At 66.7% G+C, this 114,070-nt stretch carries 92 protein-coding genes, 2 tRNA genes, 1 pseudogene and 1 riboswitch (1 of these 96 cut by a window edge); of the genes and pseudogenes, 58 read left to right on the top strand and 37 right to left on the bottom strand.

The genetic code is table 11. The features are described 5' to 3' along the window. The 3 genes from ACSLUQ_RS10850 to ACSLUQ_RS10840 form a co-directional block, all read left to right on the top strand. Positions 1–35 carry the end of an Hsp33 family molecular chaperone gene (locus ACSLUQ_RS10850; RefSeq protein WP_461808542.1) on the top strand. Its footprint begins 955 nt before the window's first position, so the window shows 35 of its 990 coding nt (coding positions 956–990); its start codon lies off the left edge, out of view; it ends in the stop codon at positions 33–35. 415 nt (positions 36–450) lie between these two features. After that, the gene (locus tag ACSLUQ_RS10845) at positions 451–1,887 is read left to right on the top strand and encodes an efflux RND transporter periplasmic adaptor subunit (protein ID WP_461808541.1); all 1,437 of its coding nucleotides are present in this window, start codon (positions 451–453) and stop codon (positions 1,885–1,887) included. 4 nt (positions 1,888–1,891) lie between these two features. Further along, entirely contained in the window at positions 1,892–5,335 is a 3,444-nt protein-coding gene (locus tag ACSLUQ_RS10840; RefSeq protein WP_461808540.1) for an efflux RND transporter permease subunit, read from the top strand. Between the two features lie 56 nt (positions 5,336–5,391). Here ACSLUQ_RS10840 and ACSLUQ_RS10835 read toward each other — a convergent pair whose 3' ends face one another. Further along, the gene (locus tag ACSLUQ_RS10835; protein WP_461808539.1) at positions 5,392–6,048 is read right to left on the bottom strand and encodes an alpha/beta family hydrolase; all 657 of its coding nucleotides are present in this window, start codon (positions 6,046–6,048) and stop codon (positions 5,392–5,394) included. A gap of 149 nt (positions 6,049–6,197) precedes the next feature. Between ACSLUQ_RS10835 and ACSLUQ_RS10830 the strand changes: the two genes are divergently transcribed. Then, the gene (locus ACSLUQ_RS10830; RefSeq protein ID WP_461808538.1) at positions 6,198–7,043 is read left to right on the top strand and encodes a sterol desaturase family protein; all 846 of its coding nucleotides are present in this window, start codon (positions 6,198–6,200) and stop codon (positions 7,041–7,043) included. Here ACSLUQ_RS10830 and ACSLUQ_RS10825 read toward each other — a convergent pair. Next, positions 7,014–7,769, bottom strand: a complete 756-nt coding sequence (locus tag ACSLUQ_RS10825) for a transporter substrate-binding domain-containing protein (protein ID WP_461808537.1) — start codon at positions 7,767–7,769, stop codon at positions 7,014–7,016. The two genes, ACSLUQ_RS10830 and ACSLUQ_RS10825, sit on opposite strands and share 30 nt — an antisense overlap. A gap of 221 nt (positions 7,770–7,990) precedes the next feature. Between ACSLUQ_RS10825 and ACSLUQ_RS10820 the strand changes: the two genes are divergently transcribed. The 3 genes from ACSLUQ_RS10820 to ACSLUQ_RS10810 are packed head-to-tail and all read left to right on the top strand — an operon-like array spanning position 7,991 to position 14,845. Continuing rightward, positions 7,991–10,054 (top strand): glycosyltransferase family 2 protein, encoded by a 2,064-nt coding sequence (locus ACSLUQ_RS10820; RefSeq protein ID WP_461808536.1) that lies wholly within the window; start codon positions 7,991–7,993, stop codon positions 10,052–10,054. 54 nt (positions 10,055–10,108) lie between these two features. Continuing rightward, positions 10,109–11,353, top strand: a complete 1,245-nt coding sequence (locus ACSLUQ_RS10815; RefSeq protein WP_461808535.1) for a metallophosphoesterase family protein — start codon at positions 10,109–10,111, stop codon at positions 11,351–11,353. A gap of 3 nt (positions 11,354–11,356) precedes the next feature. Continuing rightward, positions 11,357–14,845 (top strand): ATP-binding protein, encoded by a 3,489-nt coding sequence (locus ACSLUQ_RS10810; protein WP_461808534.1) that lies wholly within the window; start codon positions 11,357–11,359, stop codon positions 14,843–14,845. Between the two features lie 69 nt (positions 14,846–14,914). On the opposite strand, the gene ACSLUQ_RS10805 is transcribed toward ACSLUQ_RS10810, so the two are convergent. Then, positions 14,915–14,988, bottom strand: a tRNA-Gly gene (locus ACSLUQ_RS10805). A 186-nt stretch (positions 14,989–15,174) separates the two neighbouring features. On the opposite strand from ACSLUQ_RS10805, the gene ACSLUQ_RS10800 reads away from it, so the two are divergent. Further along, complete coding sequence (locus tag ACSLUQ_RS10800; protein WP_417772527.1) at positions 15,175–16,014, top strand: ion transporter; 840 nt, start codon at positions 15,175–15,177, stop codon at positions 16,012–16,014. Here ACSLUQ_RS10800 and ACSLUQ_RS10795 read toward each other — a convergent pair. From ACSLUQ_RS10795 to ACSLUQ_RS10785, 3 genes are all read right to left on the bottom strand, one after another. Then, positions 15,992–16,378, bottom strand: coding sequence for a hypothetical protein (locus tag ACSLUQ_RS10795; RefSeq protein WP_417772528.1), 387 nt, complete (start codon positions 16,376–16,378; stop codon positions 15,992–15,994). The two genes, ACSLUQ_RS10800 and ACSLUQ_RS10795, sit on opposite strands and share 23 nt — an antisense overlap. A 325-nt stretch (positions 16,379–16,703) precedes the next feature. Then, entirely contained in the window at positions 16,704–17,159 is a 456-nt protein-coding gene (locus ACSLUQ_RS10790; protein WP_461808533.1) for a MarR family winged helix-turn-helix transcriptional regulator, read from the bottom strand. A 170-nt stretch (positions 17,160–17,329) separates the two neighbouring features. Further along, a complete protein-coding gene (locus tag ACSLUQ_RS10785) occupies positions 17,330–18,463 on the bottom strand; it encodes a 2'-deoxycytidine 5'-triphosphate deaminase (RefSeq protein ID WP_417772530.1) in 1,134 nt (377 codons plus the stop codon). Positions 18,464–18,653: 190 nt separating this feature from the next. Further along, positions 18,654–18,733, top strand: a riboswitch (SAM riboswitch). Positions 18,734–18,774: 41 nt separating this feature from the next. On the opposite strand from ACSLUQ_RS10785, the gene ACSLUQ_RS10780 reads away from it, so the two are divergent. Continuing rightward, positions 18,775–19,968 (top strand): O-succinylhomoserine sulfhydrylase, encoded by a 1,194-nt coding sequence (locus ACSLUQ_RS10780; RefSeq protein ID WP_461808532.1) that lies wholly within the window; start codon positions 18,775–18,777, stop codon positions 19,966–19,968. Positions 19,969–19,993: 25 nt separating this feature from the next. Here ACSLUQ_RS10780 and ACSLUQ_RS10775 read toward each other — a convergent pair whose 3' ends face one another. Then, positions 19,994–20,614: a CDP-alcohol phosphatidyltransferase family protein gene (locus ACSLUQ_RS10775; RefSeq protein WP_461808531.1), complete on the bottom strand. Its 621-nt coding sequence runs from the start codon at positions 20,612–20,614 to the stop codon at positions 19,994–19,996. Between the two features lie 266 nt (positions 20,615–20,880). On the opposite strand from ACSLUQ_RS10775, the gene apaG reads away from it, so the two are divergent. From apaG to ACSLUQ_RS10760, 3 genes are all read left to right on the top strand, one after another. Next, positions 20,881–21,273 (top strand): Co2+/Mg2+ efflux protein ApaG, encoded by a 393-nt coding sequence (gene apaG / locus ACSLUQ_RS10770; protein ID WP_417772567.1) that lies wholly within the window; start codon positions 20,881–20,883, stop codon positions 21,271–21,273. A gap of 351 nt (positions 21,274–21,624) precedes the next feature. Next, positions 21,625–23,622 carry an EAL domain-containing protein gene (locus tag ACSLUQ_RS10765; RefSeq protein ID WP_461808530.1) on the top strand — a complete coding sequence of 666 codons (1,998 nt, stop codon included), beginning with the start codon at positions 21,625–21,627 and terminating at the stop codon, positions 23,620–23,622. A gap of 91 nt (positions 23,623–23,713) precedes the next feature. After that, positions 23,714–25,837, top strand: coding sequence for an EAL domain-containing protein (locus ACSLUQ_RS10760; protein ID WP_417772534.1), 2,124 nt, complete (start codon positions 23,714–23,716; stop codon positions 25,835–25,837). Between the two features lie 12 nt (positions 25,838–25,849). On the opposite strand, the gene ACSLUQ_RS10755 is transcribed toward ACSLUQ_RS10760, so the two are convergent. After that, a complete protein-coding gene (locus ACSLUQ_RS10755; RefSeq protein ID WP_461808529.1) occupies positions 25,850–26,263 on the bottom strand; it encodes a tellurite resistance TerB family protein in 414 nt (137 codons plus the stop codon). Between the two features lie 260 nt (positions 26,264–26,523). Between ACSLUQ_RS10755 and ACSLUQ_RS10750 the strand changes: the two genes are divergently transcribed. Continuing rightward, on the top strand, positions 26,524–28,188 hold the full coding sequence (locus tag ACSLUQ_RS10750; protein ID WP_417772536.1) for a lysine--tRNA ligase: 1,665 nt from the start codon (positions 26,524–26,526) through the stop codon (positions 28,186–28,188). A 104-nt stretch (positions 28,189–28,292) separates the two neighbouring features. Here ACSLUQ_RS10750 and ACSLUQ_RS10745 read toward each other — a convergent pair whose 3' ends face one another. The 3 genes from ACSLUQ_RS10745 to ACSLUQ_RS10735 all read right to left on the bottom strand — a co-directional run bounded on the left by ACSLUQ_RS10745 (position 28,293) and on the right by ACSLUQ_RS10735 (position 31,974). Next, entirely contained in the window at positions 28,293–29,999 is a 1,707-nt protein-coding gene (locus ACSLUQ_RS10745) for a methyl-accepting chemotaxis protein (protein ID WP_461808528.1), read from the bottom strand. 417 nt (positions 30,000–30,416) lie between these two features. Next, on the bottom strand, positions 30,417–31,298 hold the full coding sequence (locus ACSLUQ_RS10740) for a thermonuclease family protein (RefSeq protein WP_461808527.1): 882 nt from the start codon (positions 31,296–31,298) through the stop codon (positions 30,417–30,419). Positions 31,299–31,329: 31 nt separating this feature from the next. After that, positions 31,330–31,974, bottom strand: coding sequence for a S24 family peptidase (locus ACSLUQ_RS10735; protein WP_461808526.1), 645 nt, complete (start codon positions 31,972–31,974; stop codon positions 31,330–31,332). Between the two features lie 306 nt (positions 31,975–32,280). On the opposite strand from ACSLUQ_RS10735, the gene ACSLUQ_RS10730 reads away from it, so the two are divergent. From ACSLUQ_RS10730 to arsC, 3 genes are read left to right on the top strand one after another with little or no spacing between them, the layout of a single operon-like run. Further along, positions 32,281–32,622: a DUF952 domain-containing protein gene (locus tag ACSLUQ_RS10730; RefSeq protein WP_461808525.1), complete on the top strand. Its 342-nt coding sequence runs from the start codon at positions 32,281–32,283 to the stop codon at positions 32,620–32,622. Beyond that, complete coding sequence (locus tag ACSLUQ_RS10725; RefSeq protein ID WP_461808524.1) at positions 32,622–33,734, top strand: quinone-dependent dihydroorotate dehydrogenase; 1,113 nt, start codon at positions 32,622–32,624, stop codon at positions 33,732–33,734. The genes ACSLUQ_RS10730 and ACSLUQ_RS10725 overlap by 1 nt, the downstream gene beginning before the upstream one ends. Continuing rightward, positions 33,731–34,111, top strand: coding sequence for an arsenate reductase (glutaredoxin) (gene arsC / locus ACSLUQ_RS10720; RefSeq protein WP_461808523.1), 381 nt, complete (start codon positions 33,731–33,733; stop codon positions 34,109–34,111). Before ACSLUQ_RS10725 ends, arsC begins: the two co-directional genes overlap by 4 nt. Here the strand turns inward: arsC and betB are convergent. The 3 genes from betB to betI form a co-directional block, all read right to left on the bottom strand. After that, positions 34,105–35,568 (bottom strand): betaine-aldehyde dehydrogenase, encoded by a 1,464-nt coding sequence (gene betB / locus ACSLUQ_RS10715; RefSeq protein ID WP_461808522.1) that lies wholly within the window; start codon positions 35,566–35,568, stop codon positions 34,105–34,107. The two genes, arsC and betB, sit on opposite strands and share 7 nt — an antisense overlap. Before the next feature lie 62 nt (positions 35,569–35,630). Continuing rightward, positions 35,631–37,286 (bottom strand): choline dehydrogenase, encoded by a 1,656-nt coding sequence (gene betA / locus ACSLUQ_RS10710; protein WP_461808521.1) that lies wholly within the window; start codon positions 37,284–37,286, stop codon positions 35,631–35,633. A 43-nt stretch (positions 37,287–37,329) separates the two neighbouring features. Continuing rightward, entirely contained in the window at positions 37,330–37,923 is a 594-nt protein-coding gene (gene betI, locus ACSLUQ_RS10705; RefSeq protein ID WP_417772545.1) for a transcriptional regulator BetI, read from the bottom strand. Between the two features lie 436 nt (positions 37,924–38,359). Here betI and ACSLUQ_RS10700 point away from each other — a divergent pair, with 436 nt between their 5' ends. The 3 genes from ACSLUQ_RS10700 to choV all read left to right on the top strand — a co-directional run bounded on the left by ACSLUQ_RS10700 (position 38,360) and on the right by choV (position 41,343). Continuing rightward, on the top strand, positions 38,360–39,307 hold the full coding sequence (locus ACSLUQ_RS10700) for a choline ABC transporter substrate-binding protein (RefSeq protein ID WP_417772546.1): 948 nt from the start codon (positions 38,360–38,362) through the stop codon (positions 39,305–39,307). Between the two features lie 156 nt (positions 39,308–39,463). Beyond that, positions 39,464–40,309 (top strand): choline ABC transporter permease subunit, encoded by an 846-nt coding sequence (choW, locus tag ACSLUQ_RS10695; protein ID WP_417772547.1) that lies wholly within the window; start codon positions 39,464–39,466, stop codon positions 40,307–40,309. Further along, the gene (choV, locus tag ACSLUQ_RS10690; RefSeq protein ID WP_461808520.1) at positions 40,309–41,343 is read left to right on the top strand and encodes a choline ABC transporter ATP-binding protein; all 1,035 of its coding nucleotides are present in this window, start codon (positions 40,309–40,311) and stop codon (positions 41,341–41,343) included. Before choW ends, choV begins: the two co-directional genes overlap by 1 nt. An 18-nt stretch (positions 41,344–41,361) precedes the next feature. Here choV and ACSLUQ_RS10685 read toward each other — a convergent pair whose 3' ends face one another. Continuing rightward, positions 41,362–42,753: an MATE family efflux transporter gene (locus ACSLUQ_RS10685; protein WP_461808519.1), complete on the bottom strand. Its 1,392-nt coding sequence runs from the start codon at positions 42,751–42,753 to the stop codon at positions 41,362–41,364. 702 nt (positions 42,754–43,455) lie between these two features. On the opposite strand from ACSLUQ_RS10685, the gene hisS reads away from it, so the two are divergent. The 8 genes from hisS to ACSLUQ_RS10645 all read left to right on the top strand — a co-directional run bounded on the left by hisS (position 43,456) and on the right by ACSLUQ_RS10645 (position 54,548). Beyond that, entirely contained in the window at positions 43,456–45,015 is a 1,560-nt protein-coding gene (gene hisS, locus ACSLUQ_RS10680) for a histidine--tRNA ligase (RefSeq protein ID WP_461808518.1), read from the top strand. Beyond that, a complete protein-coding gene (locus tag ACSLUQ_RS10675; RefSeq protein WP_417774482.1) occupies positions 45,012–46,124 on the top strand; it encodes an ATP phosphoribosyltransferase regulatory subunit in 1,113 nt (370 codons plus the stop codon). Before hisS ends, ACSLUQ_RS10675 begins: the two co-directional genes overlap by 4 nt. A gap of 34 nt (positions 46,125–46,158) precedes the next feature. Continuing rightward, positions 46,159–47,142, top strand: a complete 984-nt coding sequence (gene hisG / locus ACSLUQ_RS10670; RefSeq protein ID WP_417774483.1) for an ATP phosphoribosyltransferase — start codon at positions 46,159–46,161, stop codon at positions 47,140–47,142. A gap of 268 nt (positions 47,143–47,410) precedes the next feature. Then, positions 47,411–48,574 carry a glycosyltransferase gene (locus tag ACSLUQ_RS10665; RefSeq protein ID WP_461808981.1) on the top strand — a complete coding sequence of 388 codons (1,164 nt, stop codon included), beginning with the start codon at positions 47,411–47,413 and terminating at the stop codon, positions 48,572–48,574. 7 nt (positions 48,575–48,581) lie between these two features. Beyond that, on the top strand, positions 48,582–50,108 hold the full coding sequence (locus ACSLUQ_RS10660; protein WP_461808517.1) for a glycosyltransferase family 39 protein: 1,527 nt from the start codon (positions 48,582–48,584) through the stop codon (positions 50,106–50,108). Positions 50,109–50,193: 85 nt separating this feature from the next. Next, positions 50,194–51,000, top strand: a complete 807-nt coding sequence (locus tag ACSLUQ_RS10655; RefSeq protein ID WP_417774487.1) for a ChbG/HpnK family deacetylase — start codon at positions 50,194–50,196, stop codon at positions 50,998–51,000. Positions 51,001–51,397: 397 nt separating this feature from the next. Further along, positions 51,398–52,087 carry a Crp/Fnr family transcriptional regulator gene (locus ACSLUQ_RS10650; RefSeq protein ID WP_417774488.1) on the top strand — a complete coding sequence of 230 codons (690 nt, stop codon included), beginning with the start codon at positions 51,398–51,400 and terminating at the stop codon, positions 52,085–52,087. A 436-nt stretch (positions 52,088–52,523) separates the two neighbouring features. After that, complete coding sequence (locus ACSLUQ_RS10645) at positions 52,524–54,548, top strand: methyl-accepting chemotaxis protein (RefSeq protein ID WP_461808516.1); 2,025 nt, start codon at positions 52,524–52,526, stop codon at positions 54,546–54,548. Positions 54,549–54,639: 91 nt separating this feature from the next. Here ACSLUQ_RS10645 and ACSLUQ_RS10640 read toward each other — a convergent pair whose 3' ends face one another. Further along, positions 54,640–55,086, bottom strand: a complete 447-nt coding sequence (locus ACSLUQ_RS10640; RefSeq protein ID WP_417773539.1) for an META domain-containing protein — start codon at positions 55,084–55,086, stop codon at positions 54,640–54,642. Between the two features lie 215 nt (positions 55,087–55,301). Between ACSLUQ_RS10640 and ACSLUQ_RS10635 the strand changes: the two genes are divergently transcribed. Together ACSLUQ_RS10635 and ACSLUQ_RS10630 are read left to right on the top strand one after the other, a co-directional pair. Next, positions 55,302–56,219: a class I SAM-dependent methyltransferase gene (locus ACSLUQ_RS10635; RefSeq protein WP_461808515.1), complete on the top strand. Its 918-nt coding sequence runs from the start codon at positions 55,302–55,304 to the stop codon at positions 56,217–56,219. A gap of 38 nt (positions 56,220–56,257) precedes the next feature. Next, positions 56,258–56,530, top strand: coding sequence for a DUF6460 domain-containing protein (locus ACSLUQ_RS10630; protein WP_461808514.1), 273 nt, complete (start codon positions 56,258–56,260; stop codon positions 56,528–56,530). Between the two features lie 9 nt (positions 56,531–56,539). On the opposite strand, the gene ACSLUQ_RS10625 is transcribed toward ACSLUQ_RS10630, so the two are convergent. The 5 genes from ACSLUQ_RS10625 to ACSLUQ_RS10605 form a co-directional block, all read right to left on the bottom strand. Further along, positions 56,540–57,442: a histone deacetylase family protein gene (locus ACSLUQ_RS10625; RefSeq protein WP_461808513.1), complete on the bottom strand. Its 903-nt coding sequence runs from the start codon at positions 57,440–57,442 to the stop codon at positions 56,540–56,542. A gap of 182 nt (positions 57,443–57,624) precedes the next feature. Then, positions 57,625–59,829, bottom strand: a complete 2,205-nt coding sequence (locus tag ACSLUQ_RS10620; protein WP_461808512.1) for a 3-hydroxyacyl-CoA dehydrogenase NAD-binding domain-containing protein — start codon at positions 59,827–59,829, stop codon at positions 57,625–57,627. A gap of 22 nt (positions 59,830–59,851) precedes the next feature. Then, positions 59,852–61,060 carry an acetyl-CoA C-acetyltransferase gene (locus tag ACSLUQ_RS10615; RefSeq protein ID WP_461808511.1) on the bottom strand — a complete coding sequence of 403 codons (1,209 nt, stop codon included), beginning with the start codon at positions 61,058–61,060 and terminating at the stop codon, positions 59,852–59,854. A gap of 103 nt (positions 61,061–61,163) precedes the next feature. Further along, positions 61,164–62,957 (bottom strand): acyl-CoA dehydrogenase C-terminal domain-containing protein, encoded by a 1,794-nt coding sequence (locus tag ACSLUQ_RS10610; RefSeq protein WP_417773545.1) that lies wholly within the window; start codon positions 62,955–62,957, stop codon positions 61,164–61,166. Positions 62,958–63,361: 404 nt separating this feature from the next. Further along, positions 63,362–63,820, bottom strand: coding sequence for a MerR family transcriptional regulator (locus tag ACSLUQ_RS10605; RefSeq protein ID WP_417773546.1), 459 nt, complete (start codon positions 63,818–63,820; stop codon positions 63,362–63,364). Between the two features lie 397 nt (positions 63,821–64,217). On the opposite strand from ACSLUQ_RS10605, the gene ACSLUQ_RS10600 reads away from it, so the two are divergent. The 3 genes from ACSLUQ_RS10600 to ACSLUQ_RS10590 all read left to right on the top strand — a co-directional run bounded on the left by ACSLUQ_RS10600 (position 64,218) and on the right by ACSLUQ_RS10590 (position 70,608). Beyond that, on the top strand, positions 64,218–68,654 hold the full coding sequence (locus ACSLUQ_RS10600) for a peptidoglycan-binding protein (protein ID WP_461808510.1): 4,437 nt from the start codon (positions 64,218–64,220) through the stop codon (positions 68,652–68,654). 230 nt (positions 68,655–68,884) lie between these two features. Continuing rightward, positions 68,885–69,814 (top strand): sulfite exporter TauE/SafE family protein, encoded by a 930-nt coding sequence (locus ACSLUQ_RS10595; RefSeq protein ID WP_417773548.1) that lies wholly within the window; start codon positions 68,885–68,887, stop codon positions 69,812–69,814. Then, a complete protein-coding gene (locus ACSLUQ_RS10590) occupies positions 69,811–70,608 on the top strand; it encodes a TIGR02186 family protein (protein WP_417773549.1) in 798 nt (265 codons plus the stop codon). The genes ACSLUQ_RS10595 and ACSLUQ_RS10590 overlap by 4 nt, the downstream gene beginning before the upstream one ends. Positions 70,609–70,660: 52 nt before the next feature. Here the strand turns inward: ACSLUQ_RS10590 and pdeM are convergent, their stop codons facing one another. Together pdeM and ACSLUQ_RS10580 are read right to left on the bottom strand one after the other, a co-directional pair. Beyond that, positions 70,661–71,386, bottom strand: coding sequence for a ligase-associated DNA damage response endonuclease PdeM (pdeM, locus tag ACSLUQ_RS10585; RefSeq protein ID WP_417773550.1), 726 nt, complete (start codon positions 71,384–71,386; stop codon positions 70,661–70,663). Beyond that, on the bottom strand, positions 71,383–73,905 hold the full coding sequence (locus ACSLUQ_RS10580; RefSeq protein ID WP_461808980.1) for a ligase-associated DNA damage response DEXH box helicase: 2,523 nt from the start codon (positions 73,903–73,905) through the stop codon (positions 71,383–71,385). Before ACSLUQ_RS10580 ends, pdeM begins: the two co-directional genes overlap by 4 nt. Before the next feature lie 164 nt (positions 73,906–74,069). Here ACSLUQ_RS10580 and ACSLUQ_RS10575 point away from each other — a divergent pair, with 164 nt between their 5' ends. The 5 genes from ACSLUQ_RS10575 to ACSLUQ_RS10555 all read left to right on the top strand — a co-directional run bounded on the left by ACSLUQ_RS10575 (position 74,070) and on the right by ACSLUQ_RS10555 (position 78,619). Further along, positions 74,070–75,143 (top strand): ligase-associated DNA damage response exonuclease, encoded by a 1,074-nt coding sequence (locus ACSLUQ_RS10575; protein WP_461808509.1) that lies wholly within the window; start codon positions 74,070–74,072, stop codon positions 75,141–75,143. Further along, positions 75,136–75,627 (top strand): nuclear transport factor 2 family protein, encoded by a 492-nt coding sequence (locus ACSLUQ_RS10570; RefSeq protein ID WP_461808508.1) that lies wholly within the window; start codon positions 75,136–75,138, stop codon positions 75,625–75,627. The genes ACSLUQ_RS10575 and ACSLUQ_RS10570 overlap by 8 nt, the downstream gene beginning before the upstream one ends. A 75-nt stretch (positions 75,628–75,702) precedes the next feature. Beyond that, entirely contained in the window at positions 75,703–77,412 is a 1,710-nt protein-coding gene (locus tag ACSLUQ_RS10565; protein WP_461808507.1) for a cisplatin damage response ATP-dependent DNA ligase, read from the top strand. A 57-nt stretch (positions 77,413–77,469) separates the two neighbouring features. Then, positions 77,470–78,090, top strand: a complete 621-nt coding sequence (locus tag ACSLUQ_RS10560) for a 2-hydroxychromene-2-carboxylate isomerase (RefSeq protein WP_417773554.1) — start codon at positions 77,470–77,472, stop codon at positions 78,088–78,090. Between the two features lie 46 nt (positions 78,091–78,136). Beyond that, positions 78,137–78,619: a hypothetical protein gene (locus ACSLUQ_RS10555; protein WP_417773555.1), complete on the top strand. Its 483-nt coding sequence runs from the start codon at positions 78,137–78,139 to the stop codon at positions 78,617–78,619. 116 nt (positions 78,620–78,735) lie between these two features. Here ACSLUQ_RS10555 and ACSLUQ_RS10550 read toward each other — a convergent pair whose 3' ends face one another. Together ACSLUQ_RS10550 and ACSLUQ_RS10545 are read right to left on the bottom strand one after the other, a co-directional pair. Further along, positions 78,736–79,608, bottom strand: a complete 873-nt coding sequence (locus ACSLUQ_RS10550) for an acyl-CoA thioesterase (protein WP_417773556.1) — start codon at positions 79,606–79,608, stop codon at positions 78,736–78,738. 47 nt (positions 79,609–79,655) lie between these two features. Beyond that, entirely contained in the window at positions 79,656–80,624 is a 969-nt protein-coding gene (locus ACSLUQ_RS10545) for an alpha/beta hydrolase (protein WP_461808506.1), read from the bottom strand. Between the two features lie 229 nt (positions 80,625–80,853). Between ACSLUQ_RS10545 and ACSLUQ_RS10540 the strand changes: the two genes are divergently transcribed. After that, positions 80,854–81,333, top strand: a complete 480-nt coding sequence (locus ACSLUQ_RS10540; RefSeq protein WP_461808505.1) for a secondary thiamine-phosphate synthase enzyme YjbQ — start codon at positions 80,854–80,856, stop codon at positions 81,331–81,333. A 215-nt stretch (positions 81,334–81,548) separates the two neighbouring features. Further along, complete coding sequence (locus ACSLUQ_RS10535; protein WP_417773693.1) at positions 81,549–82,148, top strand: nitroreductase family protein; 600 nt, start codon at positions 81,549–81,551, stop codon at positions 82,146–82,148. Positions 82,149–82,249: 101 nt separating this feature from the next. Here ACSLUQ_RS10535 and pip read toward each other — a convergent pair whose 3' ends face one another. Beyond that, positions 82,250–83,215: a prolyl aminopeptidase gene (gene pip / locus ACSLUQ_RS10530; RefSeq protein WP_417773694.1), complete on the bottom strand. Its 966-nt coding sequence runs from the start codon at positions 83,213–83,215 to the stop codon at positions 82,250–82,252. Positions 83,216–83,693: 478 nt separating this feature from the next. Between pip and ACSLUQ_RS10525 the strand changes: the two genes are divergently transcribed. Next, entirely contained in the window at positions 83,694–84,371 is a 678-nt protein-coding gene (locus ACSLUQ_RS10525) for a response regulator transcription factor (RefSeq protein ID WP_417773559.1), read from the top strand. Positions 84,372–84,408: 37 nt separating this feature from the next. On the opposite strand, the gene ACSLUQ_RS10520 is transcribed toward ACSLUQ_RS10525, so the two are convergent. Both ACSLUQ_RS10520 and ACSLUQ_RS10515 read right to left on the bottom strand, forming a co-directional pair. Beyond that, entirely contained in the window at positions 84,409–85,032 is a 624-nt protein-coding gene (locus tag ACSLUQ_RS10520) for a cytochrome P460 family protein (protein WP_461808504.1), read from the bottom strand. Positions 85,033–85,161: 129 nt separating this feature from the next. Further along, a complete protein-coding gene (locus tag ACSLUQ_RS10515) occupies positions 85,162–88,686 on the bottom strand; it encodes a hybrid sensor histidine kinase/response regulator (RefSeq protein ID WP_417773561.1) in 3,525 nt (1,174 codons plus the stop codon). Between the two features lie 257 nt (positions 88,687–88,943). On the opposite strand from ACSLUQ_RS10515, the gene mscL reads away from it, so the two are divergent. The 4 genes from mscL to ACSLUQ_RS10495 all read left to right on the top strand — a co-directional run bounded on the left by mscL (position 88,944) and on the right by ACSLUQ_RS10495 (position 92,491). After that, on the top strand, positions 88,944–89,372 hold the full coding sequence (gene mscL, locus ACSLUQ_RS10510; RefSeq protein ID WP_461808503.1) for a large-conductance mechanosensitive channel protein MscL: 429 nt from the start codon (positions 88,944–88,946) through the stop codon (positions 89,370–89,372). Between the two features lie 32 nt (positions 89,373–89,404). Beyond that, positions 89,405–90,610, top strand: coding sequence for a pyridoxal phosphate-dependent aminotransferase (locus ACSLUQ_RS10505; RefSeq protein WP_417773562.1), 1,206 nt, complete (start codon positions 89,405–89,407; stop codon positions 90,608–90,610). A gap of 88 nt (positions 90,611–90,698) precedes the next feature. After that, entirely contained in the window at positions 90,699–91,877 is a 1,179-nt protein-coding gene (locus ACSLUQ_RS10500; protein WP_417773563.1) for a PAS domain-containing sensor histidine kinase, read from the top strand. Continuing rightward, positions 91,874–92,491 carry a response regulator transcription factor gene (locus tag ACSLUQ_RS10495; protein WP_461808502.1) on the top strand — a complete coding sequence of 206 codons (618 nt, stop codon included), beginning with the start codon at positions 91,874–91,876 and terminating at the stop codon, positions 92,489–92,491. Before ACSLUQ_RS10500 ends, ACSLUQ_RS10495 begins: the two co-directional genes overlap by 4 nt. A 97-nt stretch (positions 92,492–92,588) precedes the next feature. Here ACSLUQ_RS10495 and map read toward each other — a convergent pair whose 3' ends face one another. Next, entirely contained in the window at positions 92,589–93,353 is a 765-nt protein-coding gene (map, locus tag ACSLUQ_RS10490) for a type I methionyl aminopeptidase (protein ID WP_461808501.1), read from the bottom strand. After that, positions 93,350–93,562, bottom strand: a complete 213-nt coding sequence (locus ACSLUQ_RS10485; RefSeq protein WP_461808500.1) for a ParD-like family protein — start codon at positions 93,560–93,562, stop codon at positions 93,350–93,352. The genes map and ACSLUQ_RS10485 overlap by 4 nt, the downstream gene beginning before the upstream one ends. 279 nt (positions 93,563–93,841) lie before the next feature. Here ACSLUQ_RS10485 and ACSLUQ_RS10480 point away from each other — a divergent pair, with 279 nt between their 5' ends. Next, positions 93,842–94,180 carry a response regulator gene (locus tag ACSLUQ_RS10480; RefSeq protein ID WP_417773567.1) on the top strand — a complete coding sequence of 113 codons (339 nt, stop codon included), beginning with the start codon at positions 93,842–93,844 and terminating at the stop codon, positions 94,178–94,180. 246 nt (positions 94,181–94,426) lie between these two features. Beyond that, positions 94,427–95,134: a helix-turn-helix domain-containing protein gene (locus tag ACSLUQ_RS10475; protein WP_417773568.1), complete on the top strand. Its 708-nt coding sequence runs from the start codon at positions 94,427–94,429 to the stop codon at positions 95,132–95,134. Between the two features lie 107 nt (positions 95,135–95,241). On the opposite strand, the gene hemN is transcribed toward ACSLUQ_RS10475, so the two are convergent. Next, positions 95,242–96,591, bottom strand: coding sequence for an oxygen-independent coproporphyrinogen III oxidase (gene hemN / locus ACSLUQ_RS10470; RefSeq protein WP_417773569.1), 1,350 nt, complete (start codon positions 96,589–96,591; stop codon positions 95,242–95,244). Positions 96,592–96,786: 195 nt separating this feature from the next. On the opposite strand from hemN, the gene ACSLUQ_RS10465 reads away from it, so the two are divergent. Next, positions 96,787–97,845 carry an AbrB family transcriptional regulator gene (locus ACSLUQ_RS10465; protein ID WP_417773570.1) on the top strand — a complete coding sequence of 353 codons (1,059 nt, stop codon included), beginning with the start codon at positions 96,787–96,789 and terminating at the stop codon, positions 97,843–97,845. A gap of 51 nt (positions 97,846–97,896) precedes the next feature. On the opposite strand, the gene ACSLUQ_RS10460 is transcribed toward ACSLUQ_RS10465, so the two are convergent. Further along, a complete protein-coding gene (locus ACSLUQ_RS10460; protein ID WP_461808499.1) occupies positions 97,897–98,463 on the bottom strand; it encodes a GNAT family N-acetyltransferase in 567 nt (188 codons plus the stop codon). Positions 98,464–98,827: 364 nt separating this feature from the next. Here ACSLUQ_RS10460 and ccoN point away from each other — a divergent pair, with 364 nt between their 5' ends. The 4 genes from ccoN to ccoP are packed head-to-tail and all read left to right on the top strand — an operon-like array spanning position 98,828 to position 102,284. Further along, positions 98,828–100,483, top strand: a complete 1,656-nt coding sequence (ccoN, locus tag ACSLUQ_RS10455; protein ID WP_417773572.1) for a cytochrome-c oxidase, cbb3-type subunit I — start codon at positions 98,828–98,830, stop codon at positions 100,481–100,483. Positions 100,484–100,497: 14 nt separating this feature from the next. Continuing rightward, a complete protein-coding gene (gene ccoO, locus ACSLUQ_RS10450) occupies positions 100,498–101,232 on the top strand; it encodes a cytochrome-c oxidase, cbb3-type subunit II (RefSeq protein WP_417773573.1) in 735 nt (244 codons plus the stop codon). Between the two features lie 14 nt (positions 101,233–101,246). Then, a complete protein-coding gene (locus ACSLUQ_RS10445) occupies positions 101,247–101,402 on the top strand; it encodes a cbb3-type cytochrome c oxidase subunit 3 (RefSeq protein ID WP_417773574.1) in 156 nt (51 codons plus the stop codon). Between the two features lie 3 nt (positions 101,403–101,405). Continuing rightward, entirely contained in the window at positions 101,406–102,284 is an 879-nt protein-coding gene (gene ccoP, locus ACSLUQ_RS10440; protein WP_417773575.1) for a cytochrome-c oxidase, cbb3-type subunit III, read from the top strand. 75 nt (positions 102,285–102,359) lie between these two features. Here the strand turns inward: ccoP and qhpR are convergent, their stop codons facing one another. Continuing rightward, entirely contained in the window at positions 102,360–103,430 is a 1,071-nt protein-coding gene (qhpR, locus tag ACSLUQ_RS10435; RefSeq protein WP_461808498.1) for an AraC-like transcriptional regulator QhpR, read from the bottom strand. A 144-nt stretch (positions 103,431–103,574) separates the two neighbouring features. Further along, positions 103,575–105,584, bottom strand: a complete 2,010-nt coding sequence (locus ACSLUQ_RS10430; protein WP_461808497.1) for a copper amine oxidase — start codon at positions 105,582–105,584, stop codon at positions 103,575–103,577. 475 nt (positions 105,585–106,059) lie between these two features. On the opposite strand from ACSLUQ_RS10430, the gene ccoG reads away from it, so the two are divergent. The 5 genes from ccoG (at position 106,060) to ACSLUQ_RS10405 (ending at position 111,155) form a co-directional block, all read left to right on the top strand. Next, the gene (ccoG, locus tag ACSLUQ_RS10425) at positions 106,060–107,517 is read left to right on the top strand and encodes a cytochrome c oxidase accessory protein CcoG (protein WP_417773578.1); all 1,458 of its coding nucleotides are present in this window, start codon (positions 106,060–106,062) and stop codon (positions 107,515–107,517) included. A 110-nt stretch (positions 107,518–107,627) separates the two neighbouring features. After that, a complete protein-coding gene (locus ACSLUQ_RS10420; RefSeq protein ID WP_417773579.1) occupies positions 107,628–108,134 on the top strand; it encodes a FixH family protein in 507 nt (168 codons plus the stop codon). 75 nt (positions 108,135–108,209) lie between these two features. After that, complete coding sequence (locus ACSLUQ_RS10415; protein WP_461808496.1) at positions 108,210–110,411, top strand: heavy metal translocating P-type ATPase; 2,202 nt, start codon at positions 108,210–108,212, stop codon at positions 110,409–110,411. Further along, positions 110,411–110,602, top strand: coding sequence for a cbb3-type cytochrome oxidase assembly protein CcoS (ccoS, locus tag ACSLUQ_RS10410; protein ID WP_417773581.1), 192 nt, complete (start codon positions 110,411–110,413; stop codon positions 110,600–110,602). The genes ACSLUQ_RS10415 and ccoS overlap by 1 nt, the downstream gene beginning before the upstream one ends. A 49-nt stretch (positions 110,603–110,651) precedes the next feature. After that, positions 110,652–111,155, top strand: a complete 504-nt coding sequence (locus tag ACSLUQ_RS10405; RefSeq protein WP_417773582.1) for a response regulator — start codon at positions 110,652–110,654, stop codon at positions 111,153–111,155. 145 nt (positions 111,156–111,300) lie between these two features. Here the strand turns inward: ACSLUQ_RS10405 and ACSLUQ_RS10400 are convergent, their stop codons facing one another. Beyond that, a complete protein-coding gene (locus tag ACSLUQ_RS10400) occupies positions 111,301–111,504 on the bottom strand; it encodes a hypothetical protein (RefSeq protein ID WP_461808495.1) in 204 nt (67 codons plus the stop codon). Between the two features lie 272 nt (positions 111,505–111,776). Between ACSLUQ_RS10400 and ACSLUQ_RS10395 the strand changes: the two genes are divergently transcribed. Continuing rightward, a protein-coding gene (locus ACSLUQ_RS10395) for an IS5 family transposase (RefSeq protein ID WP_461808979.1) occupies positions 111,777–112,489 on the top strand; the annotation gives its coding sequence in 2 pieces (ribosomal slippage) (positions 111,777–112,058 and positions 112,061–112,489; 711 coding nt in all). Positions 112,490–112,498: 9 nt separating this feature from the next. Here ACSLUQ_RS10395 and ACSLUQ_RS10390 read toward each other — a convergent pair. After that, on the bottom strand, positions 112,499–113,092 hold the full coding sequence (locus tag ACSLUQ_RS10390) for a hypothetical protein (protein WP_461808494.1): 594 nt from the start codon (positions 113,090–113,092) through the stop codon (positions 112,499–112,501). Between the two features lie 398 nt (positions 113,093–113,490). Between ACSLUQ_RS10390 and ACSLUQ_RS10385 the strand changes: the two genes are divergently transcribed. After that, positions 113,491–113,565 (top strand) — tRNA-Thr (locus tag ACSLUQ_RS10385). Positions 113,566–113,873: 308 nt separating this feature from the next. On the opposite strand, the pseudogene ACSLUQ_RS10380 reads toward ACSLUQ_RS10385, so the two are convergent. Continuing rightward, a pseudogene (locus tag ACSLUQ_RS10380) lies at positions 113,874–114,070 on the bottom strand (IS3 family transposase); the annotation flags it as partial.

Here is a 114,070-nt window from a genome sequence, read left to right as displayed (position 1 = left end):
ACACGCGCTACGACTACGCCTCGGACGAATTCTGACCCCGTAGTCGGGCGCGCGCGTTTGCCGCCTTTTTTCTTTCTGGCCTTGCCGTTTTCCCGCTGCCGGGCGGTTTCCCGTCCGGCCGGCGCAAATATTGTCGCCGTTTGTATCAACTTCTCCAGGCTATGCGTCGCGCCGGTCGGCCCAGGGGCGGCATGGCGCTCCGTTGCACCGGCTCCGCCTTGCGCGTCCCTGTGCCTCAATTGCGACGACAGATTGATACATTCTTCGGCTTGCGCCCCGTCATCTTCGCTTTGATAGTCGCCAGCTATCGCAATGCCATCGTCCCGGAGGCAGGTCCGCACGCGCGGGCCCACCGTAGAAGGCAGTGCGAGGGGAAGGGGCTGCCGTGGGCAGGTCGCTTCCGAGGGAGAACGACGACAGGGCAAAGGTTGGCGAGTGGGCGAGAAAGCGATGCTGAAATCCGTGGATGAAACGTCGTCGACGCACAGGACGGACGTGTCCTATCACCGCCCTGACGAGGGCGGTCGCCGGCAAAGCCGCCGGCTTGTCCTCGTTTCCAAGGCGACGCTTCAGGCGGCTGTCGCGCTCCTGATCATCGCCGGCGCCTACATGGGCATGAAGCATCTCGTGCTGGCGCGTGGCGACGTGCCGACCCGACCCAAGCAGGAGACCGTCTACACCGTCAGCACCCTGCCCGTGGAGATCGGCGACCACACCCCCCGCCTGACCGTTTACGGCGAAGTCGCGGCGGCCCGCAATGCGGAGCTGCGGGCGCTGGTCGCCGGCGAGATCGTGCGGGTAAATCCGAAGCTCGAGACCGGCGCGACCATCGACAAGGGGGAGGAGATCGTCTCCGTCGATCCCTTCCAGTATGAGGGCGCGGTGACCGAGGCGAAGGCCAATCTCGCCGAGGCGCGCGCCGCCATGGTCGAGGCGCGCGGCCGGGTCGCCACGGAAGAGGGCAATGTCACGCGCGCGGTCGAGCAACTCGATTTCGCCGAGCGCGATCTGAAGCGCGCCTCCCAGCTTCTTGCCAGCGGCTCCGTGACGGAGCGCACCCTCGACGAACGCCGGCTGCTGGTATCGCAGCGCAAGCAGGCCGTCGAGCAGCGACGCAACGCCCTCGACGTGGAGAAGGCGCGCGTCCAACAGCAGCAGGCGGCGATCGAGCGGCTGGAATGGCGCCAGTCCCAGGCCGAGCGCAATCTTGCCGATACGGTCCTGCGCGCCCCCTTCGATGCCGTGGTGATGAGCGAGAGCGCCGCCATCGGCCGGCTCGTTGGCGTCAACGACGTGGTCGCGACGCTCTACGACCGCAACGCGCTCGAGGTGCGGTTCACGCTTTCCGACAATCAATACGGCCGCGTCCTTTCCGATACGGGCTCCGTCGTCGGCCGTCCCGTCGAGGTGGTCTGGCACATCGGTGGCGCGCCTGTGCGCTACACGGGCGAAATCGTGCGCACCGGCGCGGAAGTCGCCGTCGCCCGCGGCGGCATCGACATCTATGCCAGCGTCACGGCCGGAGCCGGCCAGGCCGTGCTGCGCCCGGGCGCCTTTGTCGAAGTGACCCTCGATGATCGCACCTATCCTCGCAGCGCCCGCATTCCCGAGGCCGCGCTCTACGGCACCGATCATGTCTATGTCGTCGTCGACGGGCGCACCCAGCGGCGCGAGGTGACCCCGGTCGCCTTCGACGGTACCAGCCTGCTGGTCGAGGGCGACCTCCAGACCGGTGACGTGCTTGTCGCAACGCGCCTCGACGAGGTGGGCGAGGGCGTTCTGGTGAAAGATCCCTTCGGGGCCAAGGAAAAGGACGAGGCCGACGGCAAGGCCGGTGCCGCGGCTGCGACCGGCAAGCCCGCCGGCACCCAGGACGGGCGGAGCTGATCCGATGCACATGCCCGACTTCGAGCCGCGCGGCTTCATTGGTGCCTTCCTGCGCCACCCCAATGCCGCCAACCTGGTGATGGTGCTGATGGTGCTGTTCGGCATCTTCGGCATCACTAAGCTCAACACAGAATTTTTCCCGCAGGTGGTCATCGACCGCATCAACGTGACGATCTCCTGGCCCGGGGCCAGTGCCGAGGACGTGGAAAAGAACATCCTTCAGGCGGTCGAGCCGGAGCTGCGCTTCATCGACAACGTCGACGAGATGGTCTCCTATGCCCGCGAGGGCGCGGCATCGGTCAGCCTTGAGTTCCTCGAGGGCGCCGACATGCAGAAAGCGCTGTCGGACGTCGAGCAGGCGATCGCCGGCGTGACCACCCTGCCGGAGGACAGCGAGACACCTGTCATCGCTCTGTCCAACTGGTTCGACCGGGTCGCCCGGGTCGCCCTGCGCGGCCCCTTTTCCGAGGACGCGCTCAAGGGCTATGCGCGCAAGATCCGAGACGACCTTATCGACCGGGGCATCGACAAGGTCACCTTCAGCGGCTTTCGCGATACCGAATACACGGTCAAGGTGCCCGAGCGCGAGCTGCGCCGCCTCGACATGACGCTAGGCGATATCTCCGGGCGCATCGCCCTCAACACCCGCGACATGCCCTCCGGCGACCTTCAGGGCGGCATCGAGCGGCAGGTGCGTGCCGTCGCCGACACCGCCTCGCCCGAGGCCATCGGGCGGATCGTGGTGAAATCCTTCCCCACCGGCGAGAAGGTGCGTCTGCGCGACATCGCCGATGTCTCCAAGACCTATGACGACGATCAGGTGATCGGTTTCTCCGACGGGGTGCGCGCCGTCGAGTTGACCGTGCAGCGCTCGGCCAAGGCCGACCAGCTCAAGGTCAACGCCATCCTCGACAAGTATCTGACGGAGATCGCCGGGGAGCTTCCGCACTCGCTGGAGCTGGTCAAATACGAGGTGCGGGCGGACTCGCTGTTCCAGCGCATCATGATCCTGGTCGAGAACGGCATTTCCGGCTTCATCCTCGTGCTGATCGTGCTCTTCGCCTTCCTCAACGCGCGCATCGCGCTTTGGGTCGTGGCCGGCATCCCGGTGGCGATCCTGGCCACGGCGGGCATCATGTGGATGACCGGGCAGACCATCAACATGATTTCGCTCTTCGCGCTGATCATGGCGCTCGGCATCATCGTTGATGACGCCATCGTGGTGGGCGAGCACACCGCGACGCGGGTCGCGATGGGCGACAGTCCCTATCACGCGGCCGAGGAGGGCGCCGGGCGCATGCTCTGGCCGATCGTCGCCGCCTGCACCACCACCATCGCTTCCTTCCTGCCGATATTGCTGATGCGCGACACCATCGGCCAGATCATGAGCGCCTTCCCGCTGGTGGTCATATCGGTGGTCATCGCCAGCATTGTCGAGTGCTTCCTGGTGCTGCCGGGCCATCTGGCACATTCGCTTGCCCGCCGTCCGTCGTGGAACTGGTGGCGCGTCGTGCTGCTTGCGGCGATGCCGGCGCTCTTCGTCATCGGGCTCGCCGGGCGGCCGGACATCTCCGTGCCTCCGATTCTCGACTGGCTCGCCGTTCCGGCGCGCGCCGGGCGCGAGGGTCTGGGGGTACTCGCCTTCGACGGTGCGGTGATCCTGCTGTTCTTCGCGGTCGCCCTCGGCCTCGAGGTTCTGTTCATGAGCCTCCGCCGGAGGCGCCGCGACACGCCCTTCGAGGACGAGCCGGGCCGTTTCCGCCGCACCTTCGACGCGGGCTTCGACTGGGTGCGCGACGTGCCGTTCCGCGCCCTCGTGCTTGGTGCCTATCGCTGGCGCTACGTCACCGTGTCCATCGCCATCGCGACCTTGTTCCTGACGGCCGGCATCGTGATGGGCAATCACGTCAAGTTCCGGTTCTTCCCCTCGCCGGAGGCGGAGAACATCCGTGCCACCATCGACTACAACGCTGGCATTTCGCTGGAGAAGTCCGAGGCCGGATTGCTGGCGATCGAGGAGGCACTTCGCCGTGCCGAGGCAAAGCTTGCCGGAGACAGCGGCGAGAAGCTTGTCGTTGCCTCCTACGCCACGCTTGGCCAGTCGGGCAACAGCCGCGGCCGCAATGTCGCGAGCATTGACGTCCAGCTCACCGCCTCGGAAGCCCGCACCATCCGTACCCCAGAGATCGTGCGCGCCTGGCGCAAGGAGATCCCCGAGATTCCCGGCACAAAGCGCGTCGCCGTCTACGAGCGGCGTGGCGGGCCTCCGGGACGTGATCTCGACGTGCGCCTGACCGGCACCGACACGATGGCGCTGAAGGAGGCGTCGCTCGAGCTGCAGGAGCTGCTGACGAGCTACCCGGGTGTCGACGGCGTCGCCGATGACCTTCCCTTCGGCAAGCCGGAACTCCTTATCGAACTGAGCCCGCGCGGCGAGGCACTGGGCTTCACCGTCGACGATGCCGCCCGCCAGATCCGCAGTGCCCTGGAGGGCGCGATCCCGCGCCGCTTCGCGCAAGGCGAGGAGGAGGTCACGATCCGTGTCCGCCAGGAGATGGAGGCCGGCGGGGCGGGGGCCCTGCGCACGCTCTACCTGAAGGCGCCGAACGGTGAGTTCGTGCCGCTTCTCGAGGTCGTGCGGCTGTCGGACCGGCAGGGGTTCTCGGTCATCCAGCGGCGTGACGGCAAGATCACGATCTCCGTCTCGGCGGATGTGGATTCAGACGTGACCACCAACATTCGGCTGGTGCAGGATCTCAGCGACGGCAAGATTCAGGACATCGCCGCGCGCCATGGCGTCGAATACCGGTTCTCCGGACGCGAGGAGGAGCGCAAGGACGCGTTCAGCGATCTGGAGCTGGGCACGGTCGCGGCGATGGCGATGATCTACCTGATCCTCGCCGCCGTCTTCGCGAGCTACTTCAAGCCGATTGCGGTGATGTCGATCATCCCATGCGGCATCGTCGGCACGGTCTTCGGCCACTACATCATGGGCTACGACCTGACGATCCTGAGTTTCATCGGGTTGCTCGGCCTGTCGGGTATCCTGGTCAACAACTCGATCATTCTGGTGGCGCGCTTCGACGAGCGGCTGTCGGAGCGGGAAAGCGTCGAGAGCGCGGCCGTCTCCTCCTCGCTCGACCGTCTGCGCGCCGTGCTTCTCACCTCGCTGACGACGATCGGCGGGCTTGCGCCCTTGCTTTTCGAGGAAAATCTTCAGGCGCGCTTCCTGATGCCGATCACCATCACCATCGTCTTCGGTCTGTCGACGGCGACCGCGCTGGTCCTCGTCCTCGTGCCGGCAATGATGGGCATTGGCGACGATATCATGCGCCTGCTCACGCTGCGCAAGGACGAGGATGGCGACGACGGTCTGCAGGATGGCCCGCACCCGGAGCGCTCACACCCGCCCGCGCCGCGCGGACCCGACGGCGTTCCGGCAGAATAGGCGCCGGTGCGCATGCCCCTGTCTGCGCACCGGCGAGGCCGGTCAGACGGCGCTGTTCATTCTGCCTCGGTGAGGCTTGCTGCAAAAACCGCCGTCTCCCTGGCGGCCTGCGCCAGGTTGCCGTCCCAGGTCGCGGGCGAGGCGCCGCGCGGAGCAAGATCGTGGTTGCCGTCCTCAAGGAAGAACAGGCGCACCGTTTCCGGCAGGGCCACGTCCGCAAGCTCGGCCGCATTGCCGAAGCCGTCGCGGTCGCCCTGGGCGATCAGCACCGGGCGGCGGGTTTCCTCGAGCGGGGCGAGCCGCCAGTTCCCGGCGTCACCCTGAGGATGAAACGGATAGCCGAGGCAGACGACGCCCGTGACCCGCTTGGGCAGGGAAGGGGAGGCGGCGAGCATTGCCGCGACGCGACCGCCCATCGACTTGCCTCCGATCAGGACAGGCCCCGGGCAAGTGGCAAGCAGTGTCTGGAGCGCGGTCTGGAACTCGCCGATGAGCAGGTCGGCCTTCGGCGGCGGGCGCTTCCGGCCACCGTCACGACGGCCTGCCATATAGGCGAACTCGAAGCGGGCGACATCGAGCCCGGCCTTGGCGGCATGGCCGGCGAAACGGTTCATGAAGCCCGAATCCATGGCCGCGCCCGCCCCATGCGCGAGAAGCAGGGTCGCGGCAGCGGGGGTGTCGCCTTCGGCGCGGGTCCAGAGGAAGTCGCTCATTTGTCGGTCCTGTGTGCGGGGCTCTTCACGAACCCTTGAATGCAGCGTTGTTCGCCTATCCCACGGGCGCGCGCTAGGTTCAAGCAGCAGGGCTGCCGGAGAGCGGTTTGCACGGTGCATGAACGCGCCCCACGGAGGTCTTGGAGATCATGAATGAAGCTGGCATCAGACTTGCGATCTTCCTTGGCATCTTCGCGGCCATGGCGCTGTTCGAGGTCGTCCTGCCGCGTCGCGACCTGATCCTGTCACGGGCGCGGCGCTGGACCACCAACCTCGCCATCGTCGCGTTCGACACCGCGATGCTGCGCATCGTCTTCCCGATGGCCGCCGTCGGCGTGGCTCTCTGGGCCGAGCAGGCCGGCTTCGGGCTGTTTCACATGCAGGATGCGCCCGTCGCGCTTGCCGCCATCGCCGGCTTCGTGATCCTCGACTTCGCCGTCTGGTTCGAGCACTGGGCGTCGCACAAGGTGCCGCTGCTCTGGCGCATCCACAGGATGCACCATGCCGACCGCGACATCGACGTGACCACGGCGCTGCGCTTTCATCCGCTGGAAATTCTTTTGTCAATGCTCTGGAAGGCCGGCGTTGTGGCTGTCTTCGGCATCCCGGCAATCGGTGTTCTCGTCTTCGAGGTGGTGCTGAACGGCGCGGCGATGTTCAACCACGCCAATCTGCGCCTGCCGGGCGCGCTGGACCGGATCTTGCGCCTCGTCCTGGTGACGCCCGACATGCACCGGGTCCATCATTCGACGATCCGCGCGGAGACGGATTCCAACTACGGCTTCAATCTTTCGCTCTGGGACCGGCTGTTTCGCACCTATGTCGACCAGCCGCGGGAGGGGCACGAGGGCATGACCATCGGCCTGACGGAATACCAGGACGAAAAGCCGGCCGGCATTCTGTGGAGCCTCGCTCTTCCCTTTCGCGCTGGCCCCGCGCACGGCGGCCGGCCCGGGCGGAATCCTTCAGTAAAAGCTGACGGGGAAGTAGCGTAGATAGAGCTCGGAATAGACGCCCTTGGCCTGAAGGCGCGCGAGCGCGTGGTTGACCGCCGCCTGGCGCAGCGCGTCGTCCCGGCGAAAGGCGATGGACAGGCCGTGGTCGAAATACCCCGGTTCGAGCCATGGGCCGCCGACGAACTCGCAGCAATTCCCCGATATCTTGCCGTTAAGCCAGAAGGACAGCGACAGGCCGTCGCCGAAATGGGCGTCGACCTCCTCGGTGCCCAGTGCGGCGCGCGCTTCCGTGGCGGTCGGGTAGGTCCGGATCTCCGCACCGCTGAAATAGCTGCGCAGGAACCTCTCGTGCACGGTGCCCTCGACAACCGAGATGCGCTTGCCGACCAGATCCTCGGGAAGGACCGAAAGCGTCTTGCCCTTCAGCACCGAGAAGCGGGCGGGAAGGCGCAGGTAGGGATCGGAAAAGAGCAGCGTCTGCACGTTGTCCGGTGTCGTCGCCAGGCCGGCGATGATCGCGTCGCCCTCCTCGCCGTCGAGCGCCGGCACCAACGCGTCGAAGGATTTGATCCGCAAGGAGCAGGCAGCCTCCAGCTCTTCGCAGATCGCGCGGGCAAGGTCGATGTTGAAGCCGGTGAGCCGACCCGTGCCGTCGCGAAATGCGAAGGGCGGGAAATCATCGGCTGCAAGGAAGCGGATCGTGTTGGGCGTCGTTGTCGGGCGGTCCGTGCCGGTGCGCGGATCCCAGTAGTTGGGTGTGACCACTTCCGTCGAGGTAATTTCTGACGTTACGGAAGTTTCCGGCGTTGCGGATTGGGCGAGAGTCGCGGCTGTACTCGTAAAAATAGCAAGAGTTGCAACTGCAATCGTCTTGCGGTCAAATCCGGGGAGCATTCCTGTCAATCCTGTCGTTCCGGCCGGCGTCCGGCTGCCCGTTTCTTTTCTTTATCCTCTTTTCCCGCCACACCATACCACGATCCCGCCCCATGCCCGAGCCTTCCCTGCCCGAGCTTTCCGAGTGCGCCCCTTCCGCGCTGCCGCCGCCGCACTCGATTGTCGGCGATGCGGGGCGCGAGCGGACGCGGAGCCGCCCTGCCGCCGTCCGGTTGCGGCAACGACCCGGTGCCCGCCCGCCGGCGGCTCTCCCCCCGGACCTCGCGGTGTTGCGCCGGCGCGGGGTCTGCGATGCGCTGTTGCAGGTCGTGCTGCGGACCGCGCGTCGACGGGCCATGCCGCCGGGGCGACTGCTTCTCGATCTGGAGCTTGTGCCGGAGGAGGCCTATTACGCAGCGGTCGCGGAGGCCGCTGGCCTGCGCTTCCTGCCTTCCGGGTCGTTCGTTTCCTGCCATTCCCCAGGTTTTCCGCCGCCGCCGGGCACCAACGGGCCGCTTGCCATCGGCCGTGACGAGAGCGGGCGCACCATGGTCGCCGTGGCGCTGCCGCCAGGGCGGCTGGCAGCGTTTCTCGACCTTGTCGACCGGTTCCCCGATCTGCGCGAACGGACCTGTATCGCCGCACCTGCGGCGCTCGACAGGGCGATCGCCGAGGCCGATCCGGCAGCCCGTCTCGCGCTCACCCGTTCCAGGATGTCGGCCTTGCGTACCCTGACAAAGGGGCAGGCGGTCGTCCTGGCGGTCGCAGCCGGCGGGATCCTCGCGGGGCAGGTCTTCTCGCTCAAGGCAGCCGCCGTTCTGCTGTCGGTTCTCGTCACCGGCGTCGGGCTGCTGTCGAGCGGGGTTCGCGCTCTTGCCGGAGTGTCCGGCGCCCGCGCGCCCGTGCCGCATCGTATGTTGCCACGCGCCGAGCTGCCGCCCGTGAGCGTGCTCGTGCCGCTCTACCGAGAAGCGCGGGTCGCGGCGTCCCTTGCCGCTCATCTCGGCGCGCTGGACTATCCCCGCGACCGCTTCGAAGTGCTGTTTCTGTTGGAGGCGGACGACCGCGAGACGGGGGCGGCGCTCGCTCCTCATCTGCGCGGCGGCATGCGCATCCTGTCGGTGCCTAACGGTCATCCGCGCACCAAGCCGCGCGCGCTTGCCCACGGACTGTCGCAAGCGCGCGGCGAACTCGTCGTCGTCTATGACGGTGAAGACCGGCCGGAGCCGGACCAGCTGCTCAAGGCAGCGGCGCGTTTCGCCGAGCTTCCCGCCGATGTCGCCGTGCTTCAGGCACAGCTTGCCATCGACCACCGCAGCCCGCGCTTCTTTCCCCGTCAGTTCCTGATGGAATATTCGGGCCTCTTCGACTGCCTGTTGCCATGGATGGCGGCGCGCGGCTGGCCGGTTCCGCTCGGCGGCACCTCCAATCATTTCCGCCGCCTGCCGCTGGAGGCGGTCGGCGGCTGGGATCCGCACAATGTCACCGAGGACGCCGATCTGGCCGTTCGGCTGGTGCGGTCGGGCTACGGGATCGCGATGCTGGGCTCGACGACATGGGAGGAGGCACCGCTAAGCTGGATCGCCTGGCACCGGCAGCGCACGCGCTGGCTCAAGGGCTGGTTGCAGACGCTGCTCGTCCTGCTGCGAAGCCCCGGCGCGCTTGCCCGCGACCTTCGGCGCACGCGCCTCGTGGTGCTTCTGGTCTATCTGCTTGCCATGGTGACGACGCTTGCCGCCCACCCGGTCTTTGTGCTGGTGCTTCTGTTCTACGGTACCGGGCTTGCGGACGTGTCCCTGCTCTCGGTCGATTTTGCCGCCATCCTGTTGCCGCTCGCCGGCCTCAGCGTCCTTGCCTGCTACGGTGGCATGACCTTGTTGCTGATCGGCGGAGCCATGGCGCGAGATCGGCCGCCGGCGCTCCTCGACCTGTTGCTCGTGCCGGTCTACTGGATTGCCCAGAGCCTTGCCTTCTACGCCGCGCTCATGGAGCTGGTCCGCGCTCCGCATCACTGGCAGAAGACCGAGCACGGTCTTGCCCGCCGGCCGCGAACCGGGGGAGTGGCGATGATGGCGCCGGCCCGAGGCTGGCGGGTCTTCGGCTTTCTCCGCGCGAGGCGGGAGAGGGGCGGTCCGCGCGGTGGCGGCGAGTTGAAAGCACCGCGCGTTTCCGTCTAGGTTCGGAGCCTTCGAGCCGAATCCGCCAGGCGCATCTCATCCGGGGGTCAATTCGTGTCTGCCTTCACGTTCGTTCATGCGGCGGATCTCCATCTCGGCAGTCCGCTCGCCGGTCTTGCCCTGCGCGACCCGGTGCTGGCGGAACGCTTCGCCGACGCGATCCGCGCGGCCGTCGTCGGCCTCGTCGATGCGGTGATCGACAAGGGCGCACGCTTCCTCGTCATCTCCGGCGACGTCTATGACGGAGACTGGAAGGATCATTCGGTCGGGCTGTTCTTCAACCGGGAGATGGCCCGGCTGGCGCGCGCCGGCATTCCGGTCTTTGTCATCCGCGGCAACCACGATGCCCAGAGCGTGGTCACCCGCTCCATCACCCTGCCGGACAATGTGCATGTCTTCGGCGTGCGCAGCCCCGAGACGCATCGCCTAGAGGATCTCGGCGTTGCGATCCACGGACAGAGTTTTGCCAATCGGCAGGTGCCGGAGAACCTCGCGCGTGCCTATCCCGCTCCGCTCGCCGGCCACTTCAACATCGGCCTGCTGCACACCTCGCTGACCGGCCGGCCGCCGCATGCGGACTACGCGCCCTGCACGGTCGAGGACCTGAAGGCGCGGGGCTACGACTATTGGGCGCTTGGCCATGTCCATGCCCATGAGGTGGTCGCGCAGGATCCGCCGATCGTCTTCCCCGGCAACATTCAGGGCCGCAGCATCCGCGAGACCGGCGAGAAGGGGGCGGTGCTCGTCCGCGTGGTCGATGGCCGGGTCGAGGCCATGGAGCGTCTCGTCGTCGACGCGGCGCGCTTCGCCCGCGTCGAGCTCGATGTTTCCGTCCATGGTGACCGCGACGCGCTGCTTGCGGCGGTCGAGGAGGCGCTGGCCAGTGAGGCCGTGCGCGCCGACGGTCGTCCGCTGGCCGCGCGCCTGCGGCTTTTCGGCGAAAGTCCGCTGCGCGATGCGCTGCTGGCCGGGCGCGCGGATCTCGCCGTGGAGGTCCAGGGTGCCTTCGACCGGGCCGGAGCCGATCTCTTCCTTGAAAAGCTTGTTCTCGACCTCGCCCGTCCCGGCACGCAGGATCCGGTGCAACTCGGTGACGGTGCGCTCGATCTCGCCTCGCTTCTTGACGAAGCTGCGCATGATCAGGACTTCCGCGCCGCCGCACAGGCGGAAATCGCGCAGATCGCCGCGCGGGTTCCAGGCGGGCTTCTCGATCCCGCCGCGCCCTTTGGCGAGGATCTCGACGCGCTCGTCGACGAGGCGCGGGCGTTGCTCGGGCTGCGTATCGGTGGGGGCGCCTAGGAGATGCGCCTCGAGCGGCTCGACCTCCTGCGGTACGGCGGACTGACGGACAGATCGCTTGCCTTTCGTTCCGGCGCGCGGCTCCATCTCGTCTACGGCGCGAACGAGGCGGGCAAGTCGACCGCGCTCGCGGCCATCGCCGATCTTCTCTTCGGCTTTCCGCATGCCAAGGAATGGGACTTTCGCCACGAGGCCAAGTCGCTGCGGGTCGGCGCGCGCCTGGTCAACAGCCACGGCGAGCATCTGTCCTTTCGCCGCCGGCGCGGCAACAAGAACACGCTGCTTTCCGATGACGAGGCGGAGACGCCGCTGCGTGACGATGCGCTGGTTCCCTTCCTGGGAAATCTCGGCCGCGATGTCTTTCTGAACAGTTTCGGTCTCAACTCGGCTCGCCTGCGGGACGGGGCGAGAGCGCTGCTCTCGCAGGAAGGAGACGGGCAGGGCGCGCTCTTCGCCGCTGCTTCCGGCCGCCACGGGCTTGCGGCCCTGCGCAAGGCGCTCGACGAGGAGGCGAGCGGGCTTTTCGCGGCGCGCGCTTCCAAGGATCGCCGCTTCTTCCAGGCGCTTGCCCGCCACGAGGAGGCCACGAAACTCATGCGCGAGCGCGAGTTGCGCGAGGCTGCGTGGAAGGGCCTCAACGCGGCGGTCGATGCGGCGGAGGCCGCGCTCGACGAGGCATCCGTCACGCTCAAGGAGCACCGCAAGCGCGAGCGCCGTCTGGATCGGCTTCTGCGGCTGCGCCCGCTTCTTGAGGAGCTTCTCGCGCACGAACGCGCGCTCGACCGGTTCGCCGATCTCGCAGAGGTGCCCGACAGCCTGACAGGCGACCTGAAGGCCGCGCTTGACGGTCTCGATGCGGTGGAGGCGATCCGTCGCGCCGCTCTTGTCCGCGCGGAGGAGGCCGGCAAGGCCCACGCGGCGCTTGTGGTCGATGATGCATTGCTGGAACGGGCTGAGGAGATCGCCGGGCTCTTTGCCGAAACCGGAGCCTACCGCCAACGGCTGGAGCAGATCCCGCGCGTTCAGGCTGAAGCCGATGCGCACGGCGAGGAGATCGCCGCCATTCTCCGCCGTCTCGGTCATGGCGGGGACGATCTTTCCGGTGCGGCGCTGAACGACAGGCAGCCGGCAGATGCCGATCTTGCGGGGCTTTCGGGCGCGATCGAGGCTGGCCGCCGGATCGAGCGCGATGCACAGACGCTTGCCGAGAGCGAGGCGAAGGAACGACAGGCGCTTGCCGATCTCGACGGCGAGGCGCAGCCGGGCGTGCAACAGAGCGATCCGGGGCCGCTGCTTGCCCGTCTGGCCGCGCTTGCTCCCGATCTCAAGACACTGGACGGCGTCGACGAGATCGTCCCGAGGCTTGCCGCTACGCGCCGGAGGCTGGCCGAGGAGGCGGGCCGGCTCGATCCGCCGGTCGCCGACCCAGACGCTCTCGCCACCGTGCCGCTGCCCTCGCTTCCGCTTTTGTCCGCGCACCGCGACCGGCTTGCGGGCCTTGGCGAGGAGGCGCGCCGGCAGGAAGATGCCCTTCGCGAAATGCGCAACCGCATCGACCGCATCGCGGCGGTTGTCGCCGAGGCCGAACGCGGTGGCGATATTCCCTCCGCCGAGGCGATCCGTGCCGCGCGGGCGGCGCGCGACCATGCTCTTGCCGGTCTGCCGGACGCCCTTGCTGTCGCACGGGCTGGCGCGGGCGATCCTCTGGCCGACGTGCAGGGCCGTGTTGCGGAGGCAGACCGGCTTGCCGACCGGGCGATTGCGGAAGCGGAGCGCGTCACCCGCCATCAGGCGAACCGTGAGGCGCTGGCCGGGCACCGCGCCGAACTTGCCGCCCTTGAAGCCGAGGGCGAGCGGGTCGCGGGGGAGCGAGAGGCGGCATGGGGAGAGTGGCAGGCGGCATTCGCCGGCCTGGGCATGGTGCCGCTTGCGCCCGAGCGAATGCTCGACTGGTGTCGCGGCGTCGAGGCGCTTCTGCAACGCCGCGGCGAAGCTGTGGAGCTTGCCGACCGGCTGCAGGCGCTGGAGCAATTGGCCGAGACGCTCCGGCCGGATCTGGAGGCTCTGGCCAGGGATCTCGACCTTGAAATCGCGCCCGCAGAGAGGCTCCGCCCGCTTGCGCGCCGCCTCGAGGCCACGCTGGCGAAGCAGCAGGAGAGTTGGGCCGCTGGCCGCATGAGAGCGGCCCGACGCGAGGACCTTTGCAGCCGTGTCGAGCGGATCGTCGCCGACAGGCAGGCGCTTGCCGCGCGCTCCGCGGACTGGCGCGCGCGCTTCGACGCGGCGCTCGCGCCACTGGGATTGCCCGCGGGCAGCCCGATTGCCGCGGCCGAGGCGGCCGTCGCTGCCTGGCGTGAGCTGCCTGCCGCTCTTGCGCGGCGCGACCACGCGGCCCGTCGCGTCGAGGGGATGCGCCGCGACAATCGCGCCTTCGAGGCGCGCGTGGCGACGCTGTCGGCGGGCATTGCCCCCGACCTTGCCGACCATCCGCCGGTGGCGGCGGCCGCGCTCCTCAACCGCCGCCACGAGGAGCAGCTTGCCGCCCGCATCCGCCGCGACGGAGCGCTGTCGGAGAAGGAAAAGGCGGAGAGCGGGCTGGAGCAGGCCGACGCCCGGCTCGCAGAGGCGCGGGCCCGGCTGGAGGTCTTGCGCGCGCGCCTGCCCAGGGGACTTGCCGAGGAGGCGCTGCGCGACCTTGCCGTGCGTCTTTGCGAGCGCGATGGCCTCGCCCTGGCCCATGCCGACAGTCTTTCCCGCTTTGCGCAGGTCTCCGAAGGCGAGAGCCGGGCGGCGGTTGCCGAGGAACTCGCCGGCTTCGACGCCGACAGCGCCTCGGTCGATCTGGAGGGCCTGCAGGTCGAGGACGAACGGTTGACGCGCGCCCGCGACGAAGCCCACGCCGCGCGCCAGGCGGCGCTGGCCGACCGTCGCGCGGCGGAGGAGGGCGAGGGCGCGGAAAAGGCCGCCTTCATCCGCCAGGCGGCGGAGACGGAGATGCTCGACGTGGCAAGGGAGTGGTCGGTGCTGAGGATCTCGGCGCTGCTGCTCGACGCAGCCCTTGCCCGCCATCGGCAGAGCCAGGGCGACCCGCTGGTCGAGCGTGCCGGCGAGATCTTCGCGAAGCTCACGGACGGCGCCTTCTCGGGCCTGACACGCAGCTTTGCCGAGGATGACCGCAGCGAGCTTTGCGCACTTCGCGCCGAGGGCGGTGAGGAGGTGGCGATGAGCGGGTTGAGCGAAGGCACCGGCGACCAGCTCTATCTGGCGTTACGGCTCGCATTCCTGAGCGACTACGCGAGCCGTGCCGAGGCCGCGCCCTTCATCGGCGACGATCTGTTCCAGACGTTCGACGACAACCGCACGGCGGCCGGATTGCGCGCGCTTGCGGGGTTGTCGGAGAGCCTGCAGCCGATCCTCTTCACCCACCACCGAAGTGTGGTCGACATCGCCCGCAGCGAGCTCGGCGACGGACTGGACCTGGTGGATTTGTGAGGCGCGCGCGTTCCGCAAGCGGGCGTCGCGGGCAAGACATCAAAGGGAAGCTTGAAAGACGGGGGAGGTTGGAGCGGGTAACGGGAATCGAACCCGTGCTAAGAGCTTGGGAAGCTCCTGTGATACCATTTCACCATACCCGCATCACGAGATTTAGATACCCGCTCTCCCGGTCCCGCACAAGGGGGCACACGCACGCCAGCCTGTGGAGATCGCGCTTCGCGGCACTCTCGGCCGCTTGATTTCGGCCCGTGCGAACCCACCTCTGGTCGGCTGCCGGACTGGCGGCCATCTGAGCATCGAAACACGGGGCAAGCGCTTTGGCGGCAATGCGGGACAGACTATCGCAACTGGTGCGCTCCAGGCGCTGGGAATGGACGATCATCGCGCTGATCGTGGTCAATGCGGTCACGCTCGGGCTGGAAACCAGCCAGGCCGCGATGGCGGCGGCGGGGCCCTTCCTCTATGCGCTCGACCGGATCGTGCTGGCGATCTTTGCCGTCGAGATCGTGCTGCGCATATATGCCCACCGGCTTGCCTTCTTCCGCGATCCCTGGAGCCTCTTCGATTTCGTCGTCGTCGCGATCGCGCTGATGCCGGCCAATGGCGCGTTCCAGGTGCTGCGCGCGCTGCGCATCCTCAGGGTGCTGCGGCTGATCTCGGTGGTGCCCTCGCTGCGCCGCGTGGTCGGCGGTCTTGTCGCCGCGCTTCCCGGCATGGGCTCCATCGTGCTTCTTCTGGCGCTTGTCTTCTATGTCTTCGCGGTGATGACGACGAAGCTCTACGGCGGCAGCTTCCCGGACTGGTTCGGCACCATCGGTCGCTCCACCTACACGCTGTTCCAGATCATGACGCTCGAGAGTTGGTCGATGGGCGTCGTCCGGCCGGTGATGGAGGTCTACCCCTATTCCTGGGCCCTCTTCGTCCCCTTCATCCTGTGCACCGCCTTCACTGTGCTGAACCTTTTCATCGGTGTCATCGTTTCCGCCATGCAGCAGGAGCATGACCAGAGCGCGGAGGCCGACCGTCAGGCCATCCATACGGAAACGGGCGTGGTCCTTGCCGAGGTGCGCGCCCTGCGCGAGGAGGTGAAGGCCCTGCGCGAGGAGGCCCGCGCGCGACGGGACCTCCCCGCGGGGCCGGAGGTCAGTTCGACTGGCGCTTCATGAATTCGTCGCGAAGCATCACGGATTTCATCGCCGGCAGCCGGATGGCATTGACCAGAAGCACGATGAGCTGGATCAGCGTTGCGGTTGCCAGCGCGTCGAGCAGCCAGCCAAGCGGTTCGCCGAACCCGGCCCAATAGGCCGGCATGTCGTCAAGCGAGGGCAGGGTCGAAAGCCCGGTGGCGCCGTGCAGGCAGAGCGCGATCCAGAAGCCGGCGCAATAGGGGCAGTTCCACTGCTTGTAGAGCACCCGCAACGGCGCGGGCAGGGCCTCGATCAGCCGGTTGAACCATGTGCCCCAATGCGGGAGCTTTTCCCAGAAGAGCAGATGGATCGCTGCTCCGATAAGTGCTGCATCGAAGGTCATTTCAGTCTCCTTGCGTTTCGCCGGGCGCGCGCGGGCGCCATGCCGGCGGGTGAAGATCGGGAAGACGCGACCGGCGCCGCGATGCTGCTGCCCGCGCTCTTGTCGAAAAGTGCTCCCTCGCCGAACGGCGCGGTTGCCGCATCGCTCTTGCCCATTTTGGCAACCCGAAGCCGTGTGTTTGTCTGGGCCTTTGTCACCTCCGTCGACCAGTAAGTTAGTATGGAAGACATACTAAAGTGCGCGCGCATGGGAGGGGAGCTTCCTTGTGGCGTCCCGATGGCGCCGGGAAGCGAGGGGGTGAAGGTGCTGGAAGAACAGGCCTCTCTCAGGGGAGGTCTGCGAGGGTCCTGATTGCCGAGCGCAGCGGCTGGATGTCCGCCTCCTGCAGGTCGGAGAAGATCTCGGCGAGCGCCGCTTCGTAGACGGCCTCACCACGGGCGAGCAGCTCGGCGCCGGAGCCCGTCAGCAGGATATGCTGGGCGCGGGCATCCATCAGGCACGGGACCCGTCGCACAAGGCCGCGTTCCTCAAGTTTCACGACCATGGCGCTGGCCGAGGCCTTGCGCACGCCCATCGCCGCCGCCACGTCCTGAAGGTGCTGGGTGTGTTCGTCGCGCAGGACCTTGCGCCGCTCCTGCTCCTTGATCGCCCGCAGATATTCGAACTCGCTGTGGCTGACGCCAATGCCAGTCGCCATCGTCGCCCATCGGCGATGGACGATGCGATGAAGGTGCTCCAGCGCGCGCGACGGAGAGAGAGCGTGGGCGTCTGTGTCTGTCATGTCGATCCGGTTCCAGATAGTCAGGAAGACATACTAACTGTCCAGCGAAAAGTCAAACGCGGCGGCTCGCCCCGCGCGCACTCTTTCGCATCTGTCGGCAGGTCCCCCGACGGGAACGGGGGCAGGGAACGGATCCGGGGCCGGGGCGTCGCCGCCCCGGCCTTAAGACCTCAGCCGGCGCGGAAATGCTTGGAGAGCTTCAGCGCCTGGCCCTGGTAGTTGGAGCCGATGCCTTCGCCATAGAGCGCGTCCGGGCGTTCCAGCATGGTTTCATAGACCAGTCGCCCGACGGTCTGGCCGTGTTCGACGATGAAGGGCACTTCGTGGGAGCGCACCTCGAGCACGGCCCGCGAGCCGCCTCCGCCGATGGCGGAATGGCCGAAGCCCGGATCGAAGAAACCGGCGTAGTGGACGCGGAATTCGCCCACGAGCGGATCGAAGGGCACCATCTCGGCGGCGAACAGCGGCGGCACATGCACCGCCTCGCGCGATACGAGAATATAGAACTCGTTTGGATCGAGGATCAGCTCCCCGGCGCCGCGATGGATGATCGGCTCCCAGAAGTCGAGCGGATCCTGCGCCGCCTTCGCGTCGACGTCGATGACACCGGTGTGGCGCTTGCCGCGATAGCCGATGAGGCTTCCAACACCGTCGCCCTTGAGGTCGATGGTCAGATGCACGCCGCCGGCGATGGTTGCCTCGTCGTCGGCATCGCCTTCGGCGGCCTCGGCCTGCGGACCGCCGGAGACGATGCCATGGGCGAGGTGCACGGCGCGCAGCTCTTCATCGCTCACCAGCGACTGGCCGACGCGGAAGCGGATCTGCGACAGGCGCGAGCCCTCGCGAATGAGCACGGGGAAGGTGCGCGGGCTGATTTCCGCGTAGAGCGGGCCGCGATAGCCCGCCGGCACCGTATCGAAGGCGCGACCGCCGTCGGTAATCACCCGTGTGAAGACATCGAGCCGGCCGGTAGAGCTCTTCGGGTTGGTGGTCGCTGAGACATCGCCCGGCAGGTCCAGCCCCTCGAGCAGCGGCACGATGTAGACGCAGCCCGTTTCCAGCACCGCGCCGCGCGACAGGTCGAAGGCATGAAGCTTCAGCCGGTCGAGCTTTTCGGCGACGGTGGCGTCCGCGCCGGGCAGGAAGCTGGCGCGAACCCGATAGGCCAGCGGCCCGAGCCGCAGGTCTAGGCTTGCCGGCTGGATCTGGTCCGTGTCAGGAGAGCGCGGAGCGGAAATCGCGCCGCGCTGGAACATGGCGCGGATCGCCTGCGCCGGAAGAATGCCATGTTCGGCCGCTGTCATGTTGCCCCCCAAATTGCCTTGTCCGCCGCTCTTAGCGCAGCCCGCAGTGTTTTGCCACGGGGTTTGTCGCAGGTTTGCCATGCGCCCCAGGCAGGCTGGTGGGTCGTCGACGGGGAGTGTTCGGCGGCGGCTTCCCTTGCGTCTGCCTTGCCTGCGGGCATTGACGCGGGTCGAAGCGTGGCTTATCAGGTTTCCGTTCCGTGGTGATTTGGGCCGGCCGGCTTGCAGCCACGTTAAAGAAGTCGCTAAACAGGCCGGGTTGCGAAAACCCCGGTCCGTCACGGCCGGGGTTTTGCATTTGGAGTTGAGGCATGAGCTCAAACGCGCGCAACTGGCATCCCGACACCGCCCTCGTTCATGGCGGCACCACCCGGTCTCCCTACGGCGAGACGTCCGAGGCGCTCTTCCTGACACAGGGCTTCGTCTATGGAACGGCCGAGGCGGCCGAGGCACGCTTCAACGGCGACGATCCGGGCTTCGTTTACTCGCGCTACGCCAATCCGACGGTCGCCATGTTCGAGGCACGCATCGCCGGTCTCGAAGGCGCGGAAGCCGCCATCGCCACGGCGAGCGGCATGGCGGCGGTCAATATCGCGCTGATGGCATGCTGTCGGGCCGGAGATCATGTGGTCGCCGCCAAGGCGCTGTTCGGCTCCTGCCGCTACATCGTCGAGACGCTGCTGCCGCGGTTCGGCGTGTCGACGACGCTGGTCGACGGCACCGACATCGAGGCCTGGCGCGCGGCGATCCGGCCTGAAACCACGGCCTGTTTCCTCGAGAGCCCGACCAATCCGACGCTGGAGGTCATCGATATCGCCGCGGTCGCCGAGCTGGCCCATGCGGTTGGGGCCAGGCTCGTCGTCGACAATGTCTTCGCGACGCCGATGTGGCAGTCCCCGCTCACTCTCGGAGCCGACGTGGTGGTCTATTCCGCGACCAAGCACATCGATGGCCAGGGCCGTTGTCTCGGCGGCGTCGTGCTCGGCCAGAAGGACTGGATCGCCGACGAGGTGATGCCCTTCGTCAAACACACCGGCCCCTCGCTCAGCCCGTTCAACGCATGGGTGCTGCTGAAGGGGCTCGAGACCCTTTCGCTGCGCGTCGAGCGCCAGACATCGACGGCGGCCCGCCTGGCCGACATGCTGGCGACGAGTGCAGGCGTGAAGCGCCTCATCTATCCGGGGCGTGACGATCACCCGCAGGCCGAGGTCGCGCGTCGGCAGATGCGTGCCGGCTCGACGATGATCGCAATCGACCTCGAGGGTGGAAAGGAGGCGGCATTCCGCTTCTCCAACGCGCTGCAGGTGATCAAGATGTCCAACAATCTGGGCGATGCGCGCAGCCTGATCACCCATCCGGCGACGACCACGCACCAGAGCGTGGCCGAGGAGGCGCGCGCCGAACTGGGCATCGGCGAGGGGCTGCTGCGCCTGTCGATCGGGCTGGAGCACCCCGACGATCTCGCCGCGGACCTCGAAACGGCCCTCAAGGCCGCGCGCGGCTGACACCCACGCCTCGCGGACGCAGCTTTCAGGGCGCGTCCGCGTCGCCAAGCAGGCCGGCCACCAGCACGACGCGGGAGACCGCCGAGATGACGCAGACCGCCGCGAAGCCCCAGGCGAGGATGGCGAAGCAGGACGGCAGCAGGCACATCGCCAGAAACACGGCGATTGTTTCCGCCCCTTCCGCAAGTCCTCCCAGATAGTAGAGCGACTTTCTTCCCTGTGCGTCGGTCGAGAGGCCGCGCTTCTCCGCCATGATCGCGAAGCCGAGAAAGCTCGCGCCGTTCATGTAGAAGGCCAGAAGCAGTGCGCCGGCGGCCAGCGCATTCGCCTGCGGCGCGTGGAGCGCGAAGGCGAAGGGTATCGCGCCGTAGAAGAAGAAATCGAGGACGATATCCAGATAGCCACCCCGGTCGCTCTTGTGGCTGGCGCGCGCCACGGCGCCGTCCAGTCCGTCGAGAAGCCGGTTGAGCGCGACGAGAACGGCGCCGGCGAGTGGCGCGCCGAGAGCGATGGCGAGTGCCGCGCCCATGCCGCAGGCAAAGCCGGCGAGGGTCACCTGGTCGGCGGCGATGCCCAGCCGTGCCAGTCGGCGTCCAGCCGCGTCGAGCGGCGGATCGATGAGGGGGCGCAGGCGGGCGTCGAACATGGTTCGGCTCTTCCGGAGCTTGGAGATTCCCACCGCCATCGGTGGTCGGGGGCACTGTCCTTGATGGCCGAGGGTTGAGCCGCGCGCAAGCGCGCCGCCCCCGAAGGAACCTCACGATACGGTGTGATTGGCAGGTTCATTCGGTTCGCGTTGCTCGGCGTACTGGATATGATGCAAAATTGCCCTAACATTCCCGGGGGTGGCCCTGCGTTCCCTGCTCGCGTGGTCTGATGAGCACCCCCCTAACTCTGATCCTGGAAGACACGATGTACAGGTCCGTCACGCGAAACATCCAGGTCACCGTGGAACCGGTTTTCCTCAGCGAGGATTCCGATCCCGACGGCGGTCAGTACCTGTGGGCCTACACGGTCGATATCGTCAATCTGGGCATGGAGACTGTCCGCCTGCGCGCTCGCCACTGGCGCATTTTCGACGCGGCGGGCCGGCTGGAGGAGGTGCGCGGCGCCGGTGTCGTCGGTGAGCAGCCGGTGCTCGGGCCGGGCGAGCGGTTCGAGTACACCTCCGGCTGCCCCTTGCGCGAACCTTCCGGTGTGATGAGTGGCAGCTACCGCATGGAAACCGCCGGCGGCGAGGGCTTCGATGTCTCCATTCCCGCCTTTTCCCTCGACGTGCCCGGCGAGCCGAGGAGCTTGAACTGACGCTGCGGAGGTTCTTTCGGATGCTTCGTGCCGGCAGATATTGAATGCACGTTCAAGGTTCGTCTGTTTCTGTTCTGGAATCGTTAAGCTTCGCAGGCTTCAATTACCGGAAGGTGATTTGATATTTGTGACGATGGGTGGTCTTTTTCCTGATCCATTCGTCAACTTTTTCTTGATATGGTCGCATTACGTATCATGTTGAAATCATGACCGCGATACGATCTCAGCAGGGGGAGTTCCGTTTTGGCGTCGAGGCAGGGGGTGCAGCAGGACGCGGTCCGCCTCGCAAGGATTGCGGGTGGCGAGGCGCTATGCGCTTTCGAGGCCGCCTTTCTGTCTGCGCGCTCCAGGATGATTTACTTTGATACCGAGTTGATCGTGCGGGCCGTCAACGATGCCTTTCTCGCCGATGACCGTGTCGCGCGGGAGGACATTGTCGGTCGCCATGTGTCCGATTTGCTCGGCCCCTCCGTCTTCGAAACCCGCTTGGGCCAGATCAAGGCTGCGCTGAACGGAGAGGAAACCTGCATCGTCGACTGGGGGCAAAGGGGGGCCTCGCGCGGGCGGTTGCTGCGTATTCATCATATCCCTGTGCGGGGCGAGGGGGGCGACGTGGTCGGCGTTCTCGTCCGGTTGGAAGACGCAACGCGGCTGCATGATCTCGAACGCCGCGTCTCCATGCTGGGCGAGGTCTTCAACCAGACGGCGGACGGCCTTGCCGTCATCGGCACCGATTATCGTTACGTCTGGGCCAATCATTCGTACACGCGACGCTGGAACCTCATGCCTGATCAGGTGGTGGGACGTGCTGTCGCCGAGATTGTCGGAACGCGCTCCTACATGGAGACGGTGCTCATTCCGCTGTCGCGCTGCTTTTGCGGCGAGAATGTTGCCTTCGAGGACGTCACCAGCACATTCGACGGCACGCCGGCCCGCTTCGCCATTCGCCTCGAACCCTTCCGCGACGAAAACGGAACCATCATCGGTGCGGTGGTCAACCGCCGCGACGTGTCGGATGTCGCCGCGATGATCGAGCGGATCGAGCGGCATGAGACCGAGGACGCGCTTACCGGGCTTCCCAACCGCAGCGCCTTCGAGGAAAATCTGTCGCGCCAGCTTGGCGCCGTCGCGACCTGTGCCTGTGACACGCAAGAGTGTCTTTCGGCGGTGATGGTTCTGAACCTCGACGATTTTCGCACGATCAACGACATGGCCGGTTACGCGGCGGGGGACGTGTTGCTGCGCCAGGTCGCTCGCCATCTGGCGGCGCTTGTCCCCGACGCCTATCTCGCCCGCCTCGGCGGTGACGATTACGCCATGCTGCTGTGTGGCGTCGACCAGCGAAGCGCTGTCGCTCTCGGCGAGAAGATCGTCGCGGCAATCGGCAACGCCGGCTTCGAGATGGGTACGGCGCGATATTCCGTTGGCGCGAGCATCGGCATCGTCCCCATCGATCAGGATGCGTATGAAGGTGCTGCGTCATCGGTTAGCGACGTGATGAAGCGTGCCGACCGGGCCTGTCGCGTCGCACGCGATGCCGGCGGGGCGCGGGTGTCGGTCTATCACCCTGAGGACAGCGACATTCTTGCCCGCAACGAGGAGGTGATGAACGTCCGCGTCATCCAGGAGGCGTTGCGCCAGGACCGTTTCGAACTGCATGTCATGCCCATTGCCCCGATCGGCAACGGCAGCGGCGATTATGACGAGATCCTGTTGCGCGTGCTCGACGAGGCCGGCACACCGATGCCGCCGGGCAACTTCATTGCCGCCGCCGAGCGCCATGGCCTGATGAGCCGCGTGGATCGGTGGGTTGTCGAGGCCGTTCTTGCCAGGTTGCCGGGCGTTGCCGCCGATGCCCGACTGTCGGTCAATCTTTCCGGCCAGTCGGTCGGCGATGCGCGGTTCCGGGATTTTCTCATCGAGGCCCTGGACGCGGCCGCTCCCCGCAAGGGACAGATTTCCTTTGAGATCACCGAAACATCGGCCATCCGGTCGATGGAGACCGCCCGCGACCTGATCGCGGCCCTGCGTGCGCGCGGCTGCGGGATCATTCTCGACGACTTTGGCTCGGGGCTTTCGTCTTTCGGCTATTTGCGCCGTTTCGATATCGACATGCTGAAGATCGACGGCAGCATCATTGGCGGACTGCGTGACGACACGGTCCAGCAGACCATCGTCGCGGGCATTGTCGCGGTTGCCGAAGCCATGTCGATCCGGGTCGTGGCCGAATATGTGGAGGATCTCGAGACGATGGCCCTGCTTGGACGTCTCGGTGTGAGCTTCGCGCAAGGCTATGCCATTGGCCGCCCGGCCCGCTGGACCGTGGAGGCGCCGGGACCGGCGTCCTGAGCGTTGCGTTGACCGGCTGAGTGCTTTCAGGCGACCGGATCGCCCGTACACCGCTGCCTCGGGCCGCGGTCACTCGAAGAAGGAGCGTGCCATGACGACAAGGACACGCCCGCCCACACGCGCGTCGACGCGCGGCGGAGGTGAGGCGAACGTCGCCATCTCCGACTGGCCCTTCACGGTCAGCCGCGATGAGGTGCACAGCGCCATCATCGAGATGAGCCGCGCCGGCGTCTTCGTTTGTGACCGCGACTACCGGATCTGGGATGTCGACGGCACGTTCCTGGAGGCGGAGGGCCGGCCCCGCGCCGATGTGGTCGGCCGGCACGTCGCCGAGATTCTTGGTGATACGGTGTTCGAGGCCCGGCGCGCCAACATCGACCGGGCATTTGCCGGCATCGCCTCGCGCCTGCGCTCGCCGGGTCTGCGGGACCGCACCCGCGGCATCACGCTGGAGGTCTTCTTCCAGCCGATCTTCGACGCGGACGGCATTGTCGCCTGCGTCGCCTCCACCGCCCGCGACGTCACCCTCTTCGAGCAGATCAACGAGCGCCTGTCGATGCACGAGGAGATCGTGCGGCAAACCTCGGACCGCATATCGGTGATCGGCACCGACTACGTCTACCGCTTCACCAACCACGCCAACGCCGCCTTCTACGGTATGGCCCCGGAAGATCTCATCGGCCGCGACGTACGGCAGATGATTGGCATCGAGTGCTTCGAGGCGCGGTCGCGACACTATTTCGAACGCTGTTTCGCCGGCGAGAGCGTTGAATACGAGTACGGGATCGCAGCGGATGCGGAGGACGCCAAGCGCTATGTGCGCATCAAGATGGATCCCTACCGCGACCGCAGCGGCCAGGTGACGGCGGCGGTTCTCGTCATGACCGACGTGACTGCGGCGACGCGGATGGCGCAGGAGCTGCGCCGTCAGGCACAGGAGGACGCACTCACGGGTCTTGCCAACCGCCACGCCCTTCAGGGCGCGCTCGAGGCAGCGCTCGCGCAAGCGCAGACCTCGCTGCTGCACGGTGCGTTGCTGACCATCGATATCGACGGCTTCAAGCTGGTCAACGACATCGCGGGCCACAGCGCCGGAGATGCGCTGCTATGCCAGATCGCCGACATGCTGCGCACCTTCGAGACCGACGGGGGCGTCTGCTGCGCGCGGATCGGCGGCGATGAGTTCGCCGTCCTTTGCCAGCGCACGACGGTCGACGCGGCGTCCGCCCTCGGCGACCGCATCGTCGCCAATGTCTTCGAGATGCCCTTCACCTGGAGGGGCACGCGGCATCGGATCGGGGCAAGTGTCGGCATTGCCATGATCGGACCGCAGTCGGAGGAGGAGGCGCTGCCGCGCACCACGCACCAGATCCTCAATCAGGCGGACCAGGCCTGCCTCTATGCCAAGGAAATGGGAGGCGGCAGGGCGGTGGTTTATCGCCCGCAGGCGGCCGAGATGGTGGCGCGGCGCGCCGACATCGGCAATCTTCAGCTTATCCGCCGCTCGCTGGAGACCGGGCATTTCCAGCTTTACACCATGGCCATCGCTCCCATCGACGGAACCAGTCTGCCGATGTGCGAGGCGCTGCTGCGCTTCGTCAACGAGGACGGGCGGGTGCTGCCGCCGTCGTCCCTGATTGCCACCGCCGAGCGCCACGGTCTGATGCAGGAGATAGACCGCTGGGTGGTGACAACGGCGCTGCGCCATGTCGGTGAGCTCGATGCCTCGATCCGGCTGACGATCAACCTCTCTGGCCTGTCGGTCGGTGATCCGGAGTTCAAGGATTTCCTTCTCGAGGCGCTCGAGCGCACGCCGGAGCTTTGCGAGCGGATTTCCTTCGAGATCACGGAGACGGCCGCGGTGCGCAGCATGGCAACCGCCCGCGCGCTGATCTTCGCGCTGCGCGAATGCGGCTGCGGTGTCATCCTCGACGATTTCGGCTCGGGCCTGTCGTCCTTCGCCTACCTGCGACAGTTTCCCATCGATTCCCTCAAGATCGACGGCGGCATCATCGGCGATGTCGCCCACGACGAGCTTCAGCGCACCATCGTCGCCGGCATCGTCGCGGTCGCGCGCCAGATCGGCGTCTCCGTCATCGCGGAATACGTGGAGGACGCGGAAACGCTCGCCGTCCTGCGCGATCTTGGGGTGACCCATGCGCAGGGCTACCATGTCGGCCGGCCGCAGCGCTGGATCGACGGCGCCGCGGTCTGACGGCGGCGGCCGTCAGGGTTTGCGGAAACGGGCCTGGGCGGAGCGCTCGATGGCGGCGACCGTGAGCTTGTCGAGGGCGAAGGCATCGCGCAGCAGGTGCAGCAGGCGCAATTCCTCGCGGGCCACCGTCAGGTCGGCGATCGCCACTTCCACCGCCAGCGCATAGGCCGTGTCGCGGTGGCTTTCCGGCACGCTGCGGGCGATGAGTGCGATCGTGTCGCTCATGCCCGTCTCGCCCTGAAGCAGCAGGCCGCACTCCTGCGCGACGGGCAGCAGGCGCTCCTGGTCGAAGTCGCGGAACACGGGAAGGGTGCGGGTGATCTTGCCGATCGACCGCAACTCGCGGTCGGTCATGCTGCTGTCGGAGGCCGACACCATCACCATCGCGTAGATCAGGGCTTCCTGGAGACTGACAGTTTCGCTCATGGACATTTCTCGCTCATTGTCGGACAGGCCCTTTCCTGAAAAGGGGATGCTGCGTTTCACCTAAGCGTCGGCGCGCGCGGGCGCAAGCCGACTTTCGAAGATCGCCCGCCATGGGGGCGCTATTGCTTTCGAGGGGATGTCGTGCGCCGGTTTTCGGTTCCGTTTGCCGCGCGCTTCCGCTAGTTAGTTGGCGCGCAGCCGCCCGTCTGGAGCTGGGCGCGCGCGATCCCGCCACCACGCAAATCAGCAACGGTTCCTTCATGACGTCAGTTTCGCTGCCCCCCCTCGACCTTACCCCGGCCCTCGTAGAGGCGGCGAAGGTCTCGAAAGCCTGGCCTTTCGAGGAGGCGCGCAAGCTGCTGAAACGCTTTGGCGGGCGCGATCCCGGCCGGCCGGTTCTGTTCGAGACCGGCTACGGCCCCTCCGGCCTCCCGCATATCGGCACCTTCGGCGAGGTCGCCCGCACCACGATGGTGCGCACCGCCTTTCGCGTGCTGACCGAGGACAAGATCCCCACGCGGCTGCTGTGCTTCTCCGATGACATGGACGGCATGCGCAAGATCCCCGAGAACGTGCCGGACCGGGCCGCGCTCGAGCCGTATCTGCACATGCCGCTGACCGCCGTGCCGAACCCGTTCGGTGGCGATCATGAGAGCTTTGGCGCCCATAACAACGCCATGCTGCGTCGGTTTCTGGACACCTTCGGCTTCGAGTACGAGTTCGCCAGCGCGACCGACTACTACCGGTCTGGCCGCTTCGACGAGATCCTGATCCGCGCCGCACACAGGTATCAGGCGATCATGGACGTGATGCTGCCGACCCTTGGGGCGGAGCGGCAGGCGACCTATTCACCGTTCCTGCCGATCTCGCCGAAGTCCGGCCGCGTGCTCTATGTGCCGATGAAGAACGTCGACCCGAAGGCCGGCACGATCACTTTCGACGACGAGGACGGAGCGGAGGTTACGCTCCCGATCACCGGCGGCAACGTCAAGCTCCAGTGGAAGCCTGACTTCGGCATGCGCTGGGCCGCCCTCGATGTCGATTTCGAGATGTTCGGCAAGGACCATCTGACCAACGCACCGATTTATGACCGGATTTGCGAGATCCTCGGGGGGCGTGCGCCCGAGCACTTCGTCTATGAGCTCTTCCTCGACGAGAACGGCGAGAAGATCTCCAAGTCCAAGGGCAATGGCCTGACCATCGACGAGTGGCTCACCTATGCTTCGCCGGAAAGCCTGGCGCTGTACATGTTCTCCAAGCCGAAGACGGCGAAGAAGCTCTATTTCGACATCATTCCGAAGACCGTCGACGAGTATTTCGCCTTTGCCGGCCGCTATGCCTCGCTGCCGGTCGAGCAGCAGCTCGCCAATCCGGTCTGGCACATCCATTCCGGTCGCCCGCCGGCCATCGACGTGCCGGTCTCCTTCGCCATGCTGCTCAATCTGGTGTCCGCCTCGAACGCGGAAACCAAGGACGTGCTTTGGGCCTTTATCTCGCGCCATGTGCCGGGGGTAACGCCGCAAAGCCACCCGAAGCTCGATGAGCTGGTCGGCTACGCGATCCGTTACTTCGACGATTTCGTCAAGCCGACCAAGGTGTTCCACAAGCCCGACGAGGTCGAGCTGGCGGCGTTGAAGGCGCTCGATGCAAAGCTCGCCGGCCTGCCGGCCGATGCGGACGGAGCGGCGATCCAGGATGTGGTTCTCGATGTCGGCCGCGCCATCGAGCGGTTCCAGGATCACAACAAGAAGAGCCCGGACGGCGGCCCCGGCGTCGCCGTGACCTGGTTCAACGCGCTCTACCGCCTGCTGCTCGGTCAGGAGCGGGGGCCGCGCTTCGGTTCCTTCGTGGCGCTCTACGGCATTCCCGAAACCCGCGCGCTGATTGCCGGTGCGATCTCGGGCGAGCTTGCCGGCAACGCCTGAAGCGGCGGGCACTGGCTCTGAAGACAAACAAAAAGGGCCCCGGCCATCTGGCCGGGGCCCTTTGTCGTTTTCGCGGGGAGAGGGCGGGTCGCCCTCCCGCCTCGTCAGGCGGCGCGGACCGTCTCGAGGAAGCGCGTCATCTGGGTGCGCAACGCGTTCGACTGCTGGGCCAGCTCGTTGGCCGAGGCGAGCACCTGAGCCGAGGCGGAGCTTGCCTCCTGGGCCGCCTGGGTGACGCCGGTGATGTTGTCGGTCACCTCCTGCGTGCCCTGTGCGGTCTGCTGAACATTGCGGGCCACTTCCGCCGTGGTGCCGCTCTGCTCGCTGATGGCGCCGAAGATCGAGTCGGAGATCGTGTTCATGTCGTCGATGGTCTTGCCGATCGAGGCGATGGCTTCTCCGGCGTCCGTCGTCGAGCCCTGCATGGATTTGATCTGGGTGGAGATCTCCGAGGTCGCCTTGGCGGTCTGCTCGGCCAGCCCCTTGACCTCCTGGGCGACAACCGCGAAGCCCTTGCCGGCCTCGCCGGCGCGTGCCGCCTCGATGGTCGCGTTCAGCGCCAGCAGGTTGGTCTTTTCGGCGATCTCGTCGATGAGGCTGATGATCGCGCCGATCTGGTCGGCGTTCTCACGCAGCTCCCGCATCTGGGCATTGGTGCGGTTGGCTTGATCGACGGCGCGCGTCGCCACCGTCTTGGACTGTTCGGCCTGCCGCCCGATCTCGCCGGCCGAGCTGGCGAGCTCCTCGATGGCCGAGGCGACGGTCTGCACGTTCATCGTTGCCTGTTCCGCGGCGCTTGCCACCGAAGCCGACTGGGAACTGGTTTCCTCGGCGGAGGAGGTCAGCGTATTCGCCGCTGCCTGCAGCTCCGTCGATGCGGAGGACACCACGTTGACGATCTCGCCCACCGCGTTCTCGAAATCGTCGGCGAGTTTGATCATCTCGGCCTTGCGCTGTTCGGCGGCAATGCGGTCGGCCTCGGTCTTTTCCTCGACCTCGCGGCGGGCCTCCTCGGCGAGCTTCACCTTGAAGTCCTCGACCGCGTCGGCGATCTCGCCGATCTCGTCCTTGCGTCCGCGTCCGGCCACTTCGATGTCGAACTTGCCGGCAGCCAGTTCCTGCACGCTGCCTGCGAGTTCGCGGATCGGCTTGACGATGCCGAAGCGGGCGATCAGAAAACCGATGACGATTCCGCCGACGATGCCGAGAACGGCCATCGTGTACATCAGCCCTTCGCTCTGCTTGTAGGTATGCGAGGCCTCTTCCCTGAGCGTGCCGACATTGTCCTCGAGCTTCTTGGCCAGATCCTGGAAGGCCCGGCGAAGCTTCTGGCTGGCGGCAAGCGTGTCGCCCAGCGAATTCTGGATCAGGAGTGTCTGCTCGGGCGTGCGGTTCTCGCCGATGGAGGAGATCATCTCGATGTCCTCGTCGACCTCTGCCTGAAAGTCCTTCCAGAGGACCTCGATCTGATTGAGTTCGGTCTCGATCGCCTCGGCGTTGTTGCTCCGGATACGGCCCATGCGGTCGGCGAAGACCTTACGTTCCTGCTGAATGGTCGCGGTCACTTCCGTGATCGTTCCCGGGCGCGGGTCGGTTCCCATCCGGAAGTCTTCGCGACCGATGGCGAGAAGGTTGGCGGCAAGAGAGGCGATCAGGCGAGAATTCGTGGCCTGGGCGTCCATCTTGTAGCTGGCCTTGTCCATGTCGCTCATGGCGGTTACCGCATTGTAGGTCAGTACCGCAGCAACGGCGCTCAGAAGGCCGATAACGAGAAGGATCTTCGACAAGATCTTGAGATTTGAGAGTCGCACCGTCTTGGTCCCCACTTCTAGGTGATGCGTATATGCTCGTCTTGGCCTGCTTGGGCCAAGAAATCTGGTCATCGAGAACACCGCTTGTCGCGATGCGGCCACAGGGAGGAGGGTGGTTCCGCATGGCTATTTCGGTTTGTTCGAAAGTTCGGCGTTAGTTTGCTTTGTTCTCGGTATTACTATTTGTTGTCATCTTTAAAAAAGGATTAAAGTTTGCCAGTTTAGAAAGTTTACAATACGAAACATATCTTTCAATTTCATGGTGTTTTTATATGAGAGGATATATACTTATATTTATGATATTTATCCATGAATTTATATCATGAAATCTATTGGGATATGTAATTTTTGACAATATTTATGGTGGGTTGATTGTTTTTACATCTTCTGCTGCAGCGTTTGTGATTGCTTCGCAGGTCAGTTGCTTCCGGTATTTTCCGGATGCCAAGGCGTGTCGACGATCTCGATGTCGCCGGTCACATATCCGCTGCGTTGCGCGGACCCCTCCTCTGCGGGACGTTGCGTCCGCTCAGCGGCCCCGAAGCCGGTGTCGGGGATCACTGGCGGCGCGATCCTTGCGCCGATCTCGCTGCTGTCGTCCGCGTTCTCCGGCAGCGACAGGGCATCGGGCAGCTCGGGCAGCCCGTCGAGCTTCCAGCGGCCGCGCCGGGCTTCCCGCGCTTCCTCCGCCGACGCGCGCAGGGCTTCCGGCGCATCCTCGAGCGGGTCCGCCCAGCCCTGGCGTACCAGCCAGTCGGCAAGATCGACACCATTGCGCTGGCAGGTGGCGGTGACCAGGCCGGGGGCAACCTCACTCATGTCGTCGCATTGCACCGCGAGACGGCGGACGAAGGCGCGAAGCGCCGTGCGCGCGCGCATGCCGCAAGGCCAGGTGCCGCCAAGCCGCGAGGGGCAGGTGGCGTCGGGAGCGGGGGCTGCGACACCCGCCAGGCGGATGGTCAGCCGTCCGGCCTTCAGCGTGCCGGCGTCGATCACCACCGGCTGCTTCAGGGTTACCTCGCTTGGCACCTCGACCACCGTGCGTTCGGGCAGGCGCGGCGCGATGCGCTTGAGCGGTCCGGTGAGCGGCGGCAGCGGCAGGATGCCGCCCGGCGTGACATTGCGGATCGAGCTCGGGTCGGGGGCGTCGGGCAGGGCGGGGAGCGTTTCCTGTGCGGCAAGGGGGCAGGCCGCAAGTCCGGCGAGCGCCACTGCAAGCCCGGCGCCGGCCAGCGTCCGGGTCAGGCCGGGCGACCGGAAGGCTGCTCCGGACAGCGGCTTGTCGGGTCGTTTGTGCATCGTCGCTTTCCCCGTTCCCGCTGGGCGTCGCCTATTGGCTGGCCCAGATGATTCGCGCCATCCACACGATCTCGGTGATCCCGTAGCGGATTGAGCCTGCGCTGTCGTCCAGGCCCTTGAGGTCGATCCGGGTTCTGGTCCGTCGTTCGAAGATATGGGCCGTGAGCCGGCCCGACACGGTGCGTACCGCCACCCGGTCGCCCTTGCGGATCTCGGCGGCAGGCGACACCACGACGACATCCCCGTCACGGTAGAGTGGCAGCATCATGTCTCCGCTCACGCGGATCGCCATGTCGTTGGCGGGCGTTTCCGCGAGGCCCTGCGGTGCGGCGTAAGGCCCAGGCGCTGCCCAGGGCGGCGCGAGCCCGGGGTCCTCGTCGTTGAAGAACCCGGCCGTCGCGACCGTTGCGGTGGTCGGCTGCGGCAGCGCGTCGCGCAGCGCCAGCCTCTTGTCGATCAGGTCGACGAATTCGGCAAGGTCGGAGCGGGTCGCGGTCAGGATCTTGGCAATGGATTCCATGGACGGCCAGCGCGGCCTGCCGTCGGAGGCAACCCGCTTGGAGGGGTTGAAGGTCGTCGGGTCGAGGCCGGCACGGCGGGCGAGACCGGAGGGGGTCAATCCGTTGCGCCGGGCAAGTCCGTCGATAGCCGACCATACGCTCTCATGCGACAGCATCGTGCATTCCCGTTGTCTCGCGCGCTGTCGTGTGCCGCGCCGCGCCTGGTTGCCGCCGCCCCTTTCGGTCAAAGACCTTATCCCCGCTCCGGTATATATTCCTATTGCTGTGCGCGCGCCACCCCGTGCCGCGGTGCGCGGGGCTGGATACAGGGTCGCTTCTGCGTGTGTTCGCCGGGGTTTGGAAGGGAGTGTCATTGATATAAAAGGGCTTTTGCCGTGCCCTTGTCTCCCTGCCGGACAGGCTGTAATCCGGCGTGACGAAACTCCGGGCCTGCCCGGACCGCGATCCGAGGGCGAGAGACGATGACGCTGATCTACAAGATTTCCCCGGCCACGGACTGGCGCGAGGCGGAGGCGGCGGGCGTCTTCACCGGCGCGCCGGTCGATCTCGCCGACGGCTTCATCCATTTCTCCGCCGCCGACCAGGTGCGCGAGACGGCGGGCAAGCATTTTGCCGGCCGGTCGGATCTCGTGCTGGCGGCCATCGATGCCGCGTCGCTGGGCGACAAGCTCGTCTGGGAGCCTTCGCGCGGCGGAGCGCACTTCCCTCATCTCTATGCTTCGCTGCCCATGTCGGCGGTCGTGTCGGTCGTCGACCTGCCGCTTGGCCCCGATGGGGCGCACCGCTTCCCGGAGGGGCTGTGATGTTCGCAAGGCTCGCCTCCGGCATCGCGCGGCGCGCACTGTTTACCCTCGACGCGGAAACCGCGCACGGTCTCACCATCAAGGCGCTGGCGAGCGGGCTTGCCCCTTCCTGCGCGGCGGCAAGCGATCCGCGTCTGGCCGTGACCGTCGCCGGCATCGATTTCCCCAATCCGCTGGGCATGGCCGCCGGCTTTGACAAGAACGGCGAGGTGCCGGACGCGCTGTTGGGCCTCGGCTTCGGCTTTACCGAGGTCGGTACGGTCACGCCGCTGCCGCAGTCCGGCAATCCCAGGCCGCGCGTCTTCCGCCTTGTCGAGGACAACGGCGTCGTCAACCGTCTCGGCTTCAACAACGAGGGCCATGCGGCACTGCGCGGCCGTCTTGACGCGCGCGCCGGCCGCGGGGGGATCGTCGGCGTCAACGTCGGGGCCAACAAGGATGCCGCCGACCGGATCGCCGACTATGTGGCCGGCATCGAGACCTTTGCCGACCGGGCGACGTATTTCACCGTCAACATCTCCTCGCCCAACACGCCGGGCCTGCGCGATCTGCAGGCCCGCGACGCCCTGCATGAACTGCTGTCACGGGTGATGGACGCGCGGGAGAAGGCCGCCGCCCGCGTCGGGCGGACGGTGCCCGTCTTCCTCAAGATCGCACCGGATGTGGAGGAGGCCGGTCTCGACGACATCGCCTCGGAGGTCATTACCGCCGAGCTCGACGGTCTCATCGTCTCCAACACCACATTGTCGCGTGCCGGCCTTTCGGACGCGAAGGGGGCCGCCGAAACGGGCGGGCTCTCGGGGCGGCCGCTGTTTCGCCGGGCGACGATCGCGCTTGCCCGCATGCGCCTGCGCGTCGGTCCGCGCCTGCCGATCATCGGCGTCGGCGGCATCGACAGCGGCGAGAGCGCCTGGACCAAGATCACCGCCGGGGCCAATCTGCTGCAGCTCTACACCGGTCTGGTCTATGAGGGGCCGGATCTCGTCGGCCGTATCCTGACCCATCTCGCCAACAGCCTCGACCGCCACGCGCTGTCCGGCCTGGAGGCCGCCAGTGGCCGCAACGCCGAGGCCTGGGCCCGGCTCGACCCGGACGGCGAGGACACGCTGTGAGCGGAGAGATCGTCATCTGGCACAACCCGCGCTGTTCCAAGTCGCGGGCAACGCTTGCCCTGCTGGAGGCGCGCGGCGTCGTGCCGGCGGTGCGCCTCTACCTCGAGGATGCGCCCTCGCAGGCCGAGATCCGCGCCGCGCTGGCCGCGCTCGGGGCGGATGGCCCGCGCCAGCTCATGCGCAGCTGCGAGCCCGTCTATCGGGAAAGGCGACTTGGCGACGTTGAGGACGCCGACGTGCTGGTGGCGGCCATGGCCGCCGACCCGGTTCTGATCGAGCGGCCGCTGGTCATCGCGGGCGGGCGCGCGGCCATCGGGCGTCCGCCCGAGGCGGTGCTTGCCCTGCTGGAGGGCGAGTGCGCGCCAGCGCCTCAGTAGGCGCTTTCGACGTCGCCCATCTCCACATAGACCGACTTCACCTGGCTGTAGTGGCCGATGGCCGCATGGCCGTTCTCGCGGCCGAAGCCCGACTTCTTGTAGCCGCCGAAGGGCATCTCGACCGGCGTCAGGTTGTAGGTGTTGATCCAGCAGGTGCCGGCGTTGAGCGCGGCGATCACCCTGTGGGCGCGCTGGATGTCGCGGGTGAAGACGCCGGCGGCCAACCCGAACTCGGTGGCGTTGGCGCGCGCCACCGCTTCCTCCTCGCTGTCGAAGTCGAGCACGCACATGACGGGGCCGAAGATTTCCTCGCGCGCGATCGCCATGTGGTCGGCGACATCGGCAAAGACCGTCGGCTGGACGAAGAGCCCCTCCGGCATCCCCGCGACGCTGGCCCTGTCGCCCCCGCAAACGAGGCGCGCACCTTCCGCCTTTCCGCGTTGGATATAGGCAAGCACCTTGTCGAACTGCGCCTTCGAGACCAGCGGGCCGGTGTCGGTCGTTTCGTCCATCGGGTCGCCGAGGCGGGCGTTGGCTGTGCGCTCGGCGAGCCGGGCGAGAAACGCCTCCTTGAGGCCCTTCTGGACGAAGACGCGGGTGCCGTTGGAGCAGATCTGGCCGGATGAATAGAAGTTGGCGTTGATCGCCGCCGACACCGCATTGTCGAGATGGGCGTCGTCGAAGATGACGAGCGGCGACTTGCCGCCGAGTTCCAGCGTGACGTGCTTCAGCGTTTGCGCGGCAAGCTCGGCGACCTTCGTGCCGGTGGGCACCGAGCCGGTCAGCGAGACCTTGGCCACGTCCGGATGCGAGACGAGATGCGCGCCTGTCTCGCCAAACCCCTGGACGACGTTGAAGACGCCATCGGGAAGGCCGGCCTCGGCGAGGATTTCGGCGAGCTTCAGCGCCGACAGGGGAGTGACTTCCGAGGGCTTGAAGACGACCGCGTTGCCGCAGGCGAGCGCGGGCGCCGCCTTCCAGCAGGCGATCTGGATCGGGTAATTCCAGGCTCCGATGGCCGCGACCACGCCCAGCGGCTCGCGGCGGGTGTAGGCGAAGGAGCCGCCAAGGTCGATGTGCTCGCCGGTGAGCGTCGCCGTCAGGCCGCCGAAATACTCAAGGCAGTCGGCGCCGGAGGCCGCATCGGCGACGAGGGTCTCCTGCAAGGGCTTGCCGGTATCGAGCGTCTCCAGCTCGGAGAGCTCGCGGTTGCGCTCCCGCAGCAGCGCGGCCGCCCGCCGCAGTACGCGGCCGCGCTCGACAGGCGGCGTCGCCGCCCATTCCCGGAAGCCGGACCGCGCCGCCGCGACCGCCGCATTGACGGTCTCCGCGCCCGCCGCGTTGAGCCGGGCGATCACCTCGCCGGTCGCCGGGTAGCGGCTTTCCAGCGGCCTGCCGTGCGGATCCTGCACATAGGCTCCATTGATGAAATGAGAGGCGGGCGGCTGTGCGCGCATGCAGGCTTCTCCGGTCGTTCGCTTTGCGGCGTGTCGTGTCGTCGTTTGATGAGTTTAGGGCGTCAACGCTGTTCTGTCCGCCACTTCGGATGAATCCATGGCTCCAGGTTCGACGGCGGCAGCGGATCCTTGCCCATCACATGGTCGGCGATCTTCTCGCCGCACATGATCGAGGGGGCGTTGAGATTGCCATTGGTGATCTGCGGGAAGATCGAGCTGTCGGCGACCCGCAAGCCGTCCACGCCGATGACCCGTCCCTGAGGATCGACGACCGCCATCGGGTCGTCGGGCGCCCCCATGCGGCAGGTTCCACAGGGGTGGTAGGCGCTTTCCACGTGCTCCTTGATGAAGGCGTCCAGCTCCGTGTCCGACTGCACCGCGCTCCCCGGCTGGATCTCCTTGCCGCGATAGGGAGCGAAGGCCTCCTGAGCGAAGATCTCGCGCGTCAGCCGGATGGCGGTACGGAAATCGGCCCAGTCGTCGGGATGGGACATGTAGTTGAAGAGGATCGAGGGCGCGGCCTCCGGATCGGCGGAAACGAGCGCCACCCGCCCGCGCGATTTCGAGCGCATCGGCCCCACATGTGCCTGGAAGCCGTGGCCCTCTGCCGCCGCCTTGCCGTCGTAGCGCACGGCGAAGGGCAGGAAATGGTACTGGATGTCCGGGTATTCGACGCCGGCCTTGGAGCGGATGAAGGCGCAGGCCTCGAAGTGGTTCGACGCGCCCAGGCCCGTGCCCGAGAAGAGCCACCGTGCCCCGATCAGAGCCTTGGAAAGAAGGTTCCAGTGCTTGTAGAGCGTGATCGGCTGGGTGCAGGCCTGCTGGATGTAGAGCTCCAGATGGTCCTGCAGGTTCTGCCCCACGCCCGGGCGGTCGGCGATCACCTCGATGCCGAGCGCGGAAAGGGCCGCCGCCTCGCCGATGCCCGACAGCATCAGCAGCTTCGGAGAGTTGATCGAGGAGGCGGCGAGGATCACCTCGCGCGAGGCGTGAAACGTCTCTATGCGGCCGGAGAGCTTCACCTCGACGCCGGTTGCCCGGCGACCCTCGAAGACGATGCGCCGTGCGACGGCGCCGGTGATCATGCGCAGGTTGTCGCGCTTCAGCGCCGGCTTCAGATAGGCGTTTGCCGTCGACCAGCGCCGCCCCTTCCACACCGTCATCTCCATGTCGGCGAAGCCTTCCTGCTTCAGCCCGTTGTAGTCGGCGGTGGTCGCGTATCCCGCCTGCCGGCCGGCGTCGATGAAGGCGTCGTAGAGCGGGCTCCACTTGGTTCCGCGCGTGACATGCATCGGGCCTTGCGTGCCGCGCACCCCGGCCTCGCCGCCGTGGGAGGTCTCCATGCGCCGGTAGTAGGGGGCGACGTCCGCATAGGACCAGCCGTGCGCGCCCATGTCCGCCCAGGTGTCGAAGTCGCGCGCGTGGCCGCGCACGTAGACCATGCCGTTGATCGACGATGAGCCGCCGACCACGCGCCCGCGCGGTGTCGCCAGCCGGCGTCCGTCCAGGTGTGGTTCCGCGTCGCTGACGAAGCCCCAGTCGTAGCGGGACATGTTCATCGGGTAGCTCAGCGCCGCCGGCATCTGGATGAAAGGCCCTGCATCGGTGCCGCCGGCCTCGATCACGAGCACCCGGTTGGTCGGGTCTTCCGACAGGCGGAAGGCGAGCGCGGCTCCGGCAGAGCCTGCGCCGATCACGATATGGGTGGCGTCCTGCATGGTCTGCGTCTCTCGTCAGGTTCTTGCGTTTCGCTCGCGCCGCTCAGGCGCGCGGAAGCACGTCCGCGATCTGCCTGTCGACATAGTCCTCGACGTGTCTGATCGCCGGGCGCGGCTGGACCGGGCCCTCGGCGAAGACCCGCTGCAGCCACAGGCCGTCGATCATCGCCGCCGTGCCCTCGGCCGCGCCGCGCGCCCGCCCGCCCGGCAGCAGCGCCGAATAGGCGTGGGCAAGGTTGGACACGAGCCGGCGGTGGTAGATGCGCAGCAGTCGTCGCGTATCCGGCTCGGTGCGCGCCTGCAGATAAAAGGCGAGCCAGGCGGAAATCAGCGCCGGCTGGAACTGCGCCGGCGCGAAGCTCGCCGCGATCATCGCCGAGATGCGCTCGCGCGGACCGGAGGCTTTCGCCATCCGCTCCTGCGTCTCCTGCGACAGATCGGCCAGAAGCGCGCGCATGGTGGCGTTCAGAAGCCCTGCCTTGGAGCCGAAATAGTGATGCGCCAGTCCGCCCGACACGCCCGCGCGCCGGGCGATCTCCGCCATCGTCGCGTCGAGGAAGCCGCGCGCGTGGATGGTTTCCACGGTCGCGTCGATCAGGGCCTTGCGGCGGTGCGATTCCATTCCGATGCGAGGCATGTCCATCCCCGTTATTCCGGGCGGATACCGAACCGCCCGCAGCATCGCAGGTGTATTTTTGATTGGCTGTTCAATCAATGAAAAAAAGGCGATTGAGCGGGGAATTGCGTATTTCGTCTAAAAATGTTTTGATGCCGGCCATCGGATCGCAGGCCCGCCAGGGGCTGTGTCCAGGCTTGGGGGCCTCGCCGCGAAGAACAAGCGCGACGGACCGGCCGGAAAGCGGGGCTGCCTGTGGCGCCGGCTTTCGCGGCACGTCGCCGTTGTGTCCTGTCCTGTCCTGCCCGTCCTGCTTCGGGCTTGCGCGGACCGGCGGCCGCTTCGCGCTTCGCGCGGCCAGCCCCGACAGTTTTGTTCCCGGCCTGTGGCCGGCGACCTGCCATGTCCGGCGCGCTTCTGCGCCGGTGCGTTTTGAAAAAGGGAAGGACGAACGCTCATGACCAGACTTGCCCTGCGCCTCGGCGCTGCAACCCTTGCCGTCGGCCTCACGGCCGGCACGGCTCTTGCCGCCGATGGCGACGCCTGCAAGACGGTCCGCTTCTCCGACGTGGGCTGGACGGACATCACCGCGACGACGGCGGTTGCCTCCGTGGTGCTCGAGGCGCTCGGCTATGACGCCGACGTCAAGATCCTCTCCGTTCCCGTCACTTATGCCTCGCTGAAGAACAAGGACATCGACGTCTTCCTCGGCAACTGGATGCCGACCATGGAGGGCGACATCAAGGCCTATCGCGAGGACGGTTCGGTCGAGACGGTGCGGGCCAATCTGGAAGGCGCCAAATACACGCTGGCGGTGCCCAAATACACCTACGACAAGGGCCTCAAGTCCTTCGCCGACATCGCCAAGTTCAAGGACGACCTTGACGGCAAGATCTACGGCATCGAGGCGGGCAATGACGGCAACCGGCTGATCATCGACATGATCGAGGGCAATACCTTCGGCCTCAAGAGCTTCGAGATCGTCGAGAGCTCGGAAGCCGGCATGCTCTCGCAGGTGGCCCGCGCCGCCAAGCGCAAGGAGGACGTTGTCTTCCTCGGCTGGGAGCCGCACCCGATGAACGCCAATTTCGAGATGGCCTATCTGGAAGGCGGCGATGACGTCTTCGGTCCGAACTACGGTGGCGCGACGGTGTTCACCAATGTACGCGCCGGCTATGGCAAGGAGTGCCCGAACGTCGGCCAGTTCCTCGACAACCTCGTCTTCTCGCTGTCGATGGAGAACGAGATCATGGGCGCGATCCTGAACGACGGCACCGAGCCGGAGAAGGCTGCCAGCGCCTGGCTCAAGGCGCATCCCAAGGCCGCCGACGCGTGGCTCGAGGGTGTGACCACGCTCGACGGCTCCGACGCCAAGGCGGCACTGAAGTCCGAACTCGGCCTGTAAGCCGTCGGACCGCGCCGCTCGCGGGCCTGAAAACAACCGCCGCCGCGCCGGGGAGCCTTCCCGGGAGCGGCGGCGCCGGGTGGCGGACCCGCCGCCCCTCCCGCCTGTGATGGCGGGCGATATACCCGAAAAACGGCAGAAAAGGAGGCGGCTCGCGTGGACTGGCTGACCGACAACAAACTGCCGATCGGCCCCTGGGCGAGAGCCTGCGTCGATTGGCTGACCAACAATGGCGCCTGGTTCTTCGACGGCATATCCGTCGCACTGGAGGCAATGATCGGGGCGATCCTCTGGGTTCTCCAGGCTCCGCATCCGCTTGTCGCGGTGGTCATCGTGAGTGCGCTTGCCTATGTCGTCCGCCGCAAGCTCTCCTTCGCCGTCTTCGTCGCCGCGAGCCTGCTTCTCATCATCAACCAGGGCTACTGGGAGGAGACGACCGAGACCCTCTCGCTCGTCATCGCCGCCGCCGTCGTGTGCATGGTGATCGGCGTGCCGCTCGGCGTCGCCGCCGCGCATCGCCCGAGGCTGTATGCGGCGATGCGTCCGGTGCTCGACCTGATGCAGACGATCCCGACCTTCGTCTATCTGATCCCGGCGCTCATTCTCTTCGGTCTGGGCATGGTGCCCGGCCTGATCGCCACTGTCGTCTTCGCCATACCCGCGCCGATCCGCCTGACCCAGCTCGGCGTTTCCTCCACCCCCCGCCAGCTCATCGAGGCGGGCGAGGCTTTCGGCGCGACGAAGTCGCAGCTGTTGTGGAAGGTCGAGCTGCCCTACGCGCTGCCGCAGATCATGGCCGGGCTCACCCAGACCATCATGCTGTCGCTCTCCATGGTGGTGATCGCCGCGCTGGTCGGGGCGGACGGCCTCGGCGTGCCGACGCTGCGCGCCCTCAACACGGTCAACATCGCCCGCGGTTTCGAGGTCGGTATCGCCATCGTGCTGGTCGCCATCGTGCTCGACCGCTTCTTCCGCCGCGACGAGCCGGAGGGCCGCACCTGATGACGCAGCCCATCGTTTCCTTCCGCGATGTCGACATCGTCTTCGGCGACAGGCCGGAACTGGCCTACCCGCTGATGGACGAGGGCCTCAGCCGGGCCGAGATCCAGAGCCGGACCGGCCAGACACTCGGTGTCTCGAATGCCAGTTTCGACGTGGTCGAGGGCGAGCTTCTCGTTCTCATGGGGCTGTCCGGCTCCGGCAAGTCGACGCTGTTGCGCGCCGTCAACGGCCTCAACCGGATTTCGCGCGGCGAGGTGCTGGTTCATGACGGCGATCATTCGGTGAACCCGTCCGCCTGCGCGCCGGCCGATCTGCGCGCGCTCCGGCGCGGGCGCATCGCCATGGTGTTCCAGCAGTTTGCGCTGTTGCCCTGGCGCAGCGTGCGCGAGAACGTTGGCTTCGGTCTCGAGCTCGCCGGGCTGAACCCGGCCCGGCGCAAGGAAAAGGTCGATGCCCAGCTCGAGCTGGTCGGCCTTGCCCAGTGGGGCGACAAATACGTCCACGAGCTTTCCGGCGGCATGCAGCAGCGCGTCGGGCTTGCCCGCGCCTTCGCCACCGACGCGCCGATCCTCCTGATGGACGAGCCGTTCTCGGCGCTCGACCCGCTCATTCGCAGCCATCTGCAGGACGAGTTGCTGGCGCTTCAGGACAAGCTCGACAAGACCATCATCTTCGTCAGCCACGATCTCGACGAGGCCGCCAAGATCGGCTCGCGCATCGCCATCATGGAGGGCGGGCGCGTCATCCAGCTGGGCACGCCGCAGGAGATCGTCCGCAAGCCGGCGACCGACTACGTCGCCGAGTTTGTCGCCCACATGAATCCGCTTGGTGTGCTGCGCGCCCGCGACATCATGCGCCCGCTTGCCGCCGGCGAGGCGGAGCGGCTTGGCGAAGCGCCGGTCTGTCCGCCGCGCATGCCGGTGCGCGAGGTGATCGCCCTCAAGCGCCGGTCCGAGGGGCCGATCCTGGTTGCCGATGGCGCCGCGCCGCTGGGGCTGGTCGGCGAGGACGAGATCCTCGACTGCCTGCTGTAAAATCGCGCGCGTGCCGGCTCAGCCCGGCGCGCGCGGAAAGGTCGCCGCCGCCCGCCGTGGCGTGATCGCCAGCAGCGAGAACCCGCGCATCGCCAGGAAGATCGCGAAGGCGAGCCACAGGCCGTGGTTGCCGAGGAGCGGAAAGGCGATGGCATAGGCGGCAAGGAAGCCGACCAGCGATACCAGCATCATGTTGCGCATGTCGCGCGACCAGGTGGCGCCGATGAAGACCCCGTCCATCTGGAAGGCGAGCACGCCGAGAAGCGGCGTCGCCGCCGCCCAGGGCAGGTAGGCCTCCGCCGTCTCGCGCACGTCCTGGGCCGTGGTGATCGTCTCGATCAACAGCGGACCCATGGTCAGGAAGACGAGCGCCAGCAGGCCGGCCAGCACATAGCCCCACAGCAGGCTCAGCTTCAGCGAACGGTCGAAGGCCGGGCGGTAGCGCGCGCCCACCGCACGCCCCGACAGCTGTTCGGCCGCCGTCGCCAGCCCGTCGAGAAAGAAGCTCGCCACCATGAAGAGCTTCTCCAGCACCGCGTTTGCCGCCAGCACCGTGTCGCCCTGTGCGGCCGAGCGCGAATAGAAGAAGCCGAAGGCGGCGATCAGCGAGAACGAGCGGATCATGATGTCGCCGTTGAGCGCCATCATCCTGCGGAACTTCTGCCGGTCGAACAATCTGGCGCGGGAGGGCAGCGGCGCGCCCCTGAGGATCGCCAGCGCGATTGCCGCACCGGCGAGGCAGGCGGTCGCCTCGGCCACCACGGTCGCCGCCGCGACGCCGGCGACGCCCCAGTCGAACACCAGCACGAACACCACCGAAAGCGCGATGTTGATGCCGTTCAGTCCGGTCTGCAGGGCAAGCGCGGTCATCGCCTGCCCGCGCCCGATGAACCAGCCGAGAAAAGCATAGTTGGCAAGCGCCATAGGCGCGGAGAGCACGCGGACGGAGAAATAGGTCGCGGTCGCCGCCTGCACCTCGGCGCTGCCGCCCATCAGCCACAGCCCCGCCGTCAGCAGCGGCAGGCTGAGAGCCGCCAGGGCGATGCCGAGGCTGGCGGCGAGCACCTGCGCGCGCAGCAGCACGGCGCGCTCTTCCTCATGCTCGTCCGCCCCCACGGCCTGCGCCGTCAGCCCGGTGGTGCCGGAGCGCAGGAAGTTGAAGCTGGTGAACACCAGATCGAAAAGCACGCCGCCGAGCGCGATGCCGCCGAGCAGCGCTGCGTCGCCAAGCTGACCGATCACCGCCGTATCGATCAGCCCGAGCAGCGGTGTCGACAGATAGGCCAGCGTCATCGGAACCGCGATGGCGAGCACCGTCCGGTTGGTCACCTCGAAGGGCCGCACGGCTCCGCCCGCCGGCGCATCGGGAGAAGCATCGGCCTTGTGGCCGGGGGCGCTGTCATGGGCCACGTATCGGTCCTCGGGCTGGCGGGCGGCGCGGTGCTGGCCGGACGGGAAGGAGCAGGATGCAAGTCCCGCAACCTATCCCATTGCGCGGCGGAGCGAAATTCCCCGAACCGCGCCCACGCCCGTGACCCACGCCTTTCTCGCGCTCCCTCCACGGCGCACCGCCTGCCGCGATGTGGATTGGGTCCCGGGTCAAGCCCGGGATGACGCCTCAGGAGTGGTGAGGCGTTGCCGTGGAGGAGGTGGGGCGTCGCTGCGGGGGGGCGACGTCGTGGGGGAGGCGAGGTGACTCAGCGGCGGAGGTGGGGTGCCGGCTTCCCGCTCCGCCGTCACCCTGGGCTTGACCCGGGGTCTATTGGCTCCCGCAGCGCGCGATGCGGGCTCTGGGCCTGCGGATCTCTCCGGGCGGACCCGGCAGTCGCACCGCCTGCCGCGACGTGGATTGGATCCCGGGTCAAGCCCGGGATGACGCCTCAGGGGAGGTGAGGTAACGCCGTGGGGAGGTGGAGATGACGCCGTGGGCGGGGCCAGGAGGCAGCCTGTGTTTGCGTCGGAGAACCCTCCCTGGCCGCGCGCCGGGCCGGGGTGGGGCGGTGAAACGCCTTGAAATCCGGCATATCCTTGCCCGCGCGGGCTCTTTCGTCTAGGAAACCGACAACCGGCGGCGCCTGCCGCATCTCCTTCTCGTACGGATCCCGCTCGTCCATGGCCAAGACCAAACCGAACAAGCTGAAGGCGCGCCTGCCGCGCGGCTTCGTCGACCGTTCCGCATCCGACATCCGCGCCACCGACGCGATGCTCGCCGAGATCCGGAAGGTCTACGAATCCTACGGCTTCGACCCGGTCGAGACACCGGCCTTCGAATACACCGACTGCCTCGGCAAGTTCCTGCCCGACACCGACCGGCCCAATGCCGGCGTCTTCTCCGTGCAGGACGACGACGAACAGTGGATGAGCCTGCGCTACGATCTCACCGCGCCGCTCGCTCGTCATGTGGCGGAGAACATCAACGAGATCCAGCTTCCCTATCGCACCTACCGTGCCGGCTGGGTGTTCCGCAACGAGAAGCCCGGCCCGGGTCGCTTCCGCCAGTTCATGCAGTTCGATGCCGATACCGTCGGCGCGCCGGGCGTCCAGGCGGACGCCGAGATGTGCATGATGATGGCCGACACGATGGAGGCGCTCGGCATCCCGCGCGGGCAATACGTCATCCGTGTCAACAACCGCAAGGTGCTCGACGGCGTGATGGAGGCGATCGGCCTTGGCGGAGAGGACAATGCCGAGCGCCGGCTGACCGTGCTGCGCGCCATCGACAAGCTCGACAAGTTCGGACCCCAGGGCGTTGCACTACTGCTCGGCGAGGGTCGCAAGGACGACAGCGGAGACTACACAAAGGGAGCGGGGCTGAGTAGTTCCCAGCTTAGAATATTGGCTGGATACCATCGAATTCTAAGCTACAAGTGGAAGAAGCCGTTTTCGATAGGCCGCTATAAGGACTATCTTCGCAGTTGGTCAAAGCTTACTACGCTGCCGACTGGTGTTGATATGGGTCTTGATGAGCTTGAGCAGATTCGAAAGCTGGTCCGATCCGCCGGCTACGACCCGGATCGCATCCGGATCGACCCCTCCGTCGTGCGCGGCCTCGAATACTATACCGGCCCCGTCTACGAGGCCGAGCTGTTGTTCGACGTCACCAACGAGAAGGGCGAGGTCGTGCAGTTCGGCTCGGTTGGCGGCGGCGGGCGCTATGACGGTCTGGTCAAGCGCTTCACCGGGAGCGACGTGCCGGCGACCGGCTTTTCCATCGGCGTCTCGCGGTTGATGACTGCGCTGAAGAACCTCGGCAAGCTGGGCACGCAAGACCTGCTCGCCCCCGTGCTTGTCACCGTCATGGACGGCGACACGGCAAGCCTTGCCCGCTACCAGAAGATGACCCAGGACCTGCGCGCCGCCGGCATTCGCGCCGAGATGTACCAGGGCAACTGGAAGAAGTTCGGCAACCAGCTCAAATATGCCGACCGGCGCGGCTGCCCGCTTGCCATCATCCAGGGCTCGGAAGAGCGCGGCGAGGGCGTTGTCCAGGTCAAGGACCTGATCGAGGGCAAGCGGCTTTCCGGCAAGATCACCGACAATGTCACCTGGCGCGAGAGCCGGCCGGCGCAGGTGAGCGTCGCCGAGGCGGACCTCGTCGTCACCGTCGCGCGCATGCTTGCCGAACACGCCGAGGACCGTGCCCGCGCGGGAGCCGGAGGAGCGGGCGAATGAGCGGCATCGATGCCTACCGGGATCTGACGGCGCTGTTCGAGCGGGCGGGCTTTCCGCGCGTCGAACCGGCGATCCTCCAGCCTTCCGCGCTCTTTCTCGATCTTGTCGGCGAGGACATTCGCGGCCGCATGTTCCTGACCGCCGACCGGGCGGGGGAGGAGCTGTGCCTGCGTCCCGACTACACGATCCCCGTCTGCCGCGCCCATCTCGACGGCGCCGATGCCCGCACCCCGGCGCGCTACGCCTATTGCGGCAAGGTCTTTCGCCAGCGCCAGGAGGGGCCGGCGGAGTTCCAGCAGGCCGGCGTCGAGTGTTTCGGCCGCTCCGATCTGGAGGCCGCGGACGCGGAAATTCTTGCGCTTGCGCTGGAAAGCCTCGGCACGCTCGGCGTTGACGACGCCTCCATCGAGATCGGCGACGAGGCGCTGTTTCGCGCCGTGCTCGACGCGCTGGAACTGCCCGCCGCCTGGGCGCGCCGTCTCGGCGAACTCTTTGGCGAGCGCGCCCGCCTCGACGCCGCGGTCGCGGCGATGAAGGACGGTGTGGCGACAGGCGGCGGCGAGGCCGCGCCGATGCCGGCGCTGGTGCGCGCGCTCGACGGGCTCGACCCCGAGACCGCCCAGTCGGCCGTTGCCGAGCTTCTCGGCCTCACGGGCCTGCGCCCCATCGCCGGGCGCAGTGCTGCCGACATCGCCGAGCGGTTGCTGGAGCAGGCAAGCCTTGCCTCCCGCGATCCTGAAACGGCCCGGGCCGCCGACCTCCTGTCCCGCTTCCTGGCGATTTCCGGCGATCCGGTGTCCTCGCTCGACAAGATCGCGGCCTTCGCGCAGGCCGAGGGCCTGTCGCTCGGCGAAGCGCCCGACCGTTTCGCCTCCCGTCTCGAGGCCCTTGCCGGCCACGGTATCGGCGCCGACCGTCTCGCCTTTTCGGCAAGCTTCGGCCGCCGGCTCGACTATTACACGGGCTTCGTCTTCGAGATCCATTCCGCCTCGCGCGCGAGCGCCGGACAGATCGTCGGTGGCGGACGCTACGACCGCCTGCTCGCGCTTCTCGGCGCCCGGGATCATATTCCCGCGACGGGCTTCTCGATCTGGCTGGACCGGATCTGACGGCGCGGGACGACGCGCTGGACACGAGGTTGTCATGACAACACCATTGATCATCGCCATCCCCTCCAAGGGCAGGCTGCAGGAAAACACCCACGATTTCTTCGCCCGCGCCGGCCTCCCGGTCGGTCGTCCGGGCGGCGCGCGCAACTACCGCGGCCGCCTTGGCAAGTTCGATGCGAGTGAAGTCGAGATCGCCTTCCTGTCCGCGTCCGAGATCGCCCGCGAGCTCGCCGCCGGCAAGGCGCACATCGGCGTGACAGGGCTCGACCTGGTGCATGAGACCATCGTGCGGCCGGACGCCAGCGTCCATGTGGTGACACCGCTCGGCTTCGGCTTCGCGGATGTGGTCGTCGCCGTGCCCGATGCCTGGATCGATGTCGCCACCATGGCCGACCTTGTCGATGTCGCCTCCCATTTCCGTGCCCGCACGGGCGGGCGCATCCGCGTCGCGACCAAATATGTCGCCCTGACCCGCGACTTCTTCGCCCGCGCCGGCCTGTCCGACTACCGGATCGTGGAAAGCGCCGGGGCGACGGAAGGGGCACCGGCCGCCGGCACGGCCGAGCTCATCGTCGACATCACCACGACCGGCTCGACGCTTGCCGCCAACAACCTCAAGATTCTCGACGACGGCATCATCCTGAAGAGCCAGGCCAATCTCGTCGCTTCCCTGTCGGCGGACTGGACGCCCGCGCATCTCGCCGCGGCGCGGATGATCCTCGACCGGATCTCGGCCGAGGAGCGCGCCCGCAGCCACCGCGAGATCCGCGCGCTGGTGCAGGCGCCAGAGCTGACGGCGCGCGCCGCGGCCGAGCAGTTCGGCGCGGTCGCGCCCTTCGGCACCCAGGTCGGCCAGCCGCTGCTCCTGCATTGCCCGGCGAAGAACGCCGCCGACTGCGCCACCTTGCTGCGTGACCACGGCGCGCCGCATGTCAGCGTGACGACGCTCGACTACGTCTTCGGCACCGCGAACCCGCTGTTCGGACCGCTGGCGGAAAAGGTCGGCCCGGCGGCGTAAGCGTGCCTGTCGACAGGCCCGGCTTGCCGTCGCACGCGCTGGAAGGCGAGGCCGCAGGCCTCTTTCCCCAATGTGCTTGCAATCGGGGCCAAGCGGATTATGGTCCCGCGCGACTTCGGGACCGTGCGGGACAGGAGGTCTTCGCCGGGCATATGAGCCTCGGCAACGTCCGCAAGGGCGCGGCATCGTGGATGCCGGCCGGGACGACAGGCAAGGCCTGCACCGCCAAGACAGCGACGACAAAGTGACGACGATATCCCACGACCACATGCCGGCAGCCGGCGATCCCGAGGCCGGCGGCGCGCCCGTGCCCGGAGCGAGCGAGACCGCCGTCCTTTCGGTCGTTCTGCCGACCTTCAACGAGCGCGACAACCTTCCCGTCCTGCTGCAGCGGCTGGAAGCGACGCTGGCCGGCATTGCCTGGGAGGCGATCGTCGTCGACGACAATTCGCCCGACGGCACGGCCGAGCTTGCCCGGAGCATCGCCAACCACGATCCGCGGGTGCGCGTCATCCGCCGCGTTGGCCGGCGCGGTCTCTCCGGCGCCTGCATCGAGGGCATGCTGGCCTCTTCGGCCGAGTTCGTCGCGGTGATGGACGCCGATCTGCAGCATGACGAGACGCTGTTGCCGCGGATGCTTGCCGCCCTGACCGGCGCGGACGGCGGCGCCGGCGCGGATCTTGCCGTCGCCAGCCGCCACGTCGAGGGCGGGGACGTCGGCGCCGGGCTGTCGGGCGTGCGCGCCTCCGGCTCCACCCTTGCCAACCGTCTGGCGCGGATCTTCCTCAAGGTCGAGCTGTCCGACCCGATGAGCGGCTTCTTCATGATCCGCCGCGCCGAGGTCGAGCGCCTCGCGCCGAAGCTCTCCTCTCAGGGCTTCAAGATCCTGCTCGACATCGTCGCCAGCGCGCGCGGCTCGCTCAGGGTCGTCGAGCTTCCCTTCGTCTTCCGCGAGCGGCTACACGGCGAGAGCAAGCTCGACACGCTCGTCGCGCTCGATTTCCTGGGGCTCATCTTGTCCAAGCTTGCCGGCGATCTCGTCTCCGTCCGCTTTCTCATGTTCATGATGGTCGGCGCGTCCGGCGTCGTCGTGCACATGGCCGCGCTGTTCACGCTGATCGAGACGTTCGGCGTGGAGTTCACCATTGCCCAGACGGCGGCGACCTTTGTCGCCATGACGTCGAACTTCTGGCTCAACAACCGGCTGACCTACCGCGACCGGCGGCTGACGGGCTTCGCCGCGCTGCGCGGGCTTCTGACCTTCTATCTGGTGTGCGGCTTCGGCGTCGTCGCCAATGTCGGCGTCGCCTCGCTGATCTATCGCGAGGATGGCGGCGCGCTGCTGATCGGCATCGCCGGCGCCGCCGGCGCGGTCATGGGGGCGGTGTGGAACTACGCCGCGAGCTCCGTGCTCACCTGGCGCAAGGCGTGAGGCGGGAATGACCACGGCCCATCTCCGGCACGAGAGCGATCCGACGCTTCCCCTCTGGCTGCGGCCGGGGGGGCTGGCGGTCATCGTCGGTGTCCTGACGCTGGCGAAACTCGCCGTCGCCGGGCTCTCCGGGCTTGCCGAGGATGAGGCCTACTATCGTTTGTGGGGGCTCGATCCGGCGCTGGGCTACTACGACCATCCGCCGATGATCGGCTGGTGGACCTGGGCCGGCATGGCGCTGTCGGGAGACGGCGCGCTCGGCGTGCGCCTGGTGCCGATCCTCTCCGCGCTGCTTGGCTCGCTGGCGCTCTGGCGCACCGGCCTCCTGCTGTTCGGCGCAAGGGCCGCCGGCTATGCGGTGCTGCTGTTCAACACCTCGCTGCTGATCGGCATCGGCAGCCTGATGGCCACGCCGGATGCGCCCTCGGTGTTCTTCTGGGGGCTTGCCATCTGGGCGCTGGCGGAGCTCGATGCCAGCCGCAATCCGTGGTGGTGGATCACCATCGGCCTGATCGCCGGTCTCGGCCTGACGTCGAAATACTCGGTGCTGTTCCTTGGTGCCGGCATCGTGCTGTGGCTGCTGTTCGTGCCCCGGGCGCGGGTATGGTGGGGGGCCTGGCAGCTCTGGGCTGGCGGGCTTCTCGCCGTGCTGCTGTTCGCGCCGGTGGTGCAATGGAACGCCGCCCATGAGTGGGCCTCCTTCGTCAAGCAGTTCGGCCGCGCCGTGCCCCATGGCTGGACGCTGCGCTACGTCGGTGAGTTCTTCGGCGGGCTTGCCGGACTGCTCAATCCGCTCACCGCGGTTCTCGCCATCCTCGGTGTCGGCCGTGCCGTGGCGCGCGCGCGCAAGGGCGACAGCGCCGCCGGCCTGTTGCTGTGGACGAGCGTGCCGTTCTTCGCCTATCTGCTGCTGCATTCCTTCCACGACCGCGTCCAGGCCAACTGGCCGGCGCCGCTGTTTCCCGCGCTGACACTGCTTGCAGCCTGGATCGCGGCGGAGCCGCCGGCTTTCTCCGCCCGGGTCTGGCGCGGCCTCGCCGGGGCTGCGGTTGTCATCGGGTTTGCCGCCTCGGGGCTTGTCTACATTCATGCGGTCGCCCCGCTCACCGGCAGCCTCGCGCGCAAGGACCCGACCTTCCAGACCCGGGGCTGGAGCGAGGTCCGCGCCCAGGTGCTTCGGCTTGCCGGCGAGAACGGCGCCGGATGGGTCGCGACACAGGGCTACGGGCTCAACGCGCAGCTCGCCTTCGCCCTGCGCGACACCGACATCCCCGTGCGACAGCTTACCGAGCGCATCCGTTACGTGATGACGCCGCCGCTTCCGGGCGAGACGGTGGCCCGGCCGGCACTGTTCGTCACCGAGGAGCGGCGCGATCCGGGTGTCGCCGGCCTTTCGACCCGCTTCGGCGCGGTGACGCGTGTCGCCGTGCTCACCCGTGCGGTGAAGGGCGTCGCGCTCGAGCGGCTGGTGGTCTACCGCGTGTCGGCGCCGCTCGGCGGCGATCCGCGCGATCCGGTCTATCCGCTGCCGTGAACCGGGGCCGGCCAGACGGCGTCCGGCGGGGCGGGGGCGGCAAAGCCGCTTGGCAACCGCCCCGCGCTTGCGCATAGGATAGCGGATGAAGCGGATCCTCCTGACCTCTCCCGACTACGGGCTGACCTTCGGCATCGACCGTGCGCTGCGCGGGCTGATCGAGGGCGGGCTGCTCTCGGCCGTCGGCTGCCTTGTCGTCTCCGACCTGTGGTCGCGCGAATATCTGCCCTTGCGCGATGCGGTCGACAGTGTCCGCCACCGCACCCGCGTCGGCCTGACGCTGGCGCTCACCGGCCCGCACGCGCCGCTTTCAGTGAAGGCGCGCGAGACCTTTGGCGACCGCTTTCCGCGCGCCGCCTGGTGGCGCTGGCGCGACCGGCTGCGTCTCGTTCCCAGCGACGTTCTCGCCGATGAGGTCGATGCGCAGTTCACCTGTTTCGAGGAATTCTACCAGCGCCCGGCCGACTTCCTGCATGTCGCCGACGATCTGCTCGCCTGCCCGCGCATCGCCCGGGTTGTGCTGCAGCAGGTGGGCCTGAGGCGCATGCGCCCGACTGTGGTCTCGCCGGTGGCCGTACGCCCCGGCGCCGCTCCGAGCCGCGCCGCGCGTGTGTTGGAGAGGATCGCCCGCGATGCGGGCCTGCGCGCCATGACGCGCGGACCGGATTTTCCCGCTGTCGCGACCCGCGCCGATCTGGAGCGCCACGTCTGGCGCGGTCTCAACGGGCAGACGGACGGAGCGGTGGTCTTCTGTCAGCCGGGCGAGATCGACGACCGCCTGCGTCGCAGCGAGCCGCGCCCCTTGCAGGAGGTGCGCCAGTCGCAGCTGGACTTCTTCCGCAGTCCCGCCTTTTCACTGCTGATCGTGGAGAAGGACATCTTCCTCTATTGAGGCGGCGGCCTGGGTTGAGGCAGCCTGGCGGCGAAACGCCCCCTGAAAGCGCGAAACCCGGCCCCCCGCGGGGAACGGGGGCCGGGTTTTCGAGGTGGGCGGCGGGTCAGGAAGCACCGCCCTTTCTTCCAATATGGTGTGTTCGCGCGGCAATTGAAGTGACCGCCGTCACACTATCGGGTTTGTCCGGGGGCGATACGAGTCTAAGATGGCCCCGCGGGTCCGGCCAGGCCGGCTGCGGCACGCCATGGGACCCGGGGCAGGGTTCCCTTTCGCAACACACGGGCGCGTTTGCGCAGCCGCCGGCGGTCCGGTGGCGTGCGAAGCCGACGCGCCGCGCCCCTTCGCTGCCTGCGCGGCGGTCCGGGGCGACGATTGGCAGGGATCGGGGCGGCAGATGCTCGAGCTGAGAACCTTTCTTGAGAACAGCTTCTCGATGCAGGGGCTGGACTGCGGCCTCGCGGCCGGACTTTCTGCGTTGGCGCGGCCGATGACGGTCAAGCAGAGCGCGGTCCTTTTCGAAGCCGGAGACCCCGGCAACGGCTGCTACGCCATCCTGGAAGGCTCACTCAAGGTTTCCATCGTCAGCGTTGACGGCGACGAACAGTTGCTTGCTGTGCTTGGGCCTGGCTCCATCGTCGGCGAACTCGCCCTGCTCGACGGGCGCGCCCGCTCGGCCACCGTCACGACGTTGAAGCATTCGCGCCTCGCCTTCATCGAGAAACATGCCTTCGACCGGTTCGCGGAAGAAAACCCGGCGCTCTATCGTCACATGCTCTCCATCGTCGGCCAGCGCCTGCGCCAGTCCAACGACGTGCTGGCGGCGCGCTCCTTCCTGCCGCTTCCCGGCCGTGTTGCCCAGGCATTGCTGCAGCTTGCCGACACCTTCGGCAAGCCCGTCGACAACGACCGCATCCTGATCCACTACAAGCTTTCCCAGGCCGATATCGCCAATATGGCGGGCGCCGCACGCGAGAACGTCTCCCGTGTCCTAAACGACTGGAAGAGGGCGGGCACGATCAGCCGGATTTCGGGCTATTATTGCCTCGAAAAGCCGCAATGGCTGCGCGACGCTTCCGCGCTCTAGGTCTTTTTTCTCGTCTATCGGGGGTTGCTGCGCTGCCGGTCTCCCGGTCTGGCTGTTGATTTCTATTGTATAGATATATTGAAGCATCAGTAAATTTTCATATCTCGCGATAGTCAGACGTATTCGGTTCGGTCATTGCGGGTTTTATTTAAATTTCTGTCGGGTGTGAATCTACCCGTCCTGTGGATTTTGGTTCATTTTGTTGTTTGAGACGGTGTTAGGGGGAGTGTCCGAGAGTTCTTTCTGGATATTGTCAATATCTCCGAGTCAATTCTGTATTTCATCAAAATGACATAAGAAATTCCGCCGAGGCCGGGTTAATCTGTCGGCAAGATCTGCCGCGTCAAATGCTCGTCACGACAGTACGTGACATCCTGTGAGCGCGGAGATCATCCAGATGCGGTTTTCTGACTTATCCATCCGAAACAAGCTTTTGTTGAGCGCGGGAGCACTGCTTCTCTTCTCGCTCGCAGGGGTGAGCCTTTCCGGATCGATGGCGATGACGAGCGCGGCCGAGGATGCTTCCGAGCGCGAGGCGCAGGCGCTGCTGACCGGCTTCGCGCAGGACGTCAATGTCGGTGTCGGCCGCGCCATCACGGCCGCCCAGACCACCGCCAACGCGGTGGAGGGCCTTGTCGCCGGCGGCATGGTCAACCGCGACAGTCTCGGCGACATGATGATCCGCGTCGTCGAGAACTATCCCGGCATCGTCGGCATGACGCTCGCCTTCGAGCCGAACGGGCTCGATGGCAAGGATGCGGACTTCACGGGTCACAAGTATTCCGACGCGACCGGACGTTTCGTTCCCTATTTCTACCACGGCGCCGACGGCAAGGTCGTTTCCGAGAAGCTGGTGATGACCAAGGAAACGGGCACCGAGGGCTGGTATGACCTGCCGGTGCGCGAGAACCGCTCGCTGATCACGTCCCCCTACACCTATCCGATCGACGGCAAGGACGTGCTGATGACCACCGTAAGCTGGGTGGTGCGCAGCGGTGGCAAGGCCATTGGCATCACCACCTCCGACCTGTCCCTGGCCAACATCGTGACCGCCATGTCGGCGCACCGTCCTTTCGGTGAAGGCGAGGTCAAGCTTGTCGGCAGCGGCAATCTCTGGGTCGCCACCGCCGATCCGGCGAAGCTCGGCAAGCCGGTCGAGGATCCGGCGGTGCTTGCGCTGGTCGGTCAGGCCGCAAACAGCGCGGATGGTGTCCGCTCCAGCCTTGTCGGCGATCGCTATCTGGCGATGCTCCCGGTCGAGTTTCCGGGAGTGCAGGAGAAGTGGTACGTCGCCATCGACGTTCCCTATTCGGCGATGGTCGCCGGTGCCATCTCTGCGCGCAACACGATGCTTGCCATCTCCGCCGTCCTGCTGGCGGTCGTTCTCGGCGTGGTCTGGTTCGGCGCTGGCGTCATTGCCCGCCCGGTCGTGGCGCTCACCGACGTGATGCGCCGGCTCGCCGGCGGCGACACCAGTGTCGATTCCGGTCTCGACGGCCGCGATGACGAGATCGGCGACATGGCCCGTGCGGTCGTCACTTTCCGCGACAATGCCCTCGAGCGTCAGCGCCTCGAGGCAGCCCAGTCCGAGGAGGAGGGCGCGCGCGCCGCCCGTCAGGCCCGCATCGAGGGACTGATCGGCAGCTTCCGCGACATGGTGCGCCAGCAGATCGGCACAGTGAGCGAGACGGCGACGGGCCTCGACGCGACGGCCCGCCAGTTGAGCGACATGGCCCGCGAAAGCGCCGACAGCGCCAGTGAGACCACCGACGCCAGCTCGCATGCGACGGCCAATGTGCAGACGGTTGCCTCCGCCGCCGAGGAGCTCTCCGCCTCGATTGCCGAGATCTCCCGCCAGGTCGGCCAGACCACCCAGGTCGTCAGCCAGGCGACCCAGGGCACCCATTCCACCAACGAGAAGGTCGCAGGCCTTGCCCAGGCCGCCAACAAGATCGGAGAGGTTGTCTCGCTGATCCAGGCGATTGCCGAACAGACCAACCTGCTGGCGCTGAACGCCACCATCGAGGCGGCGCGCGCCGGCGAGGCCGGGCGCGGCTTTGCGGTCGTCGCCGCCGAGGTCAAGGAACTCGCCACCCAGACCTCGAAGGCGACCGAGGAAATCTCCGCCCAGATCTCGGCGATCCAGGGCTCGACCACCGAGGCGGTCACCGCCATCGGCGAGATCGCCCAGATCATGCAGGAGGTGAACGGCTACACCACCTCCATCGCCACCGCTGTGGAACAGCAGGGCGCGGCGACGAGCGACATTTCGCGCTCGGTGCAGCAGGCGGCGGAAGGTACCGGCGCGGTGACCCGCAACATGGAGCGCCTCGCCTCGACGGTCGAGAGCACCTCCTCGGCCGCCGGCAACGTGCTCGACGCCTCCGACGCGATGGCCCGCAACACCGACGCGCTGCGTGAGGAGATCGACAGGTTCCTGCGCGAGGTCGCAGCGGCCTGATCGCCGGCTGACTGCAAAAAAAAGACCCCGGGTGCCGTGCGGCGTCCGGGGTTTTCGTTTTTTACGCCTGCCGATGCCGACGGGAGAGGACCTACTTGCCGACGAGCAGCACCACGGCGGCGCCCGATCCGTCGCGCAGAAGCACGCGCCCCGGCATGCCGTCGACCTGGACGGCGGCGGGGAAGTAGCGCATGAAGCGGCGCTCGAGGTCGCCGGTCGGGCCCTTGCAGTCCATCTTGGTCGCCATCACCCGGTCGGAAACGTCCAGCGTGCGCCCGTGCTGCTCCAGTGTGCCGCGCAGCCGGTTGCAGCCGGCGGAGGCTGCCCACAGGCCGTGCCGGTCGATGGTCACCTCGGTCCGGAGCGTGGTGTCGCCATCAAGATCGACGAGCGCGCCGCCGGGCGTGGCGATGGCGGCGATCCGCCACTCACCGGTGACCGACGGGCTGTGCTGCTCCGCTGCGGCGGAGCCGCTCGGCGCGGAAAGGGCGAGGAGGATTGCGGCGCTGCTGACAAGTCCTGGCAAGGCGCGAAACATCAGGGTGCGGCTCCCGGGCCGGATGACGTGTGAGGTGATGCGTCGGATCGCATGCATCAGAACGCATGCGGACTCGCGACGCAACCAGGATTGTTTCGATCCGCAATGTGGCCTGAAAGCGGCATTGCCCCTTCGTTCGCAGCATTTTCGTTTGATTGCCCGCGTGCCGCCTCCTACATCTCGGCCATGACAGCAACAAAGCAGATGCCCCGATCATGAGCGCCTCTCGCGGCGGCGATGCGCCGTCCGCAGCATCCACGGGCATAAAGACCTTGCTGGCGGGCCTCGGTGCGATCCGCGAGGACCGGGTCGAGCTTTTCGCCCCGCGCACCCGCGACGTCGATCCGCTGCCCGTCTGGCGCGACCCGGACAGCGGCGTGATCTTCATCGATGGCCATTACGTCGGCGACGGCACCTATCGCAGCGGCGCCTATCGTGGCGAGGCGAAGCCCCTTGGGGCGGGTGCCGATGCAAGCCCGGAAGACCGCGCCGACAGCCGTCGACGGATGGATGCCTTCCGCCCGCTGGTCGCTGGCCGGCGCATCTGCGATTTCGGCTGCGGCACCGGCGGCTTCCTGCGGCTTGCGAAGGGCGAGGCGGCGCGTGCCGTTGGCGTCGAGTTGCAGGAGGATGCGCGCGCCGCGCTTGCCGCGGAGGGAATCGCGACGGGCGAGCGGATCGCCGATCTTTCCGGCCCCTTCGACACGATCTTCCTGTTTCACGTTCTCGAACACCTGCCGGACCCTTTGGCGGTGCTGGCCGGGATCCGCGCCCATCTGGCGCCCGGCGGGCATCTCGTCATCGAGGTGCCCCACGCCCGCGACTTCCTGCTCGACGAGCTCGGCCTCGACGCCTTCGCCCGTTTCACGCTCTGGTCGCAGCATCTGGTGCTGCATACGCGCGCGTCGCTGCGTCTGCTGCTTGCGGCCGCGGGCTTCGTCGACATCGACATTTCCGGCGTGCAGCGCTACGGGCTTGCCAATCATCTGACCTGGCTGCGCGAGGGACGGCCGGGCGGGCATCGCGGCCCGCTCGCCACGCTGGAGACGCCGGCGCTTCGCGACGCCTATGAGCATGCGCTTGACCGGCGCGACGCCACCGACACACTCATCGCCACGGCCCGGCTGCCATGACCGGCGATCCGCGCGACGATCACGACAAGGAACGCAGAATGTCCAACCGTCAGCTTGACCGTTTTATCGGTGGCTCGCCCGGCGCCGTCATCGTGAAGCTTGTATTCCTGTCCTTCGTCGTCGGCGTGCTGATGTCGGCGCTCGATCTCAATCCGCTCGATATCTTCGACGGCGTGGTCGCCTTCTTCGAACGCCTGTGGAACATGGGCTTTGAGGCGCTCGGCCGGCTCGGCGGCTACTTCCTGCTTGGCGCGGTCGTCGTCATTCCCGTCTGGGTGGTGTTGCGCCTGCTCAATATGGGGCGTGGCTGAGGCCCTGCCTCAGGCGAAGGCCGCCGCCGCCCGGAAGAGCCCGGCGTGGCGGCGCGCCAGCCTGTCGATGTCGGCAAGATAGCCGCCCCCCATCACGCCGGCGAGTGGCAGCCCCGCCGCCCGCACGGTGCCGATGACATGGGCATCGCGCGCGGCAAGACCGGCGTCGCTCAGCGACAGCCGGCCGAGCCTGTCCTCCGCATGCGGGTCGACGCCGGCGTTGTAGAAGACGATGTCGGGGCGGAACGCGGCGAGAGCGGCATCGAGACCGTCGCGCAGCGCCTCCATGTAGGCCGCATCGCCGGTGTCGTCTTCCAGCGCGATGTCGAGCGATGAGGGCACCTTGCGCACCGGGTAGTTCTGCCGGCCGTGCAGGGAGAGCGTGAAGACACGCTCCTCGCCGGTGAAGATCTCCGCGGTTCCGTCGCCCTGGTGCACGTCGAGGTCGACCACCATCGCCCGCTCGATCGCCCCGTCGGCGATGAGCACGCGGATCGCCACCGCCACGTCGTTGAAGACGCAGAAGCCCGCGCCATGGGCCCGGCGTGCGTGGTGGCTGCCGCCGGCGGTGTTGCAGGCGATGCCGCGCTCCAGCGCGAGCGTCGCCGTCAGCACGGTTCCCGCTGTCGCGCAGCGCGCGCGCAGGCCGACCGCCTCGCTCATCGGCAAGCCGATCTCGCGGGCAACCGCCACGGGCACCTGCGCGGCGAGCACCTGATCGACATAGGTCTGGTCGTGCGCCAGCCCGAGCCACGCGGCCGGCGCCGGCGCGGGCTGGTGAAACCCTCCCGGCACCACGAGGTCCTCCTCGACAAGCACCTCCGCCACCCGGCGGAACTTGTTCATCGGAAAACGGTGATTGCTCGGGATCTCGGCGCAATAGGCGGGGTGATGGACAATGGCAAGCGACATGGCGTTCCGCGCTGGAAAGGGCGCTCCACGATAGGGCGAAACGGCCCCATGCGCGAGAGCAGGTCCTGTCCCTCTACGCAAACCGCCCCCCGGCGGATCGCCGGGGGGCGGTCGCCCGCGTCGGTGGTGGCTGCGGCATGCGGAGGGCGTGAAGCGCTCCCCGCATGCCGGTTCGTCCTGCCTCAGGCGGCCTCGCTGGCCTTTTCGGGCGGGAAGCGCTGGTAGAAGCGCTGGTCGGTGCGGGCCATCTCCTTCAGCAGCGCATTGGGCGCGAAACGGTCGCCATGCGCCTTTGCGAAGCGCTCGCACAGGGCGACGAAGGCCTTGCTGCCCATGCCGTCGATGTAGGAGAGCGTACCGCCGGTGAAGGGCGCGAAGCCGAAGCCCAGGATCGAGCCGACATCGGCCTCGCGCACGTCGCTCAGGCAGCCTTCCTCGAAGATCCGCGCCGTCTCCAGCGCCTGCATGACGAGAAGCCGCTGCTTGAGGTCGGCGACGTCGAAGTCCTCCGCCGGCTTCGGCTGGCCGGTAACCTCGGGGATGCCCGGCCACAGCGCCTTGTCGCGGCCCTGATAGTCGTAGAAGCCCTTGCCGTTCTTGCGCCCGAAGCGCTCGCGCTTGACGACCATGTCCTCGAGAATTGCGTCGAGCGGGCCGGCCTGGTAGGCCGCGCCCATGTCCTTGCGCGTTGCCGAGACGATCTTCCACGCAAGGTCGAGCGCCACCTCGTCGCCCAGCGACAGCGGCCCCACGGGCATTCCCGCCATCTTTCCGCAGGTCTCGATCATCGCCGCCGGCACCCCGTCGGCCAGCATCATCAGCCCCTCGCGAATGTAGGTCATGACGACGCGCGAGGTGTAGAAGCCACGGCTGTCATTGACGACGATGGGCGTCTTCTTGATGGCGCGGATGAAGTCGAGGGCCGTCGCCAGCGCCGCATCGCCGGTCTGCTTGCCCATGATCACCTCGACCAGCATCATCTTGTCGACGGGCGAGAAGAAGTGGATGCCAATGAAATCCGCCGGCCGCCTGGAGGCTTCGGCCAGCGAGGTGATCGGCAGGGTCGACGTGTTGGAGGCATAGATCGCGCCGGGCTTCATTGCCGCTTCCGCCTGCTCCGTCACCGCGCGCTTCACCTCGCGGTCCTCGAACACCGCCTCGATGACGAGATCGCAGTCGCCCAGAAGCGCATAGTCGGTGGTGGCGGTGATCCGCGAGAGCAGCGCTTCCTTGTCCTCGGCGCGCGCCTTGCCGCGCTTGATCGCCTTGGTCATCAACTCGTCGGAATGGGCCTTGCCCTTGTCGGCGGCTGCCTGCTCGCGGTCGATCAGCACCACCTCGATGCCGGCCCGGGCGCTGACATAGGCGATGCCGGCGCCCATGAAGCCGGCGCCGAGCACGCCGAGCTTCGCGATCCGTCGCTCCGGCTGGGCCGCCGGCCGCCGCGCGCCCTTGTTCAGCTCCTGCATGGAGACGAAGAGCGAGCGGATCATCGCCGCCGCCTCCGGGCTTTGCAGCACATGGGCGAAGTAGCGGCTTTCCACCGTCAGCGCCTGGTCCATGGGAAGCTGAAGCCCCTCGTAGACCGACTGCAGCAGCGCGCGCGCGCCAGGATAGTTGTCATGGGTCTCGCGCCGGTAGATGGCGGTTGCCGCCGGCCAGAACTGGAAGCCGGCCGGCGACTGGATCGCGCCGCCGGGCAGCCTGAAGCCCTTCTTGTCCCAGGGCTTCACCGGGTCGACACCGGCGCTCAGCAGCGCGCGCGCCGCCGCGACCAGCCCGTCCGCCGGTGCGGTGGCGTCGATGAGCTTCATCGCCTTCGCCTTGGCGGCGTCCAGCGTCTTGCCCTGCAGCAGGAACTGCAAGCCCTGCTGCGGGTCGCACATGCGCATGACGCGCTGGGTGCCGCCGGCGCCGGGGAAGAGGCCGACCTTGACCTCCGGCAGCGCCATCTTGAACGCATCGCCCTCGGCCGCGATCCGTGCGTGGCAGGCAAGCGCCAGTTCGGTGCCGCCGCCCATCGTGGTGCCGTTCAGCGCCGCGACGAAGGGCTTTCCGCAGGTTTCGAGCTTGCGATAGATGAGCGACAGCCGGCGCGACCCTTCGAAGAGCGTGCGCGTGGCCGCCTCCGCATCGCCGGTGTGCGCCTTGCGGAAGTCGCGCAACAGCCCTTCCAGCATGGTCAGGTCGGCGCCGCCGGTGAAGGTCGCCTTGCCGGACGTGATGATCGCTCCGGTCACCGCGTCGTCGGCGGCGACCTGATCGATGATCCGTTCGAGTTCATCCATCACGGACATGTCGATGACGTTCATCGACTTTTCCGGCATGTCCCAGGTGATGAGCGCGATGCCGTCGGTCGTCTCGAGGGTGAAGTTGGTGTAAGCCATTGTCGTTCCTCCGCCCGTTTCCTCAGATGCGCTCGATGATCGTCGCGGTGCCCATGCCCGCGCCGATGCACAGCGTCACCAGCGCGGTGTTGAGGTCGCGCCGTTCCATCTCGTCGAGAGCCGTCCCCAGGATCATCGCGCCGGTCGCCCCCAGCGGGTGGCCCATGGCGATGGCGCCGCCGTTGACGTTGACCATCGCCGGGTCGAGATCGAACGCCTGCATGAAACGCAGCACGACGGACGAGAATGCCTCGTTGATCTCGATGAGGTCGATGTCGGCCAGCGACATGCCGGAGCGCGCCAGCAGCTTGTTGGTGACATCCACCGGCCCGGTCAGCATCAAGGCCGGGTCTGAGCCGATGTTGGCGAAGGCGCGGATGCGCGCGCGTGGACGCAGGCCCGCGGCCTTGCCCGCCTCGCGCGAGCCGATCAGCACGGCGGCCGCGCCATCGACGATGCCCGAGGAGTTGCCCGCGTGGTGGACGTGGCGCACCGCCTCCACCTCCGGGTGGGCCTGGACCGCAACCGCGTCGAAGCCGCCCATCTGCCCCATGATCTCGAACGCGGCGGCAAGACCGGCGAGCGACTGCATGTCGGTCTCGGGGCGCATGTGCTCGTCCCGGTCGAGGATGACCAGCCCGTTGATGTCGCGAACCGGCACGACGGACTTGTCGAAATAGCCCTTCGCCCAGGCGTTCGCCGCCCGCTTCTGGCTTTCCACCGCATAGGCGTCGACGTCATCGCGGGTGAAGCCGTATTTGGTGGCGATGAGATCGGCCGAGACACCTTGCGGCATGAAGTAGGAGGGCAGCGCCACCGCCGGATCGACCGGCCAGGCCCCGCCCGAGGAGCCGATGCCGAGGCGGCTCATCGATTCCGCGCCGCCGCCGACAACGAGCGCGTGCTGGCCGCTCATCACCTGCGCGGCGGCGAAATTCACGGCGTCGAGGCCGGAGGCGCAGAAGCGGTTGATCTGCACGCCTGGCACCTTCGCCTCGTAGCCGGCGGCGAAGACGGCGGCGCGGGCGATGTCGCCGCCTGCCTCGCCGACCGGGTCGACGCAGCCGAGGATCACGTCCTCGACCAGGCTTGTGTCGAAGTCGTTGCGCGCCTTGAGCGCCTTGAGCGGCTCGGCGGCGAGCCCGACGGCGGTCACCTCATGCAGCGCGCCGTCCTTCTTTCCGCGTCCGCGCGGGGTGCGGACGTGATCGTAGATCAGTGCCTCGGCCATGCGTGTCTCTCCCTGAACATCGTTTCTTGAGGCGATCCGCGCCGGGCGACACCGCGCGCGGACCGCGCCGCCGCGCGGGCGGCCGCAAGGATGGGCGGAGGCCTCAGAAGGTCTCTGCCTGAAGCTCCATCACCGTGTCCGCGCCGGCGGAAACCCTGGCCAGTCGCAGCGCCGTCTCCGGCATGTGCCGCTCCATGAAGTGGCGCGCCAGCGTCAGCTTCGTCTTGTAGAAGGTGGCGTCGCCGTCGCCGGCCGCAAGGGCGGCATGGGCGGCCTTGGCCATCCGCGCCCACATGAAGCCAAGCGCGACGGTGCCGAACAGGTGCATGTAGTCGGTCGAGCCGGCGCCCGCGTTGTCGGGCTTCGCCAGCGCGTTGTTCATGAACCACATGGTCGCCTTCTGCAGGTCGTCCGCACCGGCCTTGAGCGCGGCGAGCAGGGGGGCGAGGTTTTCGTCGCCGCCATTTTCCTGAAGGAAGGTGCCGATCTCGTTGAAGAAGCTCATCACCGCCCGGCCGCCGTCGCGCGGAAGCTTGCGGCCGACCAGATCGAGCGCCTGGATGCCGTTGGCGCCCTCGTAGATCATGGTGATACGGGCGTCGCGCACGAACTGCGACATGCCCCATTCCTCGATATAGCCGTGGCCGCCGAACATCTGCTGGGCGGCGACCGCGTTGTCGAAGCCGAGGTCGGTGAAGACACCCTTGATGACCGGGGTCATCAGGCCCATGTGGTCGTCCGCCGCCTGGGCCGTCTTCTTGTCGGTGCTGCGGTGGGAAACGTCGGAGCGCAGCGCCGTCCACAGGATCAGCGCCCGGGCCGCCTCGTTGAAGGCACGGATCGACATCAGCGTCCGGCGCACATCCGGATGGACGATGATCGGATCGGCCGGCCCGTCGGGGTTCTTGGGGCCGGAAAGCGCGCGGCCCTGCAGCCGGTCGCGGGCGTAGGCGGCGGCGTTCTGATAGGCCACTTCCGACTGGGAGAGGCCCTGCACGCCGACGGCGAGCCGGGCTTCGTTCATCATCACGAACATGGCGTTGAGGCCACGGTTCTCCTCGCCGATCAGCCAGCCGGTCGCCCCGTCGTAGTTCATGACGCAGGTGGCGTTGCCGTGGATGCCCATCTTTTCTTCCAGCGCGCCGCAGGAGACCGCGTTGCGCGTGCCCGCCTCGCCCGCGTCGTCGGGAAGGAACTTCGGCACCACGAAGAGCGAGATGCCCTTGGTGCCCTCCGGCGCGCCCTCGATGCGGGCAAGCACCAGATGGACGATGTTGTCGGTGAGATCATGCTCGCCGGCGGAAATGAAGATCTTCTGACCCGTGATCTTGTAGCTGCCGTCGCCCTGCGGCACCGCACGCGACTTGATCAGCCCGAGATCGGTGCCGCAATGCGGCTCCGTCAGGTTCATGGTGCCCGACCAGTGGCCGCTCGCCAGTTTCGGCAGGTAGAGCGCCTTCTGCTCCGGCGAGCCATGCACCGCGATCGCCGCGGCGGCTCCCTGCGAAAGGCCCGGATACATGCCCCAGGCGAGGTTCGCGCCGGAGATGAACTCCTGGACGATGGTGTTCAGCGTCGTCGGCAGGCCCTGGCCGCCATAGGCCTCGGGCATCGACAGCGCGATCCAGCCGTTGTCGCGATAGGTCGCATAGGCGTCGCGGAAGCCCTTCGGGGTGGTGACGGAGCCGTCGGCACCGCGCTTGCAGCCTTCCTTGTCCCCGGTGGCGTTGAGGGGCGACAGCTCCTCCTCGCAGAAGCGCGCCGCCTCGCCGAGGATAGCCTCGACGATATCGGGGGTCGCGTCGCCGAAGCCCGGCAGGTCGGCGTGGGCGTCGTAGTCGAGAACCTGGTTGAGCAGGAAAAGCACGTCCTGGACAGGCGCGGAATAGCTCGGCATGCAATCGTCCTCCCGGTCTTGGCCGCCGCTCGCCGGCAATCGATCAGGTCGCAAGCGAACGGTCTTGAGCTTACGTTTCCGTAAACGTCACCTTGCGACCATCTATAGGGTCTCGCTGCCGCCCCGGCAAGAGGTAAGGGCGCATCCGCGCAGGCACCTCGGCGCGTATCGACCGGCTGGCAGGTTCGGCTCCCTACGCGGCAAGATTGCGTCGCAGCGTGACAGAATTTCGAAAATTGACGCGACGAATTGTCCGCTTTGCAGCCGTTCTCCGCAAGGGTGACGGCTGGCAGGGAGCGAGCGGGAAGGGGGGCGTCGATGCAGAATGCACGCGGCAGCGCTGCCTGGCCGGCGGTCGCGGGAGGCGGGGATAGCGCGCGTCGTGCGGAAACGAAGGCGGCGCCTTATTCGGCGCCGTCGGCTTCTTTTTCCTTCAGCATTCCCGAGACGATCTCGACGGTCCGGCCGAGTTCCTCGACCGCTTGGTCGATGTCCCGGCGCTGCTGCACGAGAATGTCGATCTGGCCCTGGAAGCGGGATAGGGCGACCCGCAGTTGGGTCACCTGGCCGTCGCGCAGGTCATAGAGATCCAGCATGTCGCGGATTTCCGACAGCGAGAAGCCGACGCGCTTGCCCATCAGAACCAGTTTGAGCCTGGCCCGGTCACGGCGCGTATAGACCCGATTCATCCCGTCCCGTCGCGGGTTGATCAACCCCTTGTCTTCGTAGAAGCGCAGGGTTCTAAGGGTAACGCCAAATTCTTTCGCGAGGTCGCCAATCGTGAAAAGCGTCTTTTTCGTCGACTCGTCTTTCGCCGCGACAGCTTCAACGATGTCGTTGTTTACCGAAAGCGCTTCGCTCATGATCTGGAACCTTCGATGTCTGTCCGGGTGCCGAAAATATCGCGGACTGGTGCGATGTCTGACCACTGCGCGAGAGCCATCGACATACATTCCGTGAAGGTAAGCGTCAAGACGAGCCTCGGTGAGCCTCGATGCGCGCGCCACTCTCACGGATGCCGGTCGACTTGTCCCCGCCGTGTCGCGCGGGCCGCCGCCTGCGCGCGATTCACCGCAGGTCGGTGGAAACCAGGGCCCGTTACCTTTGCTTAACCATAAGAAATCGGCGCTTAACCGGCTGTTTACCATAAGTCGCGACAGTCAGGACAACATCGACCGGATCGTGCGTAGCCGTTTGCGGCCGGAAGACCAAGGGAACGCGAGGCGCCTTCCGGCGCGCCCATCTGGGAAGAGGCAAGAAATGTCCTGGAACGTGCGCAATCGCACTTCACGCGGCGGAGCTTCCGAACGGGGGCAGGGTCCGGTTCACGACCACGATCTCCCCGCCGGAGAGGATGGCTGGTACGCGCCGCAGAACCGCGCCCCGGCATGGGACCGGCCGCCGCAGGATGCCGGCCGTCACTGGTCTGGCCATCCCGAGGACATCGCTCGCGATCGCTACGAGGATCATGGCGGCGCGCGCTCGGAGCGGGCCCGCGCCCGCGCCCAGCTCGACGATGTTGCCGACGCGCTCGGCCGGCTGATGGACCGGCCGGACGACACCCGCGCTGCCCCGGACACGACCTTTCACGCCGATCCCTATGCCCGTCCGGCCGAGCCGGGTCCGAACCGGCAGGCCCGCCGTGCGGCTGCCGCGCGCGGCCGTGGCGACCGTCGCCCCGCCGCTGCCTCCGGCGTGCCGCCGATGTCCGCCCAGCAGGGCGCGCGTCCGTCGGGCGATGCACGCACCAGCCGCATCGAGGCGGTGCTTTCGGCGCTCGACCGGCTCGACCGCCGCGTCGAGGATCTGTCGGGTGCCGCTCCCGCCGCCCGTGTCGCCGCCGAAACGCAAGAGGGCTATTACGCACCGCGCCCGCGTGCCGCGACCTCCGGACGCGGCGCGGCAACCGCTGCCGCCTATGCCCGCGAGGCCGCGCCGCGTTACGATGAGCGCGCCGCGCCGGCGACCGATGATTACGACACCGGCTTCGACTACGAGGAAGCGCGTCTCGACGCCCGCTTCGAGGAACGCGCAGCCGCTCCGGCCGACGACCTGCGGCCGCTCATTCAGGACCTTGCCCGCCGGATCGACGGCGCCAACGGCCCGCGCGACGCCCAGCTTTCGACGCTGCGCCGCGAGATCGCCGACCTGCGCGCCGCCCTTTCCGAGGGGCTGCGCGCCGAACGCGCCCGCCCGGCCGGCCGCGATGCCTCGGAAATGCGTCGGCTTTCGGAGACCGTGGAACGCCTGCGCGCCGACCGTGGCGACATGCGTCTCCTGCAGGACATGCGCGCCGAGATCGCCGATCTGCGCAAGACCATTGGCCAGTCCAACGTCGAAGGCATGCTGCAGTCGCTCGAAAGCGGCTACGCCCATCTGGTGCAGCGTCTCGACGAGGTCGCCCGGGCCCGCGTCGAGCCGCGCCTGGTCGACGAGCTCACCGGCCGTCTCGCCGACATCGAGAGCGCGTTCCGCATCGTGCCGCGTGCCGACCAGATCGTCGCCCTGGACGACCGGGTCTCCGACATCGGCCACCGGGTCGAGGAACTTGTCCGCCGTAACCCGGGCGAGGACATGGTTGCGCTGCGCGCAGAAATCCGCGCCGTTCGCGATCTGGTCGAGCGCATCGACGTGCAGGATCTCCTCGGCGGGATCGAGGCGAGCATCACGTCCCTGTCCTATCGTTTCGACGCCATCGACCGGCTTTGCGAGGACCAGCGCCATCTTGCCGACCGGCTGTCGGCCATCGAGGAGCGGGTGCCGGAAAGCGGCGCTGTCGAACGGCTCAACGACCGGCTGGGCGAGATCACCTCGATGCTCGCCGATGACCGCGCCGCCCGCGCCTCCGCACCGGAGATCGATGAGCGCCTCGGCGAGATCGCCGGCCGGCTAAAGCGTATCGAGAGCGCACGGCAGATGCCGCCGAGCTACGATGCCGCCTTCACGCTGCTGGAGAAGCGTCTCGCCGCCATCGACGGCAAGATCGACGCGCTAGACCGCCCGGAAAGCCTTGTTCTAAATGGCGAAGGGGCGAGCGGCTCCATCGAGCTCGACCTGATTTCCCGGCTCGAGGCCGGCATTGCCCAGCTCAACGAGCGCTTCGAGAGCGCCCCCGCCGCGACCGGCGAGCCGGCCGACCTTGGGGCGCTGCACCGCGAGGTTGCGGCCCTGCGCGACAGCGTGTCGGGTGCCGGCGTCAGCGCCGATCTGGAAGCGCGCCTGCGCGATCTCGCAGATGCGGCGAGCCGTGGCGCGGGCAGTTCCGACGTTGCCGTTCTCGCGCAGGTCGAGGACAAGATCGCTTCGCTCGCCGCCAAGCTCGACGCCGCCGAGGCCGGGTTCTCGCGGCTTGGCGATCTGGGACAGGCCGGCGGCGATGCCACGATTGCCGCGGCGCTACGCGACGATCTTCACCGCCTGATGGACGCCGCGACCAGCTCCGAGCAGCGCAGCCGCGAGGCGATGGACAGCGTCCAGGGCGTTCTCTCCTCCATCAACGCCCGCCTGCAGGCGCTGGAAATCGACGGCTACGGCTCCGACAACCCGGTTTCCGAGATCGAGGACAACCGTCCGCTCGAGCCCGGCTCCGGCGTTCCGCCGCGCCGCCGCCAGCAGGATGCGGCCGCTCAGGCTCCTTCCAGGCAGATCCCGATGCCGGGTCGCCCTGCAGCACCGGCGCAGGACAAGCGTCCGGCACGCAAGGTCAGGGCCCCGGGCGAGGTCGACGGCATCCAGTCGGCGTTGAGCGCGACCGCGGCGGCCGCCTCGGCCGCGGCTGCGAGCGGGCAGCCCCAGGCGCTGCGCGACCGCAAGGCCGATTTCATTGCCGCCGCCCGCCGCGCCGCGCAGGCCGCGAGCGAGGAAGCCGAGACCCGCAAGGGCGCGCTCGCCTTCCTCAGCTCCGCCGCGAAGGAGGGCGAGGAGGCCGAGACCGGTTCGGCCGCTGGCTGGCTTCGCTCGCGTCTGCCGGGCCGGCGCCGCAAGGTCGCCGCCGCCGCCGAGACGGACGCGCGGGCCGAGGCCGATGCCGCTCAGGTCGAGTTGCAGAACGGTGACCGCCGCGAGGGCGGGCGTCGCGCTGGCCGTGGCAAGAACGCCAAGGCGCCCGAGGTGCGTGCGGCCAAGGGGCCACAGGTCGTCGACGTGCCGGAGATCGAGGCCCCGGCCCGCGAGGGCGAGGCTGAAGTTGCCGCCGCCGGCGGGCGCGGCATGTTCTCCCCCGGCGGGCGTCGCGCGGTGCTGCTGGCTGCCGCCGCCGTCGTGATCGCGCTCGGTGCATTGCAGATCTTCAAGCAGGTTTCTCCGGCAGGCGACGGCATTGCCGCGCTTGAGACGCCGCCCGTTGTCGCGGGCACGGTCGAGACCCAGACCCAGACCGCGCAGGCCGAAAAGGCGCCGGCCGGTACCGGGACACAGTCCGCGCGCACCACCTCGCAGGTCGCCGAAGCGGGCGGGCAGGCGATGCCTCAGGCCGCCCGCACGGGTGGCGAGGCAAGGCCCCCGGCAGCCGGCGTGTCTGGTGGCCCGGAGATCGCCGGGACGGCCCGAACACAGCCCCGCGCCCCTGCGTCCGGCGATTTCGCAGCCGGGTCTCCGGAACGCCCGGCTCCGGTCGACACGGCGCGTTCCGCGCCGGCCGGCAACGGCGAGGCCGCGGTCGCCTTTGCTCCGCCCTCCATTTCCGGCAGCGGCTTCTCGGCCCGGCCCGACAGCATTCCCGCGCCGCAGTTCTCCCGCACGCCTTCCGCGACCGCCACGGTCGCGGAGACCGAGGCTGCGCCGAAGGCTGAGGACAGCGGTCCGCGCAAGCCGGTGCCCGCAGGGGCGCTTGCCGCGATCCCGCAGGACGCCGGGCCCATTGCCCTGCGCGAGGCTGCGGCCTCCGGCAATCCGGCCGCCTTCTTTGCCATTGCCGTGCGCTACACCGAGGGCACGGGCGTAACCCCGGACCTCGCGGTGGCGGCGCGCTACTACGAAAAAGCCGCCGATGCCGGGCTGGCGCCGGCCCAGTACCGCCTCGGCAGCCTCTACGAGAAGGGGCGCGGCGTCGAAAAGAACCTGGAGATGGCGCGCGACTGGTATCTGCGCGCTGCCGAGAAGGGCAACGCCAAGGCGGCGCACAATCTCGCCGTTCTCTATGCCGAGGGTCTGTCCGGCACGCCGGAATTCCGCGATGCGGCTTACTGGTTCAAGAAGGCGGCCGAGTTCGGCCTTGCCGACAGCCAGTACAATCTCGGGATCCTCTATGCCCGCGGCCTCGGCCTCGAGAAGAACCTGGTGGAGAGCTACAAGTGGTTCTCGCTGGCCGCCAAGCAGGGCGACCGGGAGGCCGGCAACAAGCGCGACGAAGTCGCCAACATGCTCTCGGGCGAGACGCTCGCCGAAGCGCGGCTGGCGGCGGAGACCTGGAAGGAGACGCCGCGCCAGGCATCCGCCAACGAGGTCGACATCAAGCCGGCATGGACGACGCCGGCGGAAACCGTCTCGCGTGCCTCCGTCACGGTTGGCCCGCGCGAACTGGTGAAGAACGTGCAGCAGCTTCTCGCTGCCCGCGGTTTCGACCCGGGCGGAGCGGACGGCCAGGTGGGACCGCGCACGCGCGACGCCGTGCGGGCCTATCAGGCGGCGGCAGGGCTTTCGGTGACGGGGGCGATCTCCCGCGAACTGCTCGATTCGCTTTCCGGCCAGTCGATCTGATCGCTGACCGGCAACCGATCGGCAACAATCGGGTGAAGGTTGTCGTCACCACGGGTTTGGTGGCGGGATGCGCATTGACACAGGTTTCCACCCGGCGCTTTATCGAAAGCCGGGAACATCTGGGGGCGGTCGAACCGACGGCCACCCCCGCCAATGAAAGCGGGGTGGCGCGCCACCCGTGAACAACCACGTAGCCGCGTGGCTTTGCGCGGCTCATTCGCCGGTGTGCCGTGCAAATTTACCTGCCCATCGCCGAGTTGCCCGTGAACATGTTCATGATTTTCGGGATGGGCGGGGCCGTGGGGTTCCTGTCGGGGCTGTTCGGCATTGGCGGCGGGTTCCTGCTGACACCTCTCCTGATCTTTTCCGGCATTCCCCCGGCGGTCGCGGTCGCCACGGTAACGAGCCAGGTGGTGGCCTCGTCGACCTCCGGCGTGCTTGCCTATTGGCGGCGAAAGTCCATTGATTTCCGTTTGGCCTCGATGCTGCTCGTCGGCGGCGTCGCCGGCTCGGCAATTGGCGTCTGGCTCTTCGGAATGTTGCAGACGCTGGGCCAGCTCGATCTCGTCATTTCGCTGTCCTACGTTACCTTTCTCAGCGCCATCGGCGGTTTGATGCTGTTTGAATCCGTGCGCGCGATGGCGCGGCGGCGCGGCGGCGCTCGGGTGCCGGTGCGCCAGCCCGGACGGCACAACTGGGTGCACGGCCTGCCGTTCAAGATGCGCTTCTACCAGTCGCGCCTCTATGTCAGCGTCATTCCGGTCATCGTGCTGGGTGGAACAATCGGCTTTCTCGGCACGATCCTGGGCATCGGCGGCGGCTTCATGATGGTGCCGGCGCTGATCTACCTGCTGCGGGTGCCGACCAATGTCGTCATCGGCACCTCGCTGCTGCAGATCATGGTGACCATGGCGGCGGCGACCTTCCTGCACGCCGTCTCCAACCAGTCGGTCGACATCGTGCTGGCGCTGACGCTGATGGTGGGCGGCGTCATCGGCGCCCAGTTCGGCGCGCGCATGGGGCAGAAGCTGCGCGGCGACCAGTTGCGCCTGCTGTTGGCGCTGCTGGTGCTGAGCGTTGGCGTGCGCTTTGCCGTCAACCTGCTGATGCGTCCGGAGGAGCTCTATTCGATCTCCGTCGTCGCGGGAGCGATGCCATGAGCGGGCAGGGGCATCCGGCGCGCCGGCTGGCGCTGGGCCTGGCGGTTGTCGCCGGCAGCCTCCTTGCGGCAACAACCGCGCGTGCCGAGAAGCTGATCGCGGCGCTGTCGGCCGACGAAGTGCGCATCCAGTCCAATTTCACCGGAACGACCCTCGTCGTCTTCGGCGAGATCGCCCGCGACGCCGTGACGGTGAGCCGGCCGGAACCCTACGACCTGGCCGTCGTCGTGTCCGGTCCGGAGCAGGTGGTGCGGACAAGGCGCAAGGGCCGGTTCCTCGGCATCTGGGTCAACCGCGATTCCGAGAGCTTCGGGCATGTTCCGAGTTTTCTCGCCGTGCACACGACGCGCGAGCCGCATGAGATGGCCTCTCGCACGCTGCTTGAGCGACATCGCATCGGCCTGCGCAACCTGAATCTGCCGATCATCGGCGAACCCGTCGCGCCGATGGCCGACCGCGCCAACTTCCGCGAGGCCTTCCGTCGCCTGCGCGTGACGAGCGGCCTCTATGCGGAGCGGGTCGATTCCATCGAGTTCCTGAGCGACGACCTGTTCCGCACCACCGTGTGGCTCCCGGCAAACATTCCCGTGGGCGAATACACGGTCAACACCTATCTGCTGCGCGGCGGCGCGCTGCTGGCACAGGCGCAGGAGACGCTGACCATCGGCAAGACCGGTTTCGAGCAGTTTACCTACCGCCTCGCCCACGTCTACGCGGCCGTCTACGGCCTCATCGCGATTGCGCTTGCCGTCTTCACCGGCTGGCTGGCGGGGGTGATTTTCCGGAAGGATTGAAAGGCGGGACTTTTCCGCAGCGGGCAGGGCCGGTGGCCGTCCGCTGCCTGCTTCACTCCGCGACGAGGCGCGAGCCGGTGAAGGGATAGAGACGGCCTTCGCCGAGCATGAAGACGGAGAACTCGCGTTCCGTGAACAACGGTCGCCAGGCCTGATCGAGCACGTTGAGCCCACCGGTCAGCACGCCGAAGGCCGGCAGCACCAGACGGCGGCCATCGGTGGCGAAGCACGGCCGGCGCACGGAGCGGCCGTAGCGACGGATGCGCGCGGCCGGATGCAGGTGCCCGGCGATCTCGCCGGGAGCCGCCTCTGGATCCGGCTCATGGCGGAACACCAGATTGCCGATGGCGATTTCCGCATGGGTTTCGCCGCACAGCAACACCGGGGCGACCGGATCGTGGTTGCCGGTGATCCACACCCATTCGCGTCCGAGTTGCAGCGTGGTCAGCATCGCCCGGTAGGCGGCGGGCAGCCGGTCGGACCCGTCCGGATCATGGAAGCTGTCGCCGAGCGCGACGACGCGCGAGGGTTGGAACGCCTCGATCACCTCGGCGAGCTTTTCCAGCGTCGCCGCGGTGTCGTAGGGGGGCAGCATGACGCCGCGACGGGCGTAGCTGGAGGCTTTCTCGAAGTGCAGGTCGGAGACGATCAGCGTGTTTTCGTCGGGCCACCACAGCGCGCCGCTGTCATGAAGGCCAACGATTTCGCCGGCGATTGCAATGTCGTGACACACGGGCGCGTAGCGTCGTGCTTCCACTTCGGCGAAAAACGGTCTCACCCCATTGCCTCCCTGACCAAGTCGTCGGCAGCGCCGGCGAGAAGCGCCTCCTGGACATTGCCGAGGACTGGCTCCTTGCCGATCTCGAGCATCACCGGAACGGCGAGCGGAGAGATTCGCGCAAGACGAGTATGCGCGATTCGGCCGCGTGTTCGGGCAAGAAGTTGGCCGAGACGGGAGATATCCAGAAGTCCCGTAGCGGCATCCTGCCAAGTCGCCTCCAGAAGGATGTGACCGGGTTCATGCCTGCGCAAGACGTCATAAATGAGGTCGGAGGAAACGGTCACCTGCCGGCCGGTCTTTTCCAGCCCCGGATGACGGCGCTCGATCAGGCCGGCGATCACCGCGCAGGTGCGGAAGGTGCGCTTCATCAGGCTGGATTCGGCAAGCCACGCATCGAGATCGTCGCCGAGCATGTCCTCGGCGAAGAGTTCGTCGAGCAAAAGACGCCCTGCCTCGATCTCGCCGCCAAGGTCGGACAGCGCCCAAACGGCCAGCGCATAGTCATTGGCGACGAAGCCCATCGGGTGCAGCCCGCGCCGCTCCAGCCGGCGCGTCAGCAGCATGCCGAGCGTCTGGTGGGCGAGCCGCCCGTCGAAGGGATAGCACACGAGATAGTGCTTTTCGGCGCGCGGGAACGTTTCGACGAGAAGCCCGTCGCGGTCCGGCAGGCGTGAGCGCAGGCGCTGGATCTCCAGCCATTCGCGCACCTGCCCGGGAAGGGCCGCCCAGCTTTGCGGGTCGGCCAGCATTGCCCGCACACTTGCCGCCAGATAGGTCGAAAGCGGGAATTTGCCGCCCTGATAGGAGGGGATCTTGGGGGAGTCGGTGCGTGCGCGCGACACATAGGCTTCGTTTTCCTGCAGCCCCTCGAAACGCAGGATCTCGCCGGCGAAGAGAAAGGTGTCGCCCGGTGCGAGCTGCTCGATGAACCATTCCTCGATCTCGCCCAGCCAGCGTCCGCCGCGCCCGACCGGCGTGCGCCGGCCTTCGGCCTTCGAGCGCACGAGGCGCACCTTCAGCATCGGCGCCTCGACGATGGTGCCGACGTTGAGCCGGTATTGCTGGGCGAAACTGGGGTGCGACAGGCGCAGCCGGCCCTCGCCATCGGGCTTCAGCCGTGCGTAGCGCTCGTAGGTCCGGAGCGCGTAGCCACCGGTGGCGACGAAGTCGACCACCCGGTCGAAGGTCTCGCGCGTCATCGCGCGGTAGGGCTCGGCCGAGCGGATCTCGTCGAACAGGGCTGCGGGATCGAACGGACCGGCGCAGGCGCAACCCAGAACATGCTGGGCGAGCACGTCGAGCGCGCCGTCGCGCAAGGCAGGCGTGTCCTGCGCCCCGGCCTTCGAGGCGACGAGCGCGGCCTGGCACTCGAGCACCTCGAAACGGTTCGCCGGCACCAGCACGGCGCGCGAGGGCTCGTCCATGCGGTGGTTGGCGCGGCCGATGCGCTGGGCGAGCCGGCTCGCGCCCTTCGGCGCGCCAACGTTGATGACCAGGTCGACGTCGCCCCAGTCGATGCCGAGATCGAGCGAGGAGGTGCAGACGATCGCCCTGAGCCGGCCATCGGCCATTGCCGCCTCCACCTTTCGCCGCTGGCCGACATCGAGCGAGCCGTGGTGAAGGGCGATGGGCAGGTTGTCTTCATTGGCGTGCCAGAGCGACTGGAACAGCATCTCCGCCTGCGAGCGGGTGTTGACGAAGACGAGGCTCATTCGGTTCTCGCCGATGAGCCGGTAGATGTCGCCAACCGCGTGGCGGGCGGAGTGGCCCGACCAGGGCAGGCGCTCTGCCGTGTCGAGGATGGAGATGTCGGGCTCGGCGCCGCCCTTGATCGTCACCACCTCGGCGAGGGTGCGCTGCGCATCGGCGTCGGGCGTCTGGCCGACGAGATAGGCGCGCAGGTCCTCCGGCTGGGCCACGGTTGCCGAAAGGCCGATGGCGCGCATGTCGGGGGAGAGCTTGCGCAAGGCGGCCAGCCCGAGCGCGAGAAGGTCGCCGCGCTTGGAGGTGACGAGCGCATGCAGCTCGTCGAGGATCACCGTGTCGACGCCTTCCAGCATCCGCCGGCCCTGGGCATCCGAGATGAGCAGCGCGATCTGCTCCGGCGTCGTCAGCAGGATATCCGGGGGGGCGTGCTTTTGGCGCTGGCGCTTGTGGGAGGGGGTGTCGCCGGTACGGGTCTCGATGGTCATGTCGAGCCCCATCTCGGCGACCGGCTGTCCGAGATTGCGGGCGATGTCGACGGCAAGCGCCTTGAGCGGCGAGATGTAGAGCGTATGGACGCCACGCGCTCCCGCGCTGCCCGGCTTCTTCCGGCCGCGCGCGGAAAGTGCGACGAGGCTCGGCAGGAAGCCGGCGAGCGTCTTGCCCGCCCCCGTCGGGGCGATCAGCAGCGCCGACTTGCGCGCCGCCGCAAGTTCCAGCAGCGCGAGCTGATGCGGCCTCGGGCTCCAGCCGCGCGCGGCGAACCAGCTTGAGAAACGCTCGGGCAGGCGGGAGGGGCTTGAGGCATCCATCGACCTCCACAGATAGGCGCTGTTCCGGCCGCCGTCGAGCGGGAAGAGGGCCGCTTCGGCGCGTCGGCCGGCGGAAACCGTGCAAAGCCGACCGACCTCGTTTCCAACGACCGGCATCGGCCCTAGATTGCCAGGGGAGAACGACGCAGGAGCCGGACGGGCGCATGGCGACGACGGGTGCCGACATTCTGACGCTGACCGCGGCGGGGCTCTACTGCCCGCGCGGCGACTTCCACATAGACCCGCTGCGGCCGGTGGAGCGGGCGCTGGTGACCCATGGTCACGCGGATCATGCCCGCGCCGGTCACGGCGCGGTGCTGGCCTCGCGCGAGACGCTGGCGATCATGGAAGTGCGCTATGGAGCCGATTTTGCAGGCGCCATGCAGGTCGCCGAGCCCGGACAGACGGTCCGTCTTGGCGGGGTGCGCGTGTCCTTCCATCCCGCCGGCCATGTGCTCGGCTCCATGCAGGTTCTGATCGAGAGCGCCGGCCTGCGTGTCGTGGTTTCGGGCGACTACAAGCGCCAGCAGGATCCAACCTGCGCTCCGTTCGAGTTGGTGCCCTGCGACGTCTTCATTACCGAAGCGACCTTCGGCCTGCCGGTCTTCCGTCATCCGCCAGCGGTCGGGGAGATCGGCAAGTTGCTCGCCTCGCTTGCGCTTTTCCCCGACAGGCCCCATCTGGTCGGGGCATACGCGCTGGGCAAGGCGCAACGGGTGATCGCCGAGCTGCGCCGGGCGGGGCACGAGCGGCCGATCTATCTGCACGGCGCGCTCGAACGGCTTTGCGCGCTCTACGAGGCGGAAGGCGTCGCGCTCGGTCCGCTCGAGCCGGTTGGCGGGCGCGGCCGCGAGCTTGCCGGGGAGATCGTGCTCTGCCCGCCGGGGCAACTGGCGGACCGCTGGTCGAGGCGCTTCGGCGACCCGGTGACGGCGATTGCCAGCGGCTGGGTGCGCGTGCGGGCGCGGGCCCGCCAGCGCGGCGCGGAACTGCCGCTTGTGATCTCGGATCACGCGGATTGGGATGACCTGCGCCGGACCATCACGGAGACCGGCGCGGGCGAGATCTGGGTAACGCATGGCGCCGAGGAGGCGCTGGTGCATTGGTGCCGCACTGAGGGGCTTGCCGCCCGGCCCCTCAACCTGATCGGCTATGGGGACGGCGAGGCCGAGGGGGAAACGGGTACAGCGCCCGTTTCTCCTGGGGCCGCAGAACATGAAGGGGCTAAAGATGGGTGACAAGAAAACCGACCGCGACGAGGCGGCGGACTCCCTGCCCGAGGACCACCGGCTGTCGCCGAACGGGGCAACACTTCCGGTCGAGGACGACGAGGATGCAGTGGGCGCGGCTCTCGAGGAGGCCGCGTTCAGTCTCTTCGACGACTACCGCGATGCCTTTGACGACTTCGACGCGGAAGGCATTGCCGACTGCTTCGCCTATCCGGCGGTGATCTGGCAGTTCGGCAAGGGCAACGTCTTCCAGGATGACGAGGAGCTGCTGGAGAACATCGAGAAGCTGCTCGCCGCGCTCGGCAAGGAAGGGGTGGTGAACTCCACCTATGAGGTGGTCTCCGGTCATCTGGAGGGCGACGCCGGCCTCGTCACGCTGGCCTGGAGCCAGAACGACGCCGACGGCGAGCCGCTGCTGGAGTTCGTCTGCCATTACCACCTGATCTATTCGGGAACCGACTGGTCGATCGCCATGATCGTCAACGAGCCCTGATCGGGGAGCGGGCCGGGTAAGATCCGCGCCGCCCGGCGCCGTTGCGCCGGGCGGGCCACGGCAAGGGGGAGAGGGATGCAGCGTTTCGCGAGCCTGCTCGACCGGCTGTCCTTCGAGCCGCGCCGCGGCGCCAAGCTGCGGCTGCTTGGCGAGCATTTTCGCTCCGTTCCCGATCCTGATCGCGGGATCGCGCTTGCCGCGCTGACGGGCGGTCTCTCCTTCCGCAACGCCAAGCCGGCGATGCTGCGCGCACTCGCCGCAGAGCGTGTCGATCCGGTGCTTTTCTCGCTTTCCTATGACTTTGTCGGCGACCTGTCGGAGACCATCGCGTTGATCTGGCAGCAGGGGGCCGCAGAGGTGCCCGAAGCGGGGGCGCGTGAAGCGGGGGCAGGTCCAGAGGCCGTGCCGGGCGAGGCGGCGACGGCGGAGCCGCTGCACCTTGCCGATGTCGTCGCCACGTTGACGCACGCCGGCCGCGCCGAGGTGCCCGGCCTGATCACCGGCTGGCTCGACCGGCTCGACGAGACCGGACGCTGGGCGTTGCTCAAGCTCGTCACCGGCGGGTTGCGCGTCGGCGTCTCCGCACGCCTTGCCAAGACCGCCGTGGCGTCGCTGGGTGCGCTTTCGGCCGATGATGTCGAGGAAGTCTGGCACGGGCTTGCCCCACCCTATGCGGAGCTGTTCGCCTGGGCCGAGGGCCGTTGCCCCCGGCCGGAAAGCGACGATCCGGCACCCTTTCGTCCGGCGATGCTCGCCCATCCGCTCGAGGCGCGGGACCTTGAAACGCTCGATGCCGCCGATTTCGTCGCCGAGTGGAAGTGGGATGGAATCCGCGTGCAGGCGGTTGCCGGGCGCGACCGTCAGGGGAGGCCGGTGCGCCGGCTTTACAGCCGCACCGGGGAGGATATTTCCCGCGCCTTTCCCGATCTCGTAGAGACCTTCGACTTCGAGGGCGCGATCGACGGAGAGCTGCTCATCGTCGAGGCGGGGGCGGTCCGTTCCTTCAACGCGCTTCAGCAGCGGCTGAACCGCAAGACGGTGACGGCGAAGCTGATGCGAGAGCAACCGGCCGCGATCCGTGCCTACGACCTGCTTGCCTGCGACGGGGAGGACCTTCGGGGCCTGCCATTTCACCAGCGTCGTGCCCGGCTCGAGGCCTTCGTCGCGGAGCTGGGCGCTGGCCGCATCGACCTGTCGCCGCTGCTCGACGCGCCCGACTGGCCGGCGCTGGCGGCGGCGCGCAATGCGCCTGAAACCCTGTACCCGGGCGCCGATGCCGCGGCCATCGAAGGGGTGATGCTGAAGCGCCGTGAGGCTCCCTATCTGCCCGGTCGGCCGAAGGGGGAATGGTACAAGTGGAAACGCGATCCCTTCCGCGTCGACGCGGTGCTGATGTATGCGCAGCGCGGCCACGGCAAGCGCTCGTCCTATTATTCGGACTATACGTTCGGGGTCTGGCGCGACAGCGGCGACGGGGCGGCGGAACTGGTGCCGGTCGGCAAGGCCTACTTCGGGTTCACCGACGAGGAGCTGCTCGAGATCGACCGCTTCGTGCGCGCCAACACGATCAACCGCTTCGGGCCGGTGCGCGAGGTGCGCCACGATCCGGATGCGGGGCTGGTGCTGGAGGTCGCCTTCGAGGGGCTGAGCCGCTCGACACGTCACAAGTCGGGGCTGGCCATGCGATTTCCCCGGATTTCGCGGCTGCGCTGGGACAAGCCGGCGGCGGAGGCCGACCGCATCGAGACGCTCGAGAAGCTTCTCGATGAAGGCAAGGAGACTTGATCGCGACGGCGTCCCGTCGCAGGGTGTGCCCACCTCGACAAGGAGCCCACAGCCGCCATGCAGCGCGTCATCGAATATTTCTACACCCATGCCTCGCCGTGGACGTATCTCGGCCATCGGGCGTTTCTCGACATGGCCGACCGCCAGGGCTATGCGGTTCGCTTCCGGCCGGTTTCGCTGGCCTCCGTCTTTCCCGAAACCGGCGGCTTGCCGCTGGCCCGTCGTCATCCGGTACGCCAGGCCTACCGGCTGATCGAGCTGCAGCGCTGGCGCGCCTTCCGCGACCTGCCGCTAACGCTGCAGCCGGCCCATTTCCCTGTCAATCCGGACCTTTCCGACCGGATCGCGCTGTCGCTTGCCGTCGAGGGCGGCCCGGTCGCCGACTACAGCGAGGCCGTTCTCAGGGCGTTGTGGGTGGAAGAGCAGGATATCGCCCGCGAGGCCGTGCACACGGCCATTCTCGGCAAGCTTGGCCTCAACGCCGAGACCGTGATCGCCCAGGCCGGTGAAAAGGCCGTCGTCGAACGCTATATGACCAATCAGGCCGAAGCGGTCGAAATCGGCGTCTTCGGGTCTCCGAGCTATGTGCTCAACGGCGAGATCTTCTGGGGCCAGGATCGCCTCGAACTGCTGGAAGACGCGCTGAAGAGCGGCCGGCCGGCCTACGAGCAGCCGTGAAACCGTGCGTAGGCGTGGCGGATACCGTTGGGAAAAGGATCATGGGATGCGCATGCGAGCGAACGCCATTGCCCTGGGGCTTGTTGCGGGCCTGATCGCCACCGTCCCCGCGCTGGCGCAGCAGGATCGGCCGCAGGTCGACAAGGACCGCTACGTGTTGGCGCCGGCCGGCGACATCTTCCTGCGCCTCGATCGCAACAGCGGCCGCGTCGCCGAGTGCAGCCGCCACAACGAGAGCTGGCGCTGCGTCGCCGTGCCCGATGCGCAAAAGGCAATGGAGGCGGAGATTGCCCGCCTCGGCGACCAGGTCGCGGCGCTGAAGGCGGAAACCGACCGCCTGCGCGCGCAGCTCGGGGAAGACCAGAAAGAAGATCCCTATGCCGACAAGCCCGACGGCCCGGGACCGCAGTTCACGCCTCGCGAGGAGAAGGAGCTCGATGAAGCCCTCGACTTCACGGAAAAGGCGATGCGCCGTTTCTTCGGCATGATGAAGACGCTGAAGAAGGAATACGACGGCCTGCAGGAGTGAGGCGGGGCGTCTGAAACGCCTCCTGAAAAGACAAAGGCCGGAGATGCGCGACGCCCGCGCCTCCGGCCTTTTCGGTGTCCTTGGTCCTCAGCCCCTGCGCGGCGGAGGCGCGTGGCTTAGCGCTTCAGCGTTGCCTTGAGGATCGCCGAGCGCACATCCTCGCCGAGCGGGACGGACTTGCGCGTCTCCAGATCGAGCGCCAGCGAAACCACGTCGCATACGGCAGCGAGACGCTGGGTGCGGGCCTCGAACAAATGGTGGCGAATGGTGAAGGTGGTGTTGCCCGCGCCGGTCAGGCCGGAATAGGTGACAACCGGGTCGCCCGGCTTCAGCGGCCCGAGCCACGAGAGCTTGAGCTCGGTGACGACGCGCCCGTGATTGCGCTCACCCAGATAGCCTTCCGTCAACGGCGTCATGTTCCACACATGCGGCGCGCCTTCCACGAAGCATGTTGCGGCGAACGTATCGTCGGCCCGCCCGTCCGGCCCGGCGTGGCGCGGCAGCACGGTGGCGCGGTGAACGATGCGCGCGCCGGCGCTTTCGAGCTGACGTACGGTCGCCACGCCGATGTCGCCGGCGGCCGAGAGCCCGCGCGGCAGTGCCTGGTCGGGCATCGCGGCGCTGACATCCTGGAAGCGGCGACGCAGCTCGCGCGCCATGCTGTCCGCCGGCGCGTAGCCGTCGATGGCGGTCGCGGCGAGCGAGTTGTCGGCGGTGCGGCGCAGCTCGTGCACGACGGTGAGCATATAGGGACCGTCGAAGGCGACATGGCTGGTCATCACCAGCGCATCGCCCGCCAGCAACTCGTTGTGGAAGCGCATGTGCCGCGCCCGGCGCGGGCCGGCGACGGCGTCGGTCAGGCCGCTCTGGAGGCGGAACTGCCGGTCGGCCTCCTCGAAGCGGCTCAGGTAGAACTGGACGTTGAGGTGATCGTTTTCATCGCACTCCCAGCAATTCACGAAGGAAAACAACGTTTCTAAAGCGGACATCAGGTGTTGCTCCAAGAGCTTTCAAAGGTTTGAATTACGTTGGCGGGTCAGGAAACGGCTCTGGGAAGCGAGCCGAGGAAGGTGTCGATTGCGGCGTTGCTTTGCCGCGCGATCGCGAGGTCGAAGCGCTGGAACACATGGCAGCCGCCCGGATAGACGGCAAGTTCGACCGTGTTGCCGGCCGCGCGCCAGCGCTCGGCCATGAACAGCGTATCGTCGAGGAGGGGATCCTCGGTTCCGATGGCGAAATGAGCCGGCATCAAGCCGCTAAGATCGGCCATCAGCGGGGAGATATCCGGCGCATCGGGGCTCTGGCCGTCGGCCAGATAGTGGCGCACGAACATGGTGAGGTCGCGCGTGTTGAGCACCAGCTTGGGGTCTCCCCAGGCCCGGGCGCTGGGCGTCAGGCGCAGGTCGAAGCACCCGCAGGCGAAAACGGCCCCGAGGAAAAGCTGGCCAAGACCATGCCGGTCGCGCAGCCGCAACACGGTTGCGGCGGCCAGGTTGGCTCCCGCAGACTCGCCGCCGATGGCGAAGCGCGCGGCGCCGAATTCCGCCGCGCCCTCGGCCTGCAGCCACAAGGCGGCCGCCTCGCAGTCGTCGGGCGCCTGCGGATAGGGGTGCTCGGGTGCGAGACGGTACTCGCAGGAGACGACCGTCAGGCCAGTGTTGTCGGCGATTTCGGCAAGGCGCGGATCCTGCTCGTCCGCGCCACCCAGCGTCCAGCCGCCGCCGTGCAGATGCAGGAACGCTCCTTCCGACGGCCGCCCGCGCGGACGCAGGATGCGCAAGGGGATTTCCCCGTGCGGACCGGAGATAACCCGCGTCTCGGCATGATCGAGGCGCGGCGGCGTCGGAAAGGGGCCAAGCCCCTGCGCCCGCCGCTCGCGGATCACCTGCGGCGGATAGGACCACTGGTCCGGAAAGAGCGCAAGGCGGCGCAGGAGATCGCGGTTGAAGTCGCGGGTCTCTTCGCTGGCCTCGTCCCAGACGGCATAGACATCATTTGAAGCCATTCGGCCACCGCCCCATTTCCCATCGGTGTCGAAAGAAATTACGTCGTCAAGCTAAAGGGTACTGTTGTTTCTGCCAAGCCCTGCCAGCGGCTGGAGCGTGCGCGTGAGAGAGCCGGCAAGGTGCAACCGCAGAAATCGGCGCTGGATTCGCAAGTTGTATTCTACCCGCAGCTTGCGCGGGCGCTTTCACCTTCGCATACTCGCATCGGAGAATGGAGGTTGGGAAGCCATGAGGCAACCGCGCGGGAGCGAATCGCCTGAAGTCTGGACCTTCGAGGACGATGGTCTCGACCTGCGCCAGCGCATGGGGCGGCTTGTCCTGGCGACGCGCGGGCGCGGTGTCTACGGGCTGAGCCGGATCCTTGACGGCTGGCTCGACGAGCAGGGCCTGCGCGACGGCGAACTCAGTCTGTTCCTGCGCCACACCACGGCCTCTCTGACGATCCAGGAGAACGCCGATCCCGACGTCCAGGCCGATCTCGTCGACGCACTGTCGCGCCTCGCGCCCGAGGGGCCGCAATGGCGCCACCAGACCGAGGGCCGCGACGACATGCCGGCCCACGTCAAGTCCGCGCTGACGGGCGTCACGCTGCATGTCCCGGTGGTCGCCTGCCGGCTCGACCTGGGCACCTGGCAGGAGATCTACCTTCTCGAGCACCGCGACGCTCCGCACCAGAGGTCGCTGACGTTGCGCTACCTGGGCACCTGAGCGACGGCGCGAAAAGAGAACAATCGTCACCCTTTTTTGACACACTGTTTCCGATTTGCGCACTGGCGATGGTGCCGGGCCTCCCGATATCGTAAGGCACATCCTTGCGGTCGAACCCAAGCGGCCGCGCTCATCGACGATTGCGGGCATGAGCCCTTCGGAACGTTTGGTCGCGAAGGGGCGATCTCGCTCGCCGCACGGACAAGGCAATGACAATGACCAGCCAGTTTCTCGACGCCCTGCGCAAGCGCCGTTCGCAGTATGCGCTCGGCAAGTCCATCCCGCTTTCGAACGACGCCGTGAGCGAACTCGTTCAGGAGGCGATCCGCCTGTCGCCGTCTTCCTTCAACTCGCAGAGCTCGCGCGCCGTCATCCTGTTCGGCGCCGAGAGCGACCGCCTGTGGAACATCACCAAGGAAGCGCTGCGCAAGATCGTGCCGGCCGAGGGCTTCGCCCAGACCGAGGCCAAGCTCGACAGCTTCGCGGCCGGCGCCGGCACGGTGCTGTTCTTCGAGGACCAGGACGTGGTGAAGGGCCTGCAGGAGAAGTTCGCCCTTTATGCCGACAACTTCCCGATCTGGTCGGAGCATTCCACCGGCATTGCCCAGCACGCCGTCTGGACGGTGCTTGCCGAGGCCGGCATCGGCGCCAGCCTGCAGCACTACAATCCGGTGATCGACGAGGAAGTCGCCAAGACCTGGGCGATCCCCGCGAGCTGGAAGCTGCGCGCCCAGATGCCGTTCGGCTCGCATGAGGGTGGCTTCGGCGAGAAGACCTTCATGGACGACGGCGACCGCTTCAAGGTCTTTGCCTGATCAGGCAGGATCCAACTCCCCGCGAGACGAAAAAGGCCGGAGATTTCTCCGGCCTTTTTTGTTTGTGTTCCGCCTTCGCTTCCGTGGCGGACGGCGCTGGCTCAGCGCGCGTTCGCCAGCTTGGCGAAACGGCGGCCGGCCTCGACCAGCTCCGAGACGATGCCCGGCTCGCTGGCGGCATGACCCGCGTCCTCGACGATGCGCAGGTCCGCCTCCGGCCAGGCATTGGAGAGGTCGACCGCGTTCTTCATCGGCGTCACCACGTCATGACGTCCGTGAACGATGACGCCGGGAATGTTGCGAATGCGGTCGATGTCGCGCAGCAACTGGTCGTCGTGGCGGAAGAAGCCGCCATTGGCGAAATAGTGCGATTCGATACGCGCGAACGCCAGCGAGAACTGCGCGTCGGTGAAGCGCGCCTCGCGCTCCGGATCGCGCTGCACCGACAGGGTCGAGCCTTCCCAGAGCGCCCAGCGAACCGCGGCCTCGCCGCGCAGCGCCTCGTCCGGCCCGGTGAGCCGGCGGTGGTAGGCGCCCACCATGTCGCCGCGCTCGTCCTCGGGGATGAAATCGCGGTAGGGGGCGAACAGGTCGGGATAGAGCCAGCTCGCTCCCTCCTGATAGAACCACAGCAGTTCCGCGCGGCGCAGCAGGAAGATGCCGCGCAGCACCAGCGCCGTGACATGCTCGGGGTGGCTCTGCGCATAGGCCAGCGCCAGCGTCGAGCCCCAGGATCCACCGAAGACCTGCCAGCGGTCGATGCCCAGATGCTCGCGCAGCCGCTCGATGTCGGCCACGAGGTCCCATGTGGTGTTTTCGCGAAGCTCGGCATGGGGTGTCGAGCGACCGCATCCGCGCTGATCGAACAGGACGATGCGGTAGACGGCCGGATCGTGGAAGCGGCGCATGATCTCGCCGGCGCCGCCACCTGGCCCGCCATGCAGCATGACCACGGGAATCCCCTCGGGATTGCCGCATTCCTCGAAATAGAGGCTGTGCAGCGAGTCGACGGCCAGGTGACCGGAGGCGTAGGGATCGATCGGCGGATAAAGCGACGCGCGCATCAGGGAAACCTCGCAAGGGAGAATCGTGTGTCGGATGCGCCGGCCGGCGCGCTTGCGACACTAGACGCTTGGGCGCGCGAAGAAAACGGCCGTCTGGGCAGCATGGCGGGGTGCGCCGGTACGGCGATGCAACTCTCGCGGCGTGGCGAAGCGCGTGTGAAGAGAGAGATCATCGCACCGGGTGCCGCCATGGGAGGGAGAGCTTTGCGAGAATATCGGGGCGAGGAGGCCAGACCAGCTCGGGCGCGTGCCTGAAGACGCGCACAATTCGCGGTTGAAGGCGGGACTTGATGCGGCACCGCGCTGCCGCGATAATGGCCGGCCGCCGAATGCCGCGCCGCGCGCCGGCGACGGCCGGCGCAAGGGGAGCGGCGGCAAGCCGAAGCGGGGAACCCCAGCGGGGCGGCAGAAGACACTGCGCAAAGCGGTGCCGGCTGCGAGCGGGCAAGACAGCCGGGCAACACCGGCGGGCGAGGGAGGAATGGGTGTGACGGAAAGCGCTGCCTTTCATTTCGTGATTGCGGACGACCATCCATTGTTTCGTGGCGCACTGCGCCAGACCATCGAGAACCTCTACCCCGGCGCCGCAATCTCCGAGGTCGGTACGCTGGAGGACGCCGCCGCCGCGTTGGAAGGCAGCGACGAAGTCGATCTCCTGTTTCTCGATCTGTCGATGCCGGGCATGCGCGGCTTCGCCGGGCTGATCTATCTTCGCGCCCAGTATCCCGGGGTTCCGGTGGTGATGGTGTCGGCGAGCGAGGACGCACCAACGGTGCGCCGCTGCATGGAGCTTGGCGCGGCGGGTTTTATTCCCAAGTCGCGCGGCATCGAGGTGATCCGCGCCGGCATCGCGGCGACGATGGCGGGCAATGCCTGGACCCCGCCCGACATGCTGCTGGGGGTCGACGACGACGAAACCGCCGCCATGGTCCAGCGCATGGCCAGCCTGACGCCGCAGCAGGTGCGGGTGCTGATGATGCTGTCGGAAGGGCTTCTCAACAAGCAGATCGCCTATGAGCTGAGCGTCTCCGAGGCGACCGTCAAGGCGCATGTCTCGGCGATTCTGCAGAAGCTCGGCGTGGAAAGCCGGACGCAGGCGGTCATCGCCGCCGCCCGCATCGAGCAGGGACACTGGCAGGCGGCGGTGCCGATCGGGTGATCTCGACGGGGCGCGCGGGGTTTTCGCGCGCGCCCGTTCACGGCTTGGCGCGGGCCTCGGGAGCCGGGTAGGCGACCGCGTCGCGCGCGCCGAAGCGCTCCTGATGGCAGGCGCTGCAGGTGGCGACCGCATCCGGTGTCATCGGCGCGCCGTCGGGCGCGATCTCCATGTAATGCCAGCCACCGGTTTCCGGCGAGCTTCCCTCGGCGACCTTGCGCATCAGAAAGAGCGGGCCGAAATCGATCTCGCCGGCCTCGTTCACATCATAGGTCTCCATGACGAGCGCGGATCCCTCCGGCATTTTCACGCCGGTTTCGCGAAACGTCATATAGGTCTTTTCCGCCGCCGGATTGACGAAGGTGATGTGGAAGCGCCCGCCATGCGTGTCGTCGGCGCGGGCGGGAAGGTCGGTCGCCGCCTTCCACGACCGGTAGTCGTTGACCAGGTCGGCTGGAACCCAGCGTTTGTCGCCGGCCTTGTAGGCATCGTGCAGCGCGACGTGGACGCAGTGCCAGGCCTGAGCCGCCTCAAGCGGGGTCAGTTCCGAACCCGGCTTTCCGGCATTGCAGTCCGCCGCCGTGGCGGGGGCTGCAAGAGCCAGTAGAACGGCAGGCAGGCGAAGGGTGGCAAGGGCAAGGGACGATGCGTGACTGGCTTGCATGAAACTCTCCCCGACAGGGTGTGTCCGCGCTGGCGAACGCCCGACGATCAGCCTGGCAGGTCAATGTGGTCACCACTTTTGGGGGCATTCAAGAAAATAAATTACACTTCTGGTTGATATTGGGGTCGATCATTCCGCCGCACTTGCCGTTGCCCGCAATCGGGCGAGATAAGCTCTCAGAACCGCCGGCTTCACAGGCTTGTTGAGCATGTCGATGTCTCTCTCCGCCGCTTCTGCGCGCACCGACCGGCTGCGGTCGGCGGTGACCAGGATCGCCGGAATTTCCGCACCGAGTTTCCAGCGCAACTGCACGACCGCGTCGACGCCGGTTCCCTCATCGAGGTGATAGTCGACGATGAGCACGTCCGGCGTAATCCCGGCGTCGGCGACCTGGCGGGCGGCATCGCGCGGGTCGAGTGCGGTCAGGACACGGCATCCCCAGCCACCAAGAAGCACGCGCATGCCGTCCAGGATCTGCGGCTCATTGTCGATCGCCAGCACGCGAAGTCCGTTGAGTTCGCCCGGCATCGCGGTGGCGAGCGGTCGACCGACGCTCTCCGGCAGCGGTGCCGCGGCCGGCAGTTCGATGGAAAAGCGCGAGCCCACGCCGCTGCGCGAGACGAGCGACACGGGATGGTTCAGCACCCGCGAGATGCGTTCGACGATGGACAGGCCGAGGCCGAGGCCGCGTGCCTCGCGCGCGCCGTCGTCGAGGCGGTGAAACTCGAGAAAGATGAGCGGCTGCTTTGCTTCCGGGATGCCGATGCCGGTGTCATGCACCTCGATGATCGCCTGGCCGCCACGCCGGCGCAGCCCCACCAGCACGCGGCCCTTGCGGGTGTATTTGATCGCGTTGGAGACGAGATTCTGCAGGAGGCGGCGCAGCAGGCGCCGGTCCGAGCGGACGCTGAGACTGCTCGGCAGGATCCGCAGGTCGAGGTTCTTCTCCTGCGCCACCGGCTCGAACTCCATGCGCAGCGGGCTGAGCACGTCCTCGATGCGGAAGACGGAATACTCCGGTTTCAGCGCGCCGGTGTCGAGCCGGGAGATGTCGAGCACGGCGCCGATGATCTCCTCGACCGATTCCAGCGACGCATCGACATTGTGTACCAGATGCCGGAGCTCGCCTTCCGCGAAACGCTCGATCAGGCTGGAGGAATAGAGCCTTGCGGCGTTGAGCGGCTGAAGGATGTCGTGGCCGGCGGCGGCGAGGAAGCGGGTCTTGCCCAGATTGGCCTCTTCGGCGAGCCGCTTGGCGTTGGTCAGCTCCTCGTTGACGCGGGTAAGTTCAAGCGTGCGTTCTCGCACGCGCCCTTCCAGCGTCTCGTTGGCGCGCGCCAGCGCCTCCGCGCCGAGCACGCGCTCGGTGATGTCGGTGTAGGTGGTGACGATGCCGCCATCGGGCATCGGGCTGGTGCGCACCTCGAGCACGAGCCCGGACGGAGACATGTATTCCTGGAACACCTCGTGGCGCACCGCGAGCCGGGCGATCCTGTCGCCGACGATTGCCTCCACCGGGTCATTGCCGAAGACGCCGCGCTTGGCGTTGAAGCGCACGATCGCATCGAGCGGGGTGCCGACCTGGCCATATTCCGGCGGCAGGCCGAGCAACTCGCGGAACTGCCGGTTCCAGCAGATCAGGCGCAGGTCCCGGTCGAAGACCGAAATGCCCTGGCGCACCTGGTCCAGGGCCGTCTGTAGCAAGTCGCGGTTGTGCTGGATCGCGACGGTGGCGTCGTCGAGGAGCTTCAGAGCTCCCTTGCCGGTCGGGTCCCGCCGCTTGACCAGGAGCGACAGCACCAGACGCGAGGAGGCGGCGCCGATGGCACTGGCCAGGAGCTGTTCGGAAAACCGCAGGATCTGCGCATCCGCTGTCGCGCTCAGATCGTAGTCGCGGCCGCGTTCGCGGGCGAAGCGCTGGAAGGAGCGGTCGGTGCGTTCCTCGCCGAGGTAGCGTGCGATGGTCGATTTCAGGTCGCCGACGGTGACCGAGGTTCGCCACAGCCGCAGGCCCGGCGTCGGCGACAGGTCGGAGGGGACGAAGATATTGGCCTGGAGCCGTTCGATGGGTTCGGGCGCGCGCGCCAGCGAGACCAGCACATAGGCCGCCAGATTGACCGAGAGCGACCAGAAGACGCCGTGTGTCAGCGGGTCGAAGGCAAGCGAGAACAGCGCCTGCGGGCGGAACAGCCACAGGCCGAAGGGCCCACTTTCGAGGAAGGCGTCGGAAATCAGGCCCGAGCGCGCGAAGGTCGGCAGCAGCAGCGTGTAGATCCACAGTGCGAAACCCGCCGTCATGCCGGCGATGGCGCCGCGCGCCGTGCCCCGTCGCCACAGCAGACCGCCGAAGAAGGCGGGCGCGAATTGCGCCACCGCCGCGAAGGACAGCAGCCCGATGGACGTGAGTGCCGCCGTGTCGCCGGCGGCGCGGAAATAGGCATAGGCCAGCAGCAGCGTCAGGAAGATCGAGAGCCGCCGGATCAACAGCAGGATGCGGCTCATGTCCTCGCCCTTGGAGGAAATGATCGCGTCCTCGCTTGAGCGGCGCAGCACCAGCGGCATCACCAGGTCGTTGGAGATCATGATCGCCAGCGCAACGGTCGCGACGATCACCATGGCGGTGGCCGCCGAAAGTCCGCCGATGAAGGCAAACAGCGCCATCCAGTGCTGGCCGGCGGAGATCGGCAGCGCCAGCACGTAGGTGTCGGGATTGACGCTGGCCGGCAGCAGGATCATGCCCGCGGCCGCGATCGGCACGACGAAGAGATTGATCGCCACCAGATAGGCGGGGAAGAGCCACGTCGCCCGCCGCAATTCCTCGGGCGAATTGTTCTCCGTCACCGTGACGTGAAACTGGCGCGGCAGCAGGATGACGGCGAAGAACGAAAGCAGCGTCATCACCACCCAGTTGCCGCCGACGAGTTCGCCGGTCATCACGTCCGTCACGCGCGGATTGGCGGCCATTGCCGTGAAGAGTTCGCCTGGTCCCTCGTACAGGTAGAAAGTCACCCAGATTCCCACCGCCAGGAAGGCCACCAGCTTGACCACCGCTTCCGTCGCGATGGCCAGCATCAGGCCTTCCTGGTGCTCCGTCGCATCGATGTGGCGGGTGCCGAACAAGGTGGCGAAGATCGCCATTCCGATGGCGATGATCAGGGTGATGTCGTTGAGATAGGGCAGGTCCGGCCCGCCATGGACGATGTCGAGCTGGGCGATCATCGTCGTCACCGAGATCGAGACCGCCTTGAGCTGCAGCGCGATATAGGGGATCGCGCCGATCACCGCGATGATGGCGACCACGGCGGCGACGGGTTGGCTCTTGCCGTAGCGCGCGGCGATGAAGTCGGCGATGGAGGTGATGCGCTCGGTCTTGGCAAGCCGGATCATCCGGCGCAGCAGCGGATAGCCGAGCGAGAATACGAGCACGGGCCCGATGTAGATCGTCAGGAATTCCAGCCCGTTATGCGTCGCCGTGCCGACCGATCCGAAGAACGTCCATGAGGTGCAATAGACCGAGATCGACAGGGCATAGATCAGCGGGCGCCCATGCCCGGTCTTGGAAAGACGCGGGGCGCGGTCGCCGTAGCTGGCGATGGCAAACAGCAGCAGGACGTAGCCGATCGCCGCGACGGCGACCACCCAACCCTCGAGCATGCGCGCAGGCCTCCCTTCCCCGTGCATCTTGCGGCTGCCGAACGGCGTCCGTCGCGCGGAATCCGATCACGTTTGCGCCCGCCTGTCCATTGTCCGCAGGGATAGGACGGGCAGCACCGCGAACCACGCCGCAAGGTGTCCATCAGCCATGCAAATCCGCGATTCCGGCTCTTGCGGTTGCATGCTAAAGGAAAGTTCGAAGCTCTGCCGGCAACGGGCATGCGGAGCACGCAGGACAATGCCGAAGGAGACTGTGCATGCTGAGCGAGTTCAAGAAGTTCGCCATCAAGGGCAACATGATGGATATGGCCATCGGTATCGTCATCGGTGCCGCCTTTACCGCCATCGTCTCCTCGCTCGTCGACGACATCATCATGCCGCCGCTCGGCCTGCTGCTGGGTGGCGTCGACTTCTCCGAAATCTTCGTCGTGCTGAAGCAGGGCGTTCAGGCCGGCCCGTATGCGACGGTCGACGCGGCCCGCGAGGCGGGTGCCGTCACCTGGAACGTGGGCCTTTTCGCCAACGCCATCTCCAAGTTCCTGATCGTTGCCTTTGCGTTGTTCATCCTCGTCAAGGGGATCAACCGGCTGCGCGAGCAAAAGGCCGCGGCTCCTTCGGCTCCGCCGGCGCCCACCGCGCAGGAAAAGCTGCTCACCGAGATCCGAGATCTTCTCAAGACGCGCTGACGCGCGCACAACCAACCAGACGGACCCCGCGCATGGACACGCCTGCCAACATCGTGGGGGATGCCGCCCCCGTCGCCGTTCTCGAGGCGTTGCGCCGGGAAGCCCGCTGCGCGCCCGAAAGCGGGATCGTCGAGGTCGTCAATTTCGCCCGCGCCCGCGCCGACCTGATCCCGCTGTGGGTGGGAGAGGGCGACCTGCCGACACCGGATTTCATTCGCGAGGCGGCTGCCGCCTCGCTGGCGCGCGGCGAGACCTTCTACACCTATCAGCGCGGCATCCCGAGCCTGCGCGAGGCGCTGGCGCGCTATCACCTGGTCCATTACGGCCGCGACTGGGGCGCCGAACGCCATTTCGTCACCGGATCGGGCATGCAGGCGATCCAGATCGCCGTACAGGCCATCGCCGGCGCCGGCGACGAGGTGATCCATCCCTCTCCCGCCTGGCCGAATTTTGCCGCCGCCCTGGAGATCGCCGGTGCTCGGGCCGTTCCCGTGGCGCTCGATTTCGCCGAAACAGGCTGGACGCTCGACCTTGGCCGGATCGCCGACGCGATCACCCCGCGCACGCGGGCGATCTACCTGAACTCGCCCTCCAACCCGACCGGCTGGGTCGCCGACACGCAACTCCTGTCGGAGCTGCTGGCGCTTGCCCGCGCGCACGGGCTTTGGATCATCGCCGACGAGGTCTACGGCCGGTTCGTGGCCAAGGGCAGTGCGCGCGCGCCGTCGTTCATGGATGTGGCGGAACCCGACGACCTGATTCTCTACGTCAACACGTTCTCCAAGAACTGGGCGATGACGGGATGGCGCATCGGCTGGCTTTCCGGCCCGCCCGCCATTGGCCAGACGGTGGAAAATCTCATCCAGTACGCGACTTCGGGCGTGGCCGAGTTCATGCAGGCCGCCGCTGTTGCCGCGCTGGAGCAGGGGGAGCCGTTCCTGGCGGAGCAGCGGCAGCGCGCCGACGCGGGGCGGCGTATCGTCACAAAGGCGCTGGCCGAGACGGGGCGCGCCCGATTTGCTCCACCCGCCGGCGCCTTCTACCTGTTCTTCGCGGTCGACGGCTATCCCGACAGCCGCGCGCTTGCCAAGCGCATTGTCGCCGAGACCGGTGTCGGCCTGGCGCCGGGAAGCGCCTTTGGCGCGGCGGGCGAGGGGTTCCTGCGCCTTTGCTTTGCCCGGTCGCCCGCCGCACTGGAGGCGGCGGCGGAAAGACTGGTGGGCTGGATATCTCGTTGACCGACTCGCATGGCGTGCGCTACGGATTTCTGCGTATCATGCGGGAGCGCCTGCGAGCGGCGAACGAGATCAACGGACTGGATCTGCTATGGGAGAAGACGACGGCCGCGCAAAGGCCGTGACGCCGACCGTATCCGAAGCGCAGCTTCTGAGCGTTCTCGACACCGCCGTCGACGGCATCGTGATCATGGATGATCGCGCGCGCATCATCCTTTTCAACAAGGCTTGCGAGACGCTGTTCGGCTACACCGCCGCCGAGGTTCGCGGGCGGAACGTCAAGGTTCTGATGCCGCCGGACTATTCCGCTGCGCACGACGGCTATGTCGGCAACTATCTCTCTACCGGCGAGAAGAAGATCATCGGCATCGGCCGCGAGGTGCGCGCCCGCCATCGCGACGGCACCGAGTTTCCCATCGAGTTGTCCGTCGGCGAGGCGGCGACGCCCGAGGGACGCCAGTTCATCGGCATCATGCGCGATATCCGCTCGCGCAAGGTCGTCGAGCGTCGACTGGCGGAGGTGCAGTCGCAACTGGTCAGCGCCACCCGCATCAGCGCGCTCGACGAGATGGGAGCGGCCATCGCCCACGAACTCAACCAGCCGCTGACCGCGATCATGCTCTATCTGCAGGCAGCCAAGCGCCGGGTCATGAGCGAGGGCGACGATATCAAGCTCGTTGAGATCGTCGACAAGGGCGTGCGGGAGGCTGAGCGCGCCAGCCAGATCATCCAGCGGATGCGCCGTTTCGTCGAGAAACGCGAGCCGGAACGGCGCAACATCGCCGTCGAACAGCTGATGCGCGAAACGCTGGAACTGGTCACCCTCGGCACCTCCATCGAGGGGGTCGCGTTTCACGTCGACATTGCCGAGGAGCTGCCCGAGGTCAGCATCGATCCGGTGCAGATCCAGCAGGTGTTGATCAATCTTCTGCGCAATGCCCTGCAGGCCGTGCGTCAAACGACGGTCCGCGAGGTCGGCGTCACTGTCTTCCAGCGCGACCGCGACCTGATCGTGCGTATCACTGATTCCGGCGGCGGCGTGCCGCCCGAGATGGTTCCGACACTTTTCAAGGCTTTTTCCGGCTCAAAGAAGGGCGGACTCGGTCTGGGGCTGGCGATCTCGCGATCGATCGCGCAAACTCACGGTGGGGATCTCGCGGTCGAATCCGCGACTGCCGAAGGCGGAGCGGCATTCGTTTTGCGCCTGCCGCTCGACCGGAAGGGTCCGGTCGAGGATGTCGACACCGATGAGGAGGGAACGCCGTCATGAATGCCAACCCGCAGGTCATACACATCGTAGATGATGACCCTGCCATTCGCGACGCACTCACGCTCGTCTTCGACATGGAGGGCTTCTCGGTGGAGGAGTTCGACAGCGGAGAGGCGTTCATGTCGGTCATCGCCGGCAAGCGGCCCGACTGCGTGATCATGGATGTCCACATGCCCGGCCAGTCCGGGATCGAGATCCTGCGCCGGCTGCATCAGGGCGGCTTCGACGTTCCGGTCTTCGTCATTTCCGGCCAGGGCGACATTCCCATGGCGGTGGAAGCGATCAAGCACGGCGCCCATGACTTCATCGAAAAGCCCTTCGATGCGGATACGGTCGTCGGTCGGGTGCGCGACGCCATCGCCGCTTCGGCGAAGTCACCGGACGACAAGGGACTGCCTGCCTCTTTCGCCGGCTCCGAGACGCTGACCCCGCGCGAGCGCGAGGTGCTGGCCGAGATCGCGGGCGGCGCCTCCAACAAGGAAGCCGGCCGCACGCTCGGCATCAGCCCGCGCACGATCGAGGTCCACAGGGCCCGCATCATGGAAAAACTCGGCGCGCGCAACGCCGCCGACCTGGTGCGCATCGTCCTGTCGCGCGAAGGCTTCACGACCTAGGCGCTGGGCAGAGCCTGCGGGACTTTCCTCCAAGCACCGAGGGCGGCGCTGATCCCTGGCGGCAACGATCATCGTCGGCCGGGCGTCCGCGTGACGTTCAGCGCGCGATTTCCTCGCGCCGCAGTGTCAGGACGGATACGCCGGACGCGGTGACCGCGACGGTGTGTTCGAACTGCGCGGAGAGCGATCCGTCTCTCGTCACGACTGTCCAGCCATCGTCCCGCGTTCCAACGCCTCTTCGGCCGTGGTTGAGCATCGGCTCGATCGTGAAGACCATGCCCTCGCGCAAGGGGAGACCGGTTCCCGGTTTCCCGAAATGCAGAACCTGCGGCTCCTCATGCATTTGGCGGCCGATGCCGTGGCCGCAATATTCTCGCACCACGGAGTAACCGTTTCGCTTGGCATGACGTTCGATTGCCCAGCCGATGTCTCCAAGCCGTGCGCCCGGGCGCACCGCCCGGATGCCCTTCCACATCGCCTCGTAGGTGGTCTGCACCAGTCGCCTTGCAGCCGGATGTACCTCGCCAATGAGGTAGGTCTTGCTGGAACCCGCGATATAGCCGTTCTTCTCCAAAGTGATGTCGAAGTTGACTATGTCGCCGTCGCGCAGCACGTCCGCTTGCGAGGGGATGCCATGGCAGACCACATCGTTCACCGATGAATTCAACACGAAGCCATAGCCGTATTGGCCCTTGCTCGCCGGGCGGGCCTCGAGGGTGTGAACGATGAAATGTTCGACCATTTCATCGACCTGAAGCGTTGACAGGCCGCTGAGCGAGGTTCGGTCCAGAAGATCGAAGACGCAAGCGAGCAAACGGCCGGATTCAGCCAGCAGGGCGAGTTCCTCCGGCCGCTTCGTCATGCGTCCCTCCAGGTGAGCGACTGGGCCGAGACGCCCGCGGAACTGAACTCGCGCTCGATGATCTCGGTGAAACTGAGCGTCGGATTGGTCTCGCACAGCATGCCTATCTTGATCCAGTAGGCGGCCTGCGCATTGATCGACCGGCACGACACCTTGCTCGCCCTGCGCAACTGGTCGTGCAAATCGTCATCTATGCTCACGATGCCCATGATTGCTCCATATATGAAATGTATATGAAGCGTATATTCATTTTCTGGGAAATGCCAAGGCCCACGCACAGCGCGCCCCGGTTTTCGGGCGACGGGCGTGCCGCATGTCCTGCCCGAGGCGGCACCTCCCCGCTTGCCGGCCGGGGGAGCGCCGGAAGCCGGCTTGCGTGTTCCCCCTTAGTTTTCCTGATGCCACTTAGGTCTATAGTGAAGCCCATCGGAGCGGCTCGCCGGGGAGGGGCCCCGCATTGCATTTCCGGTTGGCAAGAGGGTGAATCGGTGGTCATTCACATCGTCGAGGACGATCCTGGCGTTGGCGATGCGCTTGCGTTGCTGCTGACGCAGATTGGCCACGAGTCCAGGATCTATCCGGACGCGGAGTCCTTTTTCGAATGCGCGCCGCCGGCTCCTCAGGATGCGGTGATCGTCGATCTCGGCCTGCCGGGCGTCTCGGGAACTCAGGTCATCCGCTGGCTGACCAGCCTGCGCGTCCCCCCAAAGATCATCGCCATCACCGGCCAGTCGAGCCTCAGGATCGGTGAGTTGATTGGATCCGAGACGCTGGCGATCCTGCTGCGCAAGCCTCTGACCGAGGAAGCGCTCGTCTCTCACCTGTGACCAGGGGTCCTTCGTCGACCTCGCGTCGACGTGTCGCGGCGACGCCGCACGGGGATCGGGCTAGGTAGATAGTCGTACGAAGACGACCCGATTTCGCACGCAGTCTGAAGGGCCTAGGGTCTCCCCAGGGTCGACGGACAGCCTGGCGTCGGACGGGGCGGCAGGCAGGATGGTTCGAGCGCAGGACGGCGTTCAACTCCATCGGGGCTTCCTCCGGGCGACCTCCTGCCATTCTAGGAGGGACTCATGGCTTTCATCGAGCGCAGCGCGGAAACCCGTGGCTCAGTGCTGACCGGCGCGGACCGCGCCGTTGCCGCCCTTGCCGCCGACACCGCCCGCCAGGGCCGCACCCAGCGGTGCGGTCAGCACAGCATCGTCTTTTACGAGGGCGATCCGGCGGCGCGTGTCTACGAACTCGTTTCCGGCACGGTCATGCTCTACAAGCTCCTGCCCGACGGACGCCGTCAGGTGGTCGAGGTGCTCACCCCCGGCATGATCTTCGGCGCGGCTTCCGGCGTGAACTACGACTGTTCGGCGGAGACGCTGACCCCGGCTGCGATCCTTGTGCACGAGCGTCATGAAATCGACGACAGTCGGGATCTCCAGGGGCATCTCGCCCGTTGCCTGATGGCGCAGATGGAGCGAATGCATGAGCATGCCGTTCTGCTCGGGCGCAAGTCCGCGCTGGAGCGGGTCACCTCGTTTCTCATGCACATGGTTCCCGGCCGCGGCGGCGAGGGCTGCACCGGCCCGGCCACGCCCGACTGCGACACCCACGATGTCCCGCTGGCGATGACGCGCCAGGAGATCGCCGACTATCTCGGCCTGACGATCGAGACCGTCAGCCGGGTCATCTCGGAGCTGAAGCGGCGCGGTCTGGTCAAGGTCGAGCGCCAGGACCGGATCTACGTCACGCGCGTTTGCGGCATCTGCCAGCTGACCGGAATTCACTGACGTCTGCGTCCTTCGACGTATCCCCGATTGGACGCTCTTTGCGCCGCTGCCGGCCATGCATGCCCCGGGCACCTTCTGGTGACCCGGGGTTTTGTTTGCGCGTCCGGCTAGACCGCGACGGAATGACGGGCCGCGCCGGCCGCCAGATAGGCGTCGAATGCGGCCGCCGCGATGCGGGCGTAGCGCTGCCCCTCCTGTGTCACAGCGACCCGATTTTCCTCAATGATCGCGAGGCCGTCGCGGACCATCTCGGCCAGTGCGTCGAAGCTCTCGGCGAAATGATCGACCGCAAAGCCATGGTGGGCGGCGACCTCGGCCACGTCGACCCGGTGGTCTGTCATCAGCCGCTCGATGATCTCGGCGCGCGCGCGATCATCCGCGTTGAGCGCGATACCCCGCGCCACCGGCAACTCGCCGGCGGCGACCGCCCGCGTCCAGCCTCCGACATCGGGCTGGTTCTGCACATATCCTTCCGGCAACCGGCCGATGGACGAGCAGCCGAGCCCGATCAGCGCGTCGGCCGTGTCGGTGGTGTAGCCTTGGAAATTGCGCCGCAGCCGGCCCTCGCGGTAGGCGATCGCCATGCTGTCGTCGGGCAGTGCGAAATGATCGAGACCGATGGCCTCATAGCCAGCCGAAGCCAGTTCGGCGCGCGCGAAATCGGCGGCCTCGATGCGCTCCGAGGCGCCGGGCAGGGCGGCCTCGTCGATCAGCCTCTGGTGCTTCTTGAACCAGGGCACATGGGCATAGCCGAACAGCGCGATCCTTCCGGGACGCAATAGCTGCGTCAGGCGGATCGTCTCGGCGATGCTGTCGAGCGTCTGATGCGGAAGGCCGTACATCAGGTCGAAGTTGATTGCCTCGATGCCGGCCGCGCGCAGATGGGCGACCGCCCGTTCGACCTGCTCGAACGGCTGGATGCGACCGATGGCCTTCTGCACCACCGGATCGAAATCCTGAACGCCGAGGCTCGCCCGGGTGATGCCAGCCTCGCGCAGTGTCTCTGCAAGGTCGCTGGTCACCGTGCGCGGGTCGAGCTCGATGGCATGCTCGCAGTCGGGGGAGAGCGCGAAGCGGTTCTTCAGCGCGGCGACGATCTTCAGGAAGTGCGCGCGCGGCAGCAGGCTCGGTGTGCCGCCGCCCCAGTGGATGTGGGTGACGGGCCGCCGCCGGCCGAGCCTGTCGGCGACGAGTGCGACCTCGTCGAGCAGGGTCTGCGCATAGGCGATGACGGGGTCGTCCCGCAGCGCGCCCTTCGTGTGGCAGCCGCAGTAGTTGCAGATCGTCCGGCAGTAGGGGACATGCAGATACAGCGAGAGCGCCGTTTCCGGCGCCAGCTCGCCGAGCCAGCCGCCGAGCGTTTCTCCGTTCACGCCGGCGTGGAAATGCGGCGCGGTCGGATAGCTGGTGTAGCGCGGTACGGCGCGGGTGGCGTAGCGGTGATCGAGCGTGGTCATGGCGCTATATCGCGCGCATCGCCGTCTCGCTTCCTTGATCTGGCTCAACCTTTGAGCATTTTGCGCCCCTGGGCGGGAGCGACGATTCAAGGGTGCGCGGTGCCGACAAGGGCGATATGCTTGTTCTGCTTCGCGGCCGCGCCGCACAGTCTCGTCTCCCGGGCCGTCGCCCGGCCATCCCGGACCCATCCAGCCTTGCCGTCCCAGCTCTTCCAGAACACCCTGTTCAAGGCCTTTCTGACACTTGCGGTCGGGGCACTGGGCGCGGAATTGTTTAATCTCATCGGCTTCCCGGCCGCCTGGCTTGCCGGCTCGATGGTTGCCGTGGCCGTTGCGGTGCTGGCGGGGATGCCGAGCGCGATGCCCGTGCCGTTGCGCGACACGCTGCTCGTCATACTTGGCCTGACGATGGGAAGCGGCGTGACGCCGGAGACGGTCTCGCGCGTGGGCGAGTGGCCGTTGACCATGGCGTTGCTCATCGTCGCCGTCGTGGCGATCCTTCTCGCCACCTATGTCTACCAGCGCCGCATCGCCGGCTGGGACCGGCAGACGGCGTATTTCGCCGCCATTCCCGGGGCGCTGTCCTACGTGATGGCGCTCACGCTCGACTATCCGCGCGCCGACGCGATGCGCATCGCCGCCTCGCAGAGCCTGCGCGTCTTCATCCTTGTCGCCGTGTTGCCGATGGTCGTGACCAACAGCGGCGGCGGCCTGCACGAGGTGGTGCGCCATATCCCGCCGATGGAGCTGCCGGCGCTGGCCGCTTTGATCGCCGTCGGCTTTGCCTCTGGCTGGGCCACGCAGCGCCTTGGTGTGCCGGCTGGATGGCTCACCGGGCCGTTCTTCCTCAGCGCGCTGCTCAACGCCAGCGGCCTGGTCGTCATCAACCTGCCGACCTGGCTTAGCATTCCGGCGCTGATCGGCCTGGGCTGCGTCATCGGTTGCCGCTTCACCAGCGTCACGCCCATGGAACTGCTGCGCATGCTCGGCGTCTGCCTGGGCGCCTTCGCGGTCGGCATGACCATCTCCGTCGCGGTGTCGGCGGTGATCTGGGCGACCCTTGGCCTGCCGTTCGGCCAGCTGCTGCTCGCCTATGCGCCGGGTGGCCTCGAGGCGATGACGCTGCTGGCCTATCTGCTTGATCTCGATCCGGCCTTTGTCGCCGCGCATCAAATCGTGCGCTATATCGGCATGATCCTGATCCTGCCCCTTGTGACCGTGCGCGTGCTCGGGCCGCCGCAAAGGCGGTCCTGACAGCGGGCCGGCCGGCATTCGGCACTGATCGATCGGGTCCGCGCCGGATGATCAGCCCTGCGCCGCCTGCCATTCGCTGGCGAGCGTGGCATAGACGAACTCGTCTCCCCACACCCCGTCGAAGCGGTCGTTCTGGATGAAATGCGCCTCGCGCCTGAGGCCGAGCCGTTCGACGATGCCGACCGAGCCGTGATTGCGCGTGTCGATGCGGGCGAAGATCCGGTGGAAGCCGAAGGTGCGAAAGCCGATGCCGATCATCGCCCTGACGGCCTCGGTCGCATAGCCGACCCCGCTGAAACGGGGATTGAAAATATAGCCGACCTCGGCCTGCCGCGCCGCGATGTCGGCCAGCTTCAGCAGGACCTCGCCTATGACAGCGGCATCGTCCGTACGCTCGACCGCAAGGCGTAGCGTGTCCCCGTCGCACGTGAGCCGGGGACGCCTTGCGGCCTCGAAATTCGAGCGCAAGGTCTCCGGTTCGGGAGGCGCGCTATAAAGAAAGCGGTAGACGTCGGCGCGCTGGTGATAGACCCTGTAGGCGTCGAAATCCTCGGTCTCGAAGGGCCGAAGGACAAGGCGCGCCGTTCTGGTCGTCAGTCTGGAGACGTCTGGTGACATGGAGAGGTTCCGGTCTCGTGGGGGCTTTGGAGGGGGCGATTTGTTCCACCAGGCCCTGCCGAGGCCACCTCTCCTCGGGCGATGTGGTCGACGCGAGTCGATCCGTCAAGGCCGAGGCCGATTTTGACGTCGGGAGATCCGCCGGCCTGGAACCGTTTCAAGTTATAGGTAAATGTACCTAGTTCTTTGTTCGGAATGGGAAAATTCCAGAAACAATTCGTCGCACCCGGGCTTTTGCTGATGTAATTGCCCGGTGCTTGTCTCAAGGTCGCTTGACCTGGATCAAGGCGGAAACCGGTGTGTCGGTCATACCGTCCGTCTCGACCCACTGGGGTTGGATCATCAAAATACTCGGGGCGCAGACATGGCTCAGACCAAAGCCAAATACATGACACTTGAGGAGGGCTTCTTTGCGGCTTTTCTCATTGTGCTCGCCTTCGCCTGCCTGATCATCGCGGGAAAGACCTACGATCAGGTGATGGCGTTCCACACTGCCATCGGATCGCTGTTCGCCGCGGTCGGTGCCTTCATCATCTTCAAGAACTATTTCAATGATGGTGGCATGCCGATCCCGCAGGAGATCGACGGCAAGCCGAACTACAATCTGGGGCCGATCAAGTTCGGCGCCTGGGCCGCGGTCTTCTGGGGCATTGCCGGCTTCACGGTCGGTCTCATCATCGCCCTTCAGCTCGCCTATCCGGTTCTGAACCTCGACCTTCCCTGGACGAGCTGGGGACGGCTGCGCCCGCTGCACACCTCCGCGGTGATTTTCGCCTTCGGCGGCAACGTGCTGCTCGCCACGTCCTTCTACGTGGTGCAGCGCACGAGCCGCGCGCGGATGCCCGGGCGGATCGCGCCCTGGTTCGTGATCCTCGGCTACAACGCCTTCATCGTCATCGCCGGCACGGGCTACCTGCTCGGCGCGACCCAGTCGAAGGAATATGCCGAGCCGGAGTGGTATGCCGACCTGTGGCTGACCATCGTCTGGGTGGCCTACCTGCTGCTCTTCCTCGGCACCCTGTGGAAGCGCAAGGATTCGCACATCTATGTGGCGAACTGGTTCTACCTCGCCTTCATCATCACCATCGCGATGCTGCACATCGTCAACAACCTGACGGTTCCGGTCTCGGTGTTCGGCACCAAGTCCTACATCGTCTGGTCGGGCGTGCAGGATGCCATGGTGCAGTGGTGGTACGGCCATAACGCGGTGGGCTTCTTCCTGACCGCCGGCTTCCTGGCGATCATGTACTACTTCGTGCCCAAGCGCGCCGAACGCCCGGTCTATTCGTACCGCCTGTCGATCGTGCACTTCTGGGCGCTGATCTTCCTGTACATCTGGGCCGGTCCGCACCACCTGCACTACACGGCTCTGCCGCAGTGGGCCTCGACGCTCGGTGCCACCTTCTCGATCATTCTGTGGATGCCCTCCTGGGGCGGCATGATCAACGGCCTGATGACGCTGTCGGGTGCGTGGGACAAGCTGCGCACGGATCCGGTCCTGCGGATGATGGTCGTGTCGATCGCCTTCTACGGCATGTCGACCTTCGAAGGCCCGCTGATGTCGCTGCGGTCGGTGAACTCGCTGTCGCACTACACCGACTGGACCATCGGCCATGTGCACTCCGGTGCGCTCGGCTGGGTCGGCTACATCTCCTTCGGCGCCCTCTACTGCCTGATCCCCTGGTTGTGGAACAAGAAGCAGGTCTATTCGCTCAAGCTGGTGAACTGGCACTTCTGGATCTCCACCATCGGCATCGTGCTCTACATCTGCGCGATGTGGGTCTCCGGCATCATGCAGGGCCTGATGTGGCGTGCCTACGACAAGCTCGGCTTCCTTGAGTACTCGTTCATCGAGACGGTTGAGGCCATGCATCCGTTCTATGTAATCCGTGCCCTCGGCGGAGCGCTCTTCGTGCTCGGCGCCCTGATCATGGCTTACAATCTCCTCATGACCGTTCGTCACGGCGAGGCCGAAGAGGCCGAGACCGCTGGCGCCGGCGCCATGGCCCCTGCGGAATAAGGGGAGAGGCCAAGATGTCACTCTGGAACAAACACGAAATTTTCGAGAAGCACTCCTTGGTGCTTACCATCGGTATCCTCGTGGTCGTCGCCATCGGCGGCCTCGTGGAGATCGCCCCACTCTTCTACCTGAAGAGCACGATCGAGAAGGTGGAGGGCATGCGTCCCTACACCCCGCTCGAACTCGCGGGGCGCAACATCTACATCCGCGAGGGTTGCTATCTCTGCCACTCGCAGATGATCCGCCCGATGCGCGACGAACTGGAACGTTACGGACACTTCAGCCTGGCGGCGGAGTCGATGTACGACCACCCCTTCCAGTGGGGCTCCAAGCGCACCGGTCCGGACCTTGCCCGCGTTGGCGGCAAGTACTCCGACGAATGGCACCGTCAGCACCTGATCAATCCGCGCCAGGTGGTGCCGGAATCGATCATGCCCGGCTACCCCTTCCTGGCGAAGGCCAGGCTGGAGACGCGTGACATCAAGGACCATCTGAAGACCAACCAGGTGGTGGGCGTGCCCTACACCGAGGAGCAGGTCGAGGCGGCGTCCGCCGATATCCTGGCCCAGGCCACTCCGGACAGCGAGGCTGCAGACGCCTTCCTCGAGCGTTATCCGAGCGCGATCGTTCGCGATTTCGATGGCGACCCGTCGAAGGTCACGGAGCTGGACGCACTTGTCGCCTATCTCCAGATGCTCGGCACGCTGGTTGATTTCTCGGTCTACGACAACAAGGCCAACCTCCGGTAAGGGAGCTTCACGGAATGACCGAAGGGTATGAAACCGTTGCCAGCTTTGCCCAGACCTGGGGCCTGGTCTACTTCGTGGTTCTGTTCGCCGCCGTTCTTTTCTACGCGCTGAGGCCGAAGAACCGCCGTCGCTTCGATGAAGCCGCGCAAATCCCCTTGCGGGAGGATTGAACAATGGCTGATACGCACAACAAGGAAATCGACAAGGTCACCGGCGTCGAGACCACCGGCCACGAGTGGGATGGTCTCAAGGAGCTGAACAATCCGCTTCCCAAGTGGTGGCTCTACATCTTCTATGCCTGCATCGTGTGGGCGATCGGCTACTGGATCGTCTATCCGTCGTGGCCGATGGTGTCCTCCTACGCGACCGGCGTTCTCGGCGACAGCCAGCGCGCCAATGCGCTGGCCGCCTATGACGCGGGCATGGCGGAGCGGGCGCAGACCGGCGAAACGCTGATCAACGCTTCGCTCGACCAGATCGAGAAGACACAGCCGCTGCTCGAGTTCGCGCTGGCCAACGGCCGGGCGGCTTTCGGTGACAACTGCGCGGCCTGTCACGGCTCGGGCGCCACCGGCGGCGCCGGCTACCCGAACCTGCAGGACGACAACTGGCTGTGGGGCGGTTCGCTCGACGCGATCCACCAGACGCTCATGTACGGCATCCGCTCGGGTCACGACGAGGCCCGGATCGGCGAAATGCCGGCCTTCGGCCGCGACGAGCTGCTCGACAAGACGCAGATCACCCAGGTTGCCAACTACGTCGGCAGCAAGGTTGGCCTCGAGCCGGAGGCGGGCGTCGACCTGGCCGCTGGCGAGCAGGTCTACACGGACAACTGCGCCGCTTGTCACGGTGACGACCTGAAGGGGATGCAGGAGATGGGCGCCCCCAATCTGACCTCCCGCAACTGGCTCTACGGCAAGTCCATCGACGCCATCAAGGCGCAGGTGAACAATCCGCGCAACGGCGTGATGCCGGCCTGGTCGACCCGCCTCGACCCGGCGACCGTCAAGTCGCTCGCCGTCTACGTCCACTCTCTGGGCGGCGGCGAATAAGAGCGACACCCCTTCCGACAGGGAAGGCGAAACGGAGAAAGGCGCCCCTCGGGGCGCCTTTTTTCGTGGCCGCGGTCATGCTGTGCCGGCGGCCTTGCGTTCGGCGCCGGCGAGCCTGAGTTCCGAGGGCGAGGTGCCCGTCGCCCGCCGGAACGCCCGGGCGAAGGCGCCCTGGTCGTCGTAGCCGAGCCGGTAGGCGATTTCCGCGACCGGCAGCGAGGTTTCCCGCAACGCCCACAGTGCATAGGCGGTGCGCGCCTCTTCCGCCGCCTCGCGGAACGACACGCCGCGTTCGGCCAGACGCCGGCGCAGGCTGCGCTCGGACACGCCGCATTCGGCGGCGATCGCCGGCTGTGTCAGCGCTCCCTGGCCCAGCCGCATGTAGATCGCCTCGGCAACGACCCGTTCGAACGGCTGGCCCAGGGCTGTTGCCCGTGCCGTTTCCGACGGGGCGTCAGGCGCGCGATGGTGGCGAAACGAGGGGCGGAAGTCGGCGGCGACGGGCATGTCGAGGAGCCTTGCGGGAAAGGCGAGAAAGTTGGTCGGGTGACCGTAGAGCGGCTGGCAGCCGCAGACCATGGCGATCTCCGCGCCGCTGTCGCGCTCGTGCTCGAAGGCGAGCGTCGCCTCCGCCGCGGCAGCCTCGCCGGCGATGCGGGCGAGCACGCCGTGCAGAAAGGCGAGGGTGAACTCGGCATCGCGCGAGCGAGGCCAGATCGTCGGGTCGATGATGCGATAGGTGACAAGGCAGGTGTCCGCCTCGGTGCGCCGGGCGAAGTGGGTTCCCGCCTGGAGTTGCTGCAGGTCGGCCAGAACCTGGTCGAAGAGTTCGCCAAGCCGGCGGGTCCCGAGACTTTCGGGAAAGAGCTGGCGGAGCGCCGGCTCGACGATGCCGCGCCCGCAGCGCCAGATCTGCGGCGAACCGGGCGCCTGCGCGCCCGCGCGCTGGAGGAGAGCGGTGAAGGCGGCGAGCGGTATGGCGGCAGCGGCCAGCTCCGGGCCGGCGAGGACGGAAAGACCGGCGGCGGCGAAGGCTCCGGCGGCGTCGAGGCCGACGGTCTCGAGCGTGCCGGCGATCAGCGGCAGCGCCGATGCGCCGATCGTCGGGGTTGGAAGACGCAGGATCGGTGGGGATGTCTGCCGCATGCTCGGGTCCCTGGCACCTGGAACGCGAGAGCGTGGGCCGGGCATTGGAGCCTGTCAAGGCGAGGCGCGCGGCCTGGCCGGACGGGCGGGAGCCGGCGCGTACGCCGACTCCCCTGGCAAACGGTTCCAGCGGTTGGTCCGGGCTCAGTCGTCGAGCCGGATCGTCAGCGCCGGATTGTGCGGGAAGAAGTTAAAGGGCCGCAGCATGAATCCCTTCCACATGGTCGACATGACGGGCCAATCCTCCGTGTGGGGAACGTGGTGAAAGCCCATCGTGTACCAGGTGACGATATCGGTATTGGCGATCGGCCTGTCCTGCGCCACCCAGGTCGCGAGCGTGTCGGTCCCGTCGCTCTGGAACGCGAATTGTCCGCCAGCATAGCGCTCATCTGCCCGGTAGGGCGTGTTCCAGAGCGTGTACTCGATATAGGCGTTTCGCTTCATCGGCATGTCGTTGACATAGTCGAACGGCGAATAGGCGACCGAGTTGTTGGGCACGATCATGTAGCCCGGCCGGTGGCCGAGCGGGCCCTCGGCGGTCATGTTCATGATGTGATACATCGCCGGCGTGTTCGGATTGACCTTGTAGCGGCCGCCGAGCTCGGTCTTCGCCGGAACGGTTTGCGTGACCCACATCGAGCGCCGTGGCGCGTCCGGGACCGGGTTGGCGGGGACAAGGCCGGTGCGCATGAAGGTGTTCGCCTGGCCGTCGATGTCGAAGTCGAGCTTGAAGTTGAAGAAGTGGTCGTGGTTCGGCGCGATCAGGTTCGGCGCGATGAGTGTTCCGTGGCGGGTTTCCTCGGCCGCCCCGGCGTCGTTCATCGACTTGATCGCGGCGCCCTTGACCGCGTCCAGACCGGTGGAGCCGACCATCACGTCGATGCGGCCGTCCTGATGGAAGACATAGTCGACGAGATAATCGTAGTTGCCGACCTCGGAGGCCGAGCGCACCACGAGCTGGGTTGCCGGACGCCCCTCCGCCGGCGTCTGCTGGGTTTCGCTCTGGGCGAAGATCTCGTAGTGCCGCCAGGCCGGGTCGCCGATGTTGCGCTCGAAGATGCAGATCGCGTCGGGGATGGTCAGCGGCGCGCCGTTGTCCTGATGCACGATCGCCGGCAGATAGGTGGCATAGGCCGGGCAGTCGACGCCGGCGCGAAGCGGCGTCAGGAAGGTGCCGAAGCCGTATTCGCCGCTGTCCATGTATGTGCGCCAGTACCAGCCGTCATCCGGGTCCATGTAGGGCACGAAGACCTCGGACAGATGCGCCTGATACAGAACCTGGCGCCAGCGGTCGCCGTCCTTGACGTCGAAGTTGGACAGCACCACGCCCGGGCGCTTGTCGGCGCGGGCGCGAAAGCGCCAGATGTCCCAGGAGATCAGGCCGTCTTCGATGGTGACATTCGAGCCGCCCGGCTGCGTAAGACGGGCTGGCGAGCTCTTCGGACGCAGCGCGCCGCTTCGCGCCTTGACCTCGTCCTCGGTATAGCCCCAGCCATCCTCCGGGATCGGTACGACGCCGGAATCGAGCACCTCGACCAGGGCACCGGCGTTGAGGTCGACGACCGCATAGAGGCCCTCGATCGGCTTGGCGTAGAAGTTCGACGTCTCCGGAAGCACATAGCAGGGCACTTTCATCAGCCGCCGCCCTTCCTCCTCGGGCAGGCCGAAGCGGCCGGCCGTCAGCGGCAGGCAGAACACGTCCTCGGGCTTCAGTCCGCGCTTGGCGAGCCCGGCCGCGAATTCCGCGTTGCCGGTGGCCAGCTCCATGGCCGTCAGGAACTCGGCGAGCTGGATCATCGTCTGGCCGCCGGCCTCCTCGATCGCGCCGACGCTGTTTGAAGCCAGGTCGACCTCGGTGACGAAGGCCTTGTCTCCGGTCTTGAAGTGGACCTCGACGACACGCGGCTCCGGATCGCCCGCCTTCCAGGCGAGCACGGTGGCCTTGTCTGGCTCCTTCAACGAGATGTAGGGAAACAGCGTCGTATCGTCGACATGGCCGCCCTGGCGCAGCAGCGCCACCGTTTCGACGATCTCGGCCTCGCTCAGCGCGTCGAGCGGATGGGCGGCGGCGGGCGGTGAGATGAACCCGGCCGCGATGATGCCGCCTGCGGCGATGGCAGCCGCGGGCGAGCGCAGAAAGTGACGTGCACGCATGATGTTGCACTCCTCCTCGATGGTATCCGTCTGGTCGGGACGCCGGAATTCTCGTCTTTTTCGATCCGGTCGCCGTCGGACATGATAGTCTGGGGCGGCAAGCGACATTGTGCAGTTCCGGCCAAAATGTCGCAGCCCACGGTCGGCGCTCTTGATGCGGATCAAGGCGATGGCGCGCTTGCCGCGATAGGTCTGACGTCAGCTTGGCGTGTGCCCGGGGCCAGGGTGCGAGCCGAGGTGGACCGAGGGTGCCGCATCATCGTGGCGGATTGTCGCGGGGATGACGTGTCGCAGCGATTGCGACCCATCCCGACGCTATCGTGACCCTCGAGAAACCCGGCCATGCTCAAGGTCTTGGCGGATCGCGCTCGGCCGTTCGGGCGCACGCGATCCGACGACAGGCCTCCCATGGGGCGGGAGAGGCCACGGGCGCTCACGAGAGAGTCCTAACGACGTGAAGGAAGTGGACGGAACAATGCGCGCAGAAACCGATCCCGGCGGAGCAGGCGGCCATCCGGACGAATGGTTCGCATCCGCCAAGAAGATCTACCCGATGGCGGTGCACGGCACCTTCCGCAAGATCAAGTGGGCGCTGCTTTTCATCACGCTCGGCATTTACTACTTCCTCCCCTTCGTGCGCTGGGACCGCGGCCCGAATGCACCGGATCAGGCCGTTCTCGTCGATATCGCCAACCGGCGCGGTTATTTCTTCTTCATCGAGATCTGGCCGCAGGAAGTCTATTACCTAACGGGACTTCTGATCTTGGCGGCGATGGGCCTGTTCCTGATGAACGCGGTCGCCGGGCGTATCTGGTGCGGCTACCTGTGCCCGCAGACCGTCTGGACCGATCTGTTCTTGTGGGTGGAGCGCAAGGTCGAGGGCGACCGCCGCGAGCGGATGATGCTCGACCACCAGCCGTGGACGGCGGAGAAGGTGGCGCGCAAGGGGGCGAAGCACTTCCTCTGGCTGATGATCGCCTGGTGGACTGGCGGCGCCTGGGTGCTCTATTTCTCCGATGCTCCGACGCTGGTCGGCGATCTGGCCACCGGCCATGCGCCGTTCACCGCCTATCTGTGGATCGGCATCCTCACCTTCACGACCTATTCGCTCGCGGGCCACATGCGCGAGCAGGTCTGCATCTTCCTGTGCCCCTGGCCGCGTATCCAGGCGGCGTTGACCGACGAGGACGCGCTCAACGTCACCTACCGTTATGACCGAGGCGAGCCGCGCGGGTCGCTGAAGCAGAACCGCAAGCGCGAGGCCGAGGGCATGCCCGCCGGCGATTGCGTCGATTGCCATCAGTGCTTCCATGCCTGCCCGACCGGCGTCGACATTCGCGACGGCCTGCAGCTCGGCTGCATCCAGTGCGGCCTGTGCATCGACGCCTGCGACACGGTGATGGACAAGGTCGGCAAGCCGCGCGGCCTGATCGCCTATGACACCGACGACAACATCAAGCGTCGCATGGAGGGCAAGGAAGACGTCGTGCGCATGCTCCGTCCGCGCACGCTCATCTACATCGCCATCATCGCGCTTGTCGGCGGCATCATGGCTTATGCCCTTGCCACCCGCAGCTACGAGGGCGTCAATGTCCTGCACGACCGCAATCCGATCTATGTGGAGCTGTCGGACGGGGCGGTGCGCAATGGCTACATGATCCGCCTGCTCAACAAGCGCTCGCATACCCGCAACTTCATCCTGTCGGTTGAAGGCATGCCCGCGGGCACGCGCATCGAAGCCGTCGGCATCGCCGAGCACGTACTTGGCAAGCCTGTCATTCAGGTTGGCCCGGACACGACCCGCGAACTGCGCGTTCTCGTCTTCTCGCCGGCGGATGCGACGCTGCCGCCGAGCACGCCGGTGAGCTTCCGTATCACCGAGACCGTGATGGGTGCGGTCGCCAAGGCCGACGACTTCTTCAAGGCGCCTTGAATCGGCCATTTCCCTCGCGCAGGCAGGCAGGGCGCTTTGCCCTTGCACTGCCTGCGCAGGGATGCAACTTCCTGCGGGGACCGCGACACATGACCTCAACGACGGACCACATGAGCGACAAAAAAGCTGTCAAGCCGATGACCGGGCGCACGGTGCTTTACTGGCTGCTCGGCTTCTTCGCCGTGATCTTCATTGCCAACGCGATCCTCATCCGGCTGGCGCTCGAATCCTTCCCCGGTCTCGTCACCGAAACCGCCTATGAGGACGGGCTCGCCTACAACGACACGATTGCCGCCGCCCGGGCCCAGGCCGAACTCGGTTGGAAGGTCGAGGGCACGGTGAACCGAGGCGACGACGGGGCCGCGCGCATCGCCGTTTCCGCTCATGACAAGGACGGCGCGCCACTTGCCGGCCTGCTCGTCACCGCGCGCCTGCAGCGCACCGCCTCGCCGGAGGCGGCCCACATTGTGGTGCTGCAGGAGGGCGAGCTTGGCCTCTACACGGCGGATCTGGCCAATGTCGAAACCGGGAACTGGCTGTTGAACCTGAGCGCCTCGCGTGGCGAAGGCGACAGGCAGGAGGACTTCCGCTCCGACAACCGCATCTACCTTCGCTAGGTTGCCGCGCGACGCCTCCACCTCCGGTGCCGGCGTCTCGCGCCAGGGTGCTGGCCAACAGGAGAGACAGTTGCCATGACGGCGCATGAGCGCGATTGGGACGCTTTCGTGACGCTGTCGCCGGAGGGCGGCGCGCATATGGACCTTGCGGTCGAAGGCGTGACCTGTGCTGCCTGTATGGTCGAGATCGAACGCGGCCTCTCCGGTCAGTCGGGGGTGGAAAAGGCGCGTCTCAACCTGACCAGCCATCGGCTTGCCGTCGACTGGAAGCCCGGAGAGACCTCGGCCGAGCATATTGTCGAGACGCTGTCGCGCCTTGGCTATCGTGCGCATCCCTTCGATCCGGCGACCGTGCGTGCCCATGCCGACGCAACGGGCAAGGAACTGCTGCGCGCGATGGCGGTGGCGGGCTTCGCCATGATGAACGTCATGCTGCTCTCGGTCTCGGTCTGGTCGGGCAACGTTTCCGGCATGGAGCCGGAGACACGCGACTTCTTCCACTGGCTTTCCGCGCTGATCGCGCTGCCAGCCGCCGCCTACGCCGGCCGGCCGTTCCTGCGCTCGGCGATCTCTGCCCTGTCGGCGCGCCGGCTCAACATGGATGTGCCGATCGTCATCGGCGTGTCGCTGGCGCTGTTTCTGTCGATCATGCAGACGCTGCATTCGGCCCATCACGCCTATTTTGAATCGGCGGTGATGCTGCTGTTCTTCCTGCTTATCGGCCGCTACCTCGATCACATGATGCGCCGGCGCACGCGGGCCTTCGCGGAGAACATCGCCGCGCTCAAGGCGGAGACGGCGGTCGTCATCCGGCCGGACGGGTCGCTGCGCGAGGTGCCGCTGTCCAAGGTCGAGCCGGGCCAGCGGATCTTCGTGCGCGCGGGCGAGCGCGTGCCGCTCGACGGCATCGTCGAGCGCGGCGCCTCCGAGATCGATCAGAGCCTCGTCACCGGAGAGACGGCGCTTGCGCGGGTCGGCGAGGGGGATGCGGTCTATGCCGGCACGCTCAACGCTTCGGCCAATCTCACCGTCGCGGTGACGGTCGCCTCCGGCGCGACGCTGCTCGACGAGGTGACACGGCTGATCGAGACGGCCGCGCAGGCGAAATCCGCCTATGTCCGGCTCGCCGACCGGGCGGCCGCGCTCTATTCGCCTTTCGTACATCTGGCCGCCGCGTTGACGTTCATTGGTTGGCTTGTCGCCGGCGACGACTGGCAACAGGCCCTCGTCATTGCCATCTCGGTGCTGATCATCACCTGTCCCTGCGCGCTCGGGCTCGCCATTCCCGCCGTCCAGGTGGTGACCTCCGGTCTGCTCTTTCGCGCCGGCGTCCTGTTGCACTCGGGCGATGCCATCGAGCGGCTCGCCGAGGTTGACACCATCGTCTTCGACAAGACCGGCACGCTGACGCTCGCCGTGCCGGAACTCGTCGGCGGTGCCGCCGGCGAAGGGCCGCAGAGCGCTCTTGCCGGCAGGCTTGCCCTGTCCAGCCGCCATCCGCTGGCCACCGCGCTTGCCCGTGCAACCAGGGCGCAGGTGCCGCTCGACGGTGTCGTCGAGGAGGCTGGCGCCGGCGTCCGCGTCGTCCACGAGGGGCGCGAGTTGCGCCTCGGCAGCGCCGCCTTCTGTGGCCTGAGCGAGGAGGCGGCGGCCATTGCCGTGGCCGACGTGCCGGGCGCTTCGCTGATCGTCTTCCGGGATGGCGAGCAGGCTCCGGTGCCTTTCCTGCTGGCCCAGTGCCTGCGGCCCGATGCGGTCGCGACCGTGGCGCGGCTGAAGGCTGCCGGCTACCGGATGGAAATCCTGTCCGGCGACCGCAGCGCACCGGTCGCCGCCATCGCCGGCGCGCTTGGCATCGCCGACTGGCGTGCCGGGCAGAAGCCGGCCGACAAGATTGCCCGTCTCGAGGCGCTCAAGGGGGAGGGCGCGCGGGTGCTGATGGTCGGCGATGGCCTCAACGACGCGCCGGCACTGGCTGCCGCTCATGTGTCGCTGTCGCCGGTGACGGCCGTTCATGTTGCCCAGGCGGCGGCCGATGCGGTCTTCCTTGGTGACCGCCTCGGCGCGGTCGACGCCGCCTTGTCGCTGTCGCGCCGCGCCCGCGGCGCCATGGTGCAGAACCTGTGGTTCTCCACGCTCTACAACGCCGTCGCCGTGCCCTTTGCCGTCGCCGGCTTCGTCACGCCCCTTCTGGCCGCCGTTGCCATGTCGCTGTCGTCGGTGGTGGTGACACTGAATGCGCTGCGGCTCCGGCTCGGCGGGCAGGAGACGGGCTGATGGATGTCCTGATTTTCCTCATTCCCATCGCCCTGTTTCTCGGGCTGGTCGGGCTCGCCGGGTTCCTCTGGTCGCTGAAAAGCGGACAATACGACGACCTGGAAGGGGAGAAGTACCGCATTCTTTACGATGACGACCTCCCCGATCCGGCGGATGCGCGCAAAAAGCGCGGGGAAAGTCGGGAGGACTAACCCTTGCTTCAGAATTTCCGTGCATAAGTGCCGGAAGCTGGAGGTTCATGTGTCGCTTGATCTGGCATCGCTGACGTTTCTTCTTGTCGAGGACAGCGCGTACATGCGCACGATCCTGCGCACCATGCTGCAGGGGTTCGGCGCGCGTCGCATTGTCGAGGCCGAGGATGGTGCGTCCGGACTCGAGGCGATGGAGCGCGCCAATCCGGACATCCTCATTCTCGACTGGGTGATGCCGATCCTCGACGGGGCGGACATGGTGCGGATGATCCGCAATCCGCACAATCCCTTTGCCTATATCCCGATCATCATGGTCACGGGCCATACCGAGCGCAGCCGTATCATCGAGGCGCGCCGGCTCGGCGTCCACGAGCTTCTGTCGAAGCCGATCTCGGCGAAGGCGCTCTACCAGCGGGTCAGCTCGGTGATCATGCACCCGCGCGATTTCGTCAAGACGCCGAGCTACTTCGGCCCGGCACCGCGCGAGATCCGCAACCGTCAGAAGATCTGGCAGGCCGCCGACGCGGGCGGTGAGGGCGGTCAGGCCGCCTGACGCCTGTCCCGACATCTGCCAGCCGACGAACCCGGCTTCGTGGTTCGCGCCCGCCTTGCCCGACTGCCTATCGTTCCAGCGCTTGCGCCCCGTATCTATCGCCTGTGCCTATCATCTGATGTCGCGGCGCGCGCGGTTGTCATCCTCATGTCTGCGCGGTGCCGTCGTCGTCGCCTTTGTCGCCGGCCGCAGGCTGCGCCGCGCCTGCCGCCTTCCTTCGGCGCAGGTTGGCGCGCAGGGCGGCCGCGAGCCGCTCCTCGCGGGCCCGCGCAGCAGGGCTGATGCCCTTGGCCGCGTCTTGCCCCGCGCCGCCCGCGCCCTTGCTCTTCGCATCCTTGCCGTCAGCCACCGTCGCGTCTCCTGCCTTGCTGTCGTCTTCGGTTCTGACGTTGATATGCCGAGGCTCGCACGCCGAAGGCAAGTCCCGTCACGCCGGGGTGCAAGGCTTGGAGAACCGCAAGCTCGCCGCCTAATATCAACCCCAAGACGGGGCCCGCGCTCCGCCAGGCTTCAGCCCCGTAAAACGACTATCAAATCAGTTGAATTCTGAGTCACGCTCCTGAACAGGAGTTTGGCGATGTCTGATGGGTTTTCTGGCTCACCGACGAGCAGCTTTCGAAGCTGCAACGGCTATTGCCAACCGACACGCGCCGCAAGGCCCGTGTCGATGACCGACGGGTGATCAGCCGCATCATTCATGTCTTGAAGTCGGATGGCCGCTGGATCGATGCGCCAGATGCCTACGGGCCGACGAAAACCCTACACAACCGCTTTGTCCGCTGGTCGAAGAAAGGTATCTGGACGGGGATCTTCGACACGCTCTCCCAAATCGGCGGCCCTGTCCTGGAAGGGATGATCGATAGCATGGCCGTTCGGGCGCACCGGGTGGCCCATGGCGGCAAAGGGGGGGGCAAGCCCATGCCCTGGGCCGAGCTCGTGGTGGTCCGGGAACCAAAATTCACGCCCTGAGCGACAACAAGGGCAGACCCATCGCTTTCCACCTGACTGGAGCCAATGTCTCGGATTTCACTGGAGCAGAGGCACTCTTGCCGCTCGTTCCGGAAAACGGCGTACTGCATGGCGACAAAGGTTACGACAGTGACCGTATCCGCCGGACCGTGGAGGCACGTGGGTCTCTCCCCAACATCCCGCCTCACAAATCACGGAAATGGAAAAATTGTTTCTCGCCATACCTTTACAAGGGCAGGCTGGTCATCGAGCAGATGTTCTGCAGGCTCAAGGCGTTTCGCAGAATCGCAACGCGCTATGACCGCAGCGCCAGGAATTTCCTCTCAGAACTCTGCCTCGCGGCAACCGTCTGTTACTGGTTATGAGTCTGAATCCTAGTCGTCCTCACTATTTCTGATATCGACTTCAGACGAGCCTTGGAATTGCAAAGCTCCACGCACGGCGTCTTCGTAAGAAAAATGCTCTATATCTTGATAAATATACGAGGAGAGAACGGCGCTGTCGTTATAACTGTACGTCCAAGAAGCAGTCAGCGGTTCATAATAATCCCCAAGGGGCAGATTGGCTAAATACGCTGGAACGGTCCCGATTTCACCGGCTTTCTTATTCATGCCTTCGAGCCATTGCATTTGAAATAGAGGAATTCTTTTTAGGCAGTCTGCCAAGTCAGAACTAATTTCTTGTGACGAGATGACTACGATAACAAAATTGCCATAATGCGTTTTATTATCATTAGTCTCACTCCAGTCATCATGAAATTGCGCTGATATCTTTGCAACTTCATTGTAGAATGCGTCTAAGCTCTTCGCAGATACGCTCTCATTGTCAGAGCATACATATACATGTGATATAGGACGTTGCCAAAGCCGGGGTGGGGACGCCGAATCGGCTTTTTTGGTGTTTGTAACTGCAAAAATGGAGAAGATTGTTATTAGTACGGTTATTCTTATTTTATAAGATGATTGCATGTCTGTAATATCCGTCGTTTTTTACTTGAAGTGAACCTGTATCATAAGTGGCAATTTTATCATGATTTATAGCTTGTTTGTAACGTCTCGTAGTGGCTTTTGAACCGCCCCGGGATTGCCGGAGGCCATTTGTTTTAAATTATGCGGCCATGAGCGCTGACGGGGGGGGGCAATCTACATCGCGAAAGCTGCCAAATGTTCCGACGACGGACAATGGTCGGAGGAACATTGTCCGAACAAAACTGTTCGAGTTTTGTACGAGATATCCGGCGTGTTCCCTGAACGTTCATGCGAAGTTCTGTTGGTGGCAGGCATCGAGAACGGGTGAAATTTTCCCACAAGGAGTTCCCCAAACCGGCTTGACTGCCTGGGTTTTACGCCTTACACCCGCGCTCATCGCTGCCGTAGCTCAGGGGTAGAGCACTCCCTTGGTAAGGGAGAGGTCCGGGGTTCAAATCCCCGCGGCAGCACCATTTTCCCATGCGACATATTTTTATCCCCTAACATATTGAACGGCATAGATTTTTTGACGTTCAAACAGCCTTGCTTCCGGCAGTAGCTGACCCTCTCTAAAAACGCCAATCTGAGCAACGTCCTGCGTAGCTTGTAGTCGCCCGAATCCCATACTTTCCATGGGTTTGCGAGAAAGGACATGGCGAGTTCAAACATTATCTCAAAGCTATGTCGCGGGCGCCCTCCATTTTGTGCCTTTTCGCGCAACACCAGCTTCTGTGCCTCTAGCTTCTCGATTTTGTTTTCGTAGTGACGTTGCCCCCAAGTTTTATCCAGTTTGACGGAGAATCTGGCGGTGGGTTTGGCCGATATGGCCGGGGCTATTGACGGGGTCTGACGCGGAGCCCGCGAGCGAGCGGAGCGGCAGATCCCGTTTCGGGTTCAAGGTGTCGGCATATTCGGTCGGGGTCAGCCAACCGAGCCGGGAATGTGGGCGGTTGAGGTTGTAGTCGTTCCTCCAGGCCT

The organism is Stappia sp. ICDLI1TA098 (assembly GCF_054880955.1).
Note: the sequence above shows the minus strand (reverse complement) of the source record. Positions and strands in the feature narration are given on the sequence as shown.

Excerpts from the sequence above, each read along its gene's own strand:
- ACSLUQ_RS10845 (WP_461808541.1), top strand. The coding sequence starts at position 451 with ATGCTGAAATCCGTGGATGAAACGTCGTCGACGCACAGGACGGACGTG.
- ACSLUQ_RS10840 (WP_461808540.1), top strand. The coding sequence starts at position 1,892 with ATGCACATGCCCGACTTCGAGCCGCGCGGCTTCATTGGTGCCTTCCTG.
- ACSLUQ_RS10835 (WP_461808539.1), bottom strand. The coding sequence starts at position 6,048 with ATGAGCGACTTCCTCTGGACCCGCGCCGAAGGCGACACCCCCGCTGCC.
- ACSLUQ_RS10830 (WP_461808538.1), top strand. The coding sequence starts at position 6,198 with ATGAATGAAGCTGGCATCAGACTTGCGATCTTCCTTGGCATCTTCGCG.
- ACSLUQ_RS10820 (WP_461808536.1), top strand. The coding sequence starts at position 7,991 with ATGCCCGAGCCTTCCCTGCCCGAGCTTTCCGAGTGCGCCCCTTCCGCG.
- ACSLUQ_RS10810 (WP_461808534.1), top strand. The coding sequence starts at position 11,357 with ATGCGCCTCGAGCGGCTCGACCTCCTGCGGTACGGCGGACTGACGGAC.
- ACSLUQ_RS10800 (WP_417772527.1), top strand. The coding sequence starts at position 15,175 with ATGCGGGACAGACTATCGCAACTGGTGCGCTCCAGGCGCTGGGAATGG.
- ACSLUQ_RS10795 (WP_417772528.1), bottom strand. The coding sequence starts at position 16,378 with ATGACCTTCGATGCAGCACTTATCGGAGCAGCGATCCATCTGCTCTTC.
- ACSLUQ_RS10790 (WP_461808533.1), bottom strand. The coding sequence starts at position 17,159 with ATGACAGACACAGACGCCCACGCTCTCTCTCCGTCGCGCGCGCTGGAG.
- ACSLUQ_RS10785 (WP_417772530.1), bottom strand. The coding sequence starts at position 18,463 with ATGACAGCGGCCGAACATGGCATTCTTCCGGCGCAGGCGATCCGCGCC.
- ACSLUQ_RS10780 (WP_461808532.1), top strand. The coding sequence starts at position 18,775 with ATGAGCTCAAACGCGCGCAACTGGCATCCCGACACCGCCCTCGTTCAT.
- ACSLUQ_RS10775 (WP_461808531.1), bottom strand. The coding sequence starts at position 20,614 with ATGTTCGACGCCCGCCTGCGCCCCCTCATCGATCCGCCGCTCGACGCG.
- apaG (WP_417772567.1), top strand. The coding sequence starts at position 20,881 with ATGTACAGGTCCGTCACGCGAAACATCCAGGTCACCGTGGAACCGGTT.
- ACSLUQ_RS10765 (WP_461808530.1), top strand. The coding sequence starts at position 21,625 with ATGATTTACTTTGATACCGAGTTGATCGTGCGGGCCGTCAACGATGCC.
- ACSLUQ_RS10760 (WP_417772534.1), top strand. The coding sequence starts at position 23,714 with ATGACGACAAGGACACGCCCGCCCACACGCGCGTCGACGCGCGGCGGA.
- ACSLUQ_RS10755 (WP_461808529.1), bottom strand. The coding sequence starts at position 26,263 with ATGAGCGAAACTGTCAGTCTCCAGGAAGCCCTGATCTACGCGATGGTG.
- ACSLUQ_RS10750 (WP_417772536.1), top strand. The coding sequence starts at position 26,524 with ATGACGTCAGTTTCGCTGCCCCCCCTCGACCTTACCCCGGCCCTCGTA.
- ACSLUQ_RS10740 (WP_461808527.1), bottom strand. The coding sequence starts at position 31,298 with ATGCACAAACGACCCGACAAGCCGCTGTCCGGAGCAGCCTTCCGGTCG.
- ACSLUQ_RS10735 (WP_461808526.1), bottom strand. The coding sequence starts at position 31,974 with ATGCTGTCGCATGAGAGCGTATGGTCGGCTATCGACGGACTTGCCCGG.
- ACSLUQ_RS10730 (WP_461808525.1), top strand. The coding sequence starts at position 32,281 with ATGACGCTGATCTACAAGATTTCCCCGGCCACGGACTGGCGCGAGGCG.
- ACSLUQ_RS10725 (WP_461808524.1), top strand. The coding sequence starts at position 32,622 with ATGTTCGCAAGGCTCGCCTCCGGCATCGCGCGGCGCGCACTGTTTACC.
- betB (WP_461808522.1), bottom strand. The coding sequence starts at position 35,568 with ATGCGCGCACAGCCGCCCGCCTCTCATTTCATCAATGGAGCCTATGTG.
- betA (WP_461808521.1), bottom strand. The coding sequence starts at position 37,286 with ATGCAGGACGCCACCCATATCGTGATCGGCGCAGGCTCTGCCGGAGCC.
- betI (WP_417772545.1), bottom strand. The coding sequence starts at position 37,923 with ATGCCTCGCATCGGAATGGAATCGCACCGCCGCAAGGCCCTGATCGAC.
- ACSLUQ_RS10700 (WP_417772546.1), top strand. The coding sequence starts at position 38,360 with ATGACCAGACTTGCCCTGCGCCTCGGCGCTGCAACCCTTGCCGTCGGC.
- choV (WP_461808520.1), top strand. The coding sequence starts at position 40,309 with ATGACGCAGCCCATCGTTTCCTTCCGCGATGTCGACATCGTCTTCGGC.
- hisS (WP_461808518.1), top strand. The coding sequence starts at position 43,456 with ATGGCCAAGACCAAACCGAACAAGCTGAAGGCGCGCCTGCCGCGCGGC.
- ACSLUQ_RS10675 (WP_417774482.1), top strand. The coding sequence starts at position 45,012 with ATGAGCGGCATCGATGCCTACCGGGATCTGACGGCGCTGTTCGAGCGG.
- hisG (WP_417774483.1), top strand. The coding sequence starts at position 46,159 with ATGACAACACCATTGATCATCGCCATCCCCTCCAAGGGCAGGCTGCAG.
- ACSLUQ_RS10665 (WP_461808981.1), top strand. The coding sequence starts at position 47,411 with ATGCCGGCAGCCGGCGATCCCGAGGCCGGCGGCGCGCCCGTGCCCGGA.
- ACSLUQ_RS10660 (WP_461808517.1), top strand. The coding sequence starts at position 48,582 with ATGACCACGGCCCATCTCCGGCACGAGAGCGATCCGACGCTTCCCCTC.
- ACSLUQ_RS10655 (WP_417774487.1), top strand. The coding sequence starts at position 50,194 with ATGAAGCGGATCCTCCTGACCTCTCCCGACTACGGGCTGACCTTCGGC.
- ACSLUQ_RS10650 (WP_417774488.1), top strand. The coding sequence starts at position 51,398 with ATGCTCGAGCTGAGAACCTTTCTTGAGAACAGCTTCTCGATGCAGGGG.
- ACSLUQ_RS10640 (WP_417773539.1), bottom strand. The coding sequence starts at position 55,086 with ATGTTTCGCGCCTTGCCAGGACTTGTCAGCAGCGCCGCAATCCTCCTC.
- ACSLUQ_RS10635 (WP_461808515.1), top strand. The coding sequence starts at position 55,302 with ATGAGCGCCTCTCGCGGCGGCGATGCGCCGTCCGCAGCATCCACGGGC.
- ACSLUQ_RS10630 (WP_461808514.1), top strand. The coding sequence starts at position 56,258 with ATGTCCAACCGTCAGCTTGACCGTTTTATCGGTGGCTCGCCCGGCGCC.
- ACSLUQ_RS10625 (WP_461808513.1), bottom strand. The coding sequence starts at position 57,442 with ATGTCGCTTGCCATTGTCCATCACCCCGCCTATTGCGCCGAGATCCCG.
- ACSLUQ_RS10620 (WP_461808512.1), bottom strand. The coding sequence starts at position 59,829 with ATGGCTTACACCAACTTCACCCTCGAGACGACCGACGGCATCGCGCTC.
- ACSLUQ_RS10615 (WP_461808511.1), bottom strand. The coding sequence starts at position 61,060 with ATGGCCGAGGCACTGATCTACGATCACGTCCGCACCCCGCGCGGACGC.
- ACSLUQ_RS10610 (WP_417773545.1), bottom strand. The coding sequence starts at position 62,957 with ATGCCGAGCTATTCCGCGCCTGTCCAGGACGTGCTTTTCCTGCTCAAC.
- ACSLUQ_RS10605 (WP_417773546.1), bottom strand. The coding sequence starts at position 63,820 with ATGAGCGAAGCGCTTTCGGTAAACAACGACATCGTTGAAGCTGTCGCG.
- ACSLUQ_RS10600 (WP_461808510.1), top strand. The coding sequence starts at position 64,218 with ATGTCCTGGAACGTGCGCAATCGCACTTCACGCGGCGGAGCTTCCGAA.
- ACSLUQ_RS10590 (WP_417773549.1), top strand. The coding sequence starts at position 69,811 with ATGAGCGGGCAGGGGCATCCGGCGCGCCGGCTGGCGCTGGGCCTGGCG.
- ACSLUQ_RS10580 (WP_461808980.1), bottom strand. The coding sequence starts at position 73,905 with ATGGATGCCTCAAGCCCCTCCCGCCTGCCCGAGCGTTTCTCAAGCTGG.
- ACSLUQ_RS10575 (WP_461808509.1), top strand. The coding sequence starts at position 74,070 with ATGGCGACGACGGGTGCCGACATTCTGACGCTGACCGCGGCGGGGCTC.
- ACSLUQ_RS10570 (WP_461808508.1), top strand. The coding sequence starts at position 75,136 with ATGGGTGACAAGAAAACCGACCGCGACGAGGCGGCGGACTCCCTGCCC.
- ACSLUQ_RS10565 (WP_461808507.1), top strand. The coding sequence starts at position 75,703 with ATGCAGCGTTTCGCGAGCCTGCTCGACCGGCTGTCCTTCGAGCCGCGC.
- ACSLUQ_RS10560 (WP_417773554.1), top strand. The coding sequence starts at position 77,470 with ATGCAGCGCGTCATCGAATATTTCTACACCCATGCCTCGCCGTGGACG.
- ACSLUQ_RS10555 (WP_417773555.1), top strand. The coding sequence starts at position 78,137 with ATGCGCATGCGAGCGAACGCCATTGCCCTGGGGCTTGTTGCGGGCCTG.
- ACSLUQ_RS10550 (WP_417773556.1), bottom strand. The coding sequence starts at position 79,608 with ATGTCCGCTTTAGAAACGTTGTTTTCCTTCGTGAATTGCTGGGAGTGC.
- ACSLUQ_RS10545 (WP_461808506.1), bottom strand. The coding sequence starts at position 80,624 with ATGGCTTCAAATGATGTCTATGCCGTCTGGGACGAGGCCAGCGAAGAG.
- ACSLUQ_RS10540 (WP_461808505.1), top strand. The coding sequence starts at position 80,854 with ATGAGGCAACCGCGCGGGAGCGAATCGCCTGAAGTCTGGACCTTCGAG.
- ACSLUQ_RS10535 (WP_417773693.1), top strand. The coding sequence starts at position 81,549 with ATGACCAGCCAGTTTCTCGACGCCCTGCGCAAGCGCCGTTCGCAGTAT.
- ACSLUQ_RS10525 (WP_417773559.1), top strand. The coding sequence starts at position 83,694 with ATGGGTGTGACGGAAAGCGCTGCCTTTCATTTCGTGATTGCGGACGAC.
- ACSLUQ_RS10520 (WP_461808504.1), bottom strand. The coding sequence starts at position 85,032 with ATGCAAGCCAGTCACGCATCGTCCCTTGCCCTTGCCACCCTTCGCCTG.
- ACSLUQ_RS10515 (WP_417773561.1), bottom strand. The coding sequence starts at position 88,686 with ATGCTCGAGGGTTGGGTGGTCGCCGTCGCGGCGATCGGCTACGTCCTG.
- mscL (WP_461808503.1), top strand. The coding sequence starts at position 88,944 with ATGCTGAGCGAGTTCAAGAAGTTCGCCATCAAGGGCAACATGATGGAT.
- ACSLUQ_RS10505 (WP_417773562.1), top strand. The coding sequence starts at position 89,405 with ATGGACACGCCTGCCAACATCGTGGGGGATGCCGCCCCCGTCGCCGTT.
- ACSLUQ_RS10500 (WP_417773563.1), top strand. The coding sequence starts at position 90,699 with ATGGGAGAAGACGACGGCCGCGCAAAGGCCGTGACGCCGACCGTATCC.
- ACSLUQ_RS10495 (WP_461808502.1), top strand. The coding sequence starts at position 91,874 with ATGAATGCCAACCCGCAGGTCATACACATCGTAGATGATGACCCTGCC.
- map (WP_461808501.1), bottom strand. The coding sequence starts at position 93,353 with ATGACGAAGCGGCCGGAGGAACTCGCCCTGCTGGCTGAATCCGGCCGT.
- ACSLUQ_RS10485 (WP_461808500.1), bottom strand. The coding sequence starts at position 93,562 with ATGGGCATCGTGAGCATAGATGACGATTTGCACGACCAGTTGCGCAGG.
- ACSLUQ_RS10475 (WP_417773568.1), top strand. The coding sequence starts at position 94,427 with ATGGCTTTCATCGAGCGCAGCGCGGAAACCCGTGGCTCAGTGCTGACC.
- hemN (WP_417773569.1), bottom strand. The coding sequence starts at position 96,591 with ATGACCACGCTCGATCACCGCTACGCCACCCGCGCCGTACCGCGCTAC.
- ACSLUQ_RS10460 (WP_461808499.1), bottom strand. The coding sequence starts at position 98,463 with ATGTCACCAGACGTCTCCAGACTGACGACCAGAACGGCGCGCCTTGTC.
- ccoN (WP_417773572.1), top strand. The coding sequence starts at position 98,828 with ATGGCTCAGACCAAAGCCAAATACATGACACTTGAGGAGGGCTTCTTT.
- ccoO (WP_417773573.1), top strand. The coding sequence starts at position 100,498 with ATGTCACTCTGGAACAAACACGAAATTTTCGAGAAGCACTCCTTGGTG.
- ACSLUQ_RS10445 (WP_417773574.1), top strand. The coding sequence starts at position 101,247 with ATGACCGAAGGGTATGAAACCGTTGCCAGCTTTGCCCAGACCTGGGGC.
- ccoP (WP_417773575.1), top strand. The coding sequence starts at position 101,406 with ATGGCTGATACGCACAACAAGGAAATCGACAAGGTCACCGGCGTCGAG.
- qhpR (WP_461808498.1), bottom strand. The coding sequence starts at position 103,430 with ATGCGGCAGACATCCCCACCGATCCTGCGTCTTCCAACCCCGACGATC.
- ACSLUQ_RS10430 (WP_461808497.1), bottom strand. The coding sequence starts at position 105,584 with ATGCGTGCACGTCACTTTCTGCGCTCGCCCGCGGCTGCCATCGCCGCA.
- ccoG (WP_417773578.1), top strand. The coding sequence starts at position 106,060 with ATGCGCGCAGAAACCGATCCCGGCGGAGCAGGCGGCCATCCGGACGAA.
- ACSLUQ_RS10420 (WP_417773579.1), top strand. The coding sequence starts at position 107,628 with ATGAGCGACAAAAAAGCTGTCAAGCCGATGACCGGGCGCACGGTGCTT.
- ACSLUQ_RS10415 (WP_461808496.1), top strand. The coding sequence starts at position 108,210 with ATGACGGCGCATGAGCGCGATTGGGACGCTTTCGTGACGCTGTCGCCG.
- ccoS (WP_417773581.1), top strand. The coding sequence starts at position 110,411 with ATGGATGTCCTGATTTTCCTCATTCCCATCGCCCTGTTTCTCGGGCTG.
- ACSLUQ_RS10390 (WP_461808494.1), bottom strand. The coding sequence starts at position 113,092 with ATGCAATCATCTTATAAAATAAGAATAACCGTACTAATAACAATCTTC.